This window comes from Streptomyces tauricus, from assembly GCF_014650955.1.
GTDB lineage: Bacteria > Actinomycetota > Actinomycetes > Streptomycetales > Streptomycetaceae > Streptomyces > Streptomyces tauricus.
The window spans coordinates 57,672-151,449 of sequence record NZ_BMVY01000024.1 but is presented as its reverse complement, the minus strand read 5'-3'; the positions used below and the strand labels follow the sequence as shown (position 1 = coordinate 151,449).

78 protein-coding genes and 1 riboswitch (1 of these 79 running past the window's edge) are annotated in these 93,778 nt (G+C 71.0%); of the genes, 47 read left to right on the top strand and 31 right to left on the bottom strand.

Annotated features, from left to right (window positions below; translation table 11 throughout):
- Both IE278_RS29460 and IE278_RS29455 read right to left on the bottom strand, forming a co-directional pair.
- Positions 1-2,127: alpha-1,4-glucan--maltose-1-phosphate maltosyltransferase (locus IE278_RS29460; protein WP_373312107.1), on the bottom strand; the 2,127-nt coding region annotated here is incomplete at its 3' end.
- 232 nt (positions 2,128-2,359) lie between these two features.
- Entirely contained in the window at positions 2,360-2,764 is a 405-nt protein-coding gene (locus IE278_RS29455; RefSeq protein WP_189776291.1) for a S8 family serine peptidase, read from the bottom strand.
- A 224-nt stretch (positions 2,765-2,988) separates the two neighbouring features.
- On the opposite strand from IE278_RS29455, the gene glgP reads away from it, so the two are divergent.
- The gene (gene glgP, locus IE278_RS29450) at positions 2,989-5,607 is read left to right on the top strand and encodes an alpha-glucan family phosphorylase (RefSeq protein ID WP_189776290.1); all 2,619 of its coding nucleotides are present in this window, start codon (positions 2,989-2,991) and stop codon (positions 5,605-5,607) included.
- A gap of 48 nt (positions 5,608-5,655) precedes the next feature.
- On the opposite strand, the gene IE278_RS29445 is transcribed toward glgP, so the two are convergent.
- The 10 genes from IE278_RS29445 to glgX form a co-directional block, all read right to left on the bottom strand.
- On the bottom strand, positions 5,656-6,162 hold the full coding sequence (locus tag IE278_RS29445; protein WP_189776289.1) for a DUF1990 domain-containing protein: 507 nt from the start codon (positions 6,160-6,162) through the stop codon (positions 5,656-5,658).
- A gap of 73 nt (positions 6,163-6,235) precedes the next feature.
- Positions 6,236-7,882: a M4 family metallopeptidase gene (locus IE278_RS29440; protein WP_189776288.1), complete on the bottom strand. Its 1,647-nt coding sequence runs from the start codon at positions 7,880-7,882 to the stop codon at positions 6,236-6,238.
- A gap of 332 nt (positions 7,883-8,214) precedes the next feature.
- Positions 8,215-10,251: a M4 family metallopeptidase gene (locus tag IE278_RS29435; protein ID WP_373312106.1), complete on the bottom strand. Its 2,037-nt coding sequence runs from the start codon at positions 10,249-10,251 to the stop codon at positions 8,215-8,217.
- 251 nt (positions 10,252-10,502) lie between these two features.
- The gene (locus tag IE278_RS29430; protein WP_189776286.1) at positions 10,503-12,398 is read right to left on the bottom strand and encodes an ABC transporter ATP-binding protein; all 1,896 of its coding nucleotides are present in this window, start codon (positions 12,396-12,398) and stop codon (positions 10,503-10,505) included.
- Positions 12,395-14,194: an ABC transporter ATP-binding protein gene (locus tag IE278_RS29425; protein ID WP_246570811.1), complete on the bottom strand. Its 1,800-nt coding sequence runs from the start codon at positions 14,192-14,194 to the stop codon at positions 12,395-12,397. Before IE278_RS29425 ends, IE278_RS29430 begins: the two co-directional genes overlap by 4 nt.
- Positions 14,195-14,289: 95 nt before the next feature.
- Entirely contained in the window at positions 14,290-16,167 is a 1,878-nt protein-coding gene (locus tag IE278_RS29420; protein ID WP_189776285.1) for an ABC transporter ATP-binding protein, read from the bottom strand.
- Positions 16,164-18,032 carry an ABC transporter ATP-binding protein gene (locus IE278_RS29415; RefSeq protein ID WP_189776284.1) on the bottom strand — a complete coding sequence of 623 codons (1,869 nt, stop codon included), beginning with the start codon at positions 18,030-18,032 and terminating at the stop codon, positions 16,164-16,166. Before IE278_RS29415 ends, IE278_RS29420 begins: the two co-directional genes overlap by 4 nt.
- A gap of 72 nt (positions 18,033-18,104) precedes the next feature.
- Entirely contained in the window at positions 18,105-19,526 is a 1,422-nt protein-coding gene (locus tag IE278_RS29410; protein WP_189776283.1) for a sulfatase family protein, read from the bottom strand.
- Positions 19,527-19,620: 94 nt separating this feature from the next.
- The gene (locus IE278_RS43290; protein ID WP_356545132.1) at positions 19,621-19,716 is read right to left on the bottom strand and encodes a putative leader peptide; all 96 of its coding nucleotides are present in this window, start codon (positions 19,714-19,716) and stop codon (positions 19,621-19,623) included.
- Between the two features lie 93 nt (positions 19,717-19,809).
- On the bottom strand, positions 19,810-22,137 hold the full coding sequence (glgX, locus tag IE278_RS29405) for a glycogen debranching protein GlgX (RefSeq protein ID WP_189776282.1): 2,328 nt from the start codon (positions 22,135-22,137) through the stop codon (positions 19,810-19,812).
- A 231-nt stretch (positions 22,138-22,368) separates the two neighbouring features.
- Between glgX and IE278_RS29400 the strand changes: the two genes are divergently transcribed.
- The 7 genes from IE278_RS29400 (at position 22,369) to IE278_RS29370 (ending at position 28,574) form a co-directional block, all read left to right on the top strand.
- Complete coding sequence (locus IE278_RS29400) at positions 22,369-23,601, top strand: L,D-transpeptidase (protein WP_189776281.1); 1,233 nt, start codon at positions 22,369-22,371, stop codon at positions 23,599-23,601.
- 179 nt (positions 23,602-23,780) lie between these two features.
- Complete coding sequence (locus IE278_RS29395) at positions 23,781-25,025, top strand: L,D-transpeptidase (RefSeq protein WP_189776280.1); 1,245 nt, start codon at positions 23,781-23,783, stop codon at positions 25,023-25,025.
- Positions 25,026-25,161: 136 nt separating this feature from the next.
- Positions 25,162-25,929 (top strand): enoyl-CoA hydratase/isomerase family protein, encoded by a 768-nt coding sequence (locus tag IE278_RS29390; RefSeq protein WP_189776279.1) that lies wholly within the window; start codon positions 25,162-25,164, stop codon positions 25,927-25,929.
- A 303-nt stretch (positions 25,930-26,232) separates the two neighbouring features.
- Positions 26,233-26,736, top strand: a complete 504-nt coding sequence (locus IE278_RS29385; protein ID WP_107021845.1) for an ATP-binding protein — start codon at positions 26,233-26,235, stop codon at positions 26,734-26,736.
- A 100-nt stretch (positions 26,737-26,836) separates the two neighbouring features.
- Positions 26,837-27,442, top strand: a complete 606-nt coding sequence (locus IE278_RS29380; protein ID WP_189776278.1) for an ADP-ribosyltransferase — start codon at positions 26,837-26,839, stop codon at positions 27,440-27,442.
- Positions 27,443-27,551: 109 nt separating this feature from the next.
- On the top strand, positions 27,552-27,764 hold the full coding sequence (locus IE278_RS29375; protein ID WP_189776303.1) for an EF-hand domain-containing protein: 213 nt from the start codon (positions 27,552-27,554) through the stop codon (positions 27,762-27,764).
- Positions 27,765-27,914: 150 nt separating this feature from the next.
- Positions 27,915-28,574: an NADPH-dependent F420 reductase gene (locus tag IE278_RS29370; protein WP_189776277.1), complete on the top strand. Its 660-nt coding sequence runs from the start codon at positions 27,915-27,917 to the stop codon at positions 28,572-28,574.
- A 16-nt stretch (positions 28,575-28,590) separates the two neighbouring features.
- Here the strand turns inward: IE278_RS29370 and IE278_RS29365 are convergent, their stop codons facing one another.
- The 6 genes from IE278_RS29365 to gcvT all read right to left on the bottom strand — a co-directional run bounded on the left by IE278_RS29365 (position 28,591) and on the right by gcvT (position 34,384).
- A complete protein-coding gene (locus tag IE278_RS29365; RefSeq protein WP_189776276.1) occupies positions 28,591-29,133 on the bottom strand; it encodes an MOSC domain-containing protein in 543 nt (180 codons plus the stop codon).
- Positions 29,134-29,213: 80 nt separating this feature from the next.
- Positions 29,214-29,771 carry a glycoside hydrolase family 25 protein gene (locus IE278_RS29360; protein WP_189776275.1) on the bottom strand — a complete coding sequence of 186 codons (558 nt, stop codon included), beginning with the start codon at positions 29,769-29,771 and terminating at the stop codon, positions 29,214-29,216.
- Positions 29,772-29,965: 194 nt separating this feature from the next.
- Positions 29,966-31,351 (bottom strand): L-serine ammonia-lyase, encoded by a 1,386-nt coding sequence (locus tag IE278_RS29355; RefSeq protein WP_189776274.1) that lies wholly within the window; start codon positions 31,349-31,351, stop codon positions 29,966-29,968.
- 126 nt (positions 31,352-31,477) lie between these two features.
- The gene (gene glyA / locus IE278_RS29350; RefSeq protein WP_213089752.1) at positions 31,478-32,740 is read right to left on the bottom strand and encodes a serine hydroxymethyltransferase; all 1,263 of its coding nucleotides are present in this window, start codon (positions 32,738-32,740) and stop codon (positions 31,478-31,480) included.
- Positions 32,741-32,770: 30 nt separating this feature from the next.
- Positions 32,771-33,148, bottom strand: coding sequence for a glycine cleavage system protein GcvH (gene gcvH / locus IE278_RS29345; protein WP_189776273.1), 378 nt, complete (start codon positions 33,146-33,148; stop codon positions 32,771-32,773).
- Between the two features lie 108 nt (positions 33,149-33,256).
- Entirely contained in the window at positions 33,257-34,384 is a 1,128-nt protein-coding gene (gene gcvT, locus IE278_RS29340) for a glycine cleavage system aminomethyltransferase GcvT (protein ID WP_189776272.1), read from the bottom strand.
- A gap of 163 nt (positions 34,385-34,547) precedes the next feature.
- Positions 34,548-34,663: riboswitch (glycine riboswitch) on the bottom strand.
- Positions 34,664-34,856: 193 nt separating this feature from the next.
- Here gcvT and IE278_RS29335 point away from each other — a divergent pair.
- From IE278_RS29335 to IE278_RS29285, 11 genes are all read left to right on the top strand, one after another.
- Positions 34,857-35,543 carry an AAA family ATPase gene (locus tag IE278_RS29335; protein WP_189776271.1) on the top strand — a complete coding sequence of 229 codons (687 nt, stop codon included), beginning with the start codon at positions 34,857-34,859 and terminating at the stop codon, positions 35,541-35,543.
- A gap of 50 nt (positions 35,544-35,593) precedes the next feature.
- On the top strand, positions 35,594-36,379 hold the full coding sequence (locus IE278_RS29330; protein ID WP_189776301.1) for an enhanced serine sensitivity protein SseB: 786 nt from the start codon (positions 35,594-35,596) through the stop codon (positions 36,377-36,379).
- Positions 36,380-36,640: 261 nt separating this feature from the next.
- A complete protein-coding gene (locus IE278_RS29325) occupies positions 36,641-37,432 on the top strand; it encodes an enhanced serine sensitivity protein SseB C-terminal domain-containing protein (protein ID WP_189776270.1) in 792 nt (263 codons plus the stop codon).
- Between the two features lie 383 nt (positions 37,433-37,815).
- Positions 37,816-38,829 carry an ABC transporter permease gene (locus IE278_RS29320; RefSeq protein WP_189776269.1) on the top strand — a complete coding sequence of 338 codons (1,014 nt, stop codon included), beginning with the start codon at positions 37,816-37,818 and terminating at the stop codon, positions 38,827-38,829.
- A gap of 61 nt (positions 38,830-38,890) precedes the next feature.
- Positions 38,891-40,681: an ABC transporter substrate-binding protein gene (locus tag IE278_RS29315; RefSeq protein ID WP_189776268.1), complete on the top strand. Its 1,791-nt coding sequence runs from the start codon at positions 38,891-38,893 to the stop codon at positions 40,679-40,681.
- 117 nt (positions 40,682-40,798) lie between these two features.
- On the top strand, positions 40,799-41,797 hold the full coding sequence (locus IE278_RS29310; RefSeq protein ID WP_189776300.1) for an ABC transporter permease: 999 nt from the start codon (positions 40,799-40,801) through the stop codon (positions 41,795-41,797).
- Entirely contained in the window at positions 41,794-42,891 is a 1,098-nt protein-coding gene (locus tag IE278_RS29305) for an ABC transporter ATP-binding protein (protein WP_189776267.1), read from the top strand. The genes IE278_RS29310 and IE278_RS29305 overlap by 4 nt, the downstream gene beginning before the upstream one ends.
- Before the next feature lie 23 nt (positions 42,892-42,914).
- On the top strand, positions 42,915-44,183 hold the full coding sequence (locus tag IE278_RS29300; protein WP_308434950.1) for an ABC transporter ATP-binding protein: 1,269 nt from the start codon (positions 42,915-42,917) through the stop codon (positions 44,181-44,183).
- A gap of 94 nt (positions 44,184-44,277) precedes the next feature.
- Positions 44,278-44,940 carry a trimeric intracellular cation channel family protein gene (locus IE278_RS29295; RefSeq protein WP_189776265.1) on the top strand — a complete coding sequence of 221 codons (663 nt, stop codon included), beginning with the start codon at positions 44,278-44,280 and terminating at the stop codon, positions 44,938-44,940.
- Positions 44,941-45,063: 123 nt separating this feature from the next.
- Positions 45,064-45,930, top strand: a complete 867-nt coding sequence (locus IE278_RS29290; protein ID WP_189776264.1) for a thioesterase family protein — start codon at positions 45,064-45,066, stop codon at positions 45,928-45,930.
- 18 nt (positions 45,931-45,948) lie between these two features.
- Positions 45,949-46,920 (top strand): helix-turn-helix transcriptional regulator, encoded by a 972-nt coding sequence (locus tag IE278_RS29285; RefSeq protein ID WP_189776263.1) that lies wholly within the window; start codon positions 45,949-45,951, stop codon positions 46,918-46,920.
- A 601-nt stretch (positions 46,921-47,521) separates the two neighbouring features.
- Here IE278_RS29285 and IE278_RS29280 read toward each other — a convergent pair.
- Positions 47,522-48,148 (bottom strand): TetR family transcriptional regulator, encoded by a 627-nt coding sequence (locus tag IE278_RS29280; RefSeq protein ID WP_189776262.1) that lies wholly within the window; start codon positions 48,146-48,148, stop codon positions 47,522-47,524.
- A gap of 136 nt (positions 48,149-48,284) precedes the next feature.
- Between IE278_RS29280 and IE278_RS29275 the strand changes: the two genes are divergently transcribed.
- From IE278_RS29275 to IE278_RS29265, 3 genes are all read left to right on the top strand, one after another.
- Positions 48,285-48,449, top strand: coding sequence for a hypothetical protein (locus IE278_RS29275; RefSeq protein ID WP_189776261.1), 165 nt, complete (start codon positions 48,285-48,287; stop codon positions 48,447-48,449).
- A gap of 113 nt (positions 48,450-48,562) precedes the next feature.
- Positions 48,563-48,775 carry a DUF4190 domain-containing protein gene (locus tag IE278_RS29270; protein ID WP_407135862.1) on the top strand — a complete coding sequence of 71 codons (213 nt, stop codon included), beginning with the start codon at positions 48,563-48,565 and terminating at the stop codon, positions 48,773-48,775.
- A gap of 103 nt (positions 48,776-48,878) precedes the next feature.
- Entirely contained in the window at positions 48,879-50,048 is a 1,170-nt protein-coding gene (locus IE278_RS29265; protein ID WP_189776259.1) for a cysteine desulfurase family protein, read from the top strand.
- Between the two features lie 63 nt (positions 50,049-50,111).
- Here IE278_RS29265 and IE278_RS29260 read toward each other — a convergent pair whose 3' ends face one another.
- Both IE278_RS29260 and IE278_RS29255 read right to left on the bottom strand, forming a co-directional pair.
- Complete coding sequence (locus IE278_RS29260) at positions 50,112-50,528, bottom strand: DUF1761 domain-containing protein (protein WP_189776258.1); 417 nt, start codon at positions 50,526-50,528, stop codon at positions 50,112-50,114.
- Positions 50,529-50,637: 109 nt separating this feature from the next.
- Positions 50,638-51,420, bottom strand: coding sequence for an N-acetylmuramoyl-L-alanine amidase (locus tag IE278_RS29255; protein WP_189776257.1), 783 nt, complete (start codon positions 51,418-51,420; stop codon positions 50,638-50,640).
- Between the two features lie 60 nt (positions 51,421-51,480).
- On the opposite strand from IE278_RS29255, the gene mnmA reads away from it, so the two are divergent.
- On the top strand, positions 51,481-52,614 hold the full coding sequence (gene mnmA, locus IE278_RS29250; RefSeq protein WP_189776256.1) for a tRNA 2-thiouridine(34) synthase MnmA: 1,134 nt from the start codon (positions 51,481-51,483) through the stop codon (positions 52,612-52,614).
- A gap of 37 nt (positions 52,615-52,651) precedes the next feature.
- Here the strand turns inward: mnmA and IE278_RS29245 are convergent, their stop codons facing one another.
- Positions 52,652-53,404, bottom strand: coding sequence for an SDR family NAD(P)-dependent oxidoreductase (locus IE278_RS29245; RefSeq protein ID WP_189776255.1), 753 nt, complete (start codon positions 53,402-53,404; stop codon positions 52,652-52,654).
- 78 nt (positions 53,405-53,482) lie between these two features.
- On the opposite strand from IE278_RS29245, the gene IE278_RS29240 reads away from it, so the two are divergent.
- Both IE278_RS29240 and IE278_RS29235 read left to right on the top strand, forming a co-directional pair.
- Positions 53,483-54,481, top strand: coding sequence for an AraC family transcriptional regulator (locus IE278_RS29240; protein WP_246570802.1), 999 nt, complete (start codon positions 53,483-53,485; stop codon positions 54,479-54,481).
- A 22-nt stretch (positions 54,482-54,503) separates the two neighbouring features.
- Positions 54,504-55,142 carry a DUF6461 domain-containing protein gene (locus IE278_RS29235; RefSeq protein ID WP_189776254.1) on the top strand — a complete coding sequence of 213 codons (639 nt, stop codon included), beginning with the start codon at positions 54,504-54,506 and terminating at the stop codon, positions 55,140-55,142.
- Positions 55,143-55,150: 8 nt separating this feature from the next.
- On the opposite strand, the gene IE278_RS29230 is transcribed toward IE278_RS29235, so the two are convergent.
- The 3 genes from IE278_RS29230 to IE278_RS29220 form a co-directional block, all read right to left on the bottom strand.
- A complete protein-coding gene (locus IE278_RS29230) occupies positions 55,151-55,681 on the bottom strand; it encodes a hypothetical protein (RefSeq protein WP_189776253.1) in 531 nt (176 codons plus the stop codon).
- 47 nt (positions 55,682-55,728) lie between these two features.
- Positions 55,729-56,235, bottom strand: coding sequence for a DUF6584 family protein (locus tag IE278_RS29225; protein ID WP_189776252.1), 507 nt, complete (start codon positions 56,233-56,235; stop codon positions 55,729-55,731).
- A gap of 93 nt (positions 56,236-56,328) precedes the next feature.
- Positions 56,329-56,661: a DUF427 domain-containing protein gene (locus IE278_RS29220; protein WP_189776251.1), complete on the bottom strand. Its 333-nt coding sequence runs from the start codon at positions 56,659-56,661 to the stop codon at positions 56,329-56,331.
- Between the two features lie 140 nt (positions 56,662-56,801).
- Here IE278_RS29220 and IE278_RS29215 point away from each other — a divergent pair, with 140 nt between their 5' ends.
- The 15 genes from IE278_RS29215 (at position 56,802) to IE278_RS29145 (ending at position 76,316) form a co-directional block, all read left to right on the top strand.
- Positions 56,802-57,341, top strand: a complete 540-nt coding sequence (locus tag IE278_RS29215) for an LOG family protein (protein WP_189776250.1) — start codon at positions 56,802-56,804, stop codon at positions 57,339-57,341.
- A 17-nt stretch (positions 57,342-57,358) separates the two neighbouring features.
- Complete coding sequence (locus IE278_RS29210; protein WP_189776298.1) at positions 57,359-58,057, top strand: SDR family oxidoreductase; 699 nt, start codon at positions 57,359-57,361, stop codon at positions 58,055-58,057.
- An 86-nt stretch (positions 58,058-58,143) separates the two neighbouring features.
- Complete coding sequence (locus IE278_RS29205) at positions 58,144-59,163, top strand: methionine synthase (RefSeq protein WP_189776249.1); 1,020 nt, start codon at positions 58,144-58,146, stop codon at positions 59,161-59,163.
- 15 nt (positions 59,164-59,178) lie between these two features.
- Positions 59,179-61,425: an NAD-dependent DNA ligase LigA gene (gene ligA, locus IE278_RS29200; RefSeq protein ID WP_281403192.1), complete on the top strand. Its 2,247-nt coding sequence runs from the start codon at positions 59,179-59,181 to the stop codon at positions 61,423-61,425.
- Between the two features lie 262 nt (positions 61,426-61,687).
- On the top strand, positions 61,688-63,982 hold the full coding sequence (locus IE278_RS29195; RefSeq protein WP_189776248.1) for a putative bifunctional diguanylate cyclase/phosphodiesterase: 2,295 nt from the start codon (positions 61,688-61,690) through the stop codon (positions 63,980-63,982).
- A 328-nt stretch (positions 63,983-64,310) separates the two neighbouring features.
- On the top strand, positions 64,311-64,607 hold the full coding sequence (gatC, locus tag IE278_RS29190; protein WP_015036350.1) for an Asp-tRNA(Asn)/Glu-tRNA(Gln) amidotransferase subunit GatC: 297 nt from the start codon (positions 64,311-64,313) through the stop codon (positions 64,605-64,607).
- A gap of 5 nt (positions 64,608-64,612) precedes the next feature.
- Positions 64,613-66,118, top strand: a complete 1,506-nt coding sequence (gene gatA / locus IE278_RS29185; protein WP_189776247.1) for an Asp-tRNA(Asn)/Glu-tRNA(Gln) amidotransferase subunit GatA — start codon at positions 64,613-64,615, stop codon at positions 66,116-66,118.
- A 5-nt stretch (positions 66,119-66,123) separates the two neighbouring features.
- Positions 66,124-66,357, top strand: a complete 234-nt coding sequence (locus IE278_RS29180; RefSeq protein WP_189776246.1) for a hypothetical protein — start codon at positions 66,124-66,126, stop codon at positions 66,355-66,357.
- A gap of 15 nt (positions 66,358-66,372) precedes the next feature.
- Positions 66,373-67,884, top strand: coding sequence for an Asp-tRNA(Asn)/Glu-tRNA(Gln) amidotransferase subunit GatB (gene gatB / locus IE278_RS29175; protein WP_189776245.1), 1,512 nt, complete (start codon positions 66,373-66,375; stop codon positions 67,882-67,884).
- 484 nt (positions 67,885-68,368) lie between these two features.
- Positions 68,369-70,699 (top strand): MMPL family transporter, encoded by a 2,331-nt coding sequence (locus tag IE278_RS29170; protein ID WP_189776244.1) that lies wholly within the window; start codon positions 68,369-68,371, stop codon positions 70,697-70,699.
- Positions 70,677-71,267, top strand: coding sequence for a GNAT family N-acetyltransferase (locus tag IE278_RS29165; protein WP_189776243.1), 591 nt, complete (start codon positions 70,677-70,679; stop codon positions 71,265-71,267). Before IE278_RS29170 ends, IE278_RS29165 begins: the two co-directional genes overlap by 23 nt.
- 78 nt (positions 71,268-71,345) lie before the next feature.
- The gene (locus IE278_RS29160; protein WP_189776242.1) at positions 71,346-71,996 is read left to right on the top strand and encodes a hypothetical protein; all 651 of its coding nucleotides are present in this window, start codon (positions 71,346-71,348) and stop codon (positions 71,994-71,996) included.
- 203 nt (positions 71,997-72,199) lie between these two features.
- Entirely contained in the window at positions 72,200-72,394 is a 195-nt protein-coding gene (locus IE278_RS29155) for a hypothetical protein (protein WP_189776241.1), read from the top strand.
- Between the two features lie 539 nt (positions 72,395-72,933).
- Positions 72,934-76,026 carry a helix-turn-helix transcriptional regulator gene (locus tag IE278_RS29150; protein WP_189776296.1) on the top strand — a complete coding sequence of 1,031 codons (3,093 nt, stop codon included), beginning with the start codon at positions 72,934-72,936 and terminating at the stop codon, positions 76,024-76,026.
- A 62-nt stretch (positions 76,027-76,088) separates the two neighbouring features.
- Entirely contained in the window at positions 76,089-76,316 is a 228-nt protein-coding gene (locus IE278_RS29145) for a DUF6191 domain-containing protein (RefSeq protein WP_373312108.1), read from the top strand.
- A 10-nt stretch (positions 76,317-76,326) separates the two neighbouring features.
- On the opposite strand, the gene IE278_RS29140 is transcribed toward IE278_RS29145, so the two are convergent.
- Positions 76,327-77,478: a PQQ-dependent sugar dehydrogenase gene (locus IE278_RS29140; RefSeq protein WP_189776239.1), complete on the bottom strand. Its 1,152-nt coding sequence runs from the start codon at positions 77,476-77,478 to the stop codon at positions 76,327-76,329.
- Between the two features lie 201 nt (positions 77,479-77,679).
- On the bottom strand, positions 77,680-78,693 hold the full coding sequence (locus tag IE278_RS29135) for an aldo/keto reductase (RefSeq protein ID WP_189776238.1): 1,014 nt from the start codon (positions 78,691-78,693) through the stop codon (positions 77,680-77,682).
- Positions 78,694-78,768: 75 nt separating this feature from the next.
- Here IE278_RS29135 and IE278_RS29130 point away from each other — a divergent pair, with 75 nt between their 5' ends.
- The 6 genes from IE278_RS29130 (at position 78,769) to serA (ending at position 88,796) form a co-directional block, all read left to right on the top strand.
- Entirely contained in the window at positions 78,769-79,710 is a 942-nt protein-coding gene (locus IE278_RS29130; RefSeq protein WP_189776237.1) for a 2-hydroxyacid dehydrogenase, read from the top strand.
- A 463-nt stretch (positions 79,711-80,173) separates the two neighbouring features.
- Complete coding sequence (locus IE278_RS29125; RefSeq protein WP_189776295.1) at positions 80,174-83,086, top strand: putative bifunctional diguanylate cyclase/phosphodiesterase; 2,913 nt, start codon at positions 80,174-80,176, stop codon at positions 83,084-83,086.
- A 239-nt stretch (positions 83,087-83,325) separates the two neighbouring features.
- On the top strand, positions 83,326-85,182 hold the full coding sequence (locus IE278_RS29120; protein ID WP_189776236.1) for an acetolactate synthase large subunit: 1,857 nt from the start codon (positions 83,326-83,328) through the stop codon (positions 85,180-85,182).
- A gap of 26 nt (positions 85,183-85,208) precedes the next feature.
- The gene (ilvN, locus tag IE278_RS29115; protein WP_189776235.1) at positions 85,209-85,736 is read left to right on the top strand and encodes an acetolactate synthase small subunit; all 528 of its coding nucleotides are present in this window, start codon (positions 85,209-85,211) and stop codon (positions 85,734-85,736) included.
- 141 nt (positions 85,737-85,877) lie between these two features.
- The gene (ilvC, locus tag IE278_RS29110; RefSeq protein ID WP_189776234.1) at positions 85,878-86,876 is read left to right on the top strand and encodes a ketol-acid reductoisomerase; all 999 of its coding nucleotides are present in this window, start codon (positions 85,878-85,880) and stop codon (positions 86,874-86,876) included.
- Positions 86,877-87,206: 330 nt separating this feature from the next.
- Positions 87,207-88,796 (top strand): phosphoglycerate dehydrogenase, encoded by a 1,590-nt coding sequence (gene serA, locus IE278_RS29105; RefSeq protein WP_189776233.1) that lies wholly within the window; start codon positions 87,207-87,209, stop codon positions 88,794-88,796.
- Between the two features lie 262 nt (positions 88,797-89,058).
- Here the strand turns inward: serA and IE278_RS29100 are convergent, their stop codons facing one another.
- Positions 89,059-90,651, bottom strand: a complete 1,593-nt coding sequence (locus tag IE278_RS29100; RefSeq protein ID WP_189776232.1) for an MFS transporter — start codon at positions 90,649-90,651, stop codon at positions 89,059-89,061.
- 97 nt (positions 90,652-90,748) lie between these two features.
- Between IE278_RS29100 and IE278_RS29095 the strand changes: the two genes are divergently transcribed.
- Positions 90,749-91,369 carry a TetR/AcrR family transcriptional regulator gene (locus IE278_RS29095; RefSeq protein WP_189776231.1) on the top strand — a complete coding sequence of 207 codons (621 nt, stop codon included), beginning with the start codon at positions 90,749-90,751 and terminating at the stop codon, positions 91,367-91,369.
- Here the strand turns inward: IE278_RS29095 and IE278_RS29090 are convergent.
- The 3 genes in view from IE278_RS29090 to IE278_RS29080 are tightly spaced (each overlapping or abutting the next) and all read right to left on the bottom strand, a layout consistent with a single transcriptional unit that may run on beyond the window.
- Positions 91,314-92,069, bottom strand: coding sequence for an ATP-binding cassette domain-containing protein (locus IE278_RS29090; RefSeq protein WP_189776230.1), 756 nt, complete (start codon positions 92,067-92,069; stop codon positions 91,314-91,316). The two genes, IE278_RS29095 and IE278_RS29090, sit on opposite strands and share 56 nt — an antisense overlap.
- A complete protein-coding gene (locus IE278_RS29085; protein WP_189776229.1) occupies positions 92,066-93,139 on the bottom strand; it encodes an ABC transporter ATP-binding protein in 1,074 nt (357 codons plus the stop codon). Before IE278_RS29085 ends, IE278_RS29090 begins: the two co-directional genes overlap by 4 nt.
- A protein-coding gene (locus tag IE278_RS29080; protein ID WP_189776228.1) for an ABC transporter permease subunit crosses the window boundary here: on the bottom strand, positions 93,136-93,778 show its end. The gene runs 1,148 nt beyond the window's last position; only the last 643 of its 1,791 coding nucleotides appear in the window; its start codon lies off the right edge, out of view — the gene reads right to left on this strand; its stop codon occupies positions 93,136-93,138. Before IE278_RS29080 ends, IE278_RS29085 begins: the two co-directional genes overlap by 4 nt.

The window sequence follows — 93,778 nt, the reverse complement described above, 5'->3', positions numbered from 1 at the left end:
CAACGAGATGGTGGCTTCCTGGGTGTGGTGGGGGTCGAGGTTCACGACCACCAGAACCGTGTTCGATCCGCGTGCGTCCGTGACCGACTTGGAGTACGCGAGCACCGCCTCCTTGTCCGTGTGGTGGAAATGCAGGTCACGCAGTTGTCGAAGGGCGGGACTGCGGCGCCTGATCGCATTCAGCTCGGCGATCAGGGGCGCGATGCTACGGCCCTCGCGTTCTGCCGACTCCCAGTCTCGCGGACGTAGTTGGTACTTTTCGGAGTTCAGGTACTCTTCGCTGCCGTCACGCACCGGCACGCCTTCGCACAGCTCGAATCCGCTGTAGACACCCCAGGTCGGGGAGAGGGTCGCGGCCAGCACCGCGCGCAGTTCGAAGGCCCCCCGGCCACCGTGCTGAAGAAACTCGTGCAGGATGTCGGGGGTGTTGACGAAGAAGTTGGGCCGCATATAAGCGGCTGCGTCACCGGAGAGTTCGGTGAGGTATTCGGTCAGTTCCTCCTTGGTGTTGCGCCAGGTGAAATACGTGTACGACTGCTGGAAACCGATCGCGCCGAGCGTGTGCATCATCGCCGGGCGGGTGAACGCCTCGGCCAGGAAGATCACATCGGGATCGGTGCGGTTGATCTCCCCGATCACCTCTTCCCAGAAGACGACCGGCTTCGTGTGCGGATTGTCGACGCGGAAGATCCTCACGCCATGACTCATCCAGAACCGCAGTACCCTGAGCGTCTCCCGTACCAGGCCCGGCATGTCCTTGTCGAAGGCGATCGGATAGATGTCCTGGTACTTCTTCGGCGGGTTCTCCGCGTACGCGATCGAGCCGTCGGAGCGGTGGTGGAACCATTCCGGGTGCTTCTCCACCCACGGGTGGTCCGGTGAGCACTGGAGCGCGAAGTCGAGCGCGATCTCCAGGTCCAGTTCCGCGGCGCGGCGCACGAAGTCGTCGAAGTCGTCGATCGTGCCGAGGTCGGGGTGGACGGCGTCGTGCCCGCCCTCCGGTGAGCCGATCGCCCACGGCACCCCCACGTCGTACGGGCCGGGGTCCAGTGTGTTGTTGGGGCCCTTGCGGAAGGTCGTGCCGATGGGGTGGATCGGTGGCAGGTACACCACGTCGAAGCCCATCTCGGCGATCGCGGGCAGCCGCCGGGCCGCCGTGCGGAAGGTACCGCTGACCGGCGGCTTCCCGGGCTCGACCACCGCGCCCTCCGAACGCGGGAAGAACTCGTACCAGGAGCCGAACAGGGCCCGTTCCCGCTCGACCTGGAGGTTCAGCGGCTCGGCCGCGGTGACCAGTTCGCGCAGCGGATGGCGGGCGAGGACATGGTTCACGTCGGGGGTGAGCGCGGCGGCGAGCCGCGCCGCCGCAGGACGGCCCGTGTCGCGCAGGGCCGTGACGGCCGCGAGGATCGCCTCACGCCGGCCCTTGCTCTTCGGTACCCCGGCCGCGGCACGCTCGTACAGCAGCGCGCCCTCCTCCAGGACGAGTTCGGTGTCCATGCCCGCCGGGATCTTGATCTGGGCATGGTGGCGCCAGGTGGTGATCGGATCGCCCCAGGCCTCCACGGTGTACGTCCACAGGCCGGGCGCCGGTACGGAGACGGTGGCGCCCCAGCGGTCCGTGCCGGGAGCGAGTTCGCGCAGGGGCGTCCAGGGGCCCGTGCGGCCCTCGGGGCCGCGCAGGACGACGTTCGCGGCGACCGCGTCGTGGCCCTCCCGGAAGACGGTCGCGGAGATCTCGAAGGACTCTCCCACCACGGCCTTGGCGGGGCGGCGGCCGCCCAGGACGAGAGGACGTACGTCCAGGACGGGGATGCGGCCGATCACGGGGGCACTTTCGGGGAGGGAGGCGGTGGAGACGGCTCGCCCGGAGTCGGGCGCCGGGGATTTGGCCGGATTCGTCTGCCCGGTTTGCCCGGCCTGTTCGGGCTCGCCGGGCTTACCGGGTGTCCCGGCCGAACGGTCAGGACCGGCCGAACCGGTCGAACCGGCGGCTTGCGCCGGAGCCGCCTTCTCGGCGGTCCGGGCCTTGTGTGCCTGTGGGCGGTCGGCTTTCTCCCCCGGGTCCGGGGGTGGTGTGGTGCTGGGCGTCGGGGGTGGTGACGGCTGGTGGTGCATGGCGGGCATGACCGCTCCTGTCCGCGTCAACGTGGGTGGGCGGATGAGAGTGTGGGGGTCCTGCGGTGTGTTACCGAGGGAGCCTTCCCACCCCTTTCGGGTAGGCAATCCGGCACTTTGTTAACTACTCGCGCGTATGTCCACACACAAGACCGGCCTCGCCCGTCGGGAATCCGCCACTGATCCGTGAGCATCTACCCGGGATTCGCGGGACGAGACCGGCCCATGAATGTCTACTTGGTCAAGGGTTGGCGACCTGGAGGAGTGTGCCGGGGGAACCGGGGCGCACGTCCGACAGTGCTCCGGACGCCGCCCGGTCGGCGAGGGCCCTGCCGACCTCGGCGGGAGCCGCCGCGGGACGGCCGGCGAGATACGGGGCGGCCGCGCCGGCGGCACGGGGCGACGCCGTCGAGGTGCCGGAGTGGGTCGCCCTCGCCGTGTCGCCGGTGTGCGAGGCGGAGGTGACGTCCACGCCCGGCGCGAACGGGTCGAGTCGCGCGCCCCAGTCGCAGAAGTACGCCCTGGCCTCCGCCGGGTCGCTCGCCCCGACCGTGATCGCCTCCTCGACGCGGGCCGGTGAGTCGGCCGTCAGGGCCGCGGTCAGGCCCTCCGCCCGGTGCGGCCGCCGTGTGCGCGTCACTGCCATGGTGTGCGCTCCCCTCGTCGACAAGCGGCAGCCTCTCGTGCGCCGTGCCCTCCCACAAGCCCGCACGCCGGTACGGAACCGGCCATACCCCCCACACCCCCGAAGTGGGGCGGAGCGCTCCGTGCGGCGTTTCGCGCCGTAGTTGCGGACCCACCCACCCCGCTACCGTCGTGGGTGACGTCCGAACGTCCTAGGTGACACGCCCTTTGTGAAGGTGGAAGCTCGTGAAGGCCATCCGCAGGTTCACCGTGCGTCCCGTACTCCCGGAAGCCCTCCACCCCCTCAGCGATCTGGCGCGCAACCTGCGCTGGTCCTGGCATGCCGAGACCCGTGACCTCTTCCAGTCCGTGGACCCCGAGCGCTGGACCGCCTCCGGCTGCGATCCCGTACGGCTCCTCGGGAGCGTGTCGTCCGGACGGCTGGCCCAGCTGTCCGGCGACCGGAGGTTCCTGCGGCGGCTGTCCGCGGCCGCCGACGATCTGAACGACTACGTGACGGGGGACCGCTGGTACCAGTCCCAGCCCGCCGAACTCCCGGCCGCCATCGCCTACTTCTCACCCGAGTTCGGCATCACCGCCGCGCTGCCGCAGTACTCCGGAGGCCTCGGCATCCTCGCCGGGGACCACCTCAAGGCTGCCAGCGACCTCGGCGTACCCCTCATCGGCGTCGGACTGCTTTACCGGCACGGCTACTTCCGCCAGTCCCTGTCCCGGGACGGCTGGCAGCAGGAGCACTATCCGGTCCTCGACCCCAACGAACTGCCCGTCTCCCTGCTGCGCGAACCCGACGGCACCCCCTCCCAGGTCTCCCTGGCCCTCCCCGGCGGTACGGCCCTGCACGCGCGGATCTGGCTGGCCCAGGTCGGCCGGGTCCCGCTGCTGCTGCTCGACTCCGACGTCGAGGAGAACGACCTCGGCGAGCGCGGGGTCACCGACCGGCTGTACGGCGGCGGCAGCGAGCACCGGCTGCTCCAGGAGATGCTGCTCGGCATCGGCGGGGTGCGCGCGGTCCGTACGTACTGCAGGCTCACCGGCCACGCGCGGCCCGAGGTGTTCCACACGAACGAGGGCCACGCGGGCTTCCTCGGTCTGGAGCGCATCCACGAACTGTCCTACGAGGACCTCGACTTCGAGGCCGCCCTCGAAGCCGTCAGGGCCGGGACCGTCTTCACGACCCACACCCCCGTGCCCGCCGGCATCGACCGCTTCGACCGGGAGCTGGTGGCCCGCCACTTCGGCCCCGACGCGGAACTCCCGCGCATCGACGTCGAACGCATCCTGCAACTGGGCATGGAGACCTACCCGGGCGGCGAGCCGAACCTCTTCAACATGGCGGTGATGGGACTGCGGCTCGGCCAGCGGGCCAACGGCGTCTCCCTCCTGCACGGCCAGGTCAGCCGGGAGATGTTCGCGGGACTGTGGCCGGGCTTCGACCCCGCCGAGGTCCCCATCACCTCCGTGACGAACGGCGTCCACGCCCCCACCTGGGTCGCGCCCGAGGTGTTCCGGCTCGGCGCCCGGCAGATCGGCGCACAGCGCACCGAGGACGCCCTCACCGTCGGCGGCTCCGAGACCTGGGACGCCGTCGCCGACATCCCCGACCAGGACATCTGGGAGCTGCGCCGCTCCCTGCGCGAGCAACTGGTGACGGAGGTACGGGAGCGGCTGTACGCGTCCTGGCGGCAGCGGGGCGCCGGGACGGCGGAACTGGGCTGGATCGACGGCGTCCTGGACCCGGACGTCCTGACCATCGGCTTCGCCCGCCGTGTCCCCTCCTACAAACGCCTGACGCTGATGCTGCGGGACCGCGACCGGCTCATGGACCTGCTGCTGCACTCCGAGCGGCCCGTCCAGATCGTGGTGGCGGGCAAGGCCCACCCGGCCGACGACGGCGGCAAACGCCTCGTACAGGAACTGGTCCGCTTCGCCGACGACCCGCGGGTGCGCCACCGCATCGTCTTCCTGCCCGACTACGGCATGGCGATGGCGCAGAAGCTGTACCCCGGCTGCGACATCTGGCTCAACAACCCGCTGCGCCCCCTGGAGGCCTGCGGCACCTCGGGCATGAAGGCCGCGCTGAACGGCTGCCTCAACCTGTCGGTCCTGGACGGCTGGTGGGACGAATGGTTCCGGCCGGACTTCGGCTGGGCGATCCCCACGGCGGACGGCACCGCGGTGGACGACGACCGCCGTGACGAACTGGAGGCCGGCGCCCTCTACGACCTGCTGGAACAGCGGGTGGCCCCGCGCTTCTACGAACTCGGCCAGGCAGGTCTGCCCGACCGCTGGATCGAGATGGTCCGCCAGACCCTGTCCCACCTGGGCCCCAAGCTCCTGGCGGGCCGCATGGTCCGCGAGTACGTGGAGCGCCTCTACACCCCGGCGGCCCTGGCCCACCGCTCCATGGACCACCCTGCCGCGCGGGAGCTGGCGGTGTGGAAGTCCCGGGTGCGGGCGGCCTGGCCGCACGTCACGGTCGACCATGTCGAGACGACGGCCGCGACCGCCACGGCCGAACTGGGCTCGACGCTCTCCCTGCGGGTGCTCGTCGCCCTCGGCGACCTGGCCCCGGACGACGTCGAGGTCCAGGCGGTCTCGGGCCGCGTCGACTCCGAGGACCGCATCACGGACGGCACGACGTTCCCGCTGAAACCGGCGGGCGGCCCGGACCAGGAGGGCCGCTGGCACTACGAGGGCCCGCTCTCCCTCGACCGCACGGGCCCCTTCGGCTACACGGTCCGCATCCTCCCGGCCCACCGCCTACTGGCCTCCAACGCGGAACTGGGCCTGGTGGCGGTACCGGCGGAGGAACTGGTGGAGGGGGCGGGGGTGCTCATGCGGTGAGGGGGAGAAGCGGAGGCGGATGGCGGCACGGGGCGGGGTGACCGGGCCCTACGCCTCGTCGAAGTCCGCGCACATCCGCCGCAGCACCGCCCCGCACCTGCGTGCGTACGCGTGCTGGAGGCCGCGGGTGGCCGGGCCGCCCGCGCGGGTGTACCACTTCGCCGGGCGGCTGAAGGCGGTCACGGTCAGCCAGACCGTGCCGTCGCCCGTGCGGTCGACCACGAAGGCCTCCTCGCCGGACTCCGGATGGCCGGACAGGGTGCCGTAGGCCCAGCCGGCGCGGCGGGGTTCGTCGAGGGTCCAGACGATCCGGCAGGGCGCCTTGATGAGGGAGCCCAGGCCGACCGTCACATCGACGCCCGGGGCCGCCTCGGTGGCGTCCGTCGTGATCCTGACTCCGGCCGCCTTGTGGAGTTCCCAGGTCATGACCGCCTGGGAGGCGGATGAGAAGACCTCGTGGCCCTCGCCTATGCGGGTGCGGACGTGCAGGGGGTGGAAGCCGGGTGGGCACCGGCCGTCGCGGGTCGCACCCACATCCTCGTACGTGAAGGGCATGGGAACCAAGAGTAGGGCGGTACCCGGGACAGCCTTCGTCCCGGGTACCGCCCCGCGCACACTCAGGAAGCCGTTACGCCACGTTCACGCCGGACCAGGCCGCCGCCACCGCCTTGTACTCGGTGCTCGTCGAGCCGTACAGCGCCGACGCCGCGCTCAGGGTCGCCGTACGGGCGCCCGCGTACTTCGTCGTGGACGTCATGTACTCGGTGAGCGCCTTGTACCAGATCTTGATGGCCTTGTCCCGGCCGATGCCGGTGAGCGTGGTGCCGTTGGACGTCGTGGAGTTGTAGCTGACTCCGTTGATCGTCTTGGCGCCGCTGCCCTCCGAGAGGAGGTAGAAGAAGTGGTTCGCCGGACCGGAGGAGTAGTGGACGTCCACCGAGCCGAGGCTGGACGACCAGCTGTCCTTGGACGCGCCGTCCTTGCTCGGCTTGTCCATGTACCGCAGCGGGGTGCCGTTGCCGTTGATGTCGATCTTCTCGCCGATGAGGTAGTCGCCGACGTCGGAGGCGCTGGCCGCGTAGAACTCGACCGCCGTGCCGAAGATGTCGGAGGTGGCCTCGTTCAGGCCGCCCGACTCACCGCTGTAGTTCAGGCCCGCGGTGTTCGACGTGACGCCGTGGGTCATCTCGTGGCCCGCGACGTCCAGCGAGGTGAGCGGCTTGACGCTGCCCGCGCCGTCGCCGTACGTCATGCAGAAGCAGCTGTCGCTCCAGAAGGCGTTGACGTACGCCGTGCTGTAGTGGACGCGGGAGTAGGCGGCCACACCGTTGTTCTTGATGCCGCTGCGCCCGAACGTGTTCTTGTAGAAGTCCCAGGTGGCCTGGGCGCCGTAGTGCGCGTCGACGGCCGCCGTCTGGGTGTTGGACGCGGCGCCCGTGCCCCAGGTGTCGTCCGCGTCGGTGAAGAGGGTGCCGGTGCCGGACGTGCCCTTGTTCAGGTTGTACGTCTTGTGCGAGCCGCGCGAGGTGTCGTTGAGCTGGTACGTCGAGCCCGACAGCGAGGTGCCGATGGTGACCTTGCCGGAGTACTGGCTGTTGCCGATACCGGTCTGGATGGCCTCCCATTCGTACAGCTTCTTGCCCGACTCGGCGTCGGTGACGACGTGCAGCTCCTGCGGGGTGCCGTCGTGCTGGAAGCCGCCGACGACCGTCTCGTAGGCCAGGGCCGGCTTGCCGTCGGCCGCCCAGACGACCTTGCGGGGCGCCTTGTCGGCGGCGGACTTCTTGCTGCCCTCGGCCTTCGCGGCGGACACGGCCTGCTTCTCGGCCGCGGACTTGGCGATGCCCGGGGTGAGGTCCGGGACCTTGATGGTGGCCTTGGTCGCCCTGGTCACGCCCGTGGTCTTCCCGGCCTCGGTCTCGTGGACGACCAGGTCGCCGCCGAGGACCGGGAGCCCCGCGTACGTGCGCTCGTAGCGGGTGTGGGTCGTGCCGTCGACGTTCTTGATGACGTCTCTGACGACCAGCTTCTCGTCGGCGCCGAGACCTATCTCGTCGGCGGTGTCCGTGGCGGCGGCGTCGGCCTTCGCGAGGAGGCTCGTACGGGCTGCCGGGGACAGCTGGACCGGCGCCGCGGCGAGGGTCGCGTCGGACTTCTCCACCGGGGTCTGGGCGGAGGCACCGGTGGTCAGGCCGGTGGTGAGGAGCGCACCGGCCGCGACGGCGGTGGCGATGGCGACAGTGGTGCGGTTGCGACGCGCGTAGAGGGGGGTCACACAAGCTCCTTCGTGGGGGGTGTGTCCGACCGTTATGGGGGAGCGGTCGGGCGACTGTGAAGTTGCGGTGCGGGCGTGCCGTACTGATCCGTGCCGTGCGAGGTGAACAGTGCCAGGTGGGTCGCGTACATGTCATTGGGGCAAATGGAGGTTGGCCGGAAATCGTCCGCTGCCCGAAGATCGGCGTACGCATTGCGGACTTGATCACCCGTCAAGGCGGCGCAATGGGAACGGAAGAGCATGGCAAGATCTCGGCAAAGCGGAAGCAAAGAGGGTGCCACCCCGGAAGGTCGGTCCCGGGGTGGCACCCGCTGTGTGCCGGGGTCGTGCGGCTAGGCCGTCGGGAAGGTGATCTTCCAGCTGTTGATCCTGCCGACGTCCTGCGCCGCCTGGTCCTGGACCTTCAACTGCCAGGTCCCGTTGGCGACTTCGGTTGAGGCGTTGACCGTGTAGGGCTCGGTGACGTTGTCCGCCGAGTCCGAGGAGCTGAACGGCTTGAGGCGGTACGTCGAGCCGTCCGGCGCCACCAGGTCGACGACCAGGTCGCCGCGCCAGGTGTGGGTGATGTTCGGCGTCACGATCAAGTTGGACGGGGCGTTTCCGGCCTGGCCGGAAACAGTTATCGAGGAGGTGACAGCGGCCCCGTTGTCCGGAATCGATACCGCGGTCGTGTTCTCGAAGGACGTGCCGCCGCCCCCGCCGCCCGGCCGGGCACCGACGTTGATGCCGGCCCAGGCGTTCTGCACGGCCGTGTACTCGGCGCTGGTGGTGCCGTACAGCTCACCCGCGACCGCCAGCGTGCCGGTGCGCGCCGCCGCGTAGTTGGTCGTGGTGGTGAACTTGGTGGTGAGCGCCTTGAACCAGATCAGCGCGGCCTTGTCGCGGCCGATGCCGGTGACCGGCAGACCGTCGGAGGTCGGCGAGTCGTACGCGACGCCGTTGACGGTCTTGGCGCCGCTGCCCTCGCTGAGCAGGTAGAAGAAGTGGTTCGCCGGCCCCGAGGAGTAGTGGACGTCCACCGACCCGATCCCCGAGTACCAGCTGTCCTTGGACGCGCCGTCCTTGCTCGGCTTGTCCATGTACCGCAGCGGGGTGCCGTTGCCGTTGATGTCGATCTTCTCGCCGACCAGGTAGTCACCGACGTCGGAGGAGTTCCCGGCGTGGAACTCGACGGCCGCCGCGAAGATGTCGGAGGTCGCCTCGTTCAGACCGCCCGACTCACCGCTGTAGACGAGGCCCGCGGTGTTCGCGGTCACGCCGTGCGTCATCTCGTGCGCGGCCACGTCGATCGACGTCAGCGGCTTGGCGTTGCCCGAGCCGTCGCCGTACGTCATGCAGAAGCAGGAGTCCTGCCAGAAGGCGTTGACGTAGTTGTTGCCGTAGTGGACCCGGGAGTACGCGCCGACGCCGTCACCGCGGATACCCGTGCGGCCCTGCACGTTCTTGTAGTAGTCCCAGGTCAGCGCGGCCCCGTAGTGGGCGTCCGCGGCGGCCGTCTCCAGGTTCGAGGCGGCGCCGTTGCCCCACACGTCGTCCGGGCCGGAGAAGAGCGTGCCGGTGCCGGACGTACCGCGGTTCAGGTTGTTCGTCCTGTGGTTCCCGCGGGTGGTGTCCGTGAGGTTGTACGTCGACCCGGACTGGGCGCTGCCGAGCGCCACCGAGCCGCTGTACTGGGTGTTGCCGGTGCCGTTGTCGACGCCCTGATACTCGAAGAGCTTCTTGCCGGTCGCTGCGTCCGTGATGACGTGCAGCTCGTTCGGGGTGCCGTCGTGCTGGAGGCCCCCGACGACCGTCTCGTACGCGAGCGTCGGCTTGCCGCTCGCCGCCCAGATCACCTTGCGGGCCCCGTCGGCCTCGGTCTTCTTCGAGCCCTCCGCCGAGGCCGCCTTGAGCGCCTGCTTCTCGGCGACCGCCGGCTTCACGGCGGCGCTGGTCGTGAGCCCCTTGAGCTGGGCACGCACCGCCCGCGTGACGCCCTCCGTCTCGCCTGACTTGGCGGTTTCGACGACCAGGTCGCCGCCGAGGACCGGGAGTCCGGCGTAGGTGCGCTCGTAGCGCGTGTGGACCGTGCCGTCCGCGTCCTTGACGACGTCACGGACGACGAGCTTCTCCTGCGCGCCCAGGCCGAGTTCGGCCGCGGTGTCCGTCTTCGCGGAGTCGGCGTCGCGGATCAGCGCGGCGCGCTGGGCGGGGGAGAGCTTGACCGCCAGGGAACCCTTGTCGAGCTGGCCCGGGGCGGGTGGGGCGTCGGCGGTCGCGGCGCCGGTCTGGACGGCCGCGGCGAGCAGGGCGGCGACGGCGACGAGCGCGCCGGCTGCCGCCTTGCGGGGGATGGGACGGGCGGTGGGTCTGTGGGAGGTGCGCTTCAACACGGACTCCTTCTGCGTGGCCACGAACGCGTGGCCAGGGGGGACCGGACGGTCGAGAGCCGTCCGGGCAGAACAAGACGGAACGCAGAACCACGTGCGGGTGGGGCCACTTGCGTGCAGAGCCGAGCACCACGCCACAGCGATTTCTGTGAGGTTGCTGTGAGGTGGTCGTGGGAAGGGTGGCAGGGAATGGGCACGTCTGTCAGGGGCGCGACAGGAAGTTGGCCGGAAAGCCTCCGTTGTCCGGAGGGTCATGTTCGGTATGCGGACCGTTCGCCGTGCCACGAGTTCCACAGCGCCGCGTAGGCGCCGCCGGCCGCCACCAACTCCTCGTGGGTGCCGAGTTCGGTGATGCGGCCCTCCTCCATCACGGCCACCCGGTCCGCGTCGTGCGCGGTGTGCAGACGGTGCGCGATGGCGATGACGGTCCGCCCTTCGAGCACGGCGGCCAGCGCGCGCTCCGTGTGGCGTGCGGTGGCCGGGTCGAGCAGCGCCGTGGCCTCGTCGAGGATCAGGGTGTGCGGGTCGGCGAGCACCACCCGGGCCAGGGCCAGTTGCTGGGCCCGCGAGCCGTCCGCGACGGGCGCACCTCCCCGCGGCCGGGCGTGAGCGGCGGCCGGGGGACGGCCGCCGGGGCCCAGCTCCGTGTCGAGCCCGTCCGGCAGTTCCCCGGCCCAGTCGTCGGCGCCGACCGCCGCCAGCGCGGCCCACAACGCCGCGTCGTCGGCGGCCGGATCGGCGATGAGCAGGTTGTCGCGGACCGCGCCCAGGAACACGTGGTGCTCCTGGGTGACGAGCACGACCTGCCGCCGCAGCTGCTCCGGGTCCAGGGCGGCGACCGGCACCCCGCCGACCGTCACCGTGCCGGAGCCCGGCACGTCGATGCCCGCGAGCAGCCGGCTCAGGGTCGTCTTCCCGGCGCCGGAGGGACCCACCACGGCCAGCCGCTCGCCGGGCCGTACGGTCAGGTCGACCCCGCGCAGCACCTCACCGCCGCGGTCGTACGCGTACCGCACCCGCCGCACGTCGATCCGGTCGTCCGCCGGGACGGGGGACTTCGACGGCGATCCCGATGCCGATGCCGCTGCCGATCCCAATGCCGATCCCAATGCCGATCCCAATGCCGAGTCCGTTGCCGATTCCGACGGCGACCCCGCCGGTCCGCTCCTCGGGGCCCGGGCGAGGCCCTCCACCCGCGCGAACGACGCGCCGCTGGCCTGCAGTTGCTCCACCCGCATCAGGATCGTGTCGAGCGGCGACTCCAGCTGGCGCAGATACAGGGCCGCAGCCACCACGGCGCCCACGCTCATCGCGCCCCGCGCGTGCAGGGCGCCGCCCACCATCAGGACGACGGCCACGGGCAGGACGTTCGAGATCTCCACGGACAGGAAGAACACCGACCGCAGGTTCAGCGTGTGCATCCGGGTACGGCGGGACGCGTCGAGGGCGTCCCGGCTCGCGGTGACGCGCCGCCGTTGCAGCCCGAACGCCTCGACCGTGCGCGCGCCGGACGTGGTGGCCGAGACGATCTCGGCGACCTCCGAGGTGGCGGCGCCCTCGGCGAGGTAGGCGGGGCGGGCCCGGCGCAGATACCACCGCAGGGCGAACCAGATACCGGCCTGGGCGAGCACCGCGCAGCCGCCGAGCAGCGGATCGAGGGCGAAGACCGCGCCGATGAGGAACAGCGCCTGCACCGAGGAGATCAGCAGTTCGGGCCCCGCGTCGCGCAGGGTCGTGCCCACCGCGGCGACGTCGGCGGTGCCGCGGGCCGTGAGATCGCCGGTGCCCGCCCGCTCCACGACGGACGCGGGCAGGGCCAGCGCCCGGTCGACGAACTCCTCGCGCACCCGCGCCAGCGTCCGCTCCCCGAACCGGTGCCCCACGAACCGGGCGGCCCGCGCCAGCAGCAACTGGGCGGGCGCGCACACCACGATGACGAGCGCCAGCCGGTCCACGACGGCGACCCCGGCACCGGCCCTGACCTCGTCGATGATGCGGCCGAGCAGCCAGGGGCCGGCCAGCCCGGCAGCGGCGGCCAGCGCGTTCAGGACGAGCACGGCGGCGAAGGCGCGGCCGTCCGCGCGGATCAGCCGGGCCGCGGCGGCCCGCACGTCGGCCGGTTCTGCGACCGGCAACTGCGTGCTCATCGCACGGCCCCTTCAGGCTCTTGCGCGTCGCGCGCGCCGGTCTTCCCGGCCTCCCCGCCGTCCGGGGCCGCGTCGCGGGCCACCAGCGCCCGGTATCCCGGCTCCCTGTCGAGGAGTTCGCGATGTCCGCCGACGGCCGCGACCTCGCCGTCGACCAGGTAGTACACGGTGTCCGTCTGGTCGAGCACGAGCGGCGAGGTGCTGGTGACGAGGGTCGTACGGCCTCTGCGCGCGGCCCGCAGCCGGGCGGCGACCGCGGCCTCGGTGTGCGCGTCGAGCGCCGAGGTGGGCTCGACCGCGAGCAGCACCTCGGGGTCGGCGAGCAGGGCCCGCGCGAGACGTACGCGCTGCCGCTGGCCCCCGGAGAGGCTGCGGCCCTGCGCGTCCACGGCCGAGTCGAGCCCGTCGGGCAGCCCGAGCACGATGTCGTCCGCGACGGCCGCGTGCACGGCCCTGCCGACGGCCGCGTCGTCGGCGCCGTCCAGGTCCGGGCGGCCGGCGAGCAGTTCGCGCAGGGTGCCCGCGAACAGGTCGGCCTCGTGGTCGGCGACCAGGACGCGCTCCCGTATGCGCGGCAGGGCGATCGCGTCGAGCCGCACACCGCCCCAGGTGGCCGCCGACTCGGTGTAGCGGCCGAGCCGGTCGACCACGGCGGCGGACTCCGCGGGACGGGCACCGACCAGCGCGGTCAGCGCGCCCGGCACCACCCGCACCCCGGACTGCGGATCGTGCAGCACGGCGGGCTCCGCCGGGGCGTCCAGTGAGAGGTGCGCAGCCGAGTCGCCGGAGGAGCCGTCCGATATCAAGGGCTCCAGGGCCAGGAAACGTACGACGCGCCGGGCGGCCACCACGCCCCGGCTGATCTGGTACCCGCACTCGACGAAGAACGCCACCGGGCCCACGAGGACCGCCGCGTAGCCGTACACGGACACCAGCTCGCCGACGGTGAGCGTGCCCTGGGCGGCGAGCCGGGCCGCCAGCCAGGTCACCACGGCCAGGAACATGGTCGGCAGCCCCACCCCGAGCGCCTGCAGCCAGCTGGTCACGGACCCGACCCGGTACCCCTGGTCCCGCAGCAGTCGCGAGTCCCGGCGGAAGGCGTCGGCGAACAGCCCCTTCCCGCCGAGGCCGTTGAGGACCCGCAGCCCGCCCGCGAGGTCCCCGATCCGCGCGGTCAGCGTGCCCTGCAGCTCGCGGTACTCGGTCTCCGTGCCGCGCAGCCGCCCCATCAGGGGGCCGATGAGCACGACGATCACCGGGATGCCGATCAGGACCACCGCGGCCAGCGGCGGCGAGACCGACAGCAGCAGCCCCGCCACGACGACGTAGGCGGCGACCGAGCCGACGCCGGGCCCCACGACGGTCAGGGCCCCGCTGATGGTCAGTACGTCACCGACGCCGATCGTGACGACCTCGCCGGTGCCGGTCTGCCGGGACAGCCCGGCGCCCAGCCGGGTCGCCTGCCCGACGACGAGCTTCACCGAGCGGAAGTTGGCGTCCATCCGGACCTTGGTCATCGTGCGGTGGCGCAGGACGCCCACCACGGCGTTGAACACGCCGAGGCCCAGCAGCGCGGCCGACCAGCCGGCGAGCGCCACCCGGTCGCCCGGCTCCAGCCCGTCGTCGATCGCCCGGGACAGCAGATACGGCGTCAGCGCGATGAGCACCAGCCAGACGGTGGCCAGCACCGCGCCCGCCGCCGACCGCCCCGGCTGCCGGGTGACCAGCCACCACAGGTACCGGCCGCCGCCCCGCAGATCCGGCACGCCGGGATCCTCGTACGCGAAGCGCTCCAGACGGCTCAGCCGCTCGGGACCGCCCCGCTCGGGACCGCCCCGCTCGGGACCGCCGCGCTCGGGACCGACCTGCTCCGGACCGACCCGTTTCAGGGTCACTCGGCGTGTCCCTGCACGAGGCTGTCCCGCCAGGCCTGGTGCAGGTCCGCGAACCGGCCCGTGTCCGTGATCAGCCGGTCGGGGCTGCCGTCCTCGACGATGCGGCCGTGCTCCATGACGAGGACCCGGTCGGCGATCTCGACCGTCGACAGCCGGTGGGCGATGACCACCGCCGTACGGCCGCGCAGGACCGTGTGCATGGCCCGCTGGACGGCCCGTTCGCCCGGCACGTCCAGCGAACTGGTGGCCTCGTCGAGGATCAGGACCGCCGGGTCGGCCAGCAACGCCCGCGCGAACGCGACCAGTTGGCGCTGACCGGCCGAGATGCGCCCGCCCCTCTTGCGTACGTCCGTGTCGTAGCCGTCCGGCAGGGAGCTGATGAAGTCATGGGCGCCGATGGCCTTCGCGGCCCGCTCGATGTCCTCGCGGGAGGCGTCGGGGCGGCCGATGGCGATGTTCTCGGCGACCGTGCCGGAGAACAGGAAGGCCTCCTGCGTCACCATCACCACCCCGCGCCGCAGTTCGGGCACCGACAGCTCGCGCAGGTCCACGCCGTCGAGGAGGACGCGGCCCGTCGTGGGGTCGTAGAAACGGGCCAGGAGCTTGGCGAGCGTCGACTTGCCCGCGCCCGTGGAGCCGACCACGGCGACGGTCTGGCCCGCCGGCAGCGTCAGCGAGAAAGAGGGCAGCACCTCGCCGCCCGTCCGGTACGCGAACCGCACGTCGTCGAACACGACCTCCCGGCCCGGCAGTTCGGAGGCGGGAGCGGGCAGCGCACGGGGCCGCTCGGGCTCCGGCACCGAGGGCACCTGGGCCAGCAGCCCCGCGATCTTCTCCATCGAGGCCGCCGCCGACTGGTACGAGTTGAGGAACATGCCGAGCCGGTCGATCGGGTCGTACAGGCGCCGCAGATAGAGCACCGCCGCCGCCAGCACGCCCAGCGCGAGGGAACCGGACGCCACCCGGTACGCGCCCCACAGCACGATCCCCGCGACCGCCGTGTTGGCGACCAGGCGGGAGCCGACGACATAGCGGGCCATCTCCAGGATGGCGTCGCCGTTGACGCGCTCGTGACGGCTGTTGAGCGCGTGGAAGGCCGAGTCGTTGACGGCCTCGCGGCGGAAGGCGCGCACGGGCCTGATGCCGTTCATCGTCTCCGCGAACTTCACGATGACCGCGGCGATGGCGGTCGAGCGGACGGCGAAGATCCGCCCGGCGCGGTGCCGGTAGAGCCGGATGAGCAGGTACAGCGGCATGAACGAGGCGACGGCGACCGCGCCGAGGCCCAGGTCCAGCCAGAGCAGCATCGCGGAGATGTAGACGAAGGACAGGATGACGGTGATGAGCTCCTGGAGGCCCTCGCTGAGCAGTTCGCGCAGCGACTCGACGTCCGTCGTGGAGCGGGAGATGAGCCGGCCCGAGGTGTAGCGCTCGTGGAAGTCGACGCTGAGCGCCTGCGCGTGCCGGAAGATCCTGCCGCGCAGGTCCAGCAGGACGTCCTGGTTGACACGGGCCGAGGTGAGGACGAAGCCCCACTGGAGGGCGCCGGCCGCCACCGAGCACAGCGCGTACGCGGCGGCCACCGCGATCAGCGGGCCGTTGTCGTCGGCGCGGAAGGCCGGTACGGCACGGTCGATCGCGTACGCCACGAGCATCGGGCCCGCCTGCACCGCCGCCTGCTGGAGCAGCAGGAGGACCGCCGCGAGGACGACGCGGCCCTTCATCGGCGCGAGCAGGGAGCGCAGGAGGGCGGCCGTGGCGCGCGGGGGAGCGGGCAGGGCGTCGCGGTCGAAGGGGTCGCCGTCCTGGGGCGGCGGGGCCGCCGACCGGTCCTTGCCGCCGTCTGCCGGCGCGGTGGTCGTGGGCGCCGTCATCGGTTCTCCCTTTCGGTCTTCTCTGTCCTTCCCGACATCAGCCAGGCGTACTCCGCGCTCGTACGCAGCAGTTCGTGGTGGGTGCCGACGGCGGTGATCCGGCCCCCGGAGAGCAGGGCGACGCGGTCGGCGAGCAGGACCGTGGACGGGCGGTGGGCCACGACCAGGGCGGTCGTCCCGGCGAGGACGCGGCGCAGGGCCGCCTCGACCAGGGCCTCCGTGTGGACGTCCAGGGCGGAGAGCGGGTCGTCCAGGACGAGGAAGCGGGGGTTGCCGACGACCGCGCGCGCCAGGGCCAGGCGCTGGCGCTGGCCGCCGGAGAGGCTGAGGCCCTGCTCGCCGACCTCGGTGTCCGTCCCGTGCGGCAGCGCGTGGACGAAGTCCGCCTGCGCGACGGCCAGGGCGCGGGCCAGGTCGGCCTCGCCCGCGGTGTCCGGGGCGCCCATCAGGACGTTCTCGCCGACACCCGCGGAGAAGAGGGTGGGCTCCTCGAAGGCGACCGCGACCAGGGCGCGCAGCTCGTCCCGGGGCATCGCGGTGATGTCCGCGCCGTCCAGCGTGATCCGGCCCGCGGTGACCTCGTGCAGCCGGGGGACGAGCGCGGTCAGCGTGGTCTTGCCGGAGCCCGTACCGCCCACGAGGGCCATGGTCTCGCCGTGGCGTATGTGCAGATCGATCCGGTCGAGCACGGGAACGCTGCCGCTCTCCGCGTCGGGATACCGGAACCGCACCCCTTCGAACCGGAGCCCGCCGGTCGTGGACTCAGGGCCGCCCGGGAGCACTTCGGCACGCGCCGCGCCCGACTCCGGTGCGGCGTCCGATTCCGGCATGGCGTCCGACTCCGGTGTCGCGTCCATGACTTCGAAGTACCGTTCCGTGGCCGTCGCCGCCTCCTGGCTCATGGCCAGCAGGAAGCCGATCGACTCGACGGGCCAGCGCAGGGCGAGGGCCGTGGACAGGAACGCGACGAGTGTGCCGGCCGACAGGGAACCGTCGGCCACCTGCACCGTGCCCAGCACCAGGGCCGCGCCGATGGCGAGTTCGGGCAGGGTCGTGATGGCGGCGAAGATACCGGCGAGCAGGCGCGCCTTGGCCAGCTCCGTGCCGCGCAGTGTCCGGGAGAGCTCCCGGAACGCGAGGGCCTGGCTGCGATGGCGGCCGAACCCCTTGATGATCCGGATGCCGAGCACGCTCTCCTCGACGAGCGTCGTCAGATCGCCGACCTGGTCCTGTGCCTGCCGCGCGACCCGCGAGTACCGCTTCTCGAAGAGCCAGCAGACGACCATCACGGGCAGGGCGGGCGCGAGCAGCACGAGTCCGAGCGTCCAGTCCTGGGCCAGCATGATCAGGACGCCCACGAGGATCGTCACCGAGTTGACCAGCAGGAACGTCAGCGGGAACGCCAGGAACATCCGCAGCAGCATCAGATCCGTCGTGCCCCGGGACAACAACTGCCCCGACGGCCAGCGGTCGTGGAAGGCGATGGGCAGCCGCTGCAGATGCCGGTACAGATCGGCCCGCATCGCCGCCTCGACCCCGGCGAGCGGCCGGGCGACCAGCCACCGCCGGAGTCCGAAGAGCACCGCCTCCGCGACCCCGAGCAGCAGCAGGTACAGCGCGCCGAGCCACACCCCGCCCGTGCTCCGGTCGGCCACCGGCCCGTCCACGATCCACTTCAGGACGAGCGGGATCACCAGCCCCGTACAGGAGGCGACCACCGCGACGACGGCCGCCGCGGCCAGCCGTGCGCGCACGGGCCGCACGTAAGGCCACAGCCGCAGCAGGCTGCGTACGGCGGAACGGCTCTCGGCGGGCTCGGTCCCATCGGTTCCCTCGGCGGCGGCGGGCGCAGGTGTGGTTGGCATCAGCAGCGAGCCTACGTTTCGGCACTGACAACACCCAGCGAGTTTTGGCCGGTCCGGGGGCCGGGAGCCGTCCTAGGCGGTCGGGTACGGGAGCAGGGTCGCCGCCGTCCTCTCCCAGGCCGCCTTCAGCTCGGCGAGCAGCTCCGGCCGGTCCGAAGCCAGATCGGCCTGTTCGCGGGAGTCGGCGGCGAGGTTGTAGAGATGGTCCTGGCCGCTCTCGTCCCGGTAGTACTTCCAGTCGCCGCGCCGCAGCGCCCGGTTGGCCCGTACCCGCCAGAACAGGTCGCGCTCCGGCGGCTCCTCGCCCTTCAGCAGGTATCCGGCGAGGCTGGTGCCGTCCAGCGGGTACGCCGGGTCGGGCCGGGCGCCGCCCACCTCCAGCAGGGTCGCGGTCCAGTCGGGGGAGAAGTTGGGCTCGTGGCTGACCTGGCGGCCGTCGATGCGGGCCGGCCAGCGCACGATCGTCGGCACCCGGATACCGCCTTCGAGGAGCACGAACTTCTCCCCGCTGAGCGGCCAGTTGTAGGAGTAGCGCTCGCCGCCGTTGTCGCTGGCGAACAGCACCAGCGTGTTCTCCTCCTGCCCCGAGCGCCGCAGCGCTGTGAGCACTTCGCCGACGGCCGCGTCCAGGCTCTCCACCATCTGCGTGTACTTCTCGACCGAGCCGCCGTCGAAGTGGTTGAGCGCCCGGGAGACCTCCCCCTGGTTCTTGGCCGTCCTGATCTTCGCGGCGATCTCGGCGCCGGTCTCCGCGTCGTCCTCGGCGAGCCAGGGCCAGTGCGGGGTGGTGAAGTTGAGGTTCAGCAGCCAGGGTTTGTCGTGGTCGCGCCCGACGTACTCCACCGCCCGCTCGGTGAGCACCTCGGTGTAGTAGCGCAGGTCCTTGTACTGGGCGTCGCCCTCGTAGAGGTCGTAGTCGCCGAGCTGCCCGAGCTTGGAGAAGTACTCCAGTACACCGCCGAAGTTGCCGAAGAACTCGTCCCAGCCGGACTTGGTGGGGCTGTGGTCGGGCAGCCAGCCGCAGTGCCACTTGCCGATCAGCGCGTTGGAGTAGCCCGCTTTCTTCAGCAGGGAGGCGAGGGTGGGGTGGTTCGGGTCGAGCCCCTGCGCCTTGTTCGCGATCGGCTCGGCGAGCCCGCCGGGCGTACGGCCCGGGTAGCGCCCGGTGTAGAGGCTGAACCGGGTCGGCGAGCAGGTCGCGGACCCGGAGTACGCGTCGGTGAACCGCACCCCCTGCCGGGCGAGCCGGTCCAGGTGGGGCGTCCTGATGTGCGGGGCGCCGTACGAGGAGAGGTCGGCCCAGCCGAGGTCGTCACCGAGGATGACCAGGATGTTGGGGCGCCGGCCGGCCGCGGCGCCGGAGGGCCGGGCCCTGAACGGCTGTTCGGCGGGGACCGCGGCGGCATCGGTGGCCGTGGCGGCGGTGGTGGCGACGGCGGTCACCGCACCACCGCCGACGAGCCCACCGAAGGTACGACGGGATATTTCAGGCATACGGGATCCTCGGATGTGTGGCGGCCCGGACCGGGACGCGAAAGGGGAAGCCCAGAAGGCAGAGGTCAGCTACGAGCGCGGGGCGGACACGGGCTCAGCGACAGATGGCGCTGGACTGCCGGCACAGATCGACATGGCGCCGCTCCACGAGCGCGACACACGCGCACGGGTGATCAGCGGTCGGCCTCATGACAAGGGACGTTCCCAGTGAGGCACCTGGGACGTCAAGGACGTGTCCGGATCGCGGAAGCCACCCTGTGCCCCGCCTGTGGAGGGCGCCCGCTCAGTCCGCCACCCGCAACAGCAGCACCGCCCGCGCCGGCACGGTGATCGTCGTGCCCGCCCGGTGCGCCACCGCGGGCGCGGCCGACTGCTCCTCCCGCGACGTGTCGACGACGACCTCGTACGACCGGGCCCACGGCGGCCCCGGCAGGGCGAAGGCCGCGGGTCTGTCGCCCGCGTGCAGCACCGCGAGGAAGCTGTCGTCCGTCACGGGCGCGCCCCGCGCGTCCCGCCCCGGGATGTCCCGCCCGGACAGGAACATGCCGAGGGTGCCGGCGGGCGCGTACCAGTCCCGTTCCGTCATCTCCGTGCCGTGCGCGGTGAACCACGCCAGGTCCCGCAGCCCGTCGGCCGAATGGGCGCGCCCGGAGAAGAAGGCGCGCCGCCGCAGCACGGGATGTGCGTGGCGCAGGGCGATCAGCCGGGACGTCAGGTCGAACAGGGCCCGCCAGCCGGGGTCGTCCAGCAGGCTCCAGTCGAGCCAGCTGATCTCGTTGTCCTGGCAGTACGCGTTGTTGTTGCCGCCCTGGGTGCGCCCCAGTTCGTCGCCCGCGACCAGCATCGGGACGCCCGTGGAGAGCAGCAGCGTGGTCAGCAGGTTACGCAGCTGGCGGCGCCGCAGAGCACGGATCCGGGCGTCCTCGGTCTCTCCCTCGGTCCCGCAGTTCCAGGCCCGGTTGTCGTCCGTGCCGTCCCGGTTCCCCTCGCCGTTGGCCTCGTTGTGCTTGCGCTCGTACGACACCATGTCCCGCAGGGTGAAACCGTCGTGGGCGGTCACGAAGTTCACCGAGGCGTACGGCCGCCGCCCGCCCCACGCGTACAGGTCGCTCGACCCCGACAGCCGGTACCCGAGATCCCGTACGTCCGGCAGCGCACCCCGCCAGAAGTCCCGTACGGCATTGCGGTAGCGGTCGTTCCACTCCGTCCACAGCGGGGGGAAGGCGCCCACCTGGTAGCCGCCGGAGCCGACGTCCCACGGCTCGGCGATCAGTTTCACGCGGCGCAGCACCGGGTCCTGCGCGATGACGGCCAGGAACGGGGACAGCATGTCGACGTCGTGCATGGACCGGGCGAGCGCCGCAGCGAGGTCGAAGCGGAAGCCGTCGACGCCCATCTCCGTCACCCAGTAGCGCAGCGAGTCCGTGATCAGGCGCAGCACGTGCGGCTGGACGACGTGCAGGGTGTTGCCGCAGCCCGTGTAGTCCGCGTACCGCCGGGCGTCGTCCTGCAGCCGGTAGTAGCCGCGGTTGTCGATCCCGCGCAGCGACAGCGTCGGCCCCAGCTCGCTCGCCTCGGCGGTGTGGTTGTAGACCACGTCGAGGATGACTTCTATCCCGGCGGCGTGCAGCGCGCGCACCATGCGCTTGAACTCGCCGACCTGCTGGCCGTTGGTCCCGGCGGCCGCGTATCCGGCGTGCGGGGCGAAGTAGCCGATCGAGTTGTAGCCCCAGTAGTTCTTCATGTCCCGGCGCAGCAGATGGTCCTCGTGCGCGAACTGGTGCACCGGCAGCAGCTCCACGGCCGTCACGCCGAGCGCCACCAGGTGCTCGATCGCCGCCGGATGCGCCAGCCCGGCGTACGTGCCCCGCAGTTCCTCGGGGATCCCCGGGTGCAGCTTGGTGAAGCCCTTGACGTGCAGCTCGTAGATGACGGAGTCCGCCCAGGGCGTCTTCGGGCGCCGGTCGTCCGCCCACTCGTCACCGGGGGTGTCGTCGTGGACGACCACCCCCTTGGGGACGTACGGCGCCGAGTCCCGGTCGTCGCGCACGGTGTCCGCGACGTGCTGCTGCGGCCAGTCGCGCACATGCCCGTACACCTCGGGCGGCAGACTCCCGAACTCGTCGCGTCCACCGCCGTCCACGGCACGGGCGTACGGGTCCAGGAGCAGCTTCGCGGGGTTCCAGCGGGCGCCGGTCCATGGGTCCCAGCGGCCGTGCACCCGGAAGCCGTACCGCTGTCCGGGCCGCACCCCGGGCACGAAACCGTGCCAGATCTCATGGGTCAGCTCGGTCAGCGGCACCCGGACCTCGACGCCGTCGCCCTCCCGCGTTCCCCGGCCGCCCCCGTCGTCGGGCGTGCCGAAAAGACACAGCTCGACCGACTCGGCCCCGCCCGCCCACAACGCGAAGTTGGTGCCCGAGACCCCGTCGGGCCCCGTCCGGTAGCGCGCCCCGAGCGGGGTCGGCGCACCCGGCCACACGGCGACGCCCGGCGCCGCGCGCGCCGTGCCGTTCACCGTGGGGGCCGCCTGCGCGGGCAATCCCCCGCCGAGGGCACGCCCCTCCCGCGCGGCCTCCCGCACTGCCTCCTGCTCGGCTGCGCTCGACACCCTGGGCCCTCCCGCGGCTCGGTCGGAGCGGCACGAGGAGGACCGCGGCGTCCCGGCCGCGGTCTCCTGTCGCGTCGTCCTCCCCCCTGTTCTGCCCAGAGCCGGGCTCGCACTCACGTTTCCTGAGGCGGAGGCCGAACAGGGGCACGGAAAGCGAGGCGCGCCGCGCGCCGCCCCGCACCCGCCGAACGGACCCACTTCCCCGGGGCACGCTCCGTCGTTGGGTCCCACGTGATGCACGCACAGACGCGCGCGGGGCGCGCAGGGGCCGCGCTGGCCGCCGTACTGACATGGGCGGGCCTGCTGGCCGCGGCCGCGGGATGCACCTCGCACGGGGTGGACGAGATGCTCGGCAAACCCCGCTCGCCCGAGGAGGCGATCCGGGTCTCCCCGGACGACGGGAGGAAGGCCGTACAGCCCGAGGAGGGCCTGAAGGTACGGGTGCCGGCCGGACGGCTGGAGTCCGTGAAGGTCGTCAGGTCCCAGGACGCCCAGGAGTTCCCGGTGCCCGGCACGATCGGCCCGGACGGCGCGACCTGGCGGCCCGACGACCCCAAGCTCGCGCTGGCCGCCAAGTACACGGTGGACGCGGTCGCGCTCGACGCCCACGGCCGGCGGGTGGCACGGCACGTGACGTTCACGACGTACGTCCCCGACGAGCGGTTCATCGGCTACGTCATGCCGGAGAACCGCTCCACGGTGGGCACCGGCATGATCGTGTCCCTGGAGTTCAACCGCGAGATCGAGAACCGGGCGGCCGTGGAGCGCGCGATCCGCGTGACCTCCGTACCGAAGACGGAGATCGCCCCGCACTGGTTCGGCGCGGACCGCCTCGACTTCCGGCCCGAGACCTACTGGAAGCCCGGCACCAAGGTCACCGTCGGCCTGCGGCTGCGGGACGTGGAAGCGGCCCCCGGCGTGTACGGACTGCAGTACAAGTCCTTCTCCTTCACGGTCGGCCGCAGCCAGACCAGCGTCGTCGACGCGGCGGCCCACACCATGCGGGTGACCCGCGACGGCGAGCTCCTGTCCACGGTGCCGATCACCGCGGGAGCGCCCGGGAACACCACCTACAACGGGAAGATGGTGGTCACCGAGATGCTGGAGGTGACCCGGATGAACGGGGCCACCGTCGGCTTCAAACGGGCCGACGGCAAGGGCGAGTACGACATCCCCGACGTCCCGCACGCGATGCGCCTCACCTCCTCCGGGACCTTCCTGCACGGCAACTACTGGGCCAAGGGCGTGTTCGGCACGGCCAATGTCAGCCACGGCTGCGTGGGACTGCGCGATGTGCAGGGCGGCAGCTCCGCGACCCCGGCGGGCTGGTTCTTCGACCGCAGCCTCATCGGCGACGTCGTCGAGGTCGTCCGCAGCAATGACAAGAAGGTCGCTCCCGACAACGGCCTCGGTGGGTGGAACATGGGCTGGAAAGCCTGGAAAGCGGGCTCAGCGGTGAAGTAGCCCGACATAGGGGTACGCACAGGTAAGGCCCCGGACGCGCTCCCGGCTCCAGCAGTTGGGACTGAACGGTGACATTCCCGGGAGGTCATCCCTCCCGGCAGTGTGATTAATTAGCGCGATGCGTGCGCGGGACGCGCCGTAGTACGGGCCTGAACAGGCCGTGCGAGGGGAGAACGAACTTGAACGGGCGACCGATATCGGGGGCGTCGGTTGGCGCGCGGACACGAAGTGGCAAAGGGGCCCTGGCACTTGTGCTGGGGGTGCTGCTGCTCCTCGTGACCGCGTGCGGCGGAGGAGGCGGGGACTCGGACACCGGGTCCGGCGGCGACAAGGGCAAGGATTCCGGCCAGGCGGACACCAAGGTCTCGCAGGCGGTCGTGACCATAGCGCCGAAGGACGGCGCCGACGCCGTCAAGACCAGCGGCGCGCTCAAGGTGACGGCCGCCAAGGGCAAGTTGACCGAGGTCAAGGTCGAGGACACCAAGGGCAACCCGGTCGAGGGGAAGATCACCGGCGGGGGCACCAGCTGGACGCCCGCCGCGCATCTCGCGGCCTCGACCAAGTACAAGGTCCACGCGGTGGCGAAGGACTCCGCGGGCCGTGAGGCCGCCGAGGAGTCCGCGTTCACCACGCTGACCCCGAAGAACACGTTCGTCGGCATCTTCACGCCCGAGGACGGTTCCAAGGTCGGCGTCGGCATGCCCTTCTCGGTGCGCTTCACCCGGGGCATCACGCACCCCGAGGACATCGAGAAGGCGATAAAGATCAAGACCGAGCCGGCGGTCGACGTCGAGGGCCACTGGTTCGGCAACGACCGCCTCGACTTCCGCCCGGAGAAGTACTGGAAGTCCGGCACGAAGGTCACCGTCACCCTGAACCTCGACGGCGTCGAGGGCAGGCCGGGCGTCTACGGCGAGCAGGCCAAGACCGTGAAGTTCACGATCGGCCGCAGCCAGGTCTCCACCGTCGACGTCAAGACCAAGAAGATGACCGTCAAGCGCGACGGCAAGGTCATCAAGACCATCCCGGTCACGACGGGCAAGGCCGGTTACGAGACCTGGAACGGCCAGATGGTCATCAGCGAGCGCCTCCGGGTGACCCGTATGAACGGCGAGACGGTCGGCTACGGCGGCGAGTACGACATCAAGGACGTGCCCGACGCGATGCGGCTTTCCAACTCGGGCACCTTCATCCACGGCAACTACTGGGGCGGCGACGCCTTCGGCAACTACAACGCCAGCCACGGCTGCATCGGCCTGCGCGACCAGCGCGGCGGCGGTGACCGGGGTGCCCCGGCCGCGTGGTTCTTCGACCGCTCGATCGTCGGCGACGTGGTGATCGTGAAGAACTCCAACGACCGGATCATCGACCCGGACAACGGACTCAACGGCTGGAACATGTCGTGGGAGAAGTGGAAGGCGTGACGTCCCCGGGGCGGGGGCGCCGTCGACCACGGCGCCCCCGCCCCTGACTTCTCACCGCAGGGACTGTACGGCCCCGGTGTGCTCTGTGACGGAGCACACCGGGGCCGTTCCCGTTAGCCTTCGTTAACCTCCTCCCATGACCGTCACTCTCGAAGTCGCCGAAGGCGTCGGCACGATCCGCCTCGACCGCCCGCCCATGAACGCGCTGGACGTCGCCACCCAGGACCGGCTCAAGGAACTCGCCGAGGAGGCCACCCGCCGCGAGGACGTGCGGGCGGTGATCCTCTACGGCGGCGAGAAGGTGTTCGCGGCGGGCGCGGACATCAAGGAGATGCAGGCCATGGACCACGCGGCGATGGTCGTACGCTCCCGGGCCCTCCAGGACTCCTTCACCGCCGTGACCCGTATCCCCAAGCCGGTCGTCGCCGCGGTCACCGGTTACGCGCTGGGCGGCGGCTGCGAACTGGCGCTGTGCGCCGACTTCAGGATCGCCGCGGACAACGCCAAGCTGGGCCAGCCGGAGATCCTCCTCGGTCTGATCCCGGGCGCCGGCGGCACGCAGCGCCTGTCCCGGCTGATCGGCCCCTCCCGCGCGAAGGACCTCATCTTCACCGGCCGCATGGTCAAGGCCGACGAAGCCCTGACGCTCGGCCTGGTCGACCGGGTCGTCCCGGCCGCCGACGTGTACACCGAGGCGCACGCGTGGGCCGCGAAACTCGCGCAGGGTCCCGCGCTCGCGCTGCGCGCGGCCAAGGAGTCCGTCGACGTCGGTCTGGAGACGGACATCGAGACCGGGCTCGCGGTCGAACGCACGTGGTTCGCGGGCCTGTTCGCGACGGAGGACCGGGAGGCGGGGATGCGGAGCTTCGTCGAGGAGGGGCCGGGCAAGGCGAAGTTCCGCTGACGCGGCGGCTGTTGGATTACTGCCCCCGGTCCACTTGCTGTTGACGCGATGTCTCACCCGTGCGCGTGGAGATTCCCTCGAAGGAGCGGTTTGGCCGACCCTTCGAGGCAGGCTCAGCTGTCCTCGCCCCTCGCCTCGGGCGATTGCCCCCAACGGCCCTGTCCGCGCAGGTCAGATGGGGTGTATGGGCCACTGTGATGCCTACGGCATATGTCGATCGGATGATGCGGAACAATGGGTTCCGGGGGGCGTATTCCTCCGGAACACCCCCGGAGAAGCCCCTTCGGGGGTCATGATGGGGGCATGGCGGGGCTGGAGGGTATCGAACAGCCGCGGCGGCACGGGAGTGCGACCGCGGCGCGCTGGTCGCCTGCTGTCGAGGACGAACACGCGCTGAAGGCACTGGAACTCTTCGGCAACCCCACCGAGGCCGAGGTGCCGCTGCCGTCCCGGCCGGAGTCCGCGGCCACGGCGCGCCGGCTCACCCAGGTCGTGGTGCTCCGCCAGTGGGGGCTCTCCCCGAAGATGACCGAGGACGCGGTGCTCCTGGTCTCGGAACTCGTGGGCAACGCGGTGCGGCATACCGGGGCGCGGGTGTTCGGGCTGCGGATGCGGCGCCGGCGGGGGTGGATCCGGGTCGAGGTCCGTGATCCCTCACGGGGGTTGCCCTGTCTGATGCCGGTCCAGGACATGGACGTCAGCGGCCGGGGCCTGTTCCTCGTGGACAAACTGTCCGACCGCTGGGGGGTGGACCTGCTGCCCCGGGGCAAGACGACATGGTTCGAGATGCGGGTGGCGGACCGCTAGGGCTTTCCGAGGAAAACCCCACGGCAACCCCGCCCGCGGACACGCCGCCGTACGAGTGACGGTCCGCTTGCGGAGCACCCCGCGCCGAGATCGTGCTCGCATGATCACACCCCGCTGGAAGCGATACGCCGCCACCCTCGCCTTCACCCTGACGGCAGTCCTCACCACCTCCGCCGCCACGCCCCCCACCCAGCCCCCGACGAAGTCGGCGGCCGCTGCCCCCGCCTGCCCCCAGTACGCAGACCCCGTCCACGCCGCCGCGGACCACCGCGTGGACGTCGACCGCATCACCCCGGACCCCGCCTGGCGCACCGGCTGCGGCACGCTCTACCGCAGCGACGGCCGCGGCCCGTCGGTCGTCTTCGAACAGGGCTTCCTGCCGAAGGACGTCGTCAACGGCCAGTACGACATCGAGCAGTACGTCCTGGTCAACCAGCCCTCCCCGTACGTCTCCACGAGCTACGACCACGACCTCTACAAGACGTGGTGGAAGAGCGGCTACAACTACTACATCGACGCCCCGGGCGGCGTGGACGTCAACAAGACCATCGGCGACACCCACAAGTGGGCCGACCAGGTCGAGGTCGCCTTCCCGGGCGGTATCGCGCGGCAGTACATCATCGGCGTCTGCCCCGTCGACAAGAAGACCAAGACCGAGATCATGAGCGACTGCGAGAGCAACCCGCACTACGAGCCCTGGCACTGACCGGCCCCCGCGCCCACCGAGGGGTTCGCCCGGGTGGTCGCCGCGTCGCGCCCAGGAGCGGAACGTTAATCTGACCTCGTCAGTGAAGCACCACGAAGGGGCGGGTCCGGTGGCGGACATCGAGGAAGCACGCAAGGCGTTCGAGCGCATCGACGTGGACGGGGACGGCTACATCACCGCCGCCGAGTTCAAGAAGGCCCTGGCCCAGGGCGGGGACTGGAACGTCACCGACTCGGTGGCCGAGGCCGTCATCGGCGCCCAGGACCTCAACGGCGACAAGCTGCTCTCGTTCGACGAGTTCTGGGCCCACGTCAACAGGTGACCTGAGCGACGACAGGGGCGCCCACCGGTTCACGGCGGGCGCCCCTTCGTCGTGTTCGCCCATCCGGGGGGCTGTCCGGAATAACCCGATCCGGGCCCGGGTTGGTACAGCCCGGCAGGAGTCACCCACCCCTCGAAGGGCGAGTCCCACATGAAGATCGGCATCGTCGGAGCAGGGAACATCGGCGGGAACCTCACCCGGCGCCTCACCGCGCTCGGGCACGACGTGTACGTGGCCAACTCCCGCGGCCCGCAGACCCTCACCGCGCTGGCGGAGGAGACCGGAGCCACCCCCGTCAGCGTCGAGGAGGCCCCCCGGGGCGCCGAGGTCGTCGTCGTGACGATCCCCCTCAAGGCGATCCCCGACCTGCCGTCCGGCCTGCTGGACCAGGCGGCCGACGGGGTCACCGTCATCGACACCGGCAACTACTACCCGCAGCGGGACGGCAGGATCGCCGCGATCCTGGACGAGGGTCTGACGGAGTCCCGCTGGACGGCCCAGCACCTCGGCCACACGGTCGTCAAGGCCTTCAACGGCACCTACGCCCAGGACATCCTGGACCGCCCCCGCCCGGCCGGCGCCCCCGACCGCATCGCCCTCCCGGTGGCGGCCGACGACGCGCGTGCGAAGCAGGTCGTACGCGCCCTCATCGAAGAACTCGGCTTCGACACCGTGGACTCGGGCACCCTCGACGACTCCTGGCGCCAGCAGCCCGGCACCCCCGTCTACGGCCTCCGGGAGGGCGTCGACGGAGTGACGAAGGCCCTGGCGGAGGCGTCACGGGAACGTACGCCCGACTTCACCGCATGAGACCCGTGCCCCACAGCTAGACGATCTCCAGCGGCAGGTGCGGCCCGGCCGGCAGTTCGACCTCGACGGGGTCGCCGGGCCGCACCGGCCCACCCGTGACCACGACACCCATGATCCCGGACCGCACCAGGACCTTCCCGTCCTCGCCGCGCCCCACGACCTGCTTCATCAGCCCCTTCCGGAAGGTGTCGATCTGCGCACAGGGATTGCGCAGCCCGGTGACCTCCACGACGGCCTCGTCCCCGAGCCGCAGCAGGGTCCCGACCGGCAGCCCCAGCAGATCGATGCCCCGGGTGGTGACGTTCTCCCCAAGCTCCCCGGCCGCGACCTCGAACCCGGCGTCCCGGACCTCGTCGAACAGCTCCTCGTGGATGAGGTGCACCTGCCGCAGATTCGGCTGCGAGGGATCCTTCCGCATCCGGAACCGATGCTTCACGGTGACCCCGGCATGCACATCACCCTCGACCCCGAGCCCCGCGAGCAGCGTGATGCTCTCGCGATTCGGCTTGCTGAACGAGTACACGCCATTGCTGCTCACCGCAACGACACTCCCACCCATACCGCGCAGCTCCCCTCGTCCTCGCGGTTGCCGTCGAACCGCAGGACAGAGCCTAGTGAGTGCATCCGTCGGGCGTTCCGTCAGGCGTCCTCGGCCCATTCGCGCAGGGCGGCCTTGCTGGAGAAATCGGCGACGTTCTTGTCCAGCGGGTCGTCCGTGTACTGGTGGAAGCGCCACTTGGCCTGGATGCGGGGCTTGCCCGACGTCACGTAGTCGGCGATCCAGAGACCGTCTCCGGCGTACGAGGTCGTATCCACATTGAGCCAGAAGTTCCGATTGCAGTACAAAATGACCCGGTTGTTGGGTCGCAGTTCCTTCAGCTTGCGGATGAAGCGGTCCTTTTCCGCGTTGCTGGCGTGCGTGCCCTCGCCCGTCGTCTCCCAGTCCACGGCGAGGATGTCGCCGGCCTTCTCCGGGGCCTTGCCGGCGAAGTACTCGGCCTGGGCCGTGAGGTTGCCCGGCCACAGGAAGTGGTAGAAACCCACCACGCAGCCGGCGTCCCTGGCCCGCTTCGTCTGGGCGCTCAGCTTCGGGTTGACGTACGTCCGGCCTTCCGTGGCCTTGACGAAGACGAAAGACAGGCCCTCGGTGCTGTACGAGGACGACTGGTAGGCGCTTACGTCGATGCCGCGCAACATGCGTGACTCCTTGGTGCTGGGTGGCCGGAGACACGGGTGTGCCTCCTGGGGCCTGTGGGGGGCAATCTCCTTTGTGGTGCCCGCACTTGGCCCGTACTACCCTCACGCACGTCAGCGCCCCGAAGGCCGCGCCGGAGCGCGCGCCCCTCGGGGCGGAACCCAAGGGGCAGTCCCGAGGAGCAGGTTCCGAGGGCTCAGCACTCGATGATGTTCACCGCCAGGCCGCCCCGCGCCGTCTCCTTGTACTTGACGGACATGTCCGCGCCCGTCTCCTTCATCGTCTTGATGACCTTGTCGAGGGACACCTTGTGGGAGCCGTCGCCGCGCATGGCCATCTTCGCCGCCGTGACCGCCTTGACCGCGGCCATGCCGTTGCGTTCGATGCAGGGGATCTGGACGAGGCCGCCGACCGGGTCGCAGGTGAGGCCGAGGTTGTGCTCCATGCCGATCTCGGCGGCGTTCTCGACCTGTTCGGGAGATCCGCCGAGCACCTCCGCCAGCGCGCCCGCCGCCATCGAGCAGGCCGAGCCGACCTCGCCCTGGCAGCCGACCTCGGCGCCCGAGATCGACGCGTTCTCCTTGAAGAGCATGCCGATGGCGCCCGCGGCGAGCAGGAAGCGTACGACGCCGTCCTCCTTCTCGGCCTCGGTGGCGGAGGCGCCCGCGACGAAGTTCACGTAGTAGTGCAGGACCGACGGGATGATGCCCGCGGCGCCGTTGGTGGGGGCGGTCACGACCCGGCCGCCCGCGGCGTTCTCCTCGTTCACCGCCATCGCGTACAGGGTGATCCACTCCATGGCGTGGGCCAACGGGTCGCCCTCGGCGCGCAGTTGGCGGGCCGACATGGCCGCGCGGCGGCGCACGCGCAGGCCGCCCGGCAGGATGCCCTCGCGGGACATGCCGCGCGAGACGCATGCCTGCATCACCCGCCAGATGGCGAGGAGCCCCTCGCGTATCTCCTCCTCGGTGCGCCAGGCCCGCTCGTTCTCCAGCATCAGCGCGGAGATGGACAGGCCCGTCTCCTGGGTGAGCCGCAGCAGTTCGTCGCCCGTGCGGAAGGGGTACTTCAGGACCGTGTCGTCCAGCTTGATGCGGTCCGCGCCGACGGCGTCCTCGTCGACGACGAACCCGCCGCCCACCGAGTAGTACGTCTTCGACAGCACCTCGGCGCCCGAGGCGTCGTACGCCCACAGGGTCATGCCGTTCGCGTGGTACGGCAGTGTCTTGCGGCGGTGCAGCACGAGGTCGTCGTCGAAGGAGAAGTCGATCTCGTGCTCGCCGAGCAGGTCGAGGCGGCCCGAGGATCTGATCTTCTCGACCCGGTCGTCGGCGCCCTCGACGTCCACCGTGCGGGGCGAGGCGCCCTCCAGGCCGAGCAGCACCGCCTTGGGGGTCCCGTGGCCGTGGCCGGTCGCGCCGAGGGAGCCGTACAACTCGGCGCGGACCGCGGTCACGGGGGACAGCAGGTCCTCGTTGCGCAGGCGGTGCGCGAACATGCGCGCCGCGCGCATCGGGCCGACCGTGTGGGAGCTGGACGGGCCGATGCCGATCGAGAACAGGTCGAAGACCGAGATGGCCACGGGAACTCCTCAAAGCGGGGTGAAGCGGGGTACGGCAGGGGTGGGGCGGGGTGTGGCCCGGGTGCGGCACGCGTCTGACGGGGTACCGCGCACCTTCCAGTGTGCGCGGTACCCCGCGAAACGGGACTACTTGCCCAGACCGGGGTACAGCGGGTGCTTTTCGGCCAGGGCGGTCACGCGGGCCTTGAGCGCCGCCGCGTCGAAGACCGGCTTGAGGGTCTCGGCGATGACGTCCGCGACCTCGGTGAAGTCCTCGGCGGTGAAGCCGCGGGTGGCGAGCGCCGGCGTACCGATGCGCAGGCCCGAGGTGACCATCGGGGGCCTGGGGTCGTTCGGGACGGCGTTGCGGTTGACCGTGATGCCGACCTCGTGGAGCCGGTCCTCGGCCTGCTGGCCGTCCAGCTCGGACTCGCGCAGGTCGACCAGGATCAGGTGCACGTCCGTGCCGCCGGAGAGCACGTTCACCCCGGCCTCGCGGGCGTCGGCCGCGGTCAGCCGCTCGGCGAGGATCCGCGCGCCCTCGACCGTACGCTGCTGGCGCTCCTTGAACTCCTCCGTGGCCGCGACCTTGAAGGAGACCGCCTTGGCCGCGATCACGTGCTCCAGGGGCCCGCCCTGGAAGCCCGGGAAGACGGACGAGTTCAGCTTCTTCGCGAAGGCCTTCTTGGCGAGGATGATCCCGCCGCGGGGCCCGCCGAGCGTCTTGTGGGTGGTGGAGGTGACGACGTCCGCGTACTCCACCGGGTTCGGGTGCAGGCCCGCCGCGACGAGGCCCGCGAAGTGCGCCATGTCGACCCACAGGTACGCCTCGACCTCGTCCGCGATGCGGCGGAACTCGGCGAAGTCCAGCTGGCGGGGGTACGCCGACCAGCCCGCGATGATCACCTTGGGGCGGTGCTCCTTGGCGAGCCGCTCGACCTCGGCCATGTCGACCAGGCCGGCGTCGTCCACGTGGTAGGCGACCACGTCGAACTGCTTGCCGGAGAAGTTCAGCCGCATCCCGTGGGTCAGGTGGCCGCCGTGGGCGAGGTCGAGGCCCAGGATGGTGTCACCGGGCTGGGCCAGCGCGAAGAGCGCGGCCTGGTTGGCGGAGGCGCCCGAGTGCGGCTGCACGTTGGCGTACTCGGCGCCGAACAGCTCCTTGACCCGGTCGATCGCGATCTGCTCGGCGACGTCGACGTGCTCGCAGCCGCCGTAGTAGCGGCGGCCTGGGTAGCCCTCGGCGTACTTGTTGGTGAGGACCGAGCCCTGGGCCTCCATGACCGCGACCGGGGCGAAGTTCTCCGAGGCGATCATCTCAAGGGTGGACTGCTGACGGTTCAGCTCGGCGTCGAGGGCGGCGGCGACGTCCGGGTCGAGTTCGTGCAGGGGCGTGTTCAGAAGCGACATCGGTCTGGGGTCCTTAGCGAGGAGCCGGAATCAGGAGCCGGAATATTCGGTGTACTCGGCGGCGGAGAGCAGGTCCTTCGGCTCGTCCGCGACCCGTACCTTGAAGAGCCAGCCACCCTCGAAGGGAGCGGTGTTCACCAGCGCGGGGTCGTCCACGACATCCTGGTTGATCTCGGTGATCTCACCGGTGACGGGCGAGTACAGGTCGCTCACCGACTTGGTCGACTCCAGCTCGCCGCAGGTCTCGCCCGCGGTCACCGCGGCACCGACCTCGGGGAGCTGGACGTACACCACGTCACCCAGCGCGTTGGCCGCGTGCTCCGTGATGCCGACCGTCGAGACGCCGTCCTCGGCGCCCGACAGCCACTCGTGCTCCTTGCTGTAGCGCAGCTCTTGGGGGTTGCTCATGGCCTGAATTCTCCTGTACGCGAGGGAGTGCTGATGCAGGGGGAGTGCGGGTGAGCTGGGCGGATGTGCCCAGAGTCACTTCTTACGGCCGGGCTTCGCCGACCAGTGTCACTTCTGGCGCTTGTAGAACGGCAGTGCCACGACCTCGTACGGCTCGTGGCTGCCCCGGATGTCCACGCCCACACCGGTCGTGCCGGGCGCGGAGTGCTCCGCGTCGACGTACGCCATCGCGATCGGCCTGCCGAGCGTCGGCGAGGGCGCGCCGGAGGTGACCTCGCCGATCACCTGGCCGTCGGCGACGACGGGGTAGCCGGCGCGCGGGACCCGGCGGCCCTCGGCGATCAGGCCGACCAGGACGCGCGGGGGCTGCGACTCGGCGCGGGCGGCGGCGGCGGACAGCGCCTCGCGTCCCACGAAGTCGCCCTCCTTCTCGAACTTCACGACCCGGCCGAGACCCGCGTCGAACGGGGTGAGGGAGGTGCTCAGCTCGTGCCCGTACAGCGGCATGCCCGCTTCCAGGCGCAGGGTGTCGCGGCAGGACAGGCCGCAGGGGGCGAGCCCGGCGGCGGCTCCCGCGTCGGTCAGCGCCTGCCACAGCTTCTCGGCGTCGGCCGGGGCCACGAACAGCTCGAAGCCGTCCTCGCCGGTGTAACCGGTGCGGGCGATCAGGGCGGGGACGCCCGCGACGGTGCCGGGCAGGCCCGCGTAGTACTTCAGGCCGTCCAGGTCGGCGTCGGTGAGGGACTTCAGGATGCCGGGGGACTCGGGCCCCTGTACGGCGAGCAGGGCGTAGGCGTCCCGGTCGTCGCGCACCTCGGCGTCGAAGCCCTCGGCGCGCTCCGTGAGGGCGTCCAGGACCACCTGGGCGTTGGAGGCGTTCGCCACGACCATGTACTCGGTGTCGGCGAGGCGGTAGACGATCAGGTCGTCGAGGATGCCGCCGTCGGCCCGGCAGATCATGGTGTAGCGGGCGCGGCCGGTCTTCACACCGCCGATGTTGCCGACCAGCGCGAAGTCGAGGAGCGCTGCGGCCTGCGGGCCGCTCACCGTGATCTCGCCCATGTGCGAGAGGTCGAAGAGACCGGCCCGGGTCCGCACGGCGAGGTGCTCGTCGCGCTCGGAACCGTATCGCAGCGGCATGTCCCAGCCCGCGAAGTCGGTCATGGTCGCGCCCAGCGAGCGATGCAGGGCATCGAGGGCGGTACGGCGCGGTTCGACGGGGGTGTTGCTGCTCATCGGCGGGGCTCCCAAGGCATGACGGCGAGGTCGTTCCTCCCCATCTGTCATCGGAACCTGAGAGGTTCGCCGTGTCCACCGGTGAATACGGGGGTCACTGACTTGCACCTTGGGTGGGGCCGACGCCCTGGCGGTCAGGGGGCGGCCCGCTTTTCAGATGTGCCTCGTCCGCGCGGTAACGGGGGCCTGAGAGATTCAAGGGAGGGACTTGCTCCTTCGGCGCCCGGGCACTCGTACACCTGCGTGTACATGTTCCCGGAACTCTCCCGCGCGGATTCAAGCGGCCGGTATGCAGTTGGCGGGCACATCATTGCACGCCCCCGGCCCGGGGAGGGGGCCGCGCGGTGTCCGGACCGGTGGCCAGGGTGTTCACAGGGATCTGTGACGGGGCTGTGGCAGGACAAGAACAGAAACGGGGGGACCAGCGCATTACCTTCTCTTTACACTCGATGGAGATGGGTCTGCCGACCCCATGGGGAGGACGATCAGGGTGAACAGGACCACGGCGTACGCGACCGGCACGGGCATCGCGCTGCCCAAGCAGCCACCCGCTCCGGCCAGGGAGGCGTGCGACCCGTTGGTGACGCCCGTCGTCCGCGATCTACGGGCCCGCTCGGGGCACAGCCCGCACGGTCTGCGCTTCGGCGCGGCCGACCTGGTGGTGGTCACGGGGCTGCCGGGCAGCGGCAAATCGACCCTGATGCGCCGGGCGGTGACCGGCCGCCGCATCGACTCCCAGGACACCCGCGACCGCTGGGACGCGCGCCTGGCCCGCTTCCTGCCGTACGCCGTCTACCGGCCCCTCGTCCGCGCCGCGCACTACGCGGGCCTGCGCCGGGCCCTGCGCTCGGGGGAGGGCGTCGTCGTGCACGACTGCGGTACGCAGGCCTGGGTGCGCGACTGGCTCGCCCGGGACGCCCGGCGCCGCGGCGGCACCCTGCACCTGCTGCTCCTCGACGTCGATCCCGGCACGGCCCTCGACGGTCAGCGCGAGCGCGGCCGGGGGGTGTCGCGGTACGCGTTCGCGCGCCACCGCGGCGCGGTCGCCCGGCTGCTGCGGTCCGTGGAGAAGGGCGACCTCCCGGACGGCTGCGGTTCCGCGGTGCTCGTCGACCGTGCCGCGGCGGACGTACTGCGCCGCATCGATTTCGGCGACTGACGGCGACTAACCTCGTCAACCGCACACGGCGGTTGGAGCAGGCGGTGGAGATGGACTTCCGGGCACAGGACATTCCGGCACACGCGCACCCCCACACGGGGTGGCCGGGCAACGAGGTGGAGGAGGTGCTCGCGGCCTCCCTGGGGCTGCCTCCGTCGGCCTCGACGGGGGCCCGGATCGTGGAGACCCTCGGGCGCAGCTTCATCTGGGTGCCGCTGCCCGAGGGGGGCGGCCCGCACAGCGGCCCGCTCGACCTGCCCACGATGGAGCTGGGCGGGCAGGCGTACGTGCCGGTCTTCACCTCGGAGCAGCAGTTCCGCCAGGTCGTCGGTGACCACATGGCGTACACGGTGGCGCCCGCCGTGGAGTTCGCGCGCGGTCTGCCGCCCCAGGTCGGCATCGTGCTGAACCCGGACGGCACGGTGGGCATACCGCTGCCCCCGGGGGCCGTCGCCGAGCTGTGCCGGGCCGGCCGGACCGAGCTGGACGGGCCCGCGAGCGGCGGCCGGGTCCGGCTGTTCCAGCCCGACTGGCAGGACGACCCGGTGGACTTCCTGGCCGCGGCCTCGGCGGAGTTCGACGCGACCGGCGTGGTGGCGAGCGCCCGGCGCTGTCTGGCGAGCATCGAGGGCGGCGACACGGTGATGTTCGTCGGCGTGGAGGCGACCCACTGGGACGAGAACGCACGCGCCCTCCCCCTGGACGCCCTGGGCCGGGCCCTGGGCCGGATTCCCGTGCCCCACCCCGTGAGCCTGGTCTTCCTGGACGTGGCCCAGGACCCGGTGGCGGACTGGCTCAGGGAAAAGGTGCGCCCGTTCTACACCCGGGCCTTCTAGACGGGCCGGGCCCGAAGGGGCGCGGGGCCGCTTCGTGGTGCGGCTCCGCCGCGGGGCGTGGCCGCCCCACACGGCCCGCACCCGACAGCGCACAGAGAGTCCCGAGCCCGAATCGCCAAACCCGGCGGAGCGCAACGGTGCTGTCGGGATCGCCACTTAAGCTGGTTTCATGGCTCGGTCGGGGTGGTGCGATGTTCAAGTGAACGCGCACCTCACCGAATGGACCCGTATGTCAGTGATGTCGCGAAGGGGCGGTAGAAGGTGAGCGCGTCGGGCACGGCCGCGGCCGGGCAGGTCGAGCACATGCTGCGCCAGGTGACGCCCGGGCGTTACGACGCCTACGAGGCGCTCCTTCGCGCGCTCGCGACCCCGCCGTCCGGCCAGGTGTGGATGCTCCTCTGGCACGGCCAGGCGGGCTCGCCCGACGCCCAGTACGGGAACATGGAGGTCGACGGCTTCGGCTACGCCCCCTGTGTGACCTCCGCCCAGGAGCTCTCGGCCAGCGGCTGGAACCGTTCGTACGAGGTGGTCGACGGGCTCGACGTGGCCCGCACCCTCTACCCCGACCACTACGGCCTCTGGCTGAACCCGCACGCGCCGGGCGGCGGCGTCGGCATCCCCTGGCTGGACCTGCGGCGCATCGCCACCGGTCTGGAGCGGCAGCCCGCGGGTCCGCTGCGGCTGTCCGAACCGGGCATCGAGATCCCGCAGTTCTACGCCCTGCTCACCCAGAACGCGCACCGGACGGCAGCCGTCCGCTCGCTGCGCCGCGCCTGGGTGCAGCCCGCGCTCGGAGCCCCGTACCTCGCCATCGGGCTTGATGTGTACGACACCAGCCCGCCGGCCGTGGACTCGGTGCGGGCGATGATGCAGCAGTCGATCGGCGCGGTGCCGGACGGGCTGCCGGTGTCGACCGTCGCGATGTCCGACGCGTACGACCCGGTGGCTCTGTGGCTGCGCGCCAACGCGCGGCCGTTCTACGACCGGGAGGCGCACGCGGCTCCCGTCCAGGCGCCGGCGGCGGGCGGTTACGGGTTCCCCGGCACGTACTGAGATGATCTGGAGGGACGGCGTCCATCCCTCGGGGTGGCCGCGGTCCGTCAGGTGGAGTCCACCCAGTGGAGCATCCGCTCTCACACCCGTACCGCCGCTGGGCGGAATGTCCCGATCTACGCGGGTAAATGAGCTGCGGGGCCCCTTTCGCCCCAAGTGTCATGTGTCCGACCCCCGTTACCCGGCGTTCGGATAACGGAACCCTCCTGACGGCATCACGGTTGCGCATCCATTCGCCTTCAAGTCTGGCTTCAGATCACCGAGGCGTTGAAGACTCCCGGTCCAGGGGGTTTAAACCTCCTGATGTGTACGACGGACTGATCACGCCGCTACAGCGGCAAGCGTGGGCCGGCTACCGCCGGTTGAGAGGGGTCCCTGCCACGATGACGGCACCATTGCACGAGCCGACGGCTGAAGCCGCACCGAGCGCGGCCGACGAGGCGGCGCTCATTGCCGGCTCCGCCGAGGCGAAGGCGGTACAAGGACGTTCCCTCGGCCGCATCGCCTGGGAGCGCCTGAAGCGCGACAAGCTGGCCCTCGCGGGCGGCATGGTCGTGCTCGTGCTGATCCTGATCGCGCTGCTCGCTCCAGTGATCGCCAACCTGGTCGGACAGGATCCAGAGACGCACCACGAGGACCTGATCGACCCGCTCTTCTCGACCCCCACCGGGTCCTTCGGCGGCATCAGCGGGGACCACCTCTTCGGTGTCGAACCCGTCAGCGGCCGCGACATCTTCGCCCGGATCATCTACGGAGCCCGGATCTCCCTGCTGGTCGGCTTCCTGTCGGCCCTGGTCGCCGTGGTGCTCGGCACGATCCTCGGTGTACTCGCCGGCTACTTCGGCGGCTGGATCGACGCGACCGTCAGCCGGGTCATGGACGGTCTGCTGGCCTTCCCGCAGCTGCTCTTCATCATCGCGCTGGTCTCGGTCATGCCGAACGAGATGCTCGGTCTGACCGGCACGGGCGTGCGCCTGTTCGTGATGATCCTGGTCATCGGCTTCTTCGGCTGGCCCTACGTCGGCCGCGTGGTCCGCGGCCAGACGCTCTCGCTGCGCGAACGCGAGTACGTCGAAGCCGCGCGCAGCCTCGGAGCCGGACGGTTCTACATCCTGTTCAAGGAGCTGCTGCCCAACCTGGTCGCTCCGATCATCGTCTACACGACGATGATGATCCCGACCAACATCCTCACCGAGGCGGCGCTCAGCTTCCTGGGCGTCGGCGTCAAGCCGCCGACCGCCTCGTGGGGGCAGATGCTCTCCGCCGCGATCGACTACTACGAGTCGGATCCCATGTACATGGTGATCCCGGGCGTGGCGATCTTCATCACGGTGCTCTCCTTCAACCTCTTCGGTGACGGCGTGCGTGACGCGCTCGACCCGAAGGGCTCCCGCTGAACTGCCGTACCCCCAAGGGCCCGTCATCTGTCGACGGGCCGCTACATATCGGAGGATCCGAGTGAGTACCCAACGCACCACAGGGCGGCGCAAGCAGGCCGTGGCCGCCGCAGCCGTGGTCGCTGCACTGCTGTCCACGGCGGCGTGCGGCGGCGGCAACGACGACGACGGGGGCGGTTCGAAGACCGGCGCGGCCGGCTTCGACGCCGCGAACAACAAGGTCGCCCAGGCCTCCCTCGCCAAGAAGGGCGGCACGCTGAAGTTCGCGGGCGCCCAGGATGCCGACTCGTGGGACACCACCCGCGGTTACTACGGCTTCATGTGGAACTTCTCCCGGTACTACAGCCGCCAGCTGGTGACCAACAAGACGGCGCCGGGTGCCACGGGCGCCGAGGTCACGCCGGACCTCGCCGAGAAGACGGCGGAGATCTCGGACGACGGCAAGACCTACAAGTACACGCTGCGTGAGGGCTCGACCTGGGAAGATGGCAAGCCCATCACCTCCAAGGACGTCAAGTACGGCATCGAGCGCGCGTGGGCGCAGGACGTGCTCTCCGGCGGTCCCATCTACCTTCAGCAGGTCCTGGACCCGAAGAAGGAGTACAAGGGCCCGTACAAGGACAAGTCGGCGGACAAGCTCGGCCTGAAGGCGATCGAGACGCCCGACGACAAGACCATCATCTTCAAGCTTCCCGCGGCGAACTCGGACTTCGAGGAGATGCTCGCGCTGACCTCGGCGTCCCCGGTCCGCCAGGACAAGGACACCAAGTCCAAGTACGGCCTGAAGCCGTTCTCGTCCGGCCCGTACAAGTTCCAGTCGTACACGCCGAGCAAGGGCATCGTGCTCGTCCGCAACACCGAGTGGAAGGCGTCCTCGGACCCCGTCCGCAAGGCGTACCCGGACAAGATCACGGTCGACTTCTTCACCAACGCCAATGACATGGACCAGCGCCTGATCAAGGGCGACTACGACCTGGACATCGGCCAGACCGGTCTCTCCCCGCAGGGCCGCACCACCGCCCTGAAGCAGCACAAGGCCAACCTGGACAACCCGGTCTCCGGCTACATCCGCTACGCGGTCTTCCCGCAGAGCGTCAAGCCGTTCGACAACGAGCACTGCCGCAAGGCCGTGATCTACGGTGCCGACCACGAGTCGCTCCAGACCGCTCGTGGCGGCCCGGTCGCCGGTGGTGACATCGGTACCAACATGCTGCCGCCGTCGGTCCCGGGCTCCGAGGGCCAGAAGTACGACCCGTACGAGCTGGCCACGGCCAACAAGAACGGCAACGCCGCCAAGGCCAAGGAAGAGCTCAAGGCCTGCGGCAAGCCGAACGGCTTCAAGACCACCATCGCGGTGCGTAACAACAAGCCGGTCGAGGTCGCGACCGCCGAGTCCCTCCAGGCCTCGCTGAAGAAGGTCGGCATCACCGTCGACATCGAGCAGTTCGACGGTGCCCAGACCACCGGCATCATCGGTAGCCCCTCGAACGTGAAGAAGAAGGGCTACGGCATCATCATCATGGGCTGGGGCCCCGACTTCCCCAGCGTCCAGGGTTACGGCCTGCCCCTGTGGAGCAGCGACTACATCCTTGAGAGCGGCAACAACAACTTCGCCCTGATCAAGGACAAGACGATCGACGGACTCTTTGACAGCTACACCAAGGAGCTCGACGACACGAAGAAGGCCGCGATCTCCACGGAGATCAACCACAAGGTCATGGAGGGCGGTTACTACCTGCCCTTCGTCTTCGAGAAGTTCATCAACTGGCGCTCCAACCGGCTGGCGAACGTGTACACGACCGACGGCTACAGCGGTCAGTACGACTTCGTCAACCTCGGCCTGAAGAAGTAACACCGACCGGCGCACCCGCCATACGGCACGAAAGGCAGGTGAAGGCCGGCGCGGCGTGACCCGCGGGCCACCGGAAGACCTCCGGTGGCCCGCGGCACCGCCGCCGGGCCGAGAGCAGTGCTCGCATACCTCATCAGGCGGCTCTTCGCCGCCGCAGTGATGCTGGTGGTCATCATTCTGGTGGTCTTCGGCATCTTCTTCCTCGTCCCCCGCTGGGCGGGCGTGGACCCGGCCACGATGTTCGTCGGCAAGCAGGCGGACCCTGCGGCCATCGAGGCCGTGCGGCAGAAGCTCGGTCTGGCAGACCCGATCTTCGCCCAGGTCTGGGAGTTCTTCAAAGGCCTGTTCGTAGGCCGTACGTACTCGGGTGGCGGCGACGTCACGGAGTGCGCGGCGCCCTGCTTCGGCTACTCCTTCCGCAACGAGCAGGCCATCTGGCCGGTGCTCACCGACCGCTTCCCGGTGACCCTGGGTCTCGCGCTCGGTGCCGCCTTCCTGTGGCTGATCTTCGGTGTGGCGGCGGGTGTGCTCTCCGCGCTCAAGCGCGGTTCCCTCTGGGACCGCGGCGCGATGATCATCGCCCTCGGCGGCGTCTCGCTCCCCATCTACTTCACCGGCATGCTGTCGCTGGCGATCTTCAGCTACGGACTGGGCTGGATCGACGGCCGGTACGTACCGCTGTCGGAGAGCTTCACCGGCTGGCTCGGCGGCATGATCCTCCCCTGGGTCACGCTCGCGTTCCTCTACGCCGCGATGTACGCCCGCATCACCAGGGCCACCATGATGGAGGTCCTGGGTGAGGACTACATCCGCACGGCCCGTGCCAAGGGGCTGACCGAACCCGTCGTCATCGGGAAGCACGCGATGCGTTCCACCATGACGCCGATCCTCACCATGCTCGGCATGGACCTCGGCGCGCTGATCGGTGGCGCGATCCTCACCGAGACCACCTTCAGCCTTCCCGGCCTCGGCCAGGCCGTCCTCACGGCGATCAGCGACAAGGACCTGCCCGTCATCCTGGGCGTCACGCTGATCACCTCGCTCGCGGTGATCATCGCGAACCTGCTGGTGGACCTGCTGTACGCCGTGATCGACCCCCGAGTGAGGCTCTCATGACCGAACTCAGCAAGAGCGGAGCCGCTGTGGGGGAGCCCGTCAAGGACTCGCCCGCGCCCTCCGCCTTCCTCGAAGTCCGCGACCTCAAGGTGCACTTCCCGACCGACGACGGACTGGTCAAGTCCGTCGACGGACTCAGCTTCACGCTGGAGAAGGGCAAGACCCTCGGCATCGTGGGCGAGTCGGGTTCGGGCAAGTCGGTGACCTCGCTCGGCATCATGGGCCTGCACACGACCGGCCAGTACGGCAAGCGCAAGGCCCAGATCTCCGGCGAGATCTGGCTGGACGGCACGGAACTGCTCACCGCCGACCCCGACCACGTGCGCAAGCTCCGTGGCCGCGAGATGGCGATGATCTTCCAGGACCCGCTGTCGGCGCTGCACCCGTACTACACGATCGGTCAGCAGATCGTGGAGGCGTACCGCATCCACCACAAGGTCGACAAGAAGACGGCCCGCAGGCGGGCCGTCGAGATGCTCGACCGCGTCGGCATCCCGCAGCCGGACAAGCGGGTGGACAGCTACCCGCACGAGTTCTCCGGCGGTATGCGCCAGCGCGCGATGATCGCGATGTCGCTGGTCAACAACCCCGAACTGCTGATCGCGGACGAGCCGACGACCGCCCTGGACGTGACCGTCCAGGCGCAGATCCTCGACCTCATCCGGGACCTGCAGAAGGAGTTCGGCTCCGCGGTCATCGTCATCACCCACGACCTGGGCGTCGTCGCCGAACTCTCCGACGACATCCTGGTGATGTACGGCGGGCGCTGCATCGAGCGGGGTCCGGCCGAGAAGGTCTTCTACGAGCCCAAGCACCCCTACACCTGGGGTCTGCTGGGTTCCATGCCGCGGCTCGACCGCGAGCAGACCGAACGGCTGATCCCGGTCAAGGGCTCCCCGCCCTCGCTGATCAACCTGCCGACGGGCTGCGCCTTCAACCCGCGCTGCGCCTACGCGGACGTACCCAAGGACAACGTCACCCGCACGGTCCGTCCGGAGCTGGCCCAGGTCGGCGGCCGGCACTGGGCCGCCTGCCACATGACGCAGGAGCAGCGGGAACGGATCTGGACCGAAGAGATTGCGCCGAAGCTGTGAGTGACAAAGCAGAGGACAAACCAGTGGCCAACTCCGCACAGCGCGAAGGCGTGGCCGCGGGTGCGACCCTCAACAGGGACGCCGCTCCCGGCGAGACGCTCCTCAAGGTGACCGGGCTGCAGAAGCACTTCCCGATCCGCAAGGGCCTGCTCCAGCGGCAGGTCGGCGCGGTGCGGGCGGTCGACGGCCTCGACTTCGAGGTCAAGTCCGGCGAGACCCTGGGCGTCGTGGGCGAGTCCGGCTGCGGCAAGTCGACGATGGGCCGGCTGATCACGCGGCTGCTCGAACCGACCGCGGGCAAGGTCGAGTTCGAGGGCAAGGACATCACGCACCTCGGGGTGGGCGCGATGCGCCCGATGCGCCGTGACGTCCAGATGATCTTCCAGGACCCGTACTCGTCGCTGAACCCGCGCCACACCATCGGCACGATCATCAGCGCCCCCTTCAAGCTCCAGGGCGTCACGCCCGAGGGCGGTGTCAAGAAGGAGGTCCAGCGGCTGCTGTCGGTGGTCGGGCTCAACCCCGAGCACTACAACCGCTACCCCCACGAGTTCTCCGGCGGCCAGCGCCAGCGCATCGGCATCGCCCGCGCGCTCGCGCTCAACCCGAAGATGGTCGTGGCGGACGAGCCGGTCTCCGCGCTCGACGTGTCGATCCAGGCGCAGGTGGTGAACCTGCTGGACGACCTCCAGCAGGAGCTCGGCCTCACGTACGTGATCATCGCGCACGACCTGTCCGTCGTACGCCATGTCTCGGACCGTATCGCCGTGATGTACCTCGGCAAGATCGTCGAGCTGGCCGACCGCGACTCGCTGTACAAGGCGCCGATGCACCCGTACACCAAGGCGCTCATGTCGGCCGTGCCGATCCCGGACCCGCGGCGCAAGTCGGCCAAGAGCGAGCGCATCCTGCTCCAGGGTGACGTGCCCTCGCCGATCTCACCGCCGAGCGGCTGCCGCTTCCACACGCGGTGCTGGAAGGCCACGGAGATCTGCAAGACGACCGAGCCGCCGCTCCTGGAGCTGAAGCCCGGTCAGCAGGTCGCCTGCCACCACCCCGAGAACTTCGAGGACCAGGCACCGCAGGACACCGTGCTGCTGACCGTCGCGAAGCAGGCGGCGGAGCTGGTGGCCGACGAGGTCCTCGCGGAGTCCGCGGCGACCTCGGCCGCGGTGGCGGCGGAGGTCACGGCCACGCCGGCCGAGAAGCCGGCCGTGACCGAGAAGCCTGTCGTCACCGAGACGTCGGCCGTGGCCGCGCCCGAGGACGAGGCTCCCGCCAAGGAGAAGTAGGCAGGAGAAGTAAGCAAGAGAAGTAAGACAAGTAACACCGAGCCCCCGCCTTGCAATGTAAGGCGGGGGCTGTGTGCTGGGTGAGAATGCAGAGGTGCTCCAGCAACTCTTCACGCCCTCCGTCCAGCACACGCTCGAACTCGTCGGCATCTTCTTCTTCGCGATCTCCGGCGCGCTGCTGGCCGTGCGCAAGAACTTCGACGTCTTCGGCATCGCCGTCCTCGCGGAGGTCACCGCGCTGGGTGGCGGCCTGTTCCGGGACCTGATCATCGGAGCCGTGCCGCCCGCGGCCTTCACGGACCTCGGGTACTTCCTCACCCCGCTCCTCGCCACCCTGCTCGTGTTCTTCCTCCACCCCGAGGTGGAACGCATCCAGCTGGGGGTGAACGTCTTCGACGCCGCCGGCCTCGGCCTCTTCTGCGTCTCCGGCACGACGAAGGCGTACGAGTACGGGCTCGGCCTCACCGCTTCCGTGACCCTGGGCCTCGCCACGGCTGTCGGCGGCGGTGTGCTGCGGGACGTCCTCGCCAACGAGGTGCCCTCGCTGCTGCGCTGGGACCGCGACCTGTACGCCGTGCCCGCCATCGTCGGCGCCACGATGGTCGCCCTGTGCATCCGCTACGACGCGCTGAGCCCGTTCACCTCGGGGCTCGCGGTCGTGACGGCCTTCGCGCTGCGGCTGCTCGCGATGCGGTACCACTGGCGCGCGCCCCGGGCGTGGCACCGCCGCTCGACGGCGGTGGAGGTGCCGGAGTGAGTCGGGGTGGGGGAGAGGTGCCGGAGAGGTTCGGGGATAGGTGCGGGAGCGGGCCGGTCCGAGTTCATGTGATCGAAACGGGGAAAGCTACCGCTTAGTAATTACCTGTTGTACCGTTCATCCATGCCAGAAGCAGCTTCCGCGCACGCGCTGCGGTCCAGGATCGGCGACAGCGAGTTCGACCGCGACACCGCGGTCACCCGACGCGAACCCGGCGTCTACGACATCGACCTGTCCGCCGGGTGGACGATCATCAGCGCCGTCAACGGCGGCTACCTCCTCGCCGTCCTGGGCCGCGCGCTCGCCGACGCCCTGCCGCACCCCGACCCGTTCACGGTCTCCGCGCACTACCTGACGGCCTCCCGCCCGGGCCCCGCGGTCGTGCGCACCGACGTCGTACGCACCGGTCGCACCCTCTCCACCGGCCAGGCGTCCCTCTTCCAGTACGACGACGAAGGCCACGAGGTCGAGCGGATCCGCGTCCTCGCCTCGTACGGGGACCTCGACAGCCTGCCCGATGACGTCCGTACGACCGCGACGCCGCCCGCGATCCCGCCGATCGACCAGTGCTTCGGCGCCTCGGACAGCCCCGACGGCGCCCCCGTCCCCGGCAGTTCGGCCATCGCCGACCGGCTGATGCTCAAGCTCGACCCGGGCACGCTCGGCTGGGCCCTCGGAGCGCCGTCCGGCCGGGGCGAGATGCGCGCCTGGTTCGGCCTCGCCGACGGCCGCGACGCCGACCCCCTCTCGCTGCTCCTCGCGGTGGACGCGCTGCCGCCGACCGCCTTCGAACTCGGCCTGAGCGGCTGGGTGCCCACCGTCGAGCTGACCGTGCACGTGCGCGCCCGTCCGGCGCCGGGCCCGCTGCGGATCGCCATCACCACCCGCAACCTCGCGGGCGGTTTCCTGGAGGAGGACGCCGAGGTCTGGGACAGCGCGGACCGCCTCGTCGCCCAGTCGCGCCAGCTGGCCCGGGTACGGCTCGGCTGACCTTCGTACCCTGAGGGTGTGAAGTCCGATCGGCTGCTGTCCATTCTGCTGCTGCTGCAGACCCGTGGCCGGGTGCCCGCGCCCGAACTCGCCGAGCGGCTCGAAGTGTCGGTGCGGACCATCTACCGGGACGTCGAGGCGCTGTCCGCCGCCGGCGTCCCGGTCTACGCCGAGCGCGGCCGGCACGGCGGGATCGAACTGCTCGCCGGATTCCGTACGGACGTCACCGGGCTCACCGCCGACGAGTCGCGCGCCCTGTTCGTGCTGGCCGCACAGGGGGCCCACACCGCGCTCGGCCTCGACGCGGCCCTCGGTTCCGCGCTGCGCAAGGTGATGGCCGCGCTGCCGGAGCCGCACCGGCCCGCCGCCGAGGTGACCAGCCGCCGCATCCTCGTCGACGCCACGCGCTGGACCACGGGCAAGAACGGCGGGCCCCGGGCCGTCGTCGACCTCGGGGTGCTCCAGGACGCCGTGTTCGCCGACCGCAGGCTGCGGATGAGCTATCGCCACGGCGGCGACACCGAGCCGCGTACGTACACCGTGGACCCGTACGGGCTCGTCGCCAAGGCGGGCGTCTGGTACCTCGTGGCCGACCGGCGCGGCAGGCCCCGGCTCTTCCGGGCCGACCGGGTGCGCTCGGCCCGGCTCACCGACGCGCCCGTGCGGCGGCGGCCCGGAGTGGAACTGGCCGACGCCTGGCAGGCGTTGCGGCGCGAGGTCGAGGAGCGGCCCGGCGGGATCGATGTGACCGTGCGGGTACGGCGCGACCGGTTCGACCTGTTCCTGCGCCTGCACGGCGGCACGCTCACCGAGCCGCCCGAGGACGACGGTACGAGCGAGTGGGTCGTGGCGCGGCTCGCGTACGGGGTCGTGGGCGAGGCGCGCCCGCTGCTCGCCTTCGGGGACCGGCTGGAGGTCCTCTCACCGCTCGGGGTGCGCGAGGAGTTGGCGCGGGTGGCGGCCTCCGTCGCGGAGCTGTACGGGCGGTAGGGGCGGGGGAGTTGAGCCGTCCTTTGCCCTCACCACAGGCGGGGCACAGCGCGGGCCCAAGCGGGGCCTATGGATGGTTGGTTGCATGTGTTTCTCAGACTGATCTCATTGATCTCATGCAACGGAGTCGCTCTCATGAAGCGTGTACGCCACGTCCCCGCCGTCGCCCTGCTGGCCCTCGCGCCACTCCTGCTGACGGCCTGCGGCTCGGGCGACTCCTCGTCTGACGGCGGCAACGGAACGTCGGCGCAGGCGAGTTGTCAGCCTCCGTCGGGCGGGCCGGGCGGGGGCGCGTCCGGGCGGCCGAGCGGGGCCCCGTCGGGCATGCCGTCCGGGGCGCCCTCGGGAACGCCTTCGGGAGCACCGTCCGGCGCGGCCACGGGGAAAGCCCCGTCGGGCGCGCCTTCCGGGATGCCTTCGGGTATGCCTTCGGGGATGCCGAGCGGTGGTCCCGGCGGCCAGGGCGGCGGCTGCGGGCCGGGCGGCGGTGGCCCTCAAGGACAGGGCGGCCAGAGCCAGGGTCAGGCACAGCAGAGTCAGCAGGCGCAGGGCTAGGGGCGCGGCCCTGGGGGAGGAGGCGGGGCAGCGTCGGGGGCGGGCGTCAGCCCAGCCAGTGGCGGCGGCCGATGCTGATCAGCCGCATCCGGCGCCTCGCCACCCGGGCCACCCGGTCCTCCTCGGCCGGGTCGTCCGGGTCCGCCTCCAGGAAGGCGCTGGCGGTCATCAGCATCTGGTCGACGTAGAGCCCGGCGAGCATCAGCAGATCGTCGTCGCTCCAGCCGTCCGACTCGGCCTGCTTGGCCAGTTCGGCCCGCACCTCGTCGGCGAACCGGTCCATCTGCTCCGCGATCGCGGCCCGGACCTTCTGCACACCCCCGTTGCGCTCGCGGGCGATGAACCGGATGTGCGCCGGATGCTCGCGCACATGACGGGCGATCAGGGCGACGGCCCGGTCTATGCGCTGGTCGCTGTCATCGGCGGTGGAGACCGTGCCGGAGATCATCGGGTGCAGGCTGCCCAGTGCCTCCTCGACCAGGGCGACACCGAGGTCCGCGGTCGAGTGGAAGTGCCGGTAGAAGGCGGTCGGGGCGACGCCGACGGCCCGGGTGACCTCGCGCAGGCCCAGACTGCTGAGGCTCTGCTCCGCAAGCAGGCCCAACGCGGCGTCCAGGAACGCCTGTCGGGTCTTCTGCTTCTGGGCCTGCCGGACGCCAAGACTGTGACTCATGCCATGCAGTAAACAACTGTTCTCCGTGCGGGGAAAGTCGTCGACGCGCTAGACTCCAGAGTCAGTGAACAACTGTTGCCACAATCGTTCACCGAACCGTAACGAGAAGCGCGAAACGAGACACGAGAGGCGACCCATGCTGTTCCTCGTCGCAGCCCTTCTGCTGCTGGGCGTCGTGCTGGGCACCGTGGCCCACGCACCGCTCTCCTTCACCGTCGTGGCCGCCGCGGTCATCGGCGTCTGGCTGACCGTCTTCGCGATCCGCGAACGCCACGGCCGCCGCCGCGGGACCTCGGTCTGAACCGTCCGCCCCGCACGCCACCTGTCCACGTACGACTGCCTGCTGGGAGCAGACCCATGGAACTCACCACCGCCGCCCCGCGCCGCCGAAGCGCCGCCCGTGACGCCGACGGCATGGCCGTCGCGTCCTTCATCCTCGGCCTGGTCGGCCTGCTCGCTCTGAACGTCGTCCTCGGCCCGGTCTCGATCGTCCTGGCCGCGACGGCCCTCTTCCGGGGCACCACCCGCCGCGGACGCGCCTTCCTGGGCCTCGGTCTCGGCGTCGCCGACCTCGTGGTGCTGCTCGCGTTCATGTCGGCGGACAACACCCTGTCCTGGAGTTTCTGAGCCCGGCCGGGCTCAGGTGGGCCCGGCGCGGACCGCGGAGCGGGCGCAAACAGCCCCCGCCTGACCAAGTCGGTCGAGAGCGGGCCCTAGAATCGGGCTCACCATGGCATACCTCGACCACGCCGCGACCACCCCCATGCTTCCGGAGGCGGCCCTGGCAATGACCGCCCAGTTCGCCGTCACGGGCAACGCCTCCTCCCTGCACGCGGCCGGCCGCCGCGCCCGCCGCACGGTCGAGGAATCCCGGGAGACCCTGGCGGAATCCCTGGGTGCCCGCCCCAGCGAGGTGGTCTTCACCTCCGGCGGCACGGAGGCCGACAACCTCGCCGTGAAGGGCCTGTACTGGTCCCGCCGCGACGCCGACCCGGCCCGCACCCGGGTCCTGGCCAGCCCCGTCGAACACCACGCCGTCCTCGACGCCGTCCACTGGCTCGGCGAGCACGAGGGCGCCACGGTCGAGTACCTTCCCGTCGACCGGTACGGCCGCGTCCACCCCGACGCCCTGCGCGAGGCCATCGCCCGCAACCCCGACGACGTCGCCCTCGCGACCGTCATGTGGGCGAACAACGAGATCGGCACGATCATGCCGGTCCGTGAACTCGCGGATGTGGCGGGGGAGTTCGAGATCCCGCTGCACGCGGACGCCGTCCAGGCATTCGGCCAGGTCCCTGTCGACTTCGCAGCCTCGGGACTCGCCGCGATGACCGTCTCGGGGCACAAGATCGGCGGCCCGTACGGCATCGGGGCGCTGCTGCTCGGCCGCGAGTACAGCCCCGTACCGGTCCTGCACGGCGGTGGCCAGGAACGCCATGTCCGGTCCGGCACCCTCGACGTACCGGCCGTCGCCGCGTTCGCCGTCGCGGGCCGGACCGCCGCCGACCAGCGGGAGTGGTTCGACCGGGAGATCGGCTCGCTGCGCGACGACCTGGTCGACGCGGTACGCGCGGCCGTGCCGGACGCGATCCTCGGCGGCGACCCGGCGGACGGGGGCCGCCTGCCGGCGAACGCCCACTTCACGTTCCCGGGCTGCGAGGGCGACTCCCTGCTCCTGCTGCTCGACGCCCAGGGCATCGAGTGCTCAACGGGCTCCGCGTGCACGGCGGGTGTGGCCCAGCCCAGCCACGTCCTCCTCGCCACCGGCACCGACCCGGACCTGGCCCGCGGCACCCTCCGCTTCTCCCTCGGCCACACGTCGACGGAGGCGGACGTGGAGGCGGTGGGGAAGGCGATCGGCCCGGCGGTGGAGAGGGCCCGGACGGCGGGCCTGAGCTAGGCGTCTCGCCGGGGCCCTGCCCGTACTGGAAGGCCCCCGCCGGGAGGGTCCCTGTCGCGGTCCCTATCGCATCGTGACGAGGACGACGCTGCTGAGCACGCTCGTGATGACGAAGAACGGCGCGTTGAGGACGCCGTAGTACAGCGGGCGCGGGAAGTTCGGGTTGATGGCGATCTGGAAGGTCATCGCGCTGAGATAGCCGACACCGACGAGGAGCCCGAAGACCACGGCGTCACCCAGGCCGGTGATGTCGAGGGCCTCGACGAGTACGGCGCTGGTCAGGACGGTGACCGCCAGGCACACCAGCGGGCCGGCGGCGGTGACCGCAGTCTGCGCCGGAGCGGGCGCGCCCGCACGGCCGAGGGCGACGGCGTACGGCTTGGCGATCACGACGGCGAACCAGAGGCCGGCGAGCACGATCGACGCGACGGCCGCGATGACGACGGCGAGCCAGTTGATGTCGGCGAGAACGGAGAACACGCGCAGACTCCTTGGGAGGGCGAACGAGCGGCCGGTGCGACCGCCGAACAGGAGTCTGCGCGAGGTACAGGACAGGTTGTGGCCGCTACTGCAGCAGCAGTCCGGCGGACTACGCGCCGCGCGCGGTCGTCCGGGTCGCCCCGCCCGTCCTGCCCGCCCCGCTGGCCTTTGTCGCCTTCGTCGCCCCGGATGTCGAGCCCGCTGTCGGGGAGGCGGTGGGACCGGCCGTCCGCTCGGCGTCGCGCTTCGCCGCCTCGCGCACCAGGGGTATGTACCGGTCCCAGTCCCAGTGCGGCCCGGGATCGGTGTGGTCGGTGCCCGGCACCTCGACGTGCCCGATGATGTGCTCGCGGTCGACGGAGATGTCGTAACGGGCGCAGATCCGAGCGGTCAGCCGGGCCGACGCCTCGTACATGGCGTCCGTGAAGTCCTCCGGCCGGTCGACGAACCCCTCGTGCTCGATGCCGACGCTGCGCTCGTTGAACTCGCGGTTGCCCGCGTGGAAGGCCACGTCCAGCTCGCGGATCATCTGCGTGATACGGCCGTCCTTGCCGACGATGTAGTGCGCGGCGGCGCCGTGGCCGGGATCCTGGAAGACCTTCACCGCGCTCTTGAAACTGCCCTGCGTGACATGGATGATCACGCGGTCTATGCCGAAGTCGTCGGGCCGGTCCGCCCGCCGCCAGTTCGCCGAGGACGCGGCCACCCAGCGCGCGCCCCCGAAGTCGACCTCGCCCTCCTTGCGCGGCTTCTCCACGCCCGGTGTGCGCCACCACAGGCGCCCCAGCTCGTCCCGCGCCAGCACGGCGGTGCCCACGGCCGCCGCGGCCCCGCCGATGAGCAGCGCGCGGCGCCCGATACGGCGGTCCGAGTCGTTCGTGGTCTCCCCCATGCGATCTTCAACGGATACTCGCGGGCTCCGGTTCCCGGGGACCCGTACCCTTGAGGGGTTATGACTGAGACCTCGCAGCGCCCCCGCCCCCTCCGCGTCCTGGCCGCCATGTCCGGTGGCGTGGACTCCGCCGTCGCCGCCGCCCGTGCCGCGGAAGCCGGGCACGACGTGACCGGTGTGCATCTCGCCCTCTCGGCGAACCCGCAATCGTTCCGCACGGGCGCGCGCGGCTGTTGCACGATCGAGGACTCGCGCGACGCCCGCCGGGCCGCGGACGTCATCGGCATCCCGTTCTACGTGTGGGATCTCGCCGAGCGCTTCCGTGAGGACGTGGTGGACGACTTCGTCGCGGAGTACGAGGCAGGCCGCACCCCCAATCCCTGCCTGCGCTGCAACGAGAAGATCAAGTTCGCGGCCCTGCTGGACAAGGCCCTCGCGCTCGGCTTCGACGCGGTCTGCACGGGCCACTACGCGAAGGTGCTGGTGAACGAGGACGGCATGCGCGAGCTGCACCGCGCCTCGGACATGGCGAAGGACCAGTCGTACGTCCTCGGCGTCCTGGACGACCGCCAGCTCGCCCACGCCATGTTCCCCCTCGGCGACACGCTCACCACGAAGGACGAGATCCGCGCGGAGGCCGAGCGCCGGGGTCTGGCCGTCGCGAAGAAGCCGGACTCGCACGACATCTGCTTCATCGCCGACGGCGACACCCAGGGCTTCCTGTCGAAGCGCCTCGGCAAGGCGGAGGGCGACATCGTCGACGAGTCGGGCGCGGTGGTCGGCAGCCACGAAGGTGCGTACGGCTTCACGATCGGCCAGCGCAAGGGCCTGCGCATCGGCACCCCGGCGGCCGACGGCAAGCCGCGCTACGTCCTGGACATCTCGCCGGTCGACAACAGGGTGACGGTGGGCCCGGTCGCCGCCCTGGACGTCTCCGCGCTGACGGCCATCAAGCCCCGCTGGTGCGGCGGGGCCCCGACCGGCCCCGGCACGTACACGGCCCAGCTGCGCGCCCACGGCGGCGAGACGGAGGTGCGGGCGGAGCTGGTGGACGGCACCCTGGAGGTCGCCTTCACGGAGCCGGTCCGCGGCGTCGCCCCCGGCCAGGCGATCGTCCTGTACGACGACACGCGCGTGGTGGGTTCGGCGACGATCGCGACGACGGTACGGGCGGCGGTCGCCACCGCGGGCTGAGGCCGGCCGCCGCTTCCCTCGCACCGCCTGCCGCGGATCAGATCTGGTTCAGGCCGCCGTCGACGTAGATGTTCGCGCCGACGATGTAGCCGCTCTGTTCGGAAGCCAGGAACGACACCGCGGCGGCGACCTCCTCGGGACGCCCCAGACGGCCCTTGACCACGGTCGCGGCGACCATCTCCTTGACGCCGGACAGCGCCTCCTCACCGCCGTAGACGTCGACGAGTCCGGGAGTCTCGACCCCGCCCGGCGACACCGCGTTGACCCTGATGCCCCGGCCCTTGAGCTCGTTGGCCCATGTCCGCGCGAAGGACCGGACGGCGGCCTTGGACGCCGCGTACGCACCGAACGCCTCGATGCCGTGGTCGGCGGCCGTGGAGGAGATCAGGACGACCGAGGCGTCGTCGTTGAGCAGGGGGAGCGCCTTCTGCACGGTGAACAGGGTGCCCCGGACGTTGACTCCGAAGGTCTGGTCGAAGTGGTCCTCGGTGGTCTGCTCCAGCGTGACGAACGCACCGGTCGCCGCGTTCGCGACGAGCACGTCCAGGCCCTGTCCGCGGGCGCGGACCGCGTCGTAGATCCGGTCCAGGTCGGCCGCCTCGGAGATGTCGCCGGGCACCGCGGTGGCCCTGGAGGTTCCGATGGTCTCGACGGCGGCGTCCAACTCTGTCTTGCGCCGGCCGGTGATGAACACGTGCGCGCCCTCGTCCGCCAGACGCGCGGCGACGGCCAGACCGATTCCGGTGCTGCCGCCGGTGACCACGGCCGTTCTGTTCTCGAGCTGTCCCATGCGAGTGCCTCCACAGCCCTCTGTCGTTGATCTGCTTCGACCCCCATCCTTCGTGATCACACCAGTACGGTGCATCATGTGGAGTCCACACTTCTTTACGTATCGTCCAGAACGGAGGAGCAGGTGCTCGGCTCCAGCGATCCGATCGCCGACGCCATCGGTCTGCTGCGCCCTCGTACCGTGATCGACCCCGCTCTCCGCACGGCGGGACCGTGGGCACTGCGCTTCGAACGGTCCTCGCACGTCAAGATCGGTGTCGTCGCGCGCGGCGCATGCTGGCTGACCCTTGACGGGCACGAGCCCGTACGGCTGGAAGAGGGTGACTTCTACCTGCTGGGCAACCCCCCGCCCTACGTCCTGGCCGGCACGCTCACCGCGCCGCCGCGCCCCGCGAAGCCGGTATGGGACTGCGCCGAGGACGGTGTCGTACGCATCGGGCCGGAGGCCGAGGAAGACACGTACCTCTGCGGAGGGCGCTTCTCCTTCGAGGACACGAACACCCCGGTCCTGACCCAGGTCCTGCCGCGGCTCGTGCTGGTCCGCGCCGCGGATCCCCGCGGCAAGCTCCTGGCGCACCTCAGCGAGGTCCTCGTCTCCGAGACCAGGACGCCCGCCGCCGGCAGCTCTCTCGTCCTGAGCCACCTCGCACAGGTCCTGTTCGTCCACATGCTGCGCGCCCACGCCGAACAGGCCGATCAGCCCACCGGCTGGCTGGGAGCGCTGAACGACGACGGAATCGGTGCCGCGCTCCGCGCCATGCACTCCGACGCGGCGCACCCCTGGACGCTCAAGGAGCTGGCCGACATCAGCCACATGTCGCGTTCCGCGTTCGCCTCGTCCTTCAGGAGCCGGGTCGGAACGACCCCGCTGGACTACCTGATCCAGTGGAGGATGAGCCTCGCCCGCGACGCCCTGAGCACCGGCACCCGACCGATCTCCGAACTCGCGTTCACGATCGGCTACCGGTCCGAGAGCGCGTTCAGCACGGCGTTCCGCCGCGTGGTCGGCTCCTCCCCGAAACAATTCCGCAGAACATCGACGGGCCCGGCCAACGGCACCCCGGCCAAGGGCCACTGACCCGAGGATCACGAGTGTGTCCATGACCGCGAGTACCAGCGACTACATGTGGTTCGAGGAACGTTTCCCGGACCTTGCGGCGTCCTACTGCCTCACCCTCGTCCACGAGGTCTCTCCGGCGGAGCTGCTGCACCGCCTCGGCGGCCGAGCCGAACCCGCCCGCGCCGGAGTCGCGGAACTGGTCGAAGCCGCCTACGACTTCCACGCCCCGTCCAGCGGCCTGCGCACCCTGTTCGGCATGACCTCGATCGGACCGTGGACCCTCATGGTCGAACCCAACGGCTGGCACGGTGTCGACGAGGAAAGGGCGCTGCCGGCCTCGGCGGGCACCCGCTGGATCTCCCACTACGACAACGGCAACGCCAACAACGACGGCTCGTTCCTCTGGGCCGAGAACACGGACAGGCGTCTTCAGTTCGACCTTCGTGACGCGGGTTACCGCTGTGGATCTCAGCCGGATGCGCTCCTGGACGTCATTCGCCGCCTCGGATTCGAGTTCCCGGGCGAGCCCGTCCCGACCGACGGCTTCGATGCCGACAGCGACGCCGACGTGGCCGTTCCGGCCTCCTTCGCTCTCGCCGAGCACCTCACGCAGGTCAGGCTCACCCCGAGCCATCTCGCCGAAGCCACCTTCGTCTGCGGCAGCGTGAAGATCGGGTGACCGGCTCGTCAGTGCGGTTCGGTTACTCCGAAGCCGTCGTCCGGGGCGTCAGGGGCCGGAGGTACGCATCTGTGTGTGCCGGTCCAGATGCCGGCCGACTCCAGGAGCGGTTCAGGGGTGCCCTCGGTGCGGAACGTGAAGGTGACCCCGGTCGGCTCGGTCCGCAGAGCGGTCTGGCCGGATGGTTGGCCGAGGGTGACCGGCTGCCAGCGGCACCCGGCCGCTTCGAGGGCCGAGGTCGTCTGCCGGTGTGTCAGATGAGCAGGGTGTGAGTTGATCGCACCTGATCGGGGGTGCGGCAGGCCGATCGTGTCGCGCCACGTCTGGACGCAGATCGAAGTGATGAGGCGGCAGCGGCAGACGCAGAGGTCGGCGTCGCCGTAGGAGAACAGGTGCGGCCAGCGGCGGCGTTTGCTGACGCGGCCGATGCCCCAGGGCGGCCCCAGCTTCGCCGCGACGTCGGTGAGGGACGCGTGGCAACGCAGTGGGCCGACGGCTCCGGTCGAGCCGAACGTGGCGAGTGCGGCGAGTGCGGTCACGCGGGGGAGCATGGCAGCGGTCGTGACGGAGCGTCCACCAGGAGGCGTCAGTCGAAGAGGGCGACGACTCCGTTCACCCAGATCGCCATGAAGGCGAGGAGCGCCAACAGGCAGCCTGCCCCCGCCAGGGCGCCGGCGAGGTTGCTCTGCCTGCCGTCCTGCTCCTCGTCGGACGGCACCGTGTCCCAGTCGACGGGGCGCCCCGTGGCCTCGGAGCAGGCGGCTCGTACCGCTGACAGCTGCTTCTGGGCGAAGGCTGTCGCGGCGAGCGACTCACCGCCCCGCCAGGCAAGTGCCCGCATGCGCCGCTGAGCCGAGTGGTACCTCGCCTCGAAGGCGGAGGTCTCGGCCGTGTCCCTGTCCTGTTCGAGGTACATCCAGCGGCCCGCCTCCGCGGGCTCCCCGTACAGGCGGTACGTTTCGGCCAGGCGCCGGCGCAGCGTCAGGTCGTCCGGAAAGGACGACACCAGCCCGCGCAGGCGCTGCCGTGCGACAGGGACCCGGCCCGCGGCCAGGTCCGCGTCGACTCGGGCAAGGGTGTCTCTCAGGGGCATGAACGCATGATCGGGTGCCGAACGGGCCCACGTCGAACCGGTTTTGCCGCTCGGCACCCGCACGCTGTCGGCGGCGGTCGCCGACCAGGGGAATCAACCCCCGGCGACCGTCTCCACCTCGTAGAAGCAGAAGTGGTCCTTGATCTCCGCGACCTCCGGCTTCGGGTCCGGGTACGCCCAGACCAGGTCCGGGGCGTCAGGGAGCGACCAGTAGGACGCGTCTCCCTTGAACGGGCAGTGGGTGGAGGTGTCCGACGGGGTCAGCAGGTCGGTGTTGACGTCCTCCGGGGGGAGGTAGTAGCGGGGCGGGAGGCCCGTCTCGCGCAGTACCAGCGGGCGCGTGCTGTCGGCGAGCACCTTGCCGTCGTGGACCGCGCGGACGCGCTCGGTGCCCTGCTCGACGGTGATGCGATGGCCCTTGGTCACGGTTCGACTCCTCGGTAGAGATCGCGTGGCAGTGGCAGACGTGCGGCCACGTTCCTGACGGGTACAGCATCCGGCGCCGTCGCGTTCTTCCCGCCCGGACGCCCTCCCGGTGAGCCAGGGACGACCCGTAAATTGAGCGCATGAACATCTGTGTCTTCCTCTCCGCCGCCGAACTCGACGAGCGCTACACCCGGCCCGCCCGTGAGTTCGCCGAACTGCTCGGCAAGGGCGGGCACACGCTCGTCTGGGGCGGCTCCGACGTCGGGCTCATGAAGGTCGTCGCCGACGGCGTGCAGGAGGCGGGCGGACGGCTCGTGGGTGTCTCCGTGGAGTTCCTGGGCGCCAAGGCCCGCAAGGACGCCGACGAGATGGTCGTCGCCCGGGACCTCGCGGAGCGTAAGGCACTCCTTCTTGAGAAGGCCGACGCCGTCGTCATCATGGTCGGCGGCACGGGCACCCTCGACGAGGCCACCGAGATCCTGGAGCTGAAGAAGCACGGGCACACCGACAAGCCGGTCGTCCTGCTCAACACCGCCGGCTTCTACGACGGGCTGAAGGAGCAGTTCCTGCGCATGGAGGCCGAGGGATTCCTGCCCGTGCCGCTCACCGATCTGGTGTTCTTCGCGGAGGAGGCCGTGGGCGCGCTCGCCTACCTGGAGGAGAGCCGCGGCACGCAGTGACCGCGCGTGCTGGGAGCATGGCGGGCATGGCTACTCATGTGATCACCGGAGCCGGCTCCGGCATCGGCGCGGCCGTCGCCCGCCGCCTCCACGCGCGCGGGGACGACCTCGTGCTGCACGCGCGCGACGCGGGCCGCGCGAAGGAGCTGGCCGCCGAGTTCCCCGGCGCCCGGACCCTCGTCGGCGACCTCGCGGACCCGGACCGGCTGTCCTGGGCGTTCTCCCACCAGACGCTGCCCGACCGGGTGGACTCGCTCCTGCACATCGCGGGCGTCATCGACCTCGGCAGGGTCGGCGACCTCACCCCCAAGACCTGGCGCCATCAGCTCGACGTCAATCTGATCTCGCCCGCCGAGCTGACCCGCCACTTCCTGCCCCAACTGCGGCTCGCGCAGGGCCACGTCGTCTTCGTGAACTCCGGTTCCGGGCTCAACGCCTACGGCGACTGGTCCGCGTACGCCGCCTCCAAGCACGGTCTGAAGGCCCTCGCCGACTCGCTGCGGCACGAGGAGCACCCGAACGGGGTCCGGGTCACCTCGGTCTATCCGGGCCGCACCGCGAGCGCCATGCAGGCCAAGGTCCACCAGCAGGAGGGCAAGGAGTACGACCCCTCGAAGTGGATCGACCCCGAGTCCGTCGCCACGACCATCGTCATGGCGCTCGACCTGCCGAAGGACGCCGAGGTCAACGACCTGACGGTCCGCCCGGGACGCTAGCCGGGGCGCGCGGGTCTGAACCCGGGCCCGGGTGCGCGCCCGCCCTCCCGTGCGCCTGGCTCCCGCGGGTTCCGTAGGCTGCCCGGGTGAGCGAAAACAGCGAGTTCAGGCCCGGCCCCGCCACCGGCATCGGGTCGATGCCGGGCGGGGACGCCCGGGAGACCGCCAAGAGCGTGGCCGGGACCTTCGAGGGCCCCGAGACGGGCATGCCGTACCTGGCGGAACTGCCCGCCCGCGGCCCCGGCGCGGACATGATCGGCCGGACCGCCGGAATGCTCTCCGAGCTGTACGCGCGCGTGGAGCCCAGCGGCTGGCGGCTCGGGGACCGGCCGGGCCGCGACACCAAGCGGGCCAGATCCTGGCTCGGCGAAGACCTGGACGCCCTGGAGGAGTTCACCCAGGGCTACGAAGGCCCCCTGAAGGTGCAGGCCGTCGGCCCCTGGACGCTCGCGGCGGCCTTGGAGCTGCACAACGGCGAGGTCGCGCTCTCCGACCCCGGGGCCTGCCGCGACCTCGCCGGCTCGCTCGCCGAGGGCCTGCGCGAGCACCTCGCCGAGGTACGGCGCCGCATCCCCGGCGCCGAGATCGTCCTGCAGCTCGACGAGCCCTCACTCATCGCCGTACTGCGCGGCCACGTGCGGTCAGCGAGCGGCTACCGCACCCACCGGGCCGTCGACCGGCAGCTCGTCGAGGCCACCCTGCGGGAGGTGATCGGCGTGCAGGAGGGCAGGCCCTCCGTCGTGCACTCGTGCGCCCCCGACGTGCCGTTCGCGCTGCTGCGACGGGCCGGGGCGACCGGCGTCTCCTTCGACTTCGCGCTCCTCACCGAGCGTGACGACGACGTCATCGGGGAAGCGGTGGAAGCGGGGACCCGGCTCTTCGCCGGTGTCGTGGCGGGCACGGACGGTCCGTTGTCAGACCCTGCCGGTAGCGTCATGGGTGTCAGGACGCTGTGGCGCAGGCTGGGGCTGAGTCCGGGGCTTCTCACGGACGCGGTCACGCTCACCCCGTCGTGCGGACTCGCGGGCGCCTCCCCCGAGTACGCGCGCAGGGCGCTCGCCCACTGCGTCCGGGCGGCGAGATCCCTCGCGGACAACCCAGAGTAACGGGAGGACGACACGGTGGCCGGCGACAAGGACGCACAGACCGCCTCACCCGAGGCCGAGGCCACGGGTGGGGCCAAGGCCGGGGCCGCGGCTGCGGGGCCCGCGCCCAGCGAGGCACGGGAGAAGCACGCGCAGCTCGCCGAGCAGATCGAGGAGCACCGCTTCCGGTACTACGTGAAGGACGCGCCGGTCGTCAGCGACGCGGACTTCGACAAGCTCCTGCGCTCGCTGGAGGCCCTGGAGGACGAGTATCCGGAGCTGCGCACCCCGGACTCGCCGACCCAGAAGGTCGCGGGGGCGTACGCGACGGAGTTCACGGCCGTCCAGCACGCCGAGCGCATGCTCTCCCTGGACAACGCCTTCGACGACGAGGAGCTGGCCGCCTGGGCCGACCGCGTCGCCAAGGACGTCGGCACGTCCGCGTACCACTTCCTGTGCGAGCTGAAGGTCGACGGCCTCGCGGTCAACCTCACCTACGAGCACGGACGTCTCACGCGCGCGGCGACCCGCGGCGACGGCCGCACGGGCGAGGACATCACGCCCAACGTCCGTACGATCGCGGAGATCCCCGACCGCCTCCAGGGCGAGCGCATCCCCGACCTCGTGGAGATCCGCGGCGAGGTCTACTTCCCGATGGAGAAGTTCGAGGAGCTCAACGCCCGTCTGGTGGAGGCCGGCGACAAGCCCTTCGCCAACCCGCGCAACGCGGCGGCGGGTTCACTGCGCCAGAAGGACCCCCGCGTCACCGCCACCCGCCCGCTGCACATGGTCGTGCACGGTATCGGCGCGCGCGAGGGCTTCGACATCGACTGCCTCTCGCACGCGTACGAGCTGCTGCGCGAGTGGGGTCTGCCGACGACCCGCTACGGCAAGGTCGTCGACGACCTCGACGGCGTGCGGGAGTTCATCGCGTTCTACGGAGAGAACCGCCACTCCGTGGAGCACGAGATCGACGGCGTCGTCGTCAAGCTCGACGAGATCCCCCTCCAGGGCCGCCTCGGCTCGACCTCCCGCGCCCCGCGCTGGGCGATCGCGTGGAAGTACGCGCCGGAGGAGGTCAACACCAAGCTGCTCAACATCCGGGTGGGCGTGGGCCGTACGGGCCGCGTCACTCCGTACGCGCAGGTGGAGCCGGTGACGGTGGCCGGTTCCGAGGTCGAGTTCGCGACCCTGCACAACCAGGACGTGGTCAAGGCCAAGGGCGTCCTCATCGGTGACACGGTGGTGCTGCGCAAGGCCGGTGACGTCATCCCGGAGATCCTCGGACCGGTCGTCGACCTGCGCGACGGCAGCGAGCGGGAGTTCGTGATGCCCGCCGAATGCCCCGAGTGCGGCACACCGCTGGCGCCGGCCAAGGAGGGGGACATCGACCTGCGCTGCCCCAACGGCCGCACCTGCCCGGCCCAGCTGCGCGAGCGCCTCTTCTACCTCGGCGGCCGCAAGTCCCTGGACATCGAGAACTTCGGTTACGTGGCAGCCGCCGCGCTCACCAAGCCGCTGGAGCCGTCGCAGCCGCCCCTGGGGGACGAGGGCGACCTCTTCGACCTGACCATCGAGCAGTTGCTGCCCATCAGAGCGTACGTCCTCGACCAGGACAGCGGACTGCCCAAGCGGGACCCGAAGACGGGCGAGGAGAAGATCGCCACGGTCTTCGCCAACCAGGAGGGCGCGCCCAGGAAGAACGCCCTGGCGATGCTGGAGAACATCGCCGCGGCGAAGGAGCGCCCGCTGGCCCGGATCATCACGGGCCTGTCCATCCGGCACGTGGGTCCGGTCGCGGCCGAGGCGCTGGCGCGTGAGTTCCGCTCGATCGACCGCGTCGAGCAGGCCACGGAGGGGGAACTGGCCGCAGTGGAGGGCGTCGGGCCCATCATCGCCGCCTCGCTCAAGCAGTGGTTCGCGGTCGACTGGCACCAGGAGATCCTCCGCAAGTGGAAGGCCGCCGGCGTCCGCATGGAGGAGGAGAACTCCGGCGAGGACGAGGGGCCCCGGCCGCTCGCGGGACTGACCGTCGTGGTCACCGGCACGCTGGAACGTCACACACGCGACGGAGCGAAAGAGGCACTGCAGAGCCGCGGGGCGAAAGTGACCGGTTCTGTTTCGAAGAAGACGTCTTTCGTTGTCGTAGGTGACAATCCTGGATCGAAGTACGACAAGGCCATGCAGCTCAAAGTGCCGGTTCTGAACGAGGACGGTTTCGCCGTTCTGCTCGAACAAGGACCGGAGGCGGCGGCGGAAGCGGCACTTCCGATCGAGGGGTAGCGGTTGAAGACCACCCGTTCGGCGCATACCAGATGCATAGGGGCGGCCGTGTCGCATTCGGGCAACCGTAGACGACCGCTGCCCTTAGGAGCCTTCTGCGGCCTACTGTTGAGGTCTGCGCCTGCCGTGCCCAGCTGCGGTTGGGGCACCCCCTTGCTCTTCAGGAGTCTGGGGAAGGGTTTTCCAGACGCGGAGCCGTTGAGGGACTGATCGTGCGTCGGGCCGCGTGGCGTGGGCACCGCCGGCCGTGAGAGGGACGGGAATGGAACCGACCGAGAGCGCCGCCCCGGACTCACGGCTGCGCCCACGCTGGATGACCGGCGTGCGGCGATGGGGGCAACCCTTGCTGGAGCGAAGCCGGGAGTTCGGGGCGGGCCTCGGCGTCACCGGGCCCGCGGAGCGATCCGGCGTGCCGGGTTACGCCACCGGACAGCGCACCGGCACGGACGGGCCCGGCTCGGGCCGGTTCACCGCCGCCACCGGCTCCCACCCCCCGCTGACCGGCCAGGACGCCGACCGGCAGCTGACCTGGCCCGCGTTGCCCACGGCCGTCGTCGTGGCCGCCGGGGCCGTGCTGGGCGCGGGTTTCTACCGTGCCTTCACCGGCCACCACGCGCTCTTCCCGTCAGGATCGGCCGGCTGGGCGCTGGCCGTCCTGGTCGGCGTCATCGTCGGCCACCTGGTCGCGCTCGGCCGGTCCCGCTGGTGGGGCGGCACGGGCTCCGGAGCGGCCCTCACCCTCGCCGTCCTGCTGCTGTACGGCTGGGTACCGGCCGGAATGGTCAGTCTCACCGTCGTCGTGCTCGTCGGCATAGCCCGCCGGCACCGCTGGCGCCAGGGCATCCTGCACGGCGCGGTGGACATCCTCGGCATCGGCGCGGGGGCGCTGGTGCTGGCCGCGTTCGGCCGCGTGCCGTCCGTGGAGACGCCCTGGAAACCGGAGACCTGGACCTTTTTCGCCGTGCCTCAGGTGGTGTTGGCGGCCGGGGCGTATCTCGTCGTGAGCCGCGCGCTGCTCTGGTACCTCCACGCGCCGCGCACGCCCGGACTGCCGACCGTCGCCCGCACGGCCCTGGTCAGGCAGGGGCTCGTCGCCGTCGCCCTGCTCGGCATCGCGCCGCTGATCTGTGTCGTCGCCATCGCCCTCCCCGCACTGCTTCCGCTCTTCGCCGTGCCCCTCATCGCTCTCGACTCCACGCTCTGGATAGCGCGGGCCCGGGCCGAGGAGCAACTGCGTGATCCCCTCACGGGACTGCCCAACCGGCAGTGGCTGCTCGAACGGACCTGGCGGGCGCTGGACGACGCCGAACGCATCGGTGCGCGTTCCGCTCTGATGCTGATCGACCTGGACCGCTTCAGGTCCGTGAATGACACCCTCGGGCATCTCGCCGGGGACCGGCTGCTGTTGCAGATAGCGGACCGGCTGCGGATCGCGCTGCCGCGCGGGGCGGAGGCCGCGCGGCTGGGCGGGGACGAGTTCGCCGTGCTGCTGCCCATCGCCGACTCGACCACCTCGGCGACACGGGTCGCCCGCGGCCTCGTGACCGCGCTCGGGTCGCCGCTCGACCTCGACGGGCTGACGCTCGTGCTGGAGGCCAGCGCCGGACTCGCCGTCTTCCCCGACCACGCGCTGGACGCGGAAGGGCTGCTGCGGCGGGCGGACGTCGCGATGTACCAGGCGAAGCGGGACCGTACGGGGGTGGAGGTCTACGAGTCCAAGCGGGACTCCAACACCCCCGACAGGCTCGGGCTGCTGGGGGATCTGCGGCGGGCGCTCGACGCGGGGGACGTAGAGCTGCACTACCAGCCGAAGGTGCGGTTCGACGGGCAGGTCGCCGGTCTTGAGGCGCTCGTACGGTGGGTGCATCCCGAGCGCGGGAAGGTGCCGCCGGACGAGTTCATAGCGATCGCCGAGTCGTCCGGTCTGATGCCGCATCTGACCGAGTACGTACTGGAGGCGGCGCTCGCGCAGGTGGCGCGCTGGCGTGCCCAGGGGCTTCGGGTGCCGGTCGCCGTGAACGTGTCACCCCGGGACGTGCACACTCCCGGCTTCGCGGGATCGGTGGCCGCGCGGCTCGCCCGGCACGGGGTCCCTGCGGGGGCGCTGCAGCTGGAGATCACGGAACACGTTCTGCTGGAGGATCCGCAGCGGGCCGCGGACACCCTGGCGGCGCTGACCGCGCACGGCGTGAAGATGTCTCTCGACGACTTCGGGACCGGGTACTCGTCGCTGGTGCATCTGCGGCGGCTGCCGGTGAGCGAGCTGAAGATCGACCGCTCGTTCGTGGCGCGGCTCGCGGTGGACACGGAGGACGCCGAGATCGTGCGGTGCACGGTGGATCTCGCCCACTCGCTCGGGCTTCTCGTCGTCGCGGAGGGCGTCGAGGACGACGAGACGTGGGAGCGGCTTCGGGACCTCGGGTGCGACGCGGTGCAGGGGTGGCTCGTCGCCGCGGCGATGCCTCCGGAGGAGGCCACGGCGTGGTTGCTGGCGCGGGGGTCGCGGGGGTGGCAGCGGCCTGCTGCCGCGTTGCCTGCGGCGGCGGGGGACGAGTAAAGACCTTTTCCCACCCGCCCGCGTGAACGGTGCTCGACGGGTGAGCGTTTTCTGCGGGACTCACCCGCCGTCGGCGCCTGCCCGTCCGGTCTGCGGCTCACGCAGCCGGATAACCCGGCCCGGTGTGCGGATTGCGCAGCCACGTGACTGTGCGCCCGGTGTGCGGCTCGCGCGGTCGGGAGCCGCTGCCCGGTGTGGGGCGCGCGGCGGCGGGACGGTGCCTGTGGGAGCCGTGCCGGGCAGGGGTGGGGAAACCGATGTACGGGGATCTGGTCGCGCCCCATAGGATTGGGCCACACCACACGCACTCACCCCTGAGGATCGCTGCATGCCTGGCATCACGCGCGAGGAGGTCGCCCACCTCGCCCGACTGGCGCGTCTGGAGCTGAAGGGCGAAGAGCTCGACCACTTCGCCGGTCAGCTCGACGACATCATCGGCGCGGTCGCCCGCGTCAGCGAGGTCGCCGACCAAGACGTACCGCCGACCTCCCACCCGCTGCCGCTGACGAACGTCATGCGCGCGGACGAGGTCCGTCCGTCGCTCACCCCCGAGCAGGCGCTCTCCGGCGCCCCGGCCCAGGAACAGCAGCGTTTCAAGGTGCCGCAGATCCTGGGGGAGGACTAATCACCATGACGGACAGCAACGTCAACATCATCAAGCTCACCGCCGCCGAGATCGCCGCCGCGATCGCCTCCGGCGAGCTCACCGCCGTCGAGGTCACCGAGGCGCACCTCGCGCGCATCGGGGCCGTCGACGAGAAGGTGCACGCCTTCCTGCACGTCGACCGGGAAGGGGCGCTCGCCCAGGCCCGTGCCGTCGACGAGAAGCGGGCGCGGGGCGAGAAGCTCGGCCCGCTGGCCGGCGTACCGCTCGCGCTCAAGGACATCTTCACCACCAAGGGCATTCCGACGACCGTCGGGTCCAAGATGCTCGAAGGCTGGATCCCGCCCTACGACGCCACGGTCACCGCGCGGCTCAAGGCCGCCGACGTCGTCATTCTCGGCAAGACCAACATGGACGAGTTCGCCATGGGGTCCTCCACCGAGAACAGCGCGTACGGGCCGACCGGCAACCCGTGGGACCTGTCCCGCATCCCCGGCGGCTCCGGCGGCGGCTCGTCCGCGGCCCTCGCCTCCTACCAGGCGCCCCTCGCGATCGGCACGGACACCGGCGGTTCCATCCGCCAGCCCGCCGCCGTCACCGGCACGGTCGGCGTGAAGCCGACGTACGGCGGGGTGTCGCGGTACGGCATGGTGGCCTTCTCGTCCTCCCTCGACCAGGGCGGGCCCTGCGCCCGTACCGTGCTGGACGCGGCCCTCCTGCACGAGGTCATCGCCGGGCACGACCCGCTCGACTCGACCTCCATCGACGAGCCGGTCCCGGCCGTCGTCGAGGCCGCCCGCAACGGCAGCGTGGACGGTATGCGCGTCGGCGTCGTCAAGCAGTTCCGCGGCGAGGGCTACCAGGCCGGTGTCGTACAGCGCTTCGACGAGTCGGTCGCCCTCCTGAAGGAACTGGGCGCCGAGATCGTCGAGCTGGACTGCCCGTCCTTCGACCTGGCCCTGTCGGCGTACTACCTCATCGCCCCGTCCGAGTGTTCGAGCAACCTCGCCCGGTTCGACGGTCTGCGCTACGGCCTGCGCGTCGGTGACGACGGCACCCACTCCGCCGAGGAGGTCACCGCCCTCACCCGTGAGGCGGGCTTCGGCGACGAGGTCAAGCGCCGCATCATGCTCGGCACGTACGCCCTCAGCTCCGGCTACTACGACGCGTACTACGGCAGTGCCCAGAAGGTCCGTACGCTCATCACGCGGGACTTCGAGAAGGCGTTCGAGCAGGTCGACGTGATCGTCTCGCCGACCACGCCCACCACCGCCTTCCCGATCGGCGAGCGCGCCGACGATCCGATGGCGATGTACCTCGCGGACCTGTGCACCATCCCGACCAACCTCGCGGGCAACGCCGCGATGTCGCTGCCCTGCGGCCTCGCACCCGAGGACAATCTGCCCGTCGGCCTCCAGATCATCGCGCCGGCCCTCAAGGACGACCGCCTGTACAAGGTGGGAGCCGCCGTCGAGGCCGCGTTCGTGGAACGCTGGGGTCACCCGTTGATCGAGGAGGCTCCGTCGCTGTGAGTGCCATGGCCAAGAAGGCAAAGAACTTCAAGAAGTCGAAGACCGGGCTGTACGTGTCGCTCGGCAGTACCGCGTTCGGCGCGATCAGCGTCGCCAAGCAGATCAAGCTGGCCCGCAGTGACGGGGACACGCTGAGGCTGATCGACGCGACCGTGTCCGCCGCCGCCATCGTCACCGGCCTCGCCATCCTCTACCGGGAGCTCAAGCGCCTGGGCGACGAAGACGTTCTGCTGGGCTGAGGGGAAAGTTTCACCGTGACTGTCACGACTGACCTGGTGTCGTACGAGGACGCACTGGCGTCGTACGACCCCGTCATGGGCCTTGAGGTCCATGTCGAACTCGGCACCAAGACCAAGATGTTCTGCGGCTGCTCCACCGAGCTGGGCGCCGAGCCCAACTCGCAGACCTGCCCGACCTGTCTGGGCATGCCCGGCGCGCTGCCGGTCGTCAACGCGATCGGCGTCGAGTCCGCGATCAAGATCGGCCTCGCGCTTCACTGCGAGATCGCCGAGTGGTGCCGTTTCGCCCGGAAGAACTACTTCTATCCGGACATGCCGAAGAACTTCCAGACCTCCCAGTACGACGAGCCGATCGCCTTCAACGGCTACCTCGACGTGCAGCTGGACGACGGCGAGATCTTCCGCGTGGAGATCGAGCGCGCCCACATGGAGGAGGACACCGGCAAGTCCCTGCACGTCGGTGGCGCGACGGGCCGAATCCACGGCGCCTCGCACTCGCTGCTCGACTACAACCGCGCCGGTATCCCGCTCATCGAGATCGTCACCAAGCCGATCGAGGGAGCGGGCGAACGCGCCCCCGAGGTCGCCAAGGCGTACGTCGCCGAGCTGCGCGAGCTGATCAAGGCGCTCGGCGTCTCGGAAGCCCGGATGGAGCAGGGCCAGATGCGCTGCGACGTGAACCTGTCGCTGCGCCCGCACGGCCGCGAGAAGTTCGGTACGCGCTCCGAGACGAAGAACGTCAACTCGCTGCGGTCCGTGGAGCGGGCGGCCAGGTTCGAGATCCAGCGGCACGCCGCCGTGCTCAACGACGGCGGAACGATCATCCAGGAGACCCGCCACTTCCACGAGGACACGGGGTCGACGACCTCGGGGCGTGTGAAGGAGGAGGCCGAGGACTACCGGTACTTCCCGGAGCCCGACCTCGTTCCGGTCGCTCCGTCCCGTGAATGGGTCGAGGAGCTGCGCGCGGGGCTTCCCGAGCAGCCGCTGGCCCGCCGCAACCGGCTGCGCGAGGAGTGGGGCGTCAACGCCCACGACATGCAGTCGATGCTCAACGCCGGAGCCATCGACCTCATCGTCGCCACGATCGCGGCGGGTGCCGACTCGGCTTCCGCGCGCAAGTGGTGGATGGGTGAGCTGGCGCGTGCGGCCAACGAGTCCGGGGTGTCCCTGGACTCGCTGGCCATCACGCCCGAGCAGGTCGCCCGGGTGGCCGCGCTGGTCGGTGAGGGGTCCCTCAACGACAAGCTGGCCCGCCAGGTCATCGACGGCGTCGTCAAGGGTGAGGGCACGCCCGACGAGGTCGTCGAGAAGCGCGGGTTGAAGGTCGTCTCGGACGAGGGTGCGTTGACGGCTGCCGTCGACGAGGCCATCGCGGGGAACCCCGGTGTCGCCGACAAGATTCGTGGTGGCAAGGTGGCTGCGGTCGGTGCGCTGGTCGGGGCCGTCATGAAGGCCACGCGGGGGCAGGCTGACGCCGCGCGTGTCAAGGAGCTCATCCTTGAGAAGTTGGGGGTCGAGGGCTAGGCCCTCGGGCTCCCTTGTGTGAAGGGGCGGGGCACCTGGGTGGTGCGCCGCCCCTTTGGCGTGCCGCGGGTGTGGCGTGCCGCCGGTGGGTTGTGCGTCGGGTGCGGGTCGGTCGTGGCTGGTCGCGCCGTTCCCCGCGCCCCTGAAAGCAAAAGACTGCGCCGTTCCCCGCGCCCCCAAAGGCAAAAGACTGCGCCGTTCCCCGCGCCCCCAGAGGCAGAAGCGTGCGCCGTTTCCCGCGGCCCCCGAAGCGTGCCCCTGAATGCCGAAGGCCGGGGTGCGGGCGTTTCTGTGGGGCTACGGGAAGCGCTGAGGGGCTACAGAGTCCGTCGGATTGTCGTGTGAACTGCCTCGCTTTCCTGTGAGTAAGCCCATGAATGAGACCAACGATCACTTTCGGCTGGAAGAGTGACAACGCATCGGTCATGCGTTCTTTGCGGGCAGTTCCCGATAAAGATCCACAAATCCCCCCGGGAGTTCGTCCGTGGCAGCCCTAGCACGTTGGTGTGTGCAGCACCGTCTCGTCGCCCTCCTGCTCTGGCTCGTCGCCTTCGGCGGGACCGCCACCGCGGCGCTCGTCGCCGGATCCGCGTACTCGAACGACTACCAGGTGCCGGGTACCGAGTCGGGCCGGGCCGCCGAGCTGCTCCACGAGAACTTTCCCGGCCTCGGCGGGGACAGTGACACCGTTGTCTGGCACTCCACCCCCGGCACGGTCCGGGCCGCCGACGTCGAACAGACCATGACCCGCACCCTCGACGAGATCGCCGACCTGCCCGGGGTCTCCTCCGTCGTCAGCCCCTACGAGGGCCCGGGGCGTGAGGGGCCCGGTGCGGGGCGGATCAGCGGTGACGGGCGTACCGCCTACGCCACGGTGACCTTCGACGCCCCGGCCGAGAACATCGACCGGGGCGAGGCCTCGGCCGTCGTCGCCGTCGCGAAGGCCGCCGAGGCCGACGGGCTGCAGGTCGAGCTGGGCGGCCAGGCCGTCGTCCTCACCGAGTCCTCCGGCGGACATCTCGCCGAGATCGTCGGCGTGGCCGTCGCCGCGGTGGTCCTCTTCCTCGCCTTCGGCTCCCTCGCCGCCTCGCTGCTGCCCATCGCCACGGCGCTGGTCGGCGTCGGCACCGCGTACGCGGGAATCGTGCTGCTCGGGCAGGTGATGACCGTCGCCGACTTCGCGCCGATGCTCGGCCTGCTGATCGGGCTGGGCGTCGGCATCGACTACGCGCTGTTCATCGTGACCAGGCACCGCCGCGGTCTCAAGCGCGGTCTCCCGGTCGAGGAGGCCGCGCGCAACGCGGTGGCCACCACCGGGCGCGCGGTCGTCTTCGCGGGCGCCACCGTCTGCATCGCCCTGCTGGGCATGCTCATCCTGCGGCTCGGCTTCCTGAACGGCGTCGCGATCGCCGCCTCGCTCACCGTGGTCCTCACCGTCGCGGCCTCCGTCACCCTGCTGCCCGCACTGCTCTCCTTCATCGGCATGCGCGCGCTGAGCCGCCGTGAACGCCGCCGGCTGGCCGAGCACGGGCCCGAACCGGAGGTCCCCACCGGGCTCGCCGCCCGCTGGTCCGTCTTCGTCGAACGGCACCCCAAACTCCTCGGCGGCGTCGCCCTCGCCGTCATGGCGCTGCTCGCGCTGCCGATGTTCTCCCTGCACCTGGGCACCTCCGACCAGGGCAACAATCCGGGAACGGCCACCACGCGACAGGCGTACGACCTCGTCTCGGAGGGCTTCGGGCCGGGCATAAACGGGCCGCTGACCCTCGTCACGCCCGTCACCGGCGCCCAGGACCGGCTCGCCCTCGACAACCTCGACGCCACGCTCCGGGAGACCGAGGGCGTCCAGGACGTGACCCCGGTGACGTACGACGGCGACGGGGACACCGCCTACCTCTCCGTCGTCCCGGAGTCCTCACCGCAGTCCCGGCACACCAGCGAACTCGTCGACCGGCTCCGTACCGAGGTGCTGCCGCGGGCCGAGACCGGGACCACGCTCGATCTGCGGGTCGGTGGCATCACCGCCGGATACGACGACTTCGCGGCCGTCATCGTCGGCAAACTGCCCCTCTTCGTGGGCGTGGTGATCGGTCTCGGCTGCCTCCTGCTGCTGTTCGCCTTCCGGTCCGTCGGCATCCCCCTGAAGGCCGCCGCGATGAACGTCGCCGCCGTGGCCGCCTCCTTCGGGGTCGTCGTCGCGATCTTCCAGTGGGGCTGGGGCAGTGAACTGCTGGGCCTGGGCCGGGCCGGTCCGATCGAACCCTTCCTGCCCGTGATCATGGTCTCCGTGCTCTTCGGGCTCTCCATGGACTACCAGGTGTTCCTGGTCGGCCGGATGTACGAGGAATGGCTGGAGACCGGCGACAACCGCCGGGCCGTCCGCGTGGGCCTCGCGGAGACGAGCCGGGTGATCAACTCCGCCGCCGTGATCATGATCTCGGTCTTCCTGGCCTTCGTGCTCAGCGGCGACCGCGTGATCGCGATGTTCGGGGTCGGGCTGGCCGCCGCCGTCGCCCTCGACGCGTTCGTGCTGCGTACGCTCCTCGTGCCCGCCCTCATGCACCTGCTCGGCGGCGCCAACTGGTGGCTGCCCGGCTGGCTCGACCGGCGCCTGCCGCGGCTCAGTATCGAGCCGCCGGAAATCCGTACCGCCGGTCCGGGCCGACGTGCGACGATCCCGGGGGCGCGCGACGACCTGCGCGACGGCACACGCGACAGCACACGCGACGACGCGTTCGTGGATGCACCGGCGGACGTACCCGTGGCGGTACTCGTGAAGGAGCGGCAGCAGGATGTACGCGATATCCCTGGGTGACGACGGCGCCGAACTGCGGCCCCTGGAGCCGTGGCACGCGGACCAGTTCCTGGCGCATCTCGACCGCGGACGCGAGTTCGTGCAGCAGTACATCTCCTTCGGGTCGCGCGTCACGGATACCGATTCCGCGCGCGAGCTGCTCCAGTCGTTCGCCGACAAGAAGGCCGCCGACACGGGCAGCCTGCACGGGGTGTGGCTGGACGGCCTGCTCGTCGGCGGTGTCCTCTTCCGTGTCTTCGACGCCGAGCACGGGGTCTGCGAGGTCGGCTGCTGGCTGGAGCCCTCGGCGTCGGGCCGCGGCCTCATCACCCGCGCGATCCGCGTCCTCATCGACTGGGCGGTCGACGAACGCGGCATCCACCGCGTCGAGTGGCACGCGGCCACGGCCAACGTGCCCAGCCTGAACGTGGCCCGACGGCTCGGCATGAGCCGCGAGGGCGTCCTGCGCGAGAACTGGCCCCACCGGGGCGTACGACAGGACACCGAGGTGTGGTCGGTCCTCGCGGGGGAGTGGCGGGCCGCACGCGAGGCCGCCGCCGGACAAGGGGATCTGCCGACCCACGCGTGAGGATCCCGATCCTGGTCCCGGGACCCTGTTCCCGGGATCTTAAAGAAATTCTCAGACAGCGTCCGTACGGTGCGGAGCATGGGAACCAAGACAGAGAACGAGGCCGGAATCGAGACCGGCACCGAGGCACAGCGCGACGACGAGGCCGTGAAGCTCGGCAAGGGTGACGAGAAGGGCGCGGTCGGCGCGATCGGAGAGGTCGAGGAGGTCGAGGAGGTCGAGGCCACCGAGGCGGCCGACGGCCGGACCGACTCCGAGAACCTGGACGAGGACGACCAGCAGGGTGAGGCCGAGGACGAGCAGGTCGCCGTCGCGGCCGAAGCCGGTTCCGGCGTGGCCATGGGGGCCGCCGCGGTCGTCTCCGCCGGACTGGGCATCGTCTCCCTGACCGGCAGCTGGATGGGCACCATCGCGCAGGCGCGCGACTCGCTGTACGGCCAGCTGGAGACCGCGCAGGGCTCACCCGTAGCCACCCAGATCAAGCAGGTGTACGCCGACTCCTGGAACGCCAACGCCCTGGTCGCCGGCTTCTTCGCGCTGGCCGCGCTGATCGTCGGTGTCGTGGTGCTGGTGAGGCCGGCGTTCGGCAACCCGGACCGGATTCCCGCCCAGTCCCCGTGGGTCAAGTCCGTCGCCTGGGCGGGTGTCTCGCTCGGCGTCATCGGCCTGCTGCTGGCCGCGCTCAAGTACTCCGACGTCCTCCTCGGCATGCCGACCACGAGCAGCTGAACAACCGCACGTCCTGAGGGGCCTTAGTCCCGCCGTGAGCCACTCACGGCGGGACTAAGGCCCCTCGCGCGTTCAAGATGCGGAACTCTCCCGATGTGGCGCACCCCCCTTGGAGACGAAGGTTGAGGCATCACGGACGAGCGAAGTCGACAGTGACCCCCTACCGGTCACTCTTCGCCGTCACTCTTCACGAGGGGTACCAGATGTTCGAGTACGAGCTCCAGCAGATCCGTTCCGCGGAGATGATCCGCGCCGCCGACAACTACCGCATGGCCCGCGAGGCCGCCCGCACCCGTCGTGCGGCCCGGCACGAGGCCGCGCGAACCGATCACGACGACGGCGAGGGGCGGGTGAACGGCCACCGCTCCCGCAGGCCCCGGTTCGCACGCGCCGCATGAGCGCCGGCGGGTGGCGGGGCGGCCGCACGGGGGTCGGCCGCCCTGCCCGGCACGAGGACGGGGACGGGGACGCGGTGACCGCGCTCCCGGCCCCCACCACGTCCCCACCGACCACGCCCTCGGCGACCGCCTTCCCGGCGACCACGACCTCGGGCCCGTCCGCCACCGCGGGCGGGCCCGCGGCCGTGGGCGACCGTCAGCAGCCGGGCGGCTCCGGCGCCACGGGCGCGTTCGGGCGCGGCGGCCCCGTGGCCGGGGGCGTGGACGGCCCCCGGGCGAGCGGGCCTTCGGCCGGGAACCTGCCCCCGGCGAGCGGGACGGAGAGCGGAGGTGGGTCCCGAGCCACCGGGCCCGAGGGCGTGAACCAGCTCCGGACCGACGCGTCCGCGGCCGTCAACAAGCGCCGGACCGCCCGGACTTCAGCCGGGCGGCCGGTCCCGGACAGTGGCCGTCCCGGTGTGGAGCCGGGCCGTGCGGGCAGGGCCGCGGGCGGGGGCGGGGCGCCGATAACCAGTGCCGTGGTGTCCGACCCCTGTGCGATGCTCGGCGCTGTGGAGACCAGGTCCGTCAGTCCGGTCTTCGTCGGCCGGGCCGACGAACTGGGCGTACTGAACGACGCGCTCGCCCGTGCCGCCGCGGGCGAGCCGCAGGCGTTGCTCCTCGGCGGTGAGGCGGGCGTCGGAAAGACGCGGCTCATCGAGGAGTTCGCGGCGGGCGCCTGCCGCGAGGGCGCCGTCGTCGCCGTCGGCGGCTGCGTCGAGATCGGCGCCGACGGACTGCCCTTCGCCCCCTTCTCCACCGCCCTGCGGGCCCTGCGCCGCCACCTGCCCGACGCACTGGCCGCCGCGGCCGCCGGACAGGAGGAGGAACTGGCCCGGCTCCTGCCCGAGTTGGGGGAGAACACCCGCGGACGGCACGACGAGGACGGCATGGCCCGCCTCTTCGAACTCACCGTCCGCCTCCTGGAACGCGTCGCCGCCGACCGCCCCGTCGTCGTCCTCCTGGAAGACCTGCACTGGGCGGACGCCTCCACCCGCCACCTCCTCGCCTACCTCTTCAGGACCCTGCGCAGCGGCCACCTCCTCGTCGTCGCCACCTACCGCGCCGACGACATCCACCGCCGCCACCCGCTGCGCCCGCTGCTCGCCGAACTCGACCGGCTGCGCACCGTCCGCCGCATCGAACTGCGCCGCTTCACGCGCGCCGAAGTCGGCCGCCAGATCGCCGGAATATTTGACTCCGAGCCCGACCCTGCCCAGGTCGACGACATCTTCGCCCGCTCCGACGGAAACGCGTTCTTCGTCGAGGAACTGGCCGTCGCCGCCCACGACGGCTGCGCCACCGGCCTCACCGACTCCCTGCGCGATCTGCTCCTCGTCCGCGTCGAGAGCCTGCCCGAGAGCTCCCAGCGGGTCGCCAGGATCGTCGCCGAGGGCGGCTCGACCGTGGAGTACCGGCTGCTCGCCGCCGTGGCCCGGCTCTCCGAGGACGACCTCATCGAGGCGCTGCGGGCCGCCGTCGGCGCCAACATCCTGCTCGCGACGCCCGACGGCGACGGCTACCGCTTCCGCCACTCCCTGGTGCGCGAGGCCGTTGGCGACGACCTGCTCCCCGGCGAGCGCTCCCGCCTCAACCGCCGTTACGCGGAAGTCCTGGAGGCCGACCCCTCACTCGTGCCGGCGGCCGGTGAGCGTGCCGCCCGGCTGGCCAGCCACTGGTACCACGCGCACGACGCCGCCAAGGCCCTGCCCGCCGTCCTCGACGCCTCCGTCGCGGCCCGCCGCCGGCACGCCTACTCGGAACAGGTACGGCTCCTGGAACGGGCGATGGAGCTGTGGGACACGGCCCCCGAGCCCGTACGCGCCGCACTGCGCACCGCCGACTACAGCGAGGCCTATCCGCCCCCACCGCCCGAAGTGCGCGGCGGGAACCCCGGCGGCGGCGACCCGGCCACCACTCCGCTGCGCTATCTCGACCTGCTGGCCGAGGCCGCCGTGGCCGGTCGGCTCTGCGGGGAACGCAAGCGCGCCCTGAAGACGACCAAGCGGGCCCTGCACCTCCTGGAGGACGAGCAGGACCCCCTGCGCGCCGCCTGGTTCTGGATCCAGCGCTCCCGTCTCGTCGAAGGACAGGGCCTCGGCGACGGCTGGCAGGAACTCGGCACCGCGCAGGACCTCGTCCGAGGGCTGCCGCCTTCCGAGGTGCACGCCGACGTCCTCACCCACGTCGCCAGCTGGCTGATGGTGCACCGGCCCGGCCCGGACGCGCTCCAGGCCGCCGAACGCGCCGTGCAGTACGCCCGCATGGTCGGCGCCCGCGACACCGAGCTGAACGCGCGCCTCACCCTGGGCGGACTCCTGGTCGAGTCGGGCGACATCCACGCCGGACTCGCGGAGGTGCACGAGGTCAAGGACCGGGCCACGGAACTCGGCGCCACCTATGTGATGGGCCGCGCCCATGTGAACCTGCCCTCCCATCTGGAGGGCGTCGGCCGCTCCCAGGAGGCCGTCGGCATCCTCCAGGAAGGCGTCGAACTCACCCGCAGATACGGACTGCTGGACACGGAGGCCTGGGTCTGGGGCAACCTCGGCGAGTCCTTCTTCTCCCTCGGCCGCTGGGACGAGGCCGCAGAGGCCGTCTACAACTCCGAGCGCGTCGGCCAGACCGCCAAGCCCAGCGGCTTCCGCGCCATGCTCCACGCCCACCTGGACCTTGCCCGGGGCGACCTGGCCACCGCCCGCCGCCAACTGGCCGAGTCCCGCCGCCACTTCGGCACCCATGACGCCGTGCCCCAGAACGCGCTGCCCCTGACCACCCTCGCCATCGGCATCGCCGCGGGCGAGGGCCGGCTCCCCGACGCCCGCGCGGAGCTGGACGAGGCACTGAGGCCGGGCTTCCCGCCGGGCACCCAGCGCTACGGCTGGCCCCTGCTGCTCGCCGCGGCGACCGCGGAGGCCGACGCCCGCGGACTGCCCGCCGCCGAACCGGGCCGTGCCGAACTCGTCGAACGCCTCCGCACAACCGCCAAGTCCCTCGCCACGAACGTGCCCGTCTGGCAGGCGTACGAGCGCTGGGTGCGCGTCGAACTGCTGCGCGCCGAGGGCCGGGACACCCCGGACGACTGGTCCGAGGTCGTCGCGGCCTTCGAACCGCTGGAACGTCCGTACGACCTGGCCCGCGTCCGGTACCGGCTCGCGGCGGCCCTGCTGGGCTCCGGCGGCACGGAGGAGGAGCGGGGCCGCGCCACCGAGCTGCTGCGGCTGGCCCGGGCCGTCGCCGACCACCTCGGCGCACGGCCGCTCACCGACGCCGTCGCCCTGCTCGCCCAGCGCGCCCGCCTCACCCTCGCCCGGTCGCCCGGGCGGACCCCGCTCGCTCCCGCCGACCCGGCCGAGGCGCTCGGCCTCACCAGCCGCGAGCGTGACGTCCTGCGCCTGGTGGCCGTCGGCCGCACCAACCGCCAGATCGCCGAGGAGCTCTTCATCTCTCCGAAGACGGCCAGCGTCCACGTCTCGAACATCCTCGGCAAACTCGGCGTCTCCGGCCGGGGCGAGGCGGCGGCCGTCGCACACCGGATGCGGCTGTTCCCGCCGGAGACGGCCGCCGCCCGCCCGACCGGACGAGCCGGATGAGTTCCACCGGGTGAGGTTTACGCTGGAGGAGACGCCGGGCCGAGGGAGCCGCTGTGTTCAACATGATCGAGAACCTCTTCGCACCGGGCCGCAAGCACACCGACGACGAGAACAAGCGGCTCGAACTGACCCGCGTGGATCTTAACGACGGCGACCCCGGGCGGGGCCCCATAGACCTCACCTCGGGCAAGGTGGTCGTCCGCCCGCCGACGCAGCCCACGGGGGAGCGGGACGCGTCGGCCGACCAGGACGATCGGCCAGACCGGCAGGACCCTCAAGCCCCCGCTTAGGCGTTCCGGCTCACGTCACCTGCAGCTCCAGGATCCGGTCGTCCTTGCCGCCGGGGGTCCCTCTGCCGTCCGTCTCGCTCGTGACCAGCCACAGCTTGCCGCCGCCCGCCGGGACCACCGTGCGCAGACGGCCGTAGTCGCCCTCCAGGAAGGCCTGGGGCTTCGCCGACTCCTCCGTGCCCTTGAGCGGGATGCGCCACAGCCGCTTACCGCGCAGGCCCGCCATCCACACGGAGCCCTCCGCGTAGGCGATACCGCTGGGAGAGGCCTCGTCGGTGCTCCACTGGTCGATCGGACTCTCGTACTCGGAGTCGTCGGACTTGCCCTCCACGTCCGGCCAGCCGTAGTTGCCGCCCGGCTTGATGTGGTTCAGCTCGTCCCAGGTGTCCTGGCCGAACTCCGAGGCGAACAGCCGCTGCTTGGAGTCCCAGGCCAGGCCCTGCACATTGCGGTGGCCGTACGAGTAGACGGGTGAGTCGAAGGGGTTGCCCGGTGCCGGTTCGCCCTCCGGGGTCAGGCGGAGGATCTTGCCGCCCGTCGACTTCTTGTCCTGCGCCAGCTCGGTGACATAGGTCTCGCCCGTGCCCACGTACAGCATCTTGTCCGGGCCGAAGGCGATCCGGCCGCCGTTGTGGTTCGTGCCCTTGGGGATGCCCCGGAACACCGTGTCGGGGGCGCCCAGCCGCTCACCGGCGGGCCTCTTCGCGTCGTACTGCATGCGCACGATGCGGTTGTCCGAGTCCGAGGTGAAGTACGCGTAGACCATGTGGTCCGACGCGTACGTCGGGGACAGGGCCAGGCCCATCAGGCCGCCCTCGCCGCCGGGTGCGACGCCGGGCACCGAGCCCACCTCGGTCTTCTTGCCGGTCTTCTCGTCGACCAGGGTGATCGTCCCCTCGTCGCGCGAGGACACCAGGAGGCCGCCCTCGGGCAGGGGCGCGAGGCCCCACGGTGTCTTGAGGCCCTCGGTGACGGTCCGCACGACCTTCACGGAGCCCTTGGCGGGCGGTGCCTCCTCGGCCGCCCGCTCGGAGGCCGGGGGCGAGGTGCCGGGCTTCGGAGAGACCCACGGCGTACTCCCGCCGCCGTCCGAACTCCCCCCGTCGTCCGAGGAGCACCCGGCCGTCAGCAGGAGCGTGGCTGCGGCCAACACGGCCGTCACAGCTCGACGTTGCACGATGCAGGATCCCTTCGACGTGGCAGGTTCTACTTTTCATACACCGCCCGGGCCTCCCGGGTTCCCGATCACGGACACCGAATCGCCGGACCCCCGCCCGAACCGGACGATACGGGGGCGGAGCCGCGGCTCGGGCCAGGGATCTCGGCTCGGGCCAGAGCCCCCGGCTCGCCCTCGGGCTCCCGCTCAGTCCCAGGACCCCAGCGCCGCAGGCAGGTCCGCCACCTCGGCGAGATCCTCCGGCGTCAGGCGCAGCCCGGCCGCCGCCGCGTTCTCCGCGGCCCAGCACTCCCGCTTCGTCCCGGGCACCGGAACCACCTGCTCCCCGCGCGACAGCACCCAGGCGAGAGCCACCTGAGCGGGGGTGACGTCCCCGCCCTGTCCGGCGGCCGAGTGGCGGGCGGCGATACGGCGCAGACCGACGACGATCGGCTGGTTCGCGGCCATCATCTCGGCGGTGAACCGCGGATGCCGGGCGCGCAGGTCGTCCGGTTCGAAGCCCTCGCCGGGGGTGAGGGTGCCGGTCAGGAAGCCGTTGCCGAGCGGCATCGCGGCGAGGAAGCCGACACCGCGCGCCTCGCACCACGGCAACAGGGACTCCAGCGCCTCGGGCGACCACACCGACAGCTCGGCCTCCACCGCGCTCACCGGGAAGACCTGCTGCACCCGCTCCAGCTTCCGGATCGTCCCGTCGTGCAGCCGCGCACCGGGCCTGCGACCGGCGCGGGCGCCCACCGCGCACAGCCCGAGAGCCCGCACCTTCCCGGCCGAGACGAGCTCCGCCATCGCGCCCCAGGTCTCCTCGACCGGCACCTCGGGGTCCTCGCGGTGCAGTTGGTAGAGGTCTATGACATCCGTCTGCAGCCGGCGCAGCGAGGCGTCGCAGGCCCGCTTCACATAGCCGGGACGGCCGTTGGCCACGATGTGCTGCTCACCCACCAGCAGGCCGACCTTGGTCGACACGAAGGCCTCCGACCGCCGCTCCTTCAGCGCGCGGCCCACCAGCAGCTCATTGGTGAACGGCCCGTACATGTCCGCGGTGTCCAGGAGCGTGGCGCCCCGGTCGAGGGCCGCGTGCACGGTGCGCAGCGACTCGGCACCCCGCTGCCGCGAACCCGAGTACGCCCAGCTCATCGGCATGCACCCGAGACCGACAGCCCCCACTTCGAGCGCCGCCGCCCCGATCGTCCTGCGCTCCACCTGGCCGTGCCCTCCCTTTACTGGCACCCCAAACTAACCTCTGCGTCCACGGGCGCTTCGCATAGCCTCCTGACCATGACGTACGAAGTGTGGCTCCCGTTTCACCCGGACGAACTCGACGGCCTTCCCGAGGGCCTCAACTACCGCTACTGGAACGGGGAGGAGGACTTCCCCGCCGACCCCGCAGACTGCGCCTTCTATGTCGTGCCCTACATGAAGGGCGGCGACGTCTCCGTGCGGCCCCTTGCCGACATGACCTCCGTACAGGTCGTGCAGACCCTGTCGGCCGGCATCGACCATGTCCAGCCGGGACTTGAACTGCTGTCCAGGGGCGTGCAGTTGTGCAACGCGCGCGGTGTGCACGACGCGAGCACCGCCGAACTCGCCCTCACCCTGATCCTCGCCTCGCTGCGCGGCATCCCCGACTTCGTACGAGGGCAGGACAGCGAGGAATGGCGGTCGGGGTTCCGTCCCGCGCTCGCGGACAAGAGCGTTCTGATCGTCGGCTACGGAGCGGTGGGCTCGGCCGTCGAGGACCGGCTCGCGCCGTTCGAGCTCGCGCGGGTGGCGCGCGTCGCGCGCTCCGCACGCGAGACCGCGCGCGGCCCCGTGCATCCGATTTCCGCCCTGCCCGAGCTCCTCCCGGAAGCCGATGTGGTGGTGCTCATGACGCCGCTCACCGAGCAGACGAAAGGCCTGGCGGGAGCCGACTTCCTGGCCCGGATGAAGGACGGGGCGCTCCTCGTGAACGTGGCCCGCGGCGGTGTCGTCGACACCAAGGCGCTCCTCGCCGAGCTGGAGAGCGGCCGGCTCCGGGCGGCCCTGGACGTCACCGACCCCGAGCCGCTGCCGCCGGGGCACCCCCTGTGGCACGCCCCGAACGTCCTCATCAGCCCCCATGTGGGCGGCCCCACCTCCGCGTTCTTCCCACGGGCCCAGCGGCTCCTCCTGGATCAGTTGAACCGATTCGTGAACCGGGAGCCACTGCGGAACGTGGTCCTTACGACGGGCTCGTAGTCCTCCCCACTCCCGTCCGGGCGCGTACGGAGGGCACTCGTGGGTACCCTCCGCATTCCATCGAACGCGCGCCGTGTCCATATCTCCATCGGCCGTCACGGAGCGTAGAGGAACTATGTCCCTGAGTGACGAGACTGGTGTATCGTCCCGACAGGGGCTGCGCCGCGCACCATCCGGCGCCGGGGACTGAGAGACAGCAACAGCGAGGGGGGCGACGGGCGATGCACGGCCTATGGACCAACGATCCGACGCGACGGGGTCGCCGACGGCGACCCTGGTGTCCACCCGCGCGCAGATGCGGCCACAGCGGCCATCACCACCGCCGGCCGAGCGGTCGCAGGCGTCACGCCCATCCGGCGCACCGGGACCAGAGGGACTCGGGGGCGGCTCGGCCGGGAGAGACGCAGTGAGCTCCCCGGGGGCGGTGCTCGCCCGCGGTCAGGTCACCGGGGGCGGGTCGGGCATGGTGCCGCAACTCGTGCTCGCCCTGCTGTGCGCGGGATACGCCGTCGGTTCCGCGCTCGGCTGGGGCTCACCACGACTCGCCCTGATCATGGGCGACTTCGGGCTGAGCGCGGCGGCCGCCACCGCGGCCGTCTCCTGCTTCCTCTGCGCCCGCACCCGGCGCAGCCGCTTTCGACCCGCATGGCTGCTCTTCTCGCTCTCCTCCGCGATGGGGGCGATGGGCAACTTCGTCTGGGGCTGGTACGAGGTAGTCCTGCGGAGCGAGATGCCCAGCCCCAGCTACGCCGACCTGTTCTTCCTGTGCTTCGCCCCACCGGCCATCGTGGGACTGCTCGTCCTCGCCAAACGGCCGGTGAGCAAGGCCGGCTGGGTCTGCCTGGGACTCGACGCGTGGCTGATCGGCGGCTCGCTGCTCACGCTCTCCTGGAGTCTCGCGCTCGCCCAGGCGGCCAAGGCGGAGGAGCCGAGCGTTCCGCACACCGCGCTGTCGCTCGCGTATCCACTGCTCGACATCGCCCTCGTGAGCATGGTGCTCGCACTGCACTTCAAGCGGTCGGCGGTGAACCGCTCCGCGGTGAACACCGCGATCGGGGCGCTGGCCCTGACGGTGATGTGCGACGCCCTGTTCACCTCGCCACTGCTGCACAACGACTACCGCTCCGGGCAGTTGCTCGACGCCGGCTGGTTCGCCGGCTCACTGCTGCTCGCCTACGCCCCCTGGGTGGGGCAGGGGCACGGACACACGGAAGAAGAGGGGCACACGCGCGTGGTGTACGGCTACGTGCCCGGGCCCCGGCAGGGACAACCGGCACACGTGCCCCTCCAGGAGGGAGGTCACGGCCGGTATCCCCTCAGTCGGCCCATCAGCAGTTCGCTGGCGGCGCTCACTCCCTACCTGGCCGCCGCCGTCTGCACGCTGGGCATTCTCTACAACGTGCTCAACGGCCGCAGCGTCGACCGCGTCGTGCTGGTCACCGGGGGCACGGTCGTGCTCGCCCTCGTCGTGCGCCAGGGCATCATGCTCGTCGACAACATCACCCTCACCCATGAACTGGCCCAGAAGGAGAACCACTTCCGCTCCCTGGTGCAGGGGTCGAGCGACGTCATCATGATCGCCGCACCGAACGGCATCCTGCGGTACGTCAGCCCGGCCGCGGCCGGGGTCTACGGACGCCCCGCCGAGGAGCTGGTCGGCTCCGAACTCGCCACGCTGATCCACCCGGAGGACCTGGGCTGCGTGGTGCACGAGGTGCGCCGCTTCCTCGCCGCCAACCCGGCGGACGAACCCACCACCCGCATAGAGTGCCGCTTCAGGTCCGGCGACACCGAGAGCGGGGGAGGCTGGCTCAACGTCGAGTCGACCGTCAACCGCCACCACGGCGGCCTCATCTTCAACAGCCGTGACGTGACCGAACGGGTCCGCCTGCAGGCCCAGTTGCAGCACAACGCCGAACACGACCCGCTCACCGACCTGCCCAACCGCGCCCTGTTCACCAAGCGCGTCGGACAGGCGCTCTCCGGCCGCCGCTCCTCCGACCACGGCACCGCCGTGCTCTTCATCGACCTCGACGGCTTCAAGGCGGTCAACGACACCATCGGCCACCAGGCCGGTGACGAACTCCTCGTCCAGGCCGCCCGCAGGCTCCAGGACGCGGTCCGGAAGGGGGACACCGCCTCCCGGCTCGGCGGCGACGAGTTCGCGGCCCTGATCGTCGGCGACGGCTCCCGTGACCGCACCGCGCGCGAGCGCCACATCTTCGAACTCGCCGACCGGCTGCGTACGACCTTGTCACAGCCGTACTTCATCGACGGCAACGATGTCCGGGTCGCCGCCTCGATCGGGGTGTCCTTCTCCGAGCCGGGCCTGGGCGCGGGCGAACTGCTGCGCAACGCCGACCTGGCGATGTACCGCGCGAAGGCGGCCGGCAAGGGCCGCGTCGAGCTGTACGTGCCACAGATGCAGCAGGACGTCGTCCGCAAGGCGGAGCTGGCCACCCGGCTGCGCGCCGCCCTGCACGACGGCGAGTTCGCCCTGCTGCACCAGCCGGTGGTCTGCCTGGACACCGGCCGGATCACCGCGGTGGCCGCACAGGCGCGCTGGCGCTCGGCCCAGGGGGTGCTGTTCACGCCCGCCGAGTTCCTGCGCGTAGCCGAGGACAGCGACCGCACCGCCGAACTCGGCCGCTGGATGCTGGAGGAGGCGGTCGAACAGGCCGCCGAGCGCGCGGCCACCGGGCTCGCCGTACCCGTCTCCGTCCGTATGACCGCCCGCAGGCTCCTCGACCGCTCCATGCCGCTGAGTTCCGTGGAGGCCCTGCTCACCCGGCACGGACTGCCGTCCGGCGGCCTCATCGTGGAACTGGCCGAGACGGACCCCAAGGTCTCCCTGGACGAGCTGGAGCGCCGCCTGAAGGCGCTCAGGCGGCTCGGCGTCCGGATCGCCCTGGAGGGCTTCGGCAGCGGGTACGCCACGATCACCGCGCTGCGCCGGCTGCCCCTCGACGTACTGAAACTGGACCGAGGTCTGGTCGAGGGGGTCGTCGAGTCGGCCAGGCTCCACAAGATCACCAGCGGACTGCTGCGCATCGCCAACGACCTGGGGCTGCAGTCCGTGGCCGACGGCGTGGATCTGCCCGAGCAGGTCGTCGCCCTGCGGTCGATGGGCTGCACCCATGGACAGGGCGTGGCCTTCTCCGGACCGCTGGACGAGTACAGAATGCGCCGAGCGCTCGCCGGCGGCGCCTACGCCGTGCCCCACGGCCCCGCCGAGCCCGTCTTCGCAGGAGGTGTTGGCAGCGGTGTCTTCGCAGGTGGGGGCACCAGTGCGTATGCGGCGGGTGCCGCCTCGGGAGGGTATGGAACCGGTATCGCGCTCCGCTCACATAATGAGACTCCCGTCCCACCCACTTGACACGCACAGCGTGCCGGGGGGAGGGTCTGTGCCATGCGCACCCGAATTCTCGTACTTGGAAAGCGCGTCGGCTGAGCTGGGAAGCACCGGATCGATGACCCGGAAGTCCCCGCTAACGCACCCGACGCGCTCCCCTCGCTTGCCTCACGGCACGAGGGGTTTTTTGTTGCACCAGTGACTGTCGATCAGTAACCGCACACCGCTCAAAACTCGCAAAAACCCTCAGCATCGAGAAGAGAATGCCGATGACCGAGCAGGCCACCGGGGCCCACCACCCGCAGCCGCGGCCCCGTTCCGGAGGACAACAGTCCGCCCCCGAGCAGGTGACGGGAGCGCAGTCCCTCGTCCGCTCTCTTGAGGAGGTCGGGGCCGACACGGTATTCGGCATTCCCGGCGGCACCATCCTTCCGGCGTACGACCCGCTGATGGACTCCAAGCGGGTGCGGCACGTGCTGGTCCGCCACGAGCAGGGCGCGGGCCACGCGGCCACCGGGTACGCGCAGGCCACCGGCAAGGTCGGCGTGTGCATGGCGACGTCCGGGCCGGGCGCCACCAACCTGGTCACCCCGATCGCGGACGCCCACATGGACTCCGTGCCGCTGGTCGCGATCACCGGGCAGGTCGTGTCCAAGGCGATCGGTACGGACGCCTTCCAGGAGGCGGACATCGTCGGCATCACCATGCCGATCACCAAGCACAGCTTCCTGGTCACCAGGGCGGAGGACATCCCCCAGGCGATCGCGCAGGCATTCCACATCGCCTCCAGCGGCCGTCCCGGGCCGGTCCTGGTCGACATCCCCAAGGACATCCTCCAGGCCAGGACCACCTTCTCCTGGCCGCCGGTCATGGACCTGCCCGGCTACCGCCCGGTCACCAAGCCGCACGCCAAGCAGATCCGCGAGGCGGCCCGGCTGATCACCCAGTCGAAGCGGCCCGTCCTCTACGTCGGCGGCGGCGTCACCAAGGCCGGTGCCACCGCCGAACTGAAGGTCCTCGCAGAACTCACCGGAGCGCCCGTCACCACCACCCTGATGGCGCTCGGCGCATTCCCCGACAGCCACCCGCTGCACGTGGGAATGCCGGGCATGCACGGTTCGGTCACCGCCGTCACCGCGCTGCAGAAGGCCGACCTGATCGTCGCCCTCGGAGCCCGCTTCGACGACCGCGTCACCGGCAAGCTGGACAGCTTCGCCCCGCACGCGAAGATCGTCCACGCCGATATCGACCCGGCCGAGATCGGCAAGAACCGCGCCGCCGACGTGCCGATCGTCGGAGACGCCCGCGAGGTCATCGCCGACCTGATCCAGGCGGTGCAGAAGGAGCACAGCGACGGCCACCCCGGCGACTACACCGCCTGGTGGAAGGACCTCGACCGCTGGCGCGAGACCTACCCGCTCGGCTACGACCAGCCGGACAACGGCTCGCTCTCCCCGCAGAACGTCATCGAGCGCATCGGACAGCTCGCCCCGGAAGGCACCATCTTCACGGCGGGCGTCGGCCAGCACCAGATGTGGGCCGCGCAGTTCATCGAGTACGAGAAGCCGTCGACCTGGCTGAACTCCGGCGGCGCCGGGACCATGGGGTACGCGGTGCCGGCCGCGATGGGCGCCAAGGCCGGCGCGCCGGACCGTACGGTCTGGGCGATCGACGGCGACGGCTGCTTCCAGATGACCAATCAGGAACTCACCACCTGCGCCCTGAACAACATCCCGATCAAGGTCGCCATCATCAACAACGGCGCCCTCGGCATGGTCCGCCAGTGGCAGAGCCTCTTCTACAACCAGCGCTACTCCAACACCGTGCTGCACTCCGGCCCCGGAGCCACCGGCACCGAGCCCAGCGCCGGCACCCGCGTCCCCGACTTCGTGAAGCTGTCGGAGGCCATGGGCTGCTACGCGATCCGCTGCGAGTCGCCGGACGACCTGGACAAGGTCATCGAGGAGGCGAACTCGGTCAACGACCGTCCCGTCGTGATCGACTTCATCGTCCACGAGGACGCCATGGTGTGGCCGATGGTCGCCGCCGGCACCTCGAACGACGAGATCCTGGCCGCCCGTGACGTCCGCCCCGACTTCGGCGACAACGAAGACGACTGAGAGCCGTAGGTAAAGGAAGCAGACCCATGTCCAAGCACACGCTCTCCGTCCTGGTGGAGAACAAGCCCGGTGTCCTCGCCCGGATCACCGCCCTGTTCTCCCGCCGCGGCTTCAACATCGACTCGCTGGCGGTCGGTGTCACCGAGCACCCCGACATCTCGCGCATCACCATCGTGGTGAACGTGATCGAGGCACTCCCGCTCGAACAGGTCACCAAGCAGCTCAACAAGCTCGTCAACGTGCTGAAGATCGTCGAGCTGGAACCCGGCGCGGCCGTTCAGCGCGAACTCGTTCTGGTGAAGGTGCGCGCCGACAACGAGACGCGCTCCCAGATCGTCGAGATCGTCCAGCTGTTCCGCGCCAAGACCGTCGACGTCTCCCCGGAGGCCGTCACCATCGAGGCCACCGGCGGCGCCGACAAGCTGGAGGCCATGCTCAAGATGCTGGAGCCGTTCGGCATCAAGGAGCTGGTCCAGTCCGGCACGATCGCCATCGGCCGCGGCTCCCGCTCGATCACCGACCGGTCCCTGCGGGCCCTGGAGCGGTCCGCGTAGTCCGCGTGAACGACTGAAGTACGACCGGAAACGGGCGGTCGCCGACCGTCGGCCGCCCGCATTCCGAGACCCCGGAACTTCCCCCCATCCCTCCGGCATACGGTGGGACGCAACACCTGCACACCAAGGAGAGAACCCAAAGTGGCCGAGCTGTTCTACGACGCTGACGCCGACCTGTCCATCATCCAGGGCCGCAAGGTCGCGGTCATCGGTTACGGCAGTCAGGGCCACGCCCATGCGCTGTCGCTCCGTGACTCGGGCGTCGACGTCCGGGTCGGTCTGCACGAGGGCTCCAAGTCCAAGGCCAAGGCCGAGGAGCAGGGCCTGCGCGTGGTGACCCCCTCGGAGGCCGCCGCCGAGGCCGACGTCATCATGATCCTGGTGCCGGACCCGATCCAGGCCCAGGTCTACGAGGAGTCCATCAAGGACAACCTGAAGGACGGCGACGCGCTGTTCTTCGGCCACGGCCTGAACATCCGCTTCGGCTTCATCAAGCCCCCGGCCGGCGTCGACGTCTGCATGGTCGCCCCCAAGGGTCCGGGCCACCTGGTCCGCCGCCAGTACGAGGAGGGCCGCGGCGTCCCGTGTATCGCGGCCGTCGAGCAGGACGCGACCGGCAACGGCTTCGAGCTGGCCCTCTCGTACGCGAAGGGCATCGGCGGCACCCGCGCCGGCGTCATCAAGACGACCTTCACCGAGGAGACCGAGACCGACCTGTTCGGTGAGCAGGCCGTCCTCTGCGGTGGTACGGCCGCGCTGGTCAAGGCGGGCTTCGAGACGCTGACCGAGGCCGGTTACCAGCCGGAGATCGCGTACTTCGAGTGCCTGCACGAGCTGAAGCTCATCGTCGACCTCATGTACGAGGGCGGCCTGGAGAAGATGCGCTGGTCGATCTCCGAGACCGCCGAGTGGGGCGACTACGTCACCGGCCCGCGGATCATCACGGACGCCACCAAGGCCGAGATGAAGAAGGTCCTCGCCGAGATCCAGGACGGCACCTTCGCCCAGGCGTGGATGGACGAGTACCACGGCGGTCTGAAGAAGTACAACGAGTACAAGACGGCGGACGCGGAGTCCCTGCTGGAGACCACCGGCAAGGAACTGCGCAAGCTGATGTCGTGGGTCAACGACGACGAGTGACTCCGTCGGTTCGGCCGTGGTGTCGGGGTGCCGCCCCGATGCCGCGGCCGTGCCTGTATGTCCGTAGTGCCGCCACGGGGCTCCGCCCCGGACCCCGCTCCTCGAACTCCCCCACAGCCTCAAGGGCGCGGGGGCCAGGGGCTGAAGGCGCGCGCTGATGTGCACGTGCGGGTGATCCTTCTGCGGAGGCGCGTGAACACGGCGCGTCGCCACTAGACTGCAGCACTACATACGCGTCGGGCCCACAGCGTCGTGCGTCTTCCACGCGGCAATCCTTCACCGCCTGCGGCCGTCGGGACGGCCGTCCGCAATGGACTTGTGAGGACTCACGTGAGCTCGAAACCTGTCGTACTCATCGCTGAAGAACTGTCGCCCGCGACCGTGGACGCACTGGGCCCGGACTTCGAGATCCGGCACTGCAACGGCGGCGACCGCGCCGAGTTGCTGCCCGCCATCGCCGACGTCGACGCGATCCTGATCCGCTCCGCGACGAAGGTCGACGCCGAGGCCGTCGCCGCCGCGAAGAAGCTGAAGGTCGTCGCACGAGCCGGCGTCGGCCTGGACAACGTCGACGTCTCCGCCGCCACCAAGGCCGGCGTCATGGTCGTCAACGCCCCCACGTCGAACATCGTGACCGCGGCCGAGCTGGCCTGCGGCCTGCTGCTCGCCACCGCCCGCCACATTCCGCAGGCCAACACGGCCCTGAAGAACGGCGAGTGGAAGCGCAGCAAGTACACGGGTGTCGAGCTCGCGGAGAAGACCCTCGGTGTCGTGGGCCTCGGCCGTATCGGCGCGCTCGTCGCCCAGCGCATGTCGGCCTTCGGTATGAAGGTCGTCGCCTACGACCCCTACGTACAGCCCGCGCGAGCCGCGCAGATGGGCGTCAAGGTCCTCTCGCTGGACGAGCTGCTCGAAGTCTCCGACTTCATCACCGTCCACCTGCCGAAGACGCCCGAGACCCTCGGTCTCATCGGCGACGAGGCGCTGCACAAGGTCAAGCCGTCCGTGCGGATCGTCAACGCCGCGCGCGGCGGGATCGTCGACGAGGTCGCGCTGTACTCCGCGCTCAAGGAGGGCCGGGTCGCCGGCGCCGGCCTCGACGTGTACGCGAAGGAGCCCTGCACGGACTCCCCGCTCTTCGAGCTCGACCAGGTCGTCTGCACCCCGCACCTCGGCGCGTCCACGGACGAGGCACAGGAGAAGGCCGGCATCGCCGTCGCCCGCTCGGTGCGGCTCGCCCTCGCCGGTGAGCTGGTCCCGGACGCGGTGAACGTCCAGGGCGGGGTCATCGCCGAGGACGTCAAGCCGGGTCTGCCGCTCGCCGAGAAGCTCGGCCGTATCTTCACCGCGCTCGCGGGCGAGGTCGCGGTCCGCCTCGACGTCGAGGTGTACGGCGAGATCACCCAGCACGACGTCAAGGTGCTCGAACTCTCCGCGCTCAAGGGCGTCTTCGAGGACGTCGTCGACGAGACCGTGTCGTACGTCAACGCCCCGCTGTTCGCGCAGGAGCGTGGCGTCGAGGTACGGCTGACGACCAGCTCGGAGTCCTCGGACCACCGGAACGTGGTCACGGTGCGCGGCACCCTCAGCGACGGCCAGGAGGTCTCGGTCTCCGGTACGCTCGCCGGTCCCAAGCACCACCAGAAGATCGTCGCCGTCGGTGAGTACGACGTGGATCTGGCGCTCGCCGATCACATGGTCGTCCTCAACTACGCCGACCGTCCCGGTGTGGTCGGTGCGCTCGGCCGGATCCTCGGTGAGGCGGGGATCAACATCGCGGGTATGCAGGTTGCCCGGGCGGATGTCGGTGGCGAGGCGCTCGCCGTTCTTACGGTGGACGACACGGTTCCGCAGCCGGTCCTGACGGAGCTGGCGGAAGAGATCGGCGCGACGCAGGCGCGTTCGGTCAACCTGGCCTGACACCGACCCCGTCCCCCGGGGGGGGGGCTGCCGCCCCCGGACCCCCGCCCCCGTCGTCCGTCTGCGGCTTCGGGGGGCGGGCGGGCCTCAAGGATTGCGCCGTTCCCCGCGCCCCTAAAGACAAAAGACTGCGCCGTTCCCCGCGCCCCTAAAGGCGAAAAGACTGCGCCGTTCCCCGCGCCCCCTGAAAGCAAGCGCCCCTGGGTGGTTTTTAGGGGCGCGGGGAACTGCGCAATGGGGGTGCGGGGGCGGAGCCCCTGCGTTAGTGACGGGAATGGGTAGGGGCGGCGGGGGCGGGATCCGGGTTTTGGGGGCATAGCTCGCGCAGCGTCGTCGCGGCCAGCGCTGACGCGGCCAGCAGAAGCAGCGTCCCCGCGACCGCCGCCGCCTGCATCCCGCTCGTGAACGCGTCTCGCGCCGCCGACGCCAGCGATTCGCCCGCCCGGCCGGGCGGAAGCCGGGCCTCGGCGAGCGCCGCGCCGAGCGTCTCGCGCGCCCCACCCGACGCGGAGGCCGGCATCTCGTGCCGGTACACCGCCGTACCGATCGACCCCAGCAGCGCCATCCCCAGCGCCCCACCGAACTCCGCCCCGGTCTCCAGGACCGACGACGCGGTCCCCGCCCGCGGAGCCGGTACGGTGCCCAGCGCCAGGTCCATCATCTGGGACATCACGGTGACGATTCCCGCGGCGATGACGCCCGCCGCCGCGAGCACCAGCCACATCGAGTCCGTACCGGCGACCGTGAGCATCCCGTATCCGCAGGCGGCGAAGACGAAGCCGCCCGCGACGACGTACGCCCGGTTCACGCCCCGTTGTACGAGCCGCGCGGCGACCGGAGCGGCGACACCGACCAGCACCGTGGGCAGCAGGGCCCACAGCGCGGCCTCCATGGAGCTCTTGCCGAGCACCGACTGGAGGTACTGCGTGGTGAAGTACGCCGAGCCCATCATGGCGAACGACGACAGCAGGTTCAGTGCGACGGCGGGTGAGAAGCCCCGGCCGCGGAAGAGCGTGGGCGGCAGCATCGGTGACGCGGCGGTCCGCTGGCGGTGGACGAACAGCGCGGCGAAGAGCAGGCCGACGGTCACGGAGACGACGTAACGGACGTTCCAGCCCTGCGAGGGGATCTCCTTGATGCCGTAGATCACCGGCAGGACGGCCGCCATGGAGAGCGGCACGCTCAGCAGGTCGAAGCGGCCCGGTGCCGGGTTCCTGGACTCCGGGAGGAGGAACGGGCCGAGGAGCAGCAGCAGTGCCATCGCGGGCAGGTTCACCAGGAACACCGAGCCCCACCAGAAGTGTTCGACGAGGACGCCGCTCATCACCGAGCCGAGCGCGACACCGCCCGTCATCACCGCGGACCACATGCCGATCGCCTTGGCGCGCTGGCCGGGGTCCGTGAAGAGCGTGCGGATCATCGCCAGGGTGGACGGCATCAGGGTGGCGCCGCCGATGCCGAGCACCGCGCGGGCCGCGATCAGCGTCTCCGGGCTGTTCGCGTACGCGGCGACCAGTGAGGCGGCCCCGAAGGCGGCGGCGCCGACGAGGAGGAGCTTGCGGCGGCCGACGCGGTCGCCGATCGAGCCCATCGTCATCAGCAGTCCGGCCAGCACGAAGGCGTACATGTCGAAGATCCACAGCTGCTGGGTGCCGCTCGGCTCCAGGTCCGCGCTGATCTGGGGGATCGCGAAGTAGAGGACGGAGACGTCCATGGACACCAGGAGCAGCGGCAGCATCAGGACGCCGAGCGCGGTCCATTCGCGGCGGCCGGCCCGGGGTCCGGAGGGGCCGGACAGTCCGGAGGGGCCGGCAGGGGGTGCGGAGTCGGCGCTCGGGTGCGGCGGGTTCGTCATGGCCCGGACTGTACGGACGTAATAAACAGTTGTCTAGTACGTCTGTCTAATACGTACGTCTGGGACGGTTGTCTGTCCCGGAGGTAGGGTGACCGGCATGGGACACCGTGAGGATCTGCTCGAAGGCGCCAAGCGCTGCCTGCTGGAGAAGGGCTTCGCGCGGACGACCGCGCGCGACATCGTCAAGGAGTCGGGGACGAACCTGGCGTCGATCGGCTACCACTACGGGTCGAAGGACACGCTGCTAGCGGAGGCGTACATCTCCATCGTCGAGGGGGTCTCCGACGACTTCGACGGCGCTGGGGAACGGCAGCGGGCGGCAGGTTCGGAGCCCGGTTCGCTGGAGCGGTTCCACGAGGTCTGGCAGAACGTCATCGCGACCATGCGCACCCCGGGCTCGCCCTGGCATCTCAGCATGGAGATCGTGGCCATGGGCGACAAGCTGCCCGGGGTGCGCGCCCATCTCGCGAAGGCCCAGCGCGAAGGGGCGCGCGGCATCATCCCGATGCTGATGGGCGGCGCGGAGGAGGACGTGTCCGAGGACGACGTCGACACCCTGGGCAAGTTCTACATGACCCTGATGATGGGGCTCATCGCGCAGTGGACCTTCGACCCCGAGACCGCGGTCGACGCCGGCGAACTCACCGAGGGCCTGCGGAAGGTCATCGCGGCGGCGGAAGCCGGGGTGCCGGGACCGCAGGGGAAGCCGTCGTCCTGAGGATCCGGCCGTCGCGCATCTCGGCGACCCGGTCGCAGAAGTGGCCTACGACCGCCATGTCGTGGCAGATGAAGAGGTAGCCGAGGCCGAGGCGCTCCTGGAGTTCGGCCAGCAGGTTGAGGACGCCCGCGCGCAGCGACGGGTCGAGTGCGGAGACCGGTTCGTCGAGCACCAGCAGCTTCGGGTCGCTCGCCAACGCGCGGGCCACACCGGCGCGCTGGCACTGGCCGCCGGACAGCTCGTGCGGACGCCGGTCGCCGTGGGAGGGGTCGAGGCCGACCTGTTCCAGCAGCTCGGCCACCCGGGCGGGGCCGCTCACCCGGTCCCAGCGGCCCTGTACGCGGAGGGGTTCCGCGATCGCCTCCCGGATGCGGTGGCGGGGGCTGAGGGAGCCGTACGGGTCCTGGAACACCGGTTGCATCGCCGGTCTCAGCGGTCGCAGCCGCCGTTCGTCGAGCGACGTGAGTTCCTGTCCGTCGAACCACACCTCGCCCGCGTCGGGGCGGCGGAGCTGGAGCACGGCCATGGCCGTGGAGGACTTGCCGCAGCCCGAGGGGCCGACGAGTCCCAGGGTCTCGCCGGGCGCGATGTCGAAGGAGACGCGGTCCACGGCCGTGCGGGGGCCGTGGCGTACGACGAGGTCGCGTACGGAGAGGAGGGGGCCAGGGGGAGGGATCGTCAGGTGGGCTGGGGTCGTCATGTGGGCTCCATGAACAACGTGGCCGGATCGTCCGGGAGGGTGCGCCAGTGGTGGCAGGCGACCGTCCGGCCGTGGTGCGTCTGTGGCTCGGGGTGTTCCGTGTGACAGCGGGACGCCGCCGCGAGGGGGCAGCGGGGAGCGAAGGCGCAGCCCGGGGGGAGGGCGGTGGGGGCGGGGGGTGCGCCGGGGATCGTGGGGAGTCGGGTGCGGGTTCGTCGTGGCCGGTCGTGGGGTTCCCCGCGTCCCTCGCGGGGCTGGGGTGTCGAGGCCAGGAGGCCCGCCGTGTACGGGGCGTGCGGACGGGCCAACACCTCCGCCGCCGGGCCCTCCTCGGCCAGGCGGCCCGCGTACATCACCAGGACGCGGTCGGCGTGTTCGCGGACGGTCGGGAGGTCGTGGGTGATCAGGACCAGGGCCGCGCCCGCGGCACGGGTGCGCCGGATCAGGAGGTCGAGGATCTGGCGGCGGGTCTGCGGGTCCTGGGCCGTGGTCGGTTCGTCGGCGACCACGAGGGCGGGGGAGTGGAGCAACGCCATGGCGATGACGGCCCGTTGCCGCATCCCGCCCGAGAACTCGTGCGGATGGCGCCGGGCCAGGTCGGCCGTGATGCCCACCTCCTCCAGCGCGGCCACCGCCCGCGCCCGGGCCGCCCCGCGGGACACCCCGTCCACGGACCGGACGGCCGCGGCGAGTTGATCGGCGACCGGGTGCACGGGGGAGAGCGCCGAGAGTGCGTCCTGGGGTACGAGGGCGAGCCGGCGGCCCCAGAGGGCGGCGCGTACGGAACGGGGGGCGCCCACCAGTTCCTGTGGTCCGCGTTCCTGTGGCCCGGGTTCCGGTGGTCCGGGTTCCTGTGGTTCGAGCCGTACGCTGCCCGTCACCGTCGCCCGCCGTGGTGGCATGCCGAGCAGCGCCCGGGCCGTCAGGGACTTGCCCGCGCCCGACTCGCCTACCACGGCCAGGACTTGACCGGCGTGTACATCGAAGGAGAGGCCGCGGACGGCTTCGACGGCACCGAAGGAGACCCGCAGGTCCCGTACGGAGAGCAGTACTTCAGGACTGGTGTTCAACGGGCCGGCTCCTTGCGGGGGCGACGAAGTGCGGCCGGGACGAAGGCGAGACGCGCCCGGACCGGTGGACCGCCCCGGGCGGGCCCGCCCGCCGTGTACGAGGCCGCCGACACCGAGAGTCCCGCCAGCAGCGCCAGCGCGACCGCCGGGGCCAGGGCCGCCCAGGGGGCGCGTTCCACGTAGGCGCGGGACTCGTCCAGGAGGAGACCCCACTCCGGTGCGGGCGGCTGGGCGCCGAGGCCGAGGAAGCCGAGCGAGGCGAGGGCCAGGGCGATGCCGGGCAAGCGCAGCAGTGCGTGGCGGGTGACCGGGGCCGCCACCGAGGGCAGCACGTGCCGGGTGAGGATCCACCACGGGCTCGCGTCGACGGCCCGTTGGCCCAGGAGGAAGGCGGAGGCGCGGATCTCCTGCACCAGCGCCGCCGCGTGTGCCGCCAGGGGCGGCCAGGAGATCAGGGCGACGGCCCACGCGGCACCGCCCGTGCCCGGGCCCGCGACCGCCGCGACCAGGATGCCGACGATCACCGGCGGCAGCGCGTTCGCGATGTCGGAGGCGCCGGCGGCCACACTCGGCAGGAAGCCGAGGGCCAGCGCGAGCAGCAGCCCGGCCAGGCACACCGCGGCGGCGGTGCCGACCGTC

Coding starts and splice junctions, on each gene's coding strand:
- IE278_RS29455 (WP_189776291.1), bottom strand. CDS start 2,764: ATGGCAGTGACGCGCACACGGCGGCCGCACCGGGCGGAGGGCCTGACC.
- IE278_RS29445 (WP_189776289.1), bottom strand. CDS start 6,162: ATGCCCTTCACGTACGAGGATGTGGGTGCGACCCGCGACGGCCGGTGC.
- IE278_RS29430 (WP_189776286.1), bottom strand. CDS start 12,398: ATGAGCACGCAGTTGCCGGTCGCAGAACCGGCCGACGTGCGGGCCGCC.
- IE278_RS29420 (WP_189776285.1), bottom strand. CDS start 16,167: ATGACGGCGCCCACGACCACCGCGCCGGCAGACGGCGGCAAGGACCGG.
- IE278_RS29415 (WP_189776284.1), bottom strand. CDS start 18,032: ATGCCAACCACACCTGCGCCCGCCGCCGCCGAGGGAACCGATGGGACC.
- IE278_RS29410 (WP_189776283.1), bottom strand. CDS start 19,526: ATGCCTGAAATATCCCGTCGTACCTTCGGTGGGCTCGTCGGCGGTGGT.
- IE278_RS43290 (WP_356545132.1), bottom strand. CDS start 19,716: ATGAGGCCGACCGCTGATCACCCGTGCGCGTGTGTCGCGCTCGTGGAG.
- IE278_RS29390 (WP_189776279.1), top strand. CDS start 25,162: ATGACCGTCACTCTCGAAGTCGCCGAAGGCGTCGGCACGATCCGCCTC.
- IE278_RS29385 (WP_107021845.1), top strand. CDS start 26,233: ATGGCGGGGCTGGAGGGTATCGAACAGCCGCGGCGGCACGGGAGTGCG.
- IE278_RS29380 (WP_189776278.1), top strand. CDS start 26,837: ATGATCACACCCCGCTGGAAGCGATACGCCGCCACCCTCGCCTTCACC.
- IE278_RS29370 (WP_189776277.1), top strand. CDS start 27,915: ATGAAGATCGGCATCGTCGGAGCAGGGAACATCGGCGGGAACCTCACC.
- IE278_RS29365 (WP_189776276.1), bottom strand. CDS start 29,133: ATGGGTGGGAGTGTCGTTGCGGTGAGCAGCAATGGCGTGTACTCGTTC.
- IE278_RS29360 (WP_189776275.1), bottom strand. CDS start 29,771: ATGTTGCGCGGCATCGACGTAAGCGCCTACCAGTCGTCCTCGTACAGC.
- glyA (WP_213089752.1), bottom strand. CDS start 32,740: ATGTCGCTTCTGAACACGCCCCTGCACGAACTCGACCCGGACGTCGCC.
- gcvH (WP_189776273.1), bottom strand. CDS start 33,148: ATGAGCAACCCCCAAGAGCTGCGCTACAGCAAGGAGCACGAGTGGCTG.
- gcvT (WP_189776272.1), bottom strand. CDS start 34,384: ATGAGCAGCAACACCCCCGTCGAACCGCGCCGTACCGCCCTCGATGCC.
- IE278_RS29335 (WP_189776271.1), top strand. CDS start 34,857: ATGGGGAGGACGATCAGGGTGAACAGGACCACGGCGTACGCGACCGGC.
- IE278_RS29330 (WP_189776301.1), top strand. CDS start 35,594: ATGGACTTCCGGGCACAGGACATTCCGGCACACGCGCACCCCCACACG.
- IE278_RS29320 (WP_189776269.1), top strand. CDS start 37,816: ATGACGGCACCATTGCACGAGCCGACGGCTGAAGCCGCACCGAGCGCG.
- IE278_RS29305 (WP_189776267.1), top strand. CDS start 41,794: ATGACCGAACTCAGCAAGAGCGGAGCCGCTGTGGGGGAGCCCGTCAAG.
- IE278_RS29290 (WP_189776264.1), top strand. CDS start 45,064: ATGCCAGAAGCAGCTTCCGCGCACGCGCTGCGGTCCAGGATCGGCGAC.
- IE278_RS29280 (WP_189776262.1), bottom strand. CDS start 48,148: ATGAGTCACAGTCTTGGCGTCCGGCAGGCCCAGAAGCAGAAGACCCGA.
- IE278_RS29275 (WP_189776261.1), top strand. CDS start 48,285: ATGCTGTTCCTCGTCGCAGCCCTTCTGCTGCTGGGCGTCGTGCTGGGC.
- IE278_RS29270 (WP_407135862.1), top strand. CDS start 48,563: ATGGCCGTCGCGTCCTTCATCCTCGGCCTGGTCGGCCTGCTCGCTCTG.
- IE278_RS29265 (WP_189776259.1), top strand. CDS start 48,879: ATGGCATACCTCGACCACGCCGCGACCACCCCCATGCTTCCGGAGGCG.
- IE278_RS29255 (WP_189776257.1), bottom strand. CDS start 51,420: ATGGGGGAGACCACGAACGACTCGGACCGCCGTATCGGGCGCCGCGCG.
- mnmA (WP_189776256.1), top strand. CDS start 51,481: ATGACTGAGACCTCGCAGCGCCCCCGCCCCCTCCGCGTCCTGGCCGCC.
- IE278_RS29245 (WP_189776255.1), bottom strand. CDS start 53,404: ATGGGACAGCTCGAGAACAGAACGGCCGTGGTCACCGGCGGCAGCACC.
- IE278_RS29235 (WP_189776254.1), top strand. CDS start 54,504: ATGACCGCGAGTACCAGCGACTACATGTGGTTCGAGGAACGTTTCCCG.
- IE278_RS29225 (WP_189776252.1), bottom strand. CDS start 56,235: ATGCCCCTGAGAGACACCCTTGCCCGAGTCGACGCGGACCTGGCCGCG.
- IE278_RS29215 (WP_189776250.1), top strand. CDS start 56,802: ATGAACATCTGTGTCTTCCTCTCCGCCGCCGAACTCGACGAGCGCTAC.
- IE278_RS29210 (WP_189776298.1), top strand. CDS start 57,359: ATGGCGGGCATGGCTACTCATGTGATCACCGGAGCCGGCTCCGGCATC.
- IE278_RS29195 (WP_189776248.1), top strand. CDS start 61,688: ATGGAACCGACCGAGAGCGCCGCCCCGGACTCACGGCTGCGCCCACGC.
- gatC (WP_015036350.1), top strand. CDS start 64,311: ATGCCTGGCATCACGCGCGAGGAGGTCGCCCACCTCGCCCGACTGGCG.
- gatA (WP_189776247.1), top strand. CDS start 64,613: ATGACGGACAGCAACGTCAACATCATCAAGCTCACCGCCGCCGAGATC.
- IE278_RS29180 (WP_189776246.1), top strand. CDS start 66,124: ATGGCCAAGAAGGCAAAGAACTTCAAGAAGTCGAAGACCGGGCTGTAC.
- IE278_RS29165 (WP_189776243.1), top strand. CDS start 70,677: ATGTACGCGATATCCCTGGGTGACGACGGCGCCGAACTGCGGCCCCTG.
- IE278_RS29160 (WP_189776242.1), top strand. CDS start 71,346: ATGGGAACCAAGACAGAGAACGAGGCCGGAATCGAGACCGGCACCGAG.
- IE278_RS29155 (WP_189776241.1), top strand. CDS start 72,200: ATGTTCGAGTACGAGCTCCAGCAGATCCGTTCCGCGGAGATGATCCGC.
- IE278_RS29150 (WP_189776296.1), top strand. CDS start 72,934: ATGCTCGGCGCTGTGGAGACCAGGTCCGTCAGTCCGGTCTTCGTCGGC.
- IE278_RS29145 (WP_373312108.1), top strand. CDS start 76,089: ATGATCGAGAACCTCTTCGCACCGGGCCGCAAGCACACCGACGACGAG.
- IE278_RS29130 (WP_189776237.1), top strand. CDS start 78,769: ATGACGTACGAAGTGTGGCTCCCGTTTCACCCGGACGAACTCGACGGC.
- IE278_RS29125 (WP_189776295.1), top strand. CDS start 80,174: ATGGTGCCGCAACTCGTGCTCGCCCTGCTGTGCGCGGGATACGCCGTC.
- IE278_RS29120 (WP_189776236.1), top strand. CDS start 83,326: ATGCCGATGACCGAGCAGGCCACCGGGGCCCACCACCCGCAGCCGCGG.
- ilvN (WP_189776235.1), top strand. CDS start 85,209: ATGTCCAAGCACACGCTCTCCGTCCTGGTGGAGAACAAGCCCGGTGTC.
- IE278_RS29100 (WP_189776232.1), bottom strand. CDS start 90,651: ATGACGAACCCGCCGCACCCGAGCGCCGACTCCGCACCCCCTGCCGGC.
- IE278_RS29095 (WP_189776231.1), top strand. CDS start 90,749: ATGGGACACCGTGAGGATCTGCTCGAAGGCGCCAAGCGCTGCCTGCTG.
- IE278_RS29090 (WP_189776230.1), bottom strand. CDS start 92,069: ATGACGACCCCAGCCCACCTGACGATCCCTCCCCCTGGCCCCCTCCTC.